102 protein-coding genes and 1 tRNA gene (1 of these 103 running past the window's edge) are annotated in these 114,098 nt (G+C 66.2%); 51 read left to right on the top strand and 52 right to left on the bottom strand.

Annotated features, from left to right (window positions below; translation table 11 throughout):
- The 9 genes from LZ005_RS17265 to LZ005_RS17225 form a co-directional block, all read right to left on the bottom strand.
- Window positions 1-2,079, bottom strand: partial view of a bifunctional diguanylate cyclase/phosphodiesterase gene (locus tag LZ005_RS17265; RefSeq protein WP_237809741.1) — the 5' portion only. The gene continues 183 nt to the left of window position 1, outside the view; 2,079 of the gene's 2,262 nt are visible here — the first part of the coding sequence; the start codon lies at window positions 2,077-2,079; its stop codon lies off the left edge, out of view.
- A 9-nt stretch (window positions 2,080-2,088) separates the two neighbouring features.
- A complete protein-coding gene (locus LZ005_RS17260) occupies window positions 2,089-3,183 on the bottom strand; it encodes a GGDEF domain-containing protein (protein ID WP_237809740.1) in 1,095 nt (364 codons plus the stop codon).
- Window positions 3,184-3,254: 71 nt separating this feature from the next.
- Window positions 3,255-3,827, bottom strand: a complete 573-nt coding sequence (locus tag LZ005_RS17255) for an NAD(P)H-dependent oxidoreductase (RefSeq protein ID WP_237809739.1) — start codon at window positions 3,825-3,827, stop codon at window positions 3,255-3,257.
- A gap of 65 nt (window positions 3,828-3,892) precedes the next feature.
- Window positions 3,893-4,429 (bottom strand): DUF1439 domain-containing protein, encoded by a 537-nt coding sequence (locus LZ005_RS17250; RefSeq protein WP_237809738.1) that lies wholly within the window; start codon window positions 4,427-4,429, stop codon window positions 3,893-3,895.
- The gene (locus tag LZ005_RS17245; protein WP_237809737.1) at window positions 4,429-5,400 is read right to left on the bottom strand and encodes an ABC transporter permease; all 972 of its coding nucleotides are present in this window, start codon (window positions 5,398-5,400) and stop codon (window positions 4,429-4,431) included. The genes LZ005_RS17250 and LZ005_RS17245 overlap by 1 nt, the downstream gene beginning before the upstream one ends.
- Before the next feature lie 3 nt (window positions 5,401-5,403).
- Window positions 5,404-6,486, bottom strand: a complete 1,083-nt coding sequence (locus LZ005_RS17240; protein WP_237809736.1) for an ABC transporter permease — start codon at window positions 6,484-6,486, stop codon at window positions 5,404-5,406.
- Window positions 6,483-8,012, bottom strand: coding sequence for an ABC transporter ATP-binding protein (locus LZ005_RS17235; protein ID WP_237809735.1), 1,530 nt, complete (start codon window positions 8,010-8,012; stop codon window positions 6,483-6,485). Before LZ005_RS17235 ends, LZ005_RS17240 begins: the two co-directional genes overlap by 4 nt.
- Window positions 8,013-8,079: 67 nt before the next feature.
- A complete protein-coding gene (locus LZ005_RS17230; RefSeq protein WP_237809734.1) occupies window positions 8,080-9,075 on the bottom strand; it encodes a BMP family protein in 996 nt (331 codons plus the stop codon).
- Window positions 9,076-9,120: 45 nt separating this feature from the next.
- Window positions 9,121-9,993, bottom strand: coding sequence for a transaldolase family protein (locus tag LZ005_RS17225; protein ID WP_237809733.1), 873 nt, complete (start codon window positions 9,991-9,993; stop codon window positions 9,121-9,123).
- A gap of 370 nt (window positions 9,994-10,363) precedes the next feature.
- On the opposite strand from LZ005_RS17225, the gene LZ005_RS17220 reads away from it, so the two are divergent.
- Complete coding sequence (locus LZ005_RS17220) at window positions 10,364-12,637, top strand: TonB-dependent receptor (RefSeq protein WP_237809732.1); 2,274 nt, start codon at window positions 10,364-10,366, stop codon at window positions 12,635-12,637.
- 60 nt (window positions 12,638-12,697) lie between these two features.
- Here LZ005_RS17220 and LZ005_RS17215 read toward each other — a convergent pair whose 3' ends face one another.
- From LZ005_RS17215 to pgaB, 6 genes are all read right to left on the bottom strand, one after another.
- The gene (locus LZ005_RS17215; protein WP_237809731.1) at window positions 12,698-16,261 is read right to left on the bottom strand and encodes a PAS domain S-box protein; all 3,564 of its coding nucleotides are present in this window, start codon (window positions 16,259-16,261) and stop codon (window positions 12,698-12,700) included.
- Between the two features lie 2 nt (window positions 16,262-16,263).
- Window positions 16,264-17,400, bottom strand: a complete 1,137-nt coding sequence (locus LZ005_RS17210; RefSeq protein WP_237809730.1) for an FIST signal transduction protein — start codon at window positions 17,398-17,400, stop codon at window positions 16,264-16,266.
- A 31-nt stretch (window positions 17,401-17,431) separates the two neighbouring features.
- Entirely contained in the window at window positions 17,432-18,463 is a 1,032-nt protein-coding gene (locus tag LZ005_RS17205) for an HD domain-containing phosphohydrolase (RefSeq protein WP_237809729.1), read from the bottom strand.
- Between the two features lie 238 nt (window positions 18,464-18,701).
- Window positions 18,702-19,178 carry a poly-beta-1,6-N-acetyl-D-glucosamine biosynthesis protein PgaD gene (gene pgaD / locus LZ005_RS17200; RefSeq protein WP_237809728.1) on the bottom strand — a complete coding sequence of 159 codons (477 nt, stop codon included), beginning with the start codon at window positions 19,176-19,178 and terminating at the stop codon, window positions 18,702-18,704.
- 24 nt (window positions 19,179-19,202) lie between these two features.
- The gene (gene pgaC / locus LZ005_RS17195; RefSeq protein WP_237809727.1) at window positions 19,203-20,453 is read right to left on the bottom strand and encodes a poly-beta-1,6-N-acetyl-D-glucosamine synthase; all 1,251 of its coding nucleotides are present in this window, start codon (window positions 20,451-20,453) and stop codon (window positions 19,203-19,205) included.
- Window positions 20,450-22,318, bottom strand: coding sequence for a poly-beta-1,6-N-acetyl-D-glucosamine N-deacetylase PgaB (gene pgaB / locus LZ005_RS17190; protein WP_237809726.1), 1,869 nt, complete (start codon window positions 22,316-22,318; stop codon window positions 20,450-20,452). The genes pgaC and pgaB overlap by 4 nt, the downstream gene beginning before the upstream one ends.
- A 355-nt stretch (window positions 22,319-22,673) precedes the next feature.
- Between pgaB and LZ005_RS17185 the strand changes: the two genes are divergently transcribed.
- From LZ005_RS17185 to pcp, 3 genes are read left to right on the top strand one after another with little or no spacing between them, the layout of a single operon-like run.
- A complete protein-coding gene (locus LZ005_RS17185; RefSeq protein ID WP_237809725.1) occupies window positions 22,674-23,369 on the top strand; it encodes a DUF969 domain-containing protein in 696 nt (231 codons plus the stop codon).
- The gene (locus tag LZ005_RS17180; RefSeq protein ID WP_237809724.1) at window positions 23,366-24,322 is read left to right on the top strand and encodes a DUF979 domain-containing protein; all 957 of its coding nucleotides are present in this window, start codon (window positions 23,366-23,368) and stop codon (window positions 24,320-24,322) included. The genes LZ005_RS17185 and LZ005_RS17180 overlap by 4 nt, the downstream gene beginning before the upstream one ends.
- Complete coding sequence (pcp, locus tag LZ005_RS17175; protein ID WP_237809723.1) at window positions 24,322-24,969, top strand: pyroglutamyl-peptidase I; 648 nt, start codon at window positions 24,322-24,324, stop codon at window positions 24,967-24,969. The genes LZ005_RS17180 and pcp overlap by 1 nt, the downstream gene beginning before the upstream one ends.
- Window positions 24,970-25,043: 74 nt before the next feature.
- Here pcp and LZ005_RS17170 read toward each other — a convergent pair whose 3' ends face one another.
- A complete protein-coding gene (locus LZ005_RS17170) occupies window positions 25,044-25,928 on the bottom strand; it encodes a LysR family transcriptional regulator (protein WP_237809722.1) in 885 nt (294 codons plus the stop codon).
- 94 nt (window positions 25,929-26,022) lie between these two features.
- On the opposite strand from LZ005_RS17170, the gene metE reads away from it, so the two are divergent.
- Window positions 26,023-28,317, top strand: coding sequence for a 5-methyltetrahydropteroyltriglutamate--homocysteine S-methyltransferase (metE, locus tag LZ005_RS17165; RefSeq protein ID WP_237809721.1), 2,295 nt, complete (start codon window positions 26,023-26,025; stop codon window positions 28,315-28,317).
- Here metE and LZ005_RS17160 read toward each other — a convergent pair.
- The 3 genes from LZ005_RS17160 to LZ005_RS17150 are packed head-to-tail and all read right to left on the bottom strand — an operon-like array spanning window position 28,298 to window position 31,249.
- Window positions 28,298-29,200, bottom strand: coding sequence for a LysR family transcriptional regulator (locus LZ005_RS17160; protein WP_237809720.1), 903 nt, complete (start codon window positions 29,198-29,200; stop codon window positions 28,298-28,300). The genes metE and LZ005_RS17160 overlap by 20 nt on opposite strands.
- 6 nt (window positions 29,201-29,206) lie before the next feature.
- Entirely contained in the window at window positions 29,207-30,115 is a 909-nt protein-coding gene (locus LZ005_RS17155) for a pseudouridine-5'-phosphate glycosidase (RefSeq protein WP_237809719.1), read from the bottom strand.
- A 3-nt stretch (window positions 30,116-30,118) separates the two neighbouring features.
- A complete protein-coding gene (locus LZ005_RS17150) occupies window positions 30,119-31,249 on the bottom strand; it encodes a carbohydrate kinase family protein (RefSeq protein ID WP_237809718.1) in 1,131 nt (376 codons plus the stop codon).
- Between the two features lie 236 nt (window positions 31,250-31,485).
- Here LZ005_RS17150 and xapA point away from each other — a divergent pair, with 236 nt between their 5' ends.
- From xapA to LZ005_RS17115, 7 genes are read left to right on the top strand one after another with little or no spacing between them, the layout of a single operon-like run.
- Entirely contained in the window at window positions 31,486-32,325 is an 840-nt protein-coding gene (gene xapA, locus LZ005_RS17145) for a xanthosine phosphorylase (protein ID WP_237809717.1), read from the top strand.
- A gap of 10 nt (window positions 32,326-32,335) precedes the next feature.
- Window positions 32,336-33,529: a phosphopentomutase gene (locus LZ005_RS17140; RefSeq protein ID WP_237809716.1), complete on the top strand. Its 1,194-nt coding sequence runs from the start codon at window positions 32,336-32,338 to the stop codon at window positions 33,527-33,529.
- The gene (deoC, locus tag LZ005_RS17135; protein ID WP_237809715.1) at window positions 33,526-34,482 is read left to right on the top strand and encodes a deoxyribose-phosphate aldolase; all 957 of its coding nucleotides are present in this window, start codon (window positions 33,526-33,528) and stop codon (window positions 34,480-34,482) included. The genes LZ005_RS17140 and deoC overlap by 4 nt, the downstream gene beginning before the upstream one ends.
- Window positions 34,483-34,497: 15 nt before the next feature.
- On the top strand, window positions 34,498-36,873 hold the full coding sequence (locus tag LZ005_RS17130) for an aldehyde dehydrogenase family protein (RefSeq protein ID WP_373889347.1): 2,376 nt from the start codon (window positions 34,498-34,500) through the stop codon (window positions 36,871-36,873).
- A 58-nt stretch (window positions 36,874-36,931) separates the two neighbouring features.
- A complete protein-coding gene (gene deoA, locus LZ005_RS17125) occupies window positions 36,932-38,254 on the top strand; it encodes a thymidine phosphorylase (protein ID WP_237809714.1) in 1,323 nt (440 codons plus the stop codon).
- A complete protein-coding gene (locus tag LZ005_RS17120; protein WP_237809713.1) occupies window positions 38,251-38,655 on the top strand; it encodes a cytidine deaminase in 405 nt (134 codons plus the stop codon). The genes deoA and LZ005_RS17120 overlap by 4 nt, the downstream gene beginning before the upstream one ends.
- A 3-nt stretch (window positions 38,656-38,658) precedes the next feature.
- Window positions 38,659-39,876, top strand: coding sequence for a nucleoside deaminase (locus LZ005_RS17115; RefSeq protein ID WP_237809712.1), 1,218 nt, complete (start codon window positions 38,659-38,661; stop codon window positions 39,874-39,876).
- Window position 39,877: 1 nt separating this feature from the next.
- On the opposite strand, the gene LZ005_RS17110 is transcribed toward LZ005_RS17115, so the two are convergent.
- The 11 genes from LZ005_RS17110 to LZ005_RS17060 form a co-directional block, all read right to left on the bottom strand.
- The gene (locus LZ005_RS17110; RefSeq protein WP_237809711.1) at window positions 39,878-40,630 is read right to left on the bottom strand and encodes a hypothetical protein; all 753 of its coding nucleotides are present in this window, start codon (window positions 40,628-40,630) and stop codon (window positions 39,878-39,880) included.
- Complete coding sequence (locus LZ005_RS17105) at window positions 40,627-40,812, bottom strand: toxin-antitoxin system HicB family antitoxin (RefSeq protein ID WP_237809710.1); 186 nt, start codon at window positions 40,810-40,812, stop codon at window positions 40,627-40,629. The genes LZ005_RS17110 and LZ005_RS17105 overlap by 4 nt, the downstream gene beginning before the upstream one ends.
- A gap of 4 nt (window positions 40,813-40,816) precedes the next feature.
- Window positions 40,817-41,686, bottom strand: coding sequence for an SPFH domain-containing protein (locus LZ005_RS17100; protein ID WP_237809709.1), 870 nt, complete (start codon window positions 41,684-41,686; stop codon window positions 40,817-40,819).
- 77 nt (window positions 41,687-41,763) lie between these two features.
- Window positions 41,764-42,177, bottom strand: a complete 414-nt coding sequence (locus LZ005_RS17095; RefSeq protein WP_237809708.1) for a VOC family protein — start codon at window positions 42,175-42,177, stop codon at window positions 41,764-41,766.
- A gap of 81 nt (window positions 42,178-42,258) precedes the next feature.
- Entirely contained in the window at window positions 42,259-43,017 is a 759-nt protein-coding gene (locus tag LZ005_RS17090; RefSeq protein ID WP_237809707.1) for a LytTR family DNA-binding domain-containing protein, read from the bottom strand.
- Window positions 43,014-43,907: a sensor histidine kinase gene (locus tag LZ005_RS17085; RefSeq protein WP_237809706.1), complete on the bottom strand. Its 894-nt coding sequence runs from the start codon at window positions 43,905-43,907 to the stop codon at window positions 43,014-43,016. Before LZ005_RS17085 ends, LZ005_RS17090 begins: the two co-directional genes overlap by 4 nt.
- A 2-nt stretch (window positions 43,908-43,909) precedes the next feature.
- On the bottom strand, window positions 43,910-44,212 hold the full coding sequence (locus LZ005_RS17080; protein WP_237809705.1) for a hypothetical protein: 303 nt from the start codon (window positions 44,210-44,212) through the stop codon (window positions 43,910-43,912).
- 101 nt (window positions 44,213-44,313) lie between these two features.
- Window positions 44,314-44,874, bottom strand: a complete 561-nt coding sequence (locus LZ005_RS17075; RefSeq protein WP_237809704.1) for a GNAT family N-acetyltransferase — start codon at window positions 44,872-44,874, stop codon at window positions 44,314-44,316.
- Window positions 44,871-45,635, bottom strand: a complete 765-nt coding sequence (locus tag LZ005_RS17070; RefSeq protein ID WP_237809703.1) for an ABC transporter substrate-binding protein — start codon at window positions 45,633-45,635, stop codon at window positions 44,871-44,873. Before LZ005_RS17070 ends, LZ005_RS17075 begins: the two co-directional genes overlap by 4 nt.
- Before the next feature lie 36 nt (window positions 45,636-45,671).
- Window positions 45,672-46,310 carry a TetR/AcrR family transcriptional regulator gene (locus tag LZ005_RS17065; RefSeq protein ID WP_237809702.1) on the bottom strand — a complete coding sequence of 213 codons (639 nt, stop codon included), beginning with the start codon at window positions 46,308-46,310 and terminating at the stop codon, window positions 45,672-45,674.
- Entirely contained in the window at window positions 46,307-47,755 is a 1,449-nt protein-coding gene (locus LZ005_RS17060) for a PLP-dependent aminotransferase family protein (RefSeq protein WP_237809701.1), read from the bottom strand. The genes LZ005_RS17065 and LZ005_RS17060 overlap by 4 nt, the downstream gene beginning before the upstream one ends.
- Before the next feature lie 173 nt (window positions 47,756-47,928).
- Here LZ005_RS17060 and LZ005_RS17055 point away from each other — a divergent pair, with 173 nt between their 5' ends.
- The 8 genes from LZ005_RS17055 to LZ005_RS17020 all read left to right on the top strand — a co-directional run bounded on the left by LZ005_RS17055 (window position 47,929) and on the right by LZ005_RS17020 (window position 58,875).
- Window positions 47,929-49,248, top strand: coding sequence for an aspartate aminotransferase family protein (locus LZ005_RS17055; RefSeq protein WP_237809700.1), 1,320 nt, complete (start codon window positions 47,929-47,931; stop codon window positions 49,246-49,248).
- Between the two features lie 4 nt (window positions 49,249-49,252).
- Window positions 49,253-50,746 (top strand): CoA-acylating methylmalonate-semialdehyde dehydrogenase, encoded by a 1,494-nt coding sequence (locus LZ005_RS17050; RefSeq protein ID WP_237809699.1) that lies wholly within the window; start codon window positions 49,253-49,255, stop codon window positions 50,744-50,746.
- Window positions 50,747-50,780: 34 nt separating this feature from the next.
- On the top strand, window positions 50,781-52,124 hold the full coding sequence (locus tag LZ005_RS17045; protein ID WP_237809754.1) for an NAD(P)-dependent oxidoreductase: 1,344 nt from the start codon (window positions 50,781-50,783) through the stop codon (window positions 52,122-52,124).
- Complete coding sequence (preA, locus tag LZ005_RS17040; RefSeq protein WP_237809698.1) at window positions 52,124-53,395, top strand: NAD-dependent dihydropyrimidine dehydrogenase subunit PreA; 1,272 nt, start codon at window positions 52,124-52,126, stop codon at window positions 53,393-53,395. The genes LZ005_RS17045 and preA overlap by 1 nt, the downstream gene beginning before the upstream one ends.
- A gap of 81 nt (window positions 53,396-53,476) precedes the next feature.
- Window positions 53,477-54,970: an NCS1 family nucleobase:cation symporter-1 gene (locus LZ005_RS17035; protein WP_237809697.1), complete on the top strand. Its 1,494-nt coding sequence runs from the start codon at window positions 53,477-53,479 to the stop codon at window positions 54,968-54,970.
- Window positions 54,967-56,358: a dihydropyrimidinase gene (hydA, locus tag LZ005_RS17030; protein WP_237809696.1), complete on the top strand. Its 1,392-nt coding sequence runs from the start codon at window positions 54,967-54,969 to the stop codon at window positions 56,356-56,358. The genes LZ005_RS17035 and hydA overlap by 4 nt, the downstream gene beginning before the upstream one ends.
- Window positions 56,359-56,372: 14 nt before the next feature.
- On the top strand, window positions 56,373-57,611 hold the full coding sequence (locus LZ005_RS17025) for a Zn-dependent hydrolase (RefSeq protein ID WP_237809695.1): 1,239 nt from the start codon (window positions 56,373-56,375) through the stop codon (window positions 57,609-57,611).
- 97 nt (window positions 57,612-57,708) lie between these two features.
- A complete protein-coding gene (locus LZ005_RS17020) occupies window positions 57,709-58,875 on the top strand; it encodes a zinc-dependent alcohol dehydrogenase (protein WP_237809694.1) in 1,167 nt (388 codons plus the stop codon).
- Here the strand turns inward: LZ005_RS17020 and LZ005_RS17015 are convergent.
- A complete protein-coding gene (locus LZ005_RS17015; RefSeq protein WP_237809693.1) occupies window positions 58,872-60,617 on the bottom strand; it encodes an allantoate amidohydrolase in 1,746 nt (581 codons plus the stop codon). The two genes, LZ005_RS17020 and LZ005_RS17015, sit on opposite strands and share 4 nt — an antisense overlap.
- Before the next feature lie 59 nt (window positions 60,618-60,676).
- Window positions 60,677-61,615, bottom strand: a complete 939-nt coding sequence (locus LZ005_RS17010; protein ID WP_237809692.1) for a LysR family transcriptional regulator — start codon at window positions 61,613-61,615, stop codon at window positions 60,677-60,679.
- A 107-nt stretch (window positions 61,616-61,722) separates the two neighbouring features.
- On the opposite strand from LZ005_RS17010, the gene LZ005_RS17005 reads away from it, so the two are divergent.
- Together LZ005_RS17005 and LZ005_RS17000 are read left to right on the top strand one after the other, a co-directional pair.
- A complete protein-coding gene (locus LZ005_RS17005) occupies window positions 61,723-62,928 on the top strand; it encodes a urate hydroxylase PuuD (RefSeq protein WP_237809691.1) in 1,206 nt (401 codons plus the stop codon).
- Window positions 62,929-62,936: 8 nt separating this feature from the next.
- Window positions 62,937-64,166, top strand: coding sequence for a M20/M25/M40 family metallo-hydrolase (locus tag LZ005_RS17000; RefSeq protein WP_237809690.1), 1,230 nt, complete (start codon window positions 62,937-62,939; stop codon window positions 64,164-64,166).
- A 99-nt stretch (window positions 64,167-64,265) separates the two neighbouring features.
- Here LZ005_RS17000 and LZ005_RS16995 read toward each other — a convergent pair whose 3' ends face one another.
- The 5 genes from LZ005_RS16995 to LZ005_RS16975 form a co-directional block, all read right to left on the bottom strand.
- Window positions 64,266-66,611, bottom strand: coding sequence for a prolyl oligopeptidase family serine peptidase (locus tag LZ005_RS16995; RefSeq protein WP_237809689.1), 2,346 nt, complete (start codon window positions 66,609-66,611; stop codon window positions 64,266-64,268).
- 69 nt (window positions 66,612-66,680) lie between these two features.
- Complete coding sequence (locus tag LZ005_RS16990; RefSeq protein WP_237809688.1) at window positions 66,681-67,139, bottom strand: hypothetical protein; 459 nt, start codon at window positions 67,137-67,139, stop codon at window positions 66,681-66,683.
- Entirely contained in the window at window positions 67,139-67,885 is a 747-nt protein-coding gene (locus tag LZ005_RS16985; protein ID WP_237809687.1) for a hypothetical protein, read from the bottom strand. The genes LZ005_RS16990 and LZ005_RS16985 overlap by 1 nt, the downstream gene beginning before the upstream one ends.
- Before the next feature lie 96 nt (window positions 67,886-67,981).
- Complete coding sequence (locus tag LZ005_RS16980; RefSeq protein ID WP_237809686.1) at window positions 67,982-68,689, bottom strand: response regulator; 708 nt, start codon at window positions 68,687-68,689, stop codon at window positions 67,982-67,984.
- Window positions 68,682-70,469 carry a hybrid sensor histidine kinase/response regulator gene (locus LZ005_RS16975; RefSeq protein ID WP_237809685.1) on the bottom strand — a complete coding sequence of 596 codons (1,788 nt, stop codon included), beginning with the start codon at window positions 70,467-70,469 and terminating at the stop codon, window positions 68,682-68,684. Before LZ005_RS16975 ends, LZ005_RS16980 begins: the two co-directional genes overlap by 8 nt.
- Before the next feature lie 82 nt (window positions 70,470-70,551).
- On the opposite strand from LZ005_RS16975, the gene LZ005_RS16970 reads away from it, so the two are divergent.
- Window positions 70,552-71,313, top strand: a complete 762-nt coding sequence (locus tag LZ005_RS16970) for an ABC transporter substrate-binding protein (RefSeq protein WP_237809684.1) — start codon at window positions 70,552-70,554, stop codon at window positions 71,311-71,313.
- Between the two features lie 315 nt (window positions 71,314-71,628).
- Window positions 71,629-72,042 carry a BLUF domain-containing protein gene (locus LZ005_RS16965; protein WP_237809683.1) on the top strand — a complete coding sequence of 138 codons (414 nt, stop codon included), beginning with the start codon at window positions 71,629-71,631 and terminating at the stop codon, window positions 72,040-72,042.
- Between the two features lie 55 nt (window positions 72,043-72,097).
- Here LZ005_RS16965 and LZ005_RS16960 read toward each other — a convergent pair.
- Together LZ005_RS16960 and ispB are read right to left on the bottom strand one after the other, a co-directional pair.
- Window positions 72,098-72,174: transfer RNA gene (locus LZ005_RS16960), tRNA-Pro, on the bottom strand.
- Window positions 72,175-72,244: 70 nt separating this feature from the next.
- Window positions 72,245-73,174, bottom strand: a complete 930-nt coding sequence (ispB, locus tag LZ005_RS16955) for an octaprenyl diphosphate synthase (protein ID WP_237809753.1) — start codon at window positions 73,172-73,174, stop codon at window positions 72,245-72,247.
- A 230-nt stretch (window positions 73,175-73,404) separates the two neighbouring features.
- Here ispB and rplU point away from each other — a divergent pair, with 230 nt between their 5' ends.
- The 9 genes from rplU (at window position 73,405) to LZ005_RS16910 (ending at window position 80,093) form a co-directional block, all read left to right on the top strand.
- Window positions 73,405-73,716 (top strand): 50S ribosomal protein L21, encoded by a 312-nt coding sequence (rplU, locus tag LZ005_RS16950; protein WP_237809682.1) that lies wholly within the window; start codon window positions 73,405-73,407, stop codon window positions 73,714-73,716.
- Between the two features lie 37 nt (window positions 73,717-73,753).
- Window positions 73,754-74,020, top strand: a complete 267-nt coding sequence (rpmA, locus tag LZ005_RS16945; protein WP_237809681.1) for a 50S ribosomal protein L27 — start codon at window positions 73,754-73,756, stop codon at window positions 74,018-74,020.
- Between the two features lie 81 nt (window positions 74,021-74,101).
- Window positions 74,102-75,211, top strand: coding sequence for a GTPase ObgE (obgE, locus tag LZ005_RS16940; protein ID WP_237809680.1), 1,110 nt, complete (start codon window positions 74,102-74,104; stop codon window positions 75,209-75,211).
- A gap of 67 nt (window positions 75,212-75,278) precedes the next feature.
- Window positions 75,279-75,611, top strand: coding sequence for a hypothetical protein (locus LZ005_RS16935; protein ID WP_237809679.1), 333 nt, complete (start codon window positions 75,279-75,281; stop codon window positions 75,609-75,611).
- On the top strand, window positions 75,608-76,726 hold the full coding sequence (gene proB / locus LZ005_RS16930) for a glutamate 5-kinase (RefSeq protein ID WP_237809678.1): 1,119 nt from the start codon (window positions 75,608-75,610) through the stop codon (window positions 76,724-76,726). The genes LZ005_RS16935 and proB overlap by 4 nt, the downstream gene beginning before the upstream one ends.
- Before the next feature lie 60 nt (window positions 76,727-76,786).
- Window positions 76,787-77,539, top strand: coding sequence for a molybdate ABC transporter substrate-binding protein (modA, locus tag LZ005_RS16925; RefSeq protein ID WP_237809677.1), 753 nt, complete (start codon window positions 76,787-76,789; stop codon window positions 77,537-77,539).
- 9 nt (window positions 77,540-77,548) lie between these two features.
- Window positions 77,549-78,223 (top strand): molybdate ABC transporter permease subunit, encoded by a 675-nt coding sequence (gene modB / locus LZ005_RS16920; RefSeq protein ID WP_237809676.1) that lies wholly within the window; start codon window positions 77,549-77,551, stop codon window positions 78,221-78,223.
- Window positions 78,220-79,290: a molybdenum ABC transporter ATP-binding protein gene (gene modC, locus LZ005_RS16915; RefSeq protein ID WP_237809675.1), complete on the top strand. Its 1,071-nt coding sequence runs from the start codon at window positions 78,220-78,222 to the stop codon at window positions 79,288-79,290. The genes modB and modC overlap by 4 nt, the downstream gene beginning before the upstream one ends.
- Window positions 79,287-80,093, top strand: a complete 807-nt coding sequence (locus LZ005_RS16910; protein ID WP_237809674.1) for a TOBE domain-containing protein — start codon at window positions 79,287-79,289, stop codon at window positions 80,091-80,093. Before modC ends, LZ005_RS16910 begins: the two co-directional genes overlap by 4 nt.
- 3 nt (window positions 80,094-80,096) lie before the next feature.
- Here LZ005_RS16910 and nth read toward each other — a convergent pair whose 3' ends face one another.
- From nth to LZ005_RS16875, 7 genes are all read right to left on the bottom strand, one after another.
- Entirely contained in the window at window positions 80,097-80,744 is a 648-nt protein-coding gene (nth, locus tag LZ005_RS16905; protein ID WP_237809673.1) for an endonuclease III, read from the bottom strand.
- Window positions 80,741-81,421, bottom strand: coding sequence for an electron transport complex subunit RsxB (gene rsxB, locus LZ005_RS16900; protein WP_237809672.1), 681 nt, complete (start codon window positions 81,419-81,421; stop codon window positions 80,741-80,743). Before rsxB ends, nth begins: the two co-directional genes overlap by 4 nt.
- Complete coding sequence (locus LZ005_RS16895) at window positions 81,422-82,657, bottom strand: polyhydroxyalkanoate depolymerase (protein WP_237809671.1); 1,236 nt, start codon at window positions 82,655-82,657, stop codon at window positions 81,422-81,424. It abuts the gene before it with no gap.
- A 232-nt stretch (window positions 82,658-82,889) separates the two neighbouring features.
- The gene (locus tag LZ005_RS16890; RefSeq protein WP_237809670.1) at window positions 82,890-83,987 is read right to left on the bottom strand and encodes an NAD(P)/FAD-dependent oxidoreductase; all 1,098 of its coding nucleotides are present in this window, start codon (window positions 83,985-83,987) and stop codon (window positions 82,890-82,892) included.
- A gap of 18 nt (window positions 83,988-84,005) precedes the next feature.
- Window positions 84,006-84,329 carry a ferredoxin FdxA gene (fdxA, locus tag LZ005_RS16885; protein ID WP_237809669.1) on the bottom strand — a complete coding sequence of 108 codons (324 nt, stop codon included), beginning with the start codon at window positions 84,327-84,329 and terminating at the stop codon, window positions 84,006-84,008.
- A gap of 209 nt (window positions 84,330-84,538) precedes the next feature.
- Window positions 84,539-84,832, bottom strand: a complete 294-nt coding sequence (locus LZ005_RS16880) for a protealysin inhibitor emfourin (RefSeq protein ID WP_237809668.1) — start codon at window positions 84,830-84,832, stop codon at window positions 84,539-84,541.
- Window positions 84,829-86,247 carry a hypothetical protein gene (locus tag LZ005_RS16875; RefSeq protein ID WP_237809667.1) on the bottom strand — a complete coding sequence of 473 codons (1,419 nt, stop codon included), beginning with the start codon at window positions 86,245-86,247 and terminating at the stop codon, window positions 84,829-84,831. Before LZ005_RS16875 ends, LZ005_RS16880 begins: the two co-directional genes overlap by 4 nt.
- A gap of 121 nt (window positions 86,248-86,368) precedes the next feature.
- Between LZ005_RS16875 and LZ005_RS16870 the strand changes: the two genes are divergently transcribed.
- A complete protein-coding gene (locus LZ005_RS16870) occupies window positions 86,369-87,577 on the top strand; it encodes a citrate transporter (protein ID WP_237809666.1) in 1,209 nt (402 codons plus the stop codon).
- Window positions 87,578-87,619: 42 nt separating this feature from the next.
- Complete coding sequence (locus LZ005_RS16865; RefSeq protein ID WP_237809665.1) at window positions 87,620-87,895, top strand: polyhydroxyalkanoic acid system family protein; 276 nt, start codon at window positions 87,620-87,622, stop codon at window positions 87,893-87,895.
- A gap of 98 nt (window positions 87,896-87,993) precedes the next feature.
- On the opposite strand, the gene LZ005_RS16860 is transcribed toward LZ005_RS16865, so the two are convergent.
- Window positions 87,994-88,248 (bottom strand): acyl-CoA-binding protein, encoded by a 255-nt coding sequence (locus LZ005_RS16860; RefSeq protein WP_237809664.1) that lies wholly within the window; start codon window positions 88,246-88,248, stop codon window positions 87,994-87,996.
- 104 nt (window positions 88,249-88,352) lie between these two features.
- Between LZ005_RS16860 and LZ005_RS16855 the strand changes: the two genes are divergently transcribed.
- The gene (locus tag LZ005_RS16855; protein ID WP_237809663.1) at window positions 88,353-89,783 is read left to right on the top strand and encodes a wax ester/triacylglycerol synthase family O-acyltransferase; all 1,431 of its coding nucleotides are present in this window, start codon (window positions 88,353-88,355) and stop codon (window positions 89,781-89,783) included.
- A 128-nt stretch (window positions 89,784-89,911) separates the two neighbouring features.
- Here the strand turns inward: LZ005_RS16855 and LZ005_RS16850 are convergent, their stop codons facing one another.
- Window positions 89,912-90,268 (bottom strand): FKBP-type peptidyl-prolyl cis-trans isomerase, encoded by a 357-nt coding sequence (locus LZ005_RS16850; RefSeq protein ID WP_237809662.1) that lies wholly within the window; start codon window positions 90,266-90,268, stop codon window positions 89,912-89,914.
- A 106-nt stretch (window positions 90,269-90,374) separates the two neighbouring features.
- Here LZ005_RS16850 and LZ005_RS16845 point away from each other — a divergent pair, with 106 nt between their 5' ends.
- The 6 genes from LZ005_RS16845 (at window position 90,375) to LZ005_RS16820 (ending at window position 98,434) form a co-directional block, all read left to right on the top strand.
- Entirely contained in the window at window positions 90,375-91,346 is a 972-nt protein-coding gene (locus LZ005_RS16845; protein ID WP_237809661.1) for a YncE family protein, read from the top strand.
- Window positions 91,346-92,107, top strand: coding sequence for a polysaccharide deacetylase family protein (locus LZ005_RS16840; protein WP_237809660.1), 762 nt, complete (start codon window positions 91,346-91,348; stop codon window positions 92,105-92,107). Before LZ005_RS16845 ends, LZ005_RS16840 begins: the two co-directional genes overlap by 1 nt.
- A complete protein-coding gene (locus tag LZ005_RS16835; RefSeq protein WP_237809659.1) occupies window positions 92,104-93,102 on the top strand; it encodes a sterol desaturase family protein in 999 nt (332 codons plus the stop codon). The genes LZ005_RS16840 and LZ005_RS16835 overlap by 4 nt, the downstream gene beginning before the upstream one ends.
- A complete protein-coding gene (locus tag LZ005_RS16830; protein ID WP_237809658.1) occupies window positions 93,099-93,908 on the top strand; it encodes an EI24 domain-containing protein in 810 nt (269 codons plus the stop codon). Before LZ005_RS16835 ends, LZ005_RS16830 begins: the two co-directional genes overlap by 4 nt.
- 84 nt (window positions 93,909-93,992) lie before the next feature.
- Window positions 93,993-97,115 (top strand): transglycosylase domain-containing protein, encoded by a 3,123-nt coding sequence (locus LZ005_RS16825; protein ID WP_237809657.1) that lies wholly within the window; start codon window positions 93,993-93,995, stop codon window positions 97,113-97,115.
- Window positions 97,112-98,434 (top strand): TAXI family TRAP transporter solute-binding subunit, encoded by a 1,323-nt coding sequence (locus tag LZ005_RS16820; RefSeq protein WP_237809656.1) that lies wholly within the window; start codon window positions 97,112-97,114, stop codon window positions 98,432-98,434. The genes LZ005_RS16825 and LZ005_RS16820 overlap by 4 nt, the downstream gene beginning before the upstream one ends.
- Before the next feature lie 6 nt (window positions 98,435-98,440).
- On the opposite strand, the gene LZ005_RS16815 is transcribed toward LZ005_RS16820, so the two are convergent.
- Entirely contained in the window at window positions 98,441-98,899 is a 459-nt protein-coding gene (locus tag LZ005_RS16815) for a rhodanese-like domain-containing protein (protein WP_237809655.1), read from the bottom strand.
- 248 nt (window positions 98,900-99,147) lie between these two features.
- Here LZ005_RS16815 and glnA point away from each other — a divergent pair, with 248 nt between their 5' ends.
- The 4 genes from glnA (at window position 99,148) to ntrC (ending at window position 103,774) form a co-directional block, all read left to right on the top strand.
- The gene (gene glnA, locus LZ005_RS16810; RefSeq protein WP_237809654.1) at window positions 99,148-100,563 is read left to right on the top strand and encodes a type I glutamate--ammonia ligase; all 1,416 of its coding nucleotides are present in this window, start codon (window positions 99,148-99,150) and stop codon (window positions 100,561-100,563) included.
- A 98-nt stretch (window positions 100,564-100,661) separates the two neighbouring features.
- Window positions 100,662-101,147: a DUF4124 domain-containing protein gene (locus LZ005_RS16805; protein WP_237809653.1), complete on the top strand. Its 486-nt coding sequence runs from the start codon at window positions 100,662-100,664 to the stop codon at window positions 101,145-101,147.
- Window positions 101,144-102,214, top strand: coding sequence for a nitrogen regulation protein NR(II) (gene glnL, locus LZ005_RS16800; RefSeq protein ID WP_237809652.1), 1,071 nt, complete (start codon window positions 101,144-101,146; stop codon window positions 102,212-102,214). The genes LZ005_RS16805 and glnL overlap by 4 nt, the downstream gene beginning before the upstream one ends.
- A 45-nt stretch (window positions 102,215-102,259) precedes the next feature.
- Window positions 102,260-103,774, top strand: coding sequence for a nitrogen regulation protein NR(I) (gene ntrC / locus LZ005_RS16795; RefSeq protein ID WP_237809651.1), 1,515 nt, complete (start codon window positions 102,260-102,262; stop codon window positions 103,772-103,774).
- A 102-nt stretch (window positions 103,775-103,876) separates the two neighbouring features.
- Here ntrC and pulA read toward each other — a convergent pair whose 3' ends face one another.
- Together pulA and LZ005_RS21685 are read right to left on the bottom strand one after the other, a co-directional pair.
- Window positions 103,877-106,387: a pullulanase-type alpha-1,6-glucosidase gene (gene pulA / locus LZ005_RS16790; protein ID WP_269106756.1), complete on the bottom strand. Its 2,511-nt coding sequence runs from the start codon at window positions 106,385-106,387 to the stop codon at window positions 103,877-103,879.
- A gap of 12 nt (window positions 106,388-106,399) precedes the next feature.
- A complete protein-coding gene (locus tag LZ005_RS21685; protein ID WP_269106755.1) occupies window positions 106,400-106,570 on the bottom strand; it encodes a hypothetical protein in 171 nt (56 codons plus the stop codon).
- A gap of 124 nt (window positions 106,571-106,694) precedes the next feature.
- Here LZ005_RS21685 and corA point away from each other — a divergent pair, with 124 nt between their 5' ends.
- From corA to LZ005_RS16770, 4 genes are read left to right on the top strand one after another with little or no spacing between them, the layout of a single operon-like run.
- Window positions 106,695-107,660, top strand: coding sequence for a magnesium/cobalt transporter CorA (corA, locus tag LZ005_RS16785; protein ID WP_237809650.1), 966 nt, complete (start codon window positions 106,695-106,697; stop codon window positions 107,658-107,660).
- Window positions 107,661-107,683: 23 nt separating this feature from the next.
- Window positions 107,684-108,085: a VOC family protein gene (locus tag LZ005_RS16780; protein WP_237809649.1), complete on the top strand. Its 402-nt coding sequence runs from the start codon at window positions 107,684-107,686 to the stop codon at window positions 108,083-108,085.
- Complete coding sequence (locus tag LZ005_RS16775; protein WP_237809648.1) at window positions 108,078-108,827, top strand: carbon-nitrogen hydrolase family protein; 750 nt, start codon at window positions 108,078-108,080, stop codon at window positions 108,825-108,827. The genes LZ005_RS16780 and LZ005_RS16775 overlap by 8 nt, the downstream gene beginning before the upstream one ends.
- On the top strand, window positions 108,824-109,246 hold the full coding sequence (locus LZ005_RS16770; RefSeq protein ID WP_237809647.1) for an MAPEG family protein: 423 nt from the start codon (window positions 108,824-108,826) through the stop codon (window positions 109,244-109,246). Before LZ005_RS16775 ends, LZ005_RS16770 begins: the two co-directional genes overlap by 4 nt.
- Here the strand turns inward: LZ005_RS16770 and LZ005_RS16765 are convergent, their stop codons facing one another.
- Window positions 109,247-110,866 (bottom strand): NAD(P)/FAD-dependent oxidoreductase, encoded by a 1,620-nt coding sequence (locus tag LZ005_RS16765; RefSeq protein WP_237809646.1) that lies wholly within the window; start codon window positions 110,864-110,866, stop codon window positions 109,247-109,249.
- 247 nt (window positions 110,867-111,113) lie between these two features.
- On the opposite strand from LZ005_RS16765, the gene LZ005_RS16760 reads away from it, so the two are divergent.
- On the top strand, window positions 111,114-114,023 hold the full coding sequence (locus tag LZ005_RS16760; RefSeq protein ID WP_237809645.1) for a TonB-dependent receptor domain-containing protein: 2,910 nt from the start codon (window positions 111,114-111,116) through the stop codon (window positions 114,021-114,023).
- Window positions 114,024-114,098: the final 75 nt, after the last annotated feature.

Here is a 114,098-nt window from a genome sequence, read left to right as displayed (position 1 = left end):
CTGGATGATGGCGCGCACGATGGCCGTGTCCTGCACGTTCTCGTGCACGCGCTGGACGAAGCTCTGGTCGATCTTCAGCTTGTCGACCGAGAAGCGCTGCAGATAGGCCAGATTCGAATAGCCGGTGCCGAAATCGTCGATCGCGATGCGCACGCCGAGCGCCTTCAGGCGCTGTAGCAGGGCGATGAATTCGTCGGGATCGTGGATCAGGGCCGACTCCGTAATTTCCAGTTCGATCTGAGCGGCCGGGGCGCCGCTGCGCGCGATCATGGCCTGCACCAGCTGGTCGAGGTCGCCGCGCGCGCACTGCACCGCCGACACATTCGAGGACAGCACCAGCGGCGCCAGCGCCGGATCGGTCTGCCATGCGGCCAGGCGCGCACAGGTTTCCTGGATCACCCAGCGGCCGATGTCGACGATCTGGCCCGAGCGCTCGGCCAGCGGAATGAAGCGCGCCGGCGGCACCATGCCGCGCTGCGGATGGCACCAGCGCAGCAGGGCTTCGGCGCCGGCCACGCGGCCGCTGTGGCCATCGAAAATCGGCTGGTAGTAGAGCTGCAGCTGGCCGCCGGCCAGGGCCGCGTGCAGTTCGTGGGTCAGCTCCAGGTCTTCGCGCAGATGGGCCTGCATGCGCTCCTCATAGAAGCGCAGGGTGTTGCGCCCGGCCTGCTTGGCGGCGCGCGCCGCGAGGTTCGCGTGGGCCAGCAGGGTGTCGTAGTCGGCGCCGTCGTGCGGCGCGCGCGCGATGCCGATCGTGACCGAACTGGCGACCGACAGCTCCTGCAGGCGGAAGGGCTGGCGCATGCAGACCAGCACGCGTTCGGCGGCGGCGGCCACCTCGGCCTGGGCGCGCGCGCCCGGCAGCACCAGCAGGAATTCATCGGCCGCCAGGCGCGCCAGGGTGGCGCCGTGGTCGGCCCCATTGGCGATGCGCGCCGCGGCCAGCTGCAGGAAGGCGTCGCCGGCCTGCAGGCCGAGCGAATCATTGATGCTGCGGAAGTTGTCGATATCGATCAGCAGCAGAGCCAGCGGCGCCTGCGCCTGTAGCAGATCGCGCACGTGCAGGCCGTTCGGCAGGCCGGTCAGGCTGTCATGGGTGGCCTGGTAGATCAGGCGCTGGGCTGTGTTGTGGCTGGCCGTTTCGTCGCTGATCACGATCTGGCTGGCCGGCTGGCCCTGCCATTCGACCAGCCAGGCCGAAATCTTCAGCTGCAGGCGGCTGCCGTCGCGGCGCTCCCACGGCTGGCCGAAATCGATGCTGTCGACTTCGCCGTGGAACAGGCGCGGCAGCGCGTCCTGCAGGATCAGGGCGCGCGCGTCCGAGGCGCGCCAGCGCCGCCATTCCTCATCCATCTCGGCGGCCGAGCGCAGGCCGAGGATGCGCAGCAGCTGGGCATTCACATACATCACGCGCTCGCCCTGGACCACCAGCACGCCCTGGTGGGCGCCCTCGATCAGGCGGGTCAGCTGTTGCGAGGCCTGCTGGGCCGCGCGGGCGGCGCGCTGCAGGCAGGTGGTCAGCAGGGCCAGCCCGAGCAACAGGCGGGTGATGGCCACCAGCAGGCTCTGGGTGGCCAGCAGCATCGGTCCGCCGAGCGGATACAGCAGCCAGGCCAGGCCATGCACGAGCAGCAGGGCGGCGGCCACCCGTTCGGGGAAGGGGCCGCGCCACAGATAGCGCGCGGCGGCGGCGCCGATGGCCAGCATGGCCAGGGCCGGCAGCAGGGCGGCCAGGCGCGGGCTCAGGAACAGGGCGCCGATTTCGAGCGCGGCCAGCAGCGCGGCCAGGGCGAACAGCGGGCGGCGCACGCGCGTCCAGCCCGACAGCTCGGCCACGCCGAGGGCCAGGCAGGCCAGGCACAGGCTGATCTGGACCGCCCACAGCAGGCCGCTGGCCAGCGGCCACTGGGGGGCGCCGTCGAACAGGGCCGGATAGCCGGGCAGCCACACGGCCGACAGCAGGAAGGACAGGCCGAGCCAGCGCGAGAAGCCCTGGCTGCGGTCCTCGAACCAGGCCAGCAGCAGGGTGGTGCCGAGGGCCAGATTGAGGACGGTGGTAAACAGCAGATCGGCTTCCATGGCGCGTTCCTAGGCGGCGAGGGCGTAGGCGTTCTTGCCGCCCCGCTTGACCTCGTACATGGCGCCGTCGGCACGGCGCAGCAGGGCTTCGCCGTCGGCCCCGTGTTCGGGATACAGGGCGATGCCGATGCTGGCACCCACGCGCACCTGGGCCAGGCCGATGTCGATGGTCTCGGCCAGGCCGGCCACCAGCTTGGCGGCGGCCTGGCTGGCGTCGTCCGCATCGCGGATCTCGGGCAGGATCACGAGGAATTCGTCGCCGCCGATGCGCGCCGCGGTGTCGCTGGCGCGCAGCAGGGCCTGCAGGCGCTGGGCGATCTCGCGCAGCACCAGATCGCCGGCCTCGTGCCCGTAGGCGTCGTTGACCTGCTTGAAGCCGTCCAGATCGACGAACAGCACGGCGGCCAGGTGGCCGTCGCGGTCGGCGCGCTTGCAGGCCATGACCAGGCGGTCGCGCGCCAGGCGCAGCACCGGCAGGCCGGTCAGGCTGTCGTGGTTGGCCAGGTTGGCGATCTGGTCGCGCTGGCGCAGCACGGCCTGCACCAGCTGGTCCATCTTGCGCCGGTAGTCGGCCATGGCGGCGGCCATGAACAGGCCGAGCAGCATGGTGGTAAACAGCAGGCCGACCCAGAGTGCCGGACTGGACGCGAATTCGATGCCGAAGGCCGGATGCAGCACGCCGCGGATGTACAGGGCGGCGATGGCGGCCGCGCCCAGGCCCGAGGTGAACAGGGCGCCGAGGGCGGCGCGGCGGCTGTGGGTGGCGGCCATGCTGATGTGGCCGAAGATCAGGCCGAGCACGCCGATGCCTTGCAGGCCGGCCGCCACCAGGCCGCTCAGGCCGGCCAGGATCATGATCGTCGGCGGAATATGCGGATACAGGCGCGGCGGCAGACGGTGGCGCAGCACGTAGAGGATCAGGCTGCAGCCAGCCAGACCGATCAGCGGCAGCGGCCGCATCAGGTCGCCGCGCAGGAAGACGCTGCGCGCCAGCACCAGCGGCGCCACCACCACGGCCGCGATGCACACGACATGCCAGGTGCGCTCAATGAATTGGGCGCGCAGCTCCTCCATCGCATGGGATAGGTCGGGCAGCTCGGACATGGCGTAAAGACGTTGCGTATTTGCAATAAAAATTAACTATACGCATCATATGCATCGCTGTCCAGAAAACTTTAGCGTGCCTGTTGTCCGCAGGCCTCCAGCTTGTCCAGCCAGCGCTGGGCGCGCTCCGGGCTCAACTGGCCGACCCCGCCGATCAGCGTGGCGCGCACCGGGCGGATGCCGACGAAGTGCAGGATATTGCGTTTGAAGGACAGCAGGCTGTGGGCGCCGTACCACCAGCGATAGATGAAGGCCGGCATGCCCATGGTGACCACCAGATGGGCCGAGCGCCCGCCCAGGGCCGGCGCGCGCCCGTCGCGGAAGGCGAAGCCGGGCCGCGCCACCTGCTCGAGAAAGCCCTTGAGCAGGGCCGGCATGTCGCCCAGCCAGAGCGGGTAGATGACGACCAGATGCTCGGCCCAGGCCAGGTCGTGCTGGACGGCGGCGAGGCTGGGTGGGACGCTGCCATGCTCCCAGTCCTGCTCGCTGCGCAGCAGCGGAAAGTCGAGCTCGGCGATGTCGCGCAGGCGCAGCGCATGGCCGCCGGCGATGGCCCCGGCCGCGTAGGCGTCGGCCAGCGCGTGGCACAGGTGGCGCGCGCTTGGATCGGGGTGGCCCTGGAGGATGAGGATGTGTTTGCCCATGCAGCGAGTGTCCATCGGCCGCCGCGCGCGCGGCATTGATCTGGATCAAGCGCGCCGGCCGGCGCTTACTGGGGCTCGAAGGTGAAGGCGAGGGCGTCGGCACGCACGCGCAGGGCGAGCGGCTGGAACTGGACGCCGGCCAGGCGCAGCTCATCGGGCTTGAACTGGTAGAGCACCAGCTCGCGCCCGAGCTTCTCGGCCAGGCGGTCGAGCACGGGCGCGTCCTTGCCGAAGTCGAGGCTGCCGCGTCCATTGAGCGTCAGGCCGGCCGGGCGCAGCTCGGCCACGGTGACGGCCTGGCGCTGGCGATCGAGCTGCAAGCGTCCCTTGAGCAGCAGTTCACCCTGCCAGTGCTTGGCGCCGAGCGGCTGGGCCACGTCCACGGCCAGGCGCAGCTGCAGGCCGTGGCTGGCCGGATCCAGGCTCAGGCGCGGCTGCGACAGGCGCAGGTCGAACACGGCCAGCACCCGCTGCTCCTTGGGAAACGCGCGTTCGGCCTGCTGCTGCAGGCGGGCCAGCGGCACCTCGACCGTGCGCGCGCCGATCACGCTGGCGCAGGCGGCCAGCACGGCGAGCAGGGCGACGAGCAGCAGGCGGGCCATCAGCGCGATTTGACGAAGGGCTTGCCGATCGCCTTCGGGGCCACCGACTTGGCCATCAGGCCGGCCAGTACGACCACCGTGACGACATACGGAATCATCTGGATCAGGGAGCCGGGGATGCGGCCGACGCCGGGCAGGTCGACCCCTTCGATCTGGATCTGAACCGCGCCGAAGAAGCCGAACATCAGGCAGCCGAGCACCGTGTGGAGCGGCCGCCAGTTACCAAACACCAGCGCCGTCAGGGCCAGGAAGCCGGCCCCGGCCGACATATCGCGCAGGAAGAAGCCGCTCTGCACGATCGACAGGTAGGCACCCGAGAACGAGCACAGCACGCCGGCCGTCAGCATCGCCAGATAGCGCGTGCGCTCGACCGAGACGCCGGCCGCGTCGGCCGCATGCGGGTTCTCGCCGCAGGCGCGCAGGCGCAGGCCGAAGCGGCTGTGGTAGACCACCCACTGCACCACCGGCACCAGGGCGAAGGCCAGGTAGACCAGCACATTGTGGCCGCCCAGCAGACTGGTCCAGACCCAGCCGAGCACGGGCACGTCCTTCAGCGCCGCCGTGAACGGCAGTACCACGCTCGGCAGACGGGCGTCGCCGAGGTCGGGCGTGCGCCCGCCCTGCTGGAAGAAGAACTGGGCCAGCACGAAGGTCAGGCCGCTCATGGCGATATTGATGGCGATGCCGGCCACCAGCTGGTTGCCCTTCTGGGTGATCGAGACATAGCCCTGCAGCAGGGCCAGGGCGGCCGAGACGGCCACGCCGGCGGCCACGCCGAGCCAGGGGTTCTGGGTGCTGTAGGCGACGGCGGCCGAGACGAAGGCGGCGGCCAGCATCTTGCCTTCGAGGCCGATGTCGACCACGCCCGAGCGTTCGGCGAACAGGCCGGCCATGGCGGCGAACATCAGCACCGGCGCGTTGCGCAGGGTCGACACGATGATCGAACCGAGGTGGAGGTCTTCGAAAGTCATGGCTTAACCCTTGCGACGATTGAGGAAGGCCAGAATGGCAGGCGCGTACAGATTTTCCATGGCGCCGCAGAACAGGATGATCAGGCCCTGGATGAAGACGAAGGTCTCCTGCGGGATATTCGACTTCATCACCGACAGGTCGAGCCCGCCCTGGATCAAGGCGCCGAACAGCACGGCCGAGAAGAAGATGCCGACCGGATGCTGGCGCCCCATCAGGGCGATGGCGATGCCGATGAAGCCGGCCCCGGCCGGGAAGTTCAGGCTCAGGTAGTGGGTCGAGCCCATGATCGAATTGACGGCGCCGAGGCCGGCCAGGGCGCCCGAGATCAGCATGGCGACGATGATCATGCGGCTGATGCGCACGCCCGCGTAGTGGGCCGCGTTCTGATTGAGGCCGGTGGCGCGCAGGCTGTAGCCCCAGCTGGTGCGCCAGACCACGACGCCGTACACGATCAGGGCGGCGATGGCCAGCAGGAAGGACACATTCAGCGGGGTGTCGCCCAGCTGCGGCAGGAAGCTGGCCAGGCGCGGCATGGCGCCCGCCTCGGCGAAGGCGCGCGAGGCCGGATTGAGCTGGCCTTCCGGGATCATGTACTTGACGATGATGAAGTTCATCAGGGTCGAGGCGATGTAGTTGAACATGATCGTCGTGACCACGATGTGGCTGCCGCGCTTGGCCTGCAGATAGCCGGGCAGCCAGGCCCACAGGGCGCCGAACGCGGCGGCCCCGGCCATGGCGGCCGGAATCAGCAGGAAGCCGGGCAGCATCTGGTCGCAGCTGAGCATGACCAGGGTCAGGCCGAGCCCGCCGATATACAGCTGGCCTTCGCTGCCGATGTTGAACAGCCCCGCCTTCATCGCGATCGAGACCGACAGGCCGGTGAAGATGAAGGTCGAAGCGTAGAACAGGGTATAGCCGAGGCCCTCGGGATTGAGGACGGCCGATTCGATCAGGATCTGCAGGGATTCGAGCGGCGACTCGCCGAGCAGCACGATCACGCCGGCCGCGACCAGCAGGGCCGAGAACAGGTTCAGCAGGGGCAGGACGACGCCGGAAGCCCAGCGCGGCAATTCAGTGGTTTTCATGATTTGTGCATGCCTCCCATCAGGAGGCCGATTCGCGTGGTGTCGAATTCGTCGATGGCCAGTTCGCCGGTGATGGCGCCGCCCGACATGACGATGATGCGGTCGGCCAGCGCGCGCACTTCCTCGAGTTCGACCGAGACCAGCAGGATGGCCACGCCGGCGTCGCGCAGGCGCAGCAGTTCTGTGTGGATGGCTTCGATGGTGCCGATGTCGACCCCGCGCGTGGGCTGGCCGACCAGCAGCAGCTTGGGCTGGGCCAGCACTTCGCGCGCGATCACCACCTTCTGCTGGTTGCCGCCCGAGAGCAGGCCGATGCGCAGATCGGGATTATTCGGGCGCACGTCGAAGGCTTTCAGCAGGCCCGCGCAGCGCGCCGCGATGGCCTTGAAATCGAACAGGCCGCCGGCCTTGGTGACCCGGTCCTGGTAGCCGAACACGGTGTTCTGCATGACCGAGAAGTCCTTGATCACGCCGTCGCGCAGGCGGTCTTCGGGCACATGCCCGATGCCGAGGTCGCGGAAGGTCTTGGGCAGGCCGTCGGCATCCTTGCGCCCGGCATAGGGCAGGGCCTGGCCGAGGAAGCGCACCTGGCCGGCGCTGGGCAGGCGCATGCCGGCCAGAATGGCCATCAGTTCGCTCTGGCCATTGCCGGAGACCCCGGCGATGGCGACGATCTCGCCGGCGCGGATCGAGAAGTTGATGTCGCGCAGCAGCTGCACGCCGTGGGCGTCGCGCAGCTGCAGGCCGCTTACTTCGAGCACGCTGGCGCCCGGCTTGTAGGGCGCGCGCGGCAGTTCGTTCTGGATCGGGCGGCCGACCATCAGATTGGCCAGCGCTTCCTTGCTGGTCTCGGCCGTGCGCACCGCCCCGGCCACGCGGCCGGCGCGCATCACGGTCACCTCGTCGGTGATGTCCATGATCTCCTGCAGCTTGTGGGTGATCAGGATGATGGTTTTGCCCTGCTCCTTGAACAGGCGCAGGATCTGGAACAGCGACGCCGTTTCCTGGGCCGTCAGCACCGCGGTCGGCTCGTCGAGGATCAGGATATTGGCGCTGCGGTAGATCTGCTTGAGAATTTCGACGCGCTGCTGGGCGCCAACCGACAGGTCTTCGATTTTCGCCAGCGGATCGAGTTCGAGCTGGTAGGTGGCGCAGATCTCGCGCAGTCTGGCTTCGACGGCGGCGCGCTGGCTGGCCAGCTGGATGCCGCCCTCGGCGCCGAGCATCACGTTGTCGAGCACGGTGAAATTATCGACCAGCATGAAGTGCTGGTGGACCATGCCGATCCCGAGCCCGATCGCCGCATGCGAATTGGGAATGCTGCGCGCCTGGCCGTCGAGCAGGATCTGGCCGCTGTCGGCCTGGTAGTAGCCGTACAGGATGCTCATCAGGGTCGACTTGCCGGCGCCGTTTTCCCCGATCACGCCGTGGATCGAGCCCTTGGCGATGGAGAAGCTGACGTCGGCGTTCGCCTGCACGGCCCCGAAGGCCTTGCTAATGCTGCGAAATTCTACGGCTGGCTGCATAGGTTCCCTGTGAAATGCAACAGCGCGCCACCGAGGCAGCGCGCTGTCGGCTGAGCATGATTGAAAATTACACCGGGCAGCTGCCGGTGGCGCGGTAGTCGACCACCTTGATCTTGCCGTTGATGATGTCGGTTTTGACGCTGTTGACTTTCTTTTCGACCTCGGGCGAGATCAGGCTGCGGTTGTCCTTGTCGAGCGCCCAGTCGACCCCGCCTTCCTTCAGGCCCTTGTAGACGACGCCCGCCTTCCAGCTGCCGTTCTTCATCTGCATGAAGGCGTCATACACGGCATTGTCGACGTGCTTGACCATCGAGGTCAGCATATTGCCCGGGTAGAGGTTGTTCTGGTTGGAGTCGACGCCGATGGCCAGCTTGTTCTTTTCCTTGGCCTTGCGCAGCGCGCCCAGGCCGGAGCCGCCGGCCACGGCGAACACCACGTCGGCGCCCTTGTCGAACTGGGCGATGGCCAGTTCGCCGCCCTTGTTCGGGTCATTCCAGGCGGCGGCGGTGGTGCCGACCATGTTCGAGTAGACCTCGATCTTCTTGTCGACCGCTTTCGCGCCCTGGGCGTAGCCGCAGGCGAAGGTGCGGATCAGGGGGATGTCCATGCCGCCGACGAAGCCGAGCTTCTTCGACTTCGACACGAGGGCGGCGGCCACGCCGACCACGTAGGAGCCTTCTTCTTCCTTGAACAGCACCGAGTTCACGTTCGGGCCCTTGGCGACGGCGTCGATCAGGACGAAGCGCACCTTGGGGAATTCGGCCGCGACTTTTTCCACGGCCTGGGCCTGGGAGAAGCCGATCGCGGCGATCAGATCGAGGTTCTTGCGCGCCAGGCTGCGCAGCATCTGCTCGGACTGGGTGTCGCTGGACGCCTGGACTTCGATGAAGCCGATCTTGGTGTCCTTCTTGAAGCGCTCGGCGCCTTCGAAGGCCGACTGGTTGAAGGACTTGTCGAACTTGCCGCCGGCATCATAGACGATGCCCAGCTTGGGATCGGCGGCGTGGGCGCTGAAGGCCAGGCCGAGGGCGGCCAGAGACAGGCAGAGTTGTTTAACTTTCATGAAATCGCTCCAGGAAGATTGCATATTGTGTGAGCTTCTCGGCGCTTAGGCAAGCAGCGGCCGTAAATTCAGCTCCGATTGTCGCAGGCCCGGGCCCAGCAGTTGGTTACCGATTGTATCGAGGTCGATCCCATGCCGGCGCAGTTGGGCCAGGGTGGCCTGGGCCGCGGCCAGGGGCGGCAGGCTGGCGCTGGCCGGCGGCCAGTGCGCCCAGCCGGCGGCGTCGAGCGCACATACGGTGTCGGGCAGGATCAGGGCGTCGCGGTAGGGCGCGCCGGCTTCCCATAGCAGGCGCTGGGGCGCGGCGCCGAGCGCGCGGAACACGGCAAAGCTGCTGTCCTCGGCCAGTTCAGCCACGGCCAGCCGGGCGCACGCCAGCGCACACTGGCCGCGCAGGGCGGCCCCGCTGGGCGGCAGTTCGGCGTCGATGGCGGCGTCGAGCGCGGCCAGGGGCGGCGCGATCAGGCTGGCGATGGGGTGCAGGGGCAGGCCCTGTTCGAGGCGGCGTCCGAGCCCGCGCCGGTGGGCGGCGCGCGCGGCGGCGCGCTGGGCCGGCGTGGTGGCCAGGTAGAGCAGGGTATTGGCGCCGGCCGCGCTCAAGGCTTCGAGGGCGGCCAGGCCCTCGGCCGAGGCCGGCAGAGCGAGCATCAGATTCGGCTGAGCCAGGGCCTGCCACAGGGCCAGCGCGCGCTCGGGCGCGGCCGCCACGGCCACCAGGCCGGCCTGGCCGCGGCTGTCGCGGTGGCGCGCCTGCAGGCTGGCGCACAGGGCGCGCACGACGGCGGGATCGGGCAGACGGCGCAGCCACAGGCCATCGGCGCCGGGGGCGGGCGTGGCCGGGTCCTCGAGCACGCGCCAGAGCTGCTGGCCGGCGGCGGCCACGCTTTCCAGGCGCGAAAAATTGGCGATGGCGGGCATGCGGTGTCTCAAATTTACGACAAGTGCGCGTGCGGCGATTTGTCGCCAAGCGCGCGCTTGTTGCTGCTAAAAAACATCATCGCCCGGTCGGCATGAAAAACATTCACGCGGCCGAGGGCGTTCACGATTTGCGGAAACGGCGCTTTCCAGAGTAGAGTGCCGGGTTTTGTGGCGGTGCAACAAAGCCGCCCTTGGCCGCAGCCAAGGCCACAAACTATGCAACAGCTTGGATAGAGTGGGCAAATATGAATTATTTTGCCAATTCATTCGAAAAAGCTATAAATAAAAATGATCGTCTTTCTGACCACGTGGCAAAACAATCAAGTTAGGATGTTTGCTCACTGTGTTCAGTTTTGAGAAGGGAAAGCCCATGAAGAAGACCCCGCTCCACCACCGAACCCTGCTGGCGCTCGCCGTCGGCGCCGCGTTTCCCCTGCACGGGGCCTGGGCTGAAGAAGCCAAGGCCGCCGAGGACAAGGCCCAGGCCGGCCAGCTCGAAACCGTGATCGTGACGGCCCAGCGCCGCTCGGAGAACATCAAGGACGTGCCGATGGCGATTTCGACGATGAAGGGCGAGAAGCTCGACGCCGTCACCGCCGCCGGCCAGGACATCCGCTTCATGGCGGGTCGCACGCCTTCGCTGAACGTGGAATCGGACTTCGGCCGCACCTTCCCGCGCTTTTATATCCGCGGCCTGGGCAACACCGACTTCGACCTCAATGCCTCGCAGCCGGTCGGCCTGGTGTACGACGACGTGGTGCAGGAGTCGCCGATCCTGAAAGGCTTCCCGGTGTTCGACGTCGACCAGGTCGAGGTGCTGCGCGGTCCCCAGGGCACCCTGTTCGGCCGCAACAGCCCGGCCGGCGTGATCAAGTTCGACTCGACCAAGCCGACCAGCAAGCTGGAAGGCTATGGCAACTTTGGCTTCGGCAAGGACAGCACGATCAATGCCGAAGCCGCGCTCAACCTCCCGCTCGACAAGAACTGGGCGATGCGCGTCTCGGTGCTCGACCAGCACCGCGGCGACCGCGTGCACAATCCGAACCCGAATTCGCCCGTGCACGATCTGGAAGGCTATAACGACAAGGCCGCCCGCATCCAGTTCCAGTACAAGGACGACAAGCTGACGGCCAACCTGAACCTGCACGGCCGCGACTACAAGGGCAATGCGACCCTGTTCCGCGCCAACATCATCAAGAAGGGCACGAACGAGCTGGTCGACGGCTTCCGCTACGACTACTACCCGACCGACGGCGGCAACGTCCAGACCCTGCAATCGCACGGCGCCGTGCTGCGCCTGAAGTACAGCCTGGACGACCTGACCCTGCACTCGATTACCGGCTACGACAAGGCCAAGTACTACAGCTGGGGCGACGTCGATGGCGGCTTCGGCGCCGTGTACGCCCCGCCGATGGGCCCCGACTACGGCAGCCAGAAGGCCGTCATCCCGTTCGACTCGCAGACCGCGGACGGTCTGCCGGACCTGAAGCAGATCACCCAGGAATTCCGCGTCGAATCGAACTACGCCGGCCCGCTGCAGTGGATCGGTGGTCTCTACTACTTCAAGGAAGACATCCAGGTCGACTCGTTCAACTTCTGGACCTTCTCGGGCAATAAACAGCATGGCTATGCCGTGCAGCACCAGCACGCCAAGTCCTGGGCCGCGTTTGCCTCGCTCAACTACCAGGTCAGCCCCGAGCTGAAAGTACGCGCCGGCATCCGCTACACGGACGACAAGAAGGACTTCGACGCCATCCGCACCCAGAACCCGTTTGACGATCTGAAAGGCGTCGGCCCCCTGACTACCCACCCGCGTGCCAACAACACCAGCTGGGACCTGGCCGCCACCTACACGCTGGACAAGGACACCAATCTGTTCACGCGTCTGGCCACCGGCTACCGCGCACCCTCGATCCAGGGCCGCATCCTGTTCGGCGACACCATCTCGGTGGCCAATTCCGAGCACGCGACCTCGTTCGAAGCCGGCGTCAAGCAGGACCTGTTCAACCGCCGCGCCCGCCTGACGGCCGCCTTCTTCCACTATGAAGTCAAGGACCTGCAGCTGACCGCCGGTTCCGGCTCGGTCAACCAGAACCGTCTGGTCAACGCGGCCAAGGCCATCGGCCAGGGCGTGGAACTGGACGCCCAGGCGATTCTGTCGGATGAACTGCGCGCCACCATCGGCGCGTCCTACAACGACACCGAGATCCGCGACCCGAATCTGTTCGTCTCGCCCTGCGGCGCGCCGTGCACGGTCACCAACCCGACCCGCACGGTCGGCGGCGGCACGGTCGCTCTGATCAACGGCAACCCGCTGCCGCGCGCGCCGAAGTGGACCACCAACTTCACGCTGCGCTGGTCGCGCAATGTCGGCGAGGGCGAGCTGTACGCCTACACCGACTGGAGCTACCGTTCGGACTACAACATGTTCCTGTACGAAGCCAAGGAGTACAAGGCCAAGTCCCTGCTCGAGGGCGGCCTGCGTGTCGGCTACAAGTGGGCTGATGGCAAGTATGAACTGGCTGCCTATGGCCGCAACATCACCAACAAGGTGCAGGTGGTCGCCGCCATCGACTTCAATAACCTGACCGGCATCGTCAACGAGCCGCGCACCTACGGCCTGCAGTTCAAAGCGAACTTCTAAGCCGTCCGCGCGTCGCGCCAACCCGCCCGCCTGCTGGCCGGCGGGTTTTTTTTTCGCGCGCTAGGAAGCGGGCAGGGCGTCGAGGTGGGCCAGCAGGGCGCCGACCTCGCCCTCGAGCGCACTCAACTGCAGCGACAGGGTGGTCAGCCAGCCGTCCGTGACGTCGCGCTCGATGCCGGCCGCAATCGCCACGGCCGGTTCCGCCCCGAAGCTGCCGAGCAGGCCGCGCAGCGCATGCACTTCGTCGCGCAGGCGGCGCAGCTCATTGGCCTGCAGAGCGGCGCGCAGACCGGCCAGGCGGGCGCGCGCGCTGGCGCGAAAGTCCGGCAGCAGCAGGGCCAGCACTTCCTGGTCGACCCGGGTCAGCGCGGCCGCGTAGTCGAACTGACTGCCCTTGCGCAGCGGCGGCGCACTGGCCAGCGGGCGCGCGGCGGGCAGCGGCGCCGCTGTCGGCGCCGGGGTCGGGGCCGGTGCGGCCGGCGCCTGGCTGCGCTGCCAGGCCGCCGCCGGCGCATTGCGGCGCAGCGTAGCCTCGAATTCCGGGGTCTTGAAGGGCTTGGACAGATAGTCGTCCATGCCGGCCGCCAGGCACTTCTCGCGGTCGCCATCGAGGGCGTTGGCGGTCATCGCGATGATGATGCTGCGCGGCGCGCCCTCGCGTTCGCGCGCGCGGATGCGGGCGGTCGCTTCGACCCCGCCCATCACCGGCATCTGCAGGTCCATCAGAATCAGATCGAAGGCCTCGCGCGCATGCACGGCCAGGGCTTCGGCGCCGTTATTGGCGATCACCAGCTGGTGGCCCCAGCGCGTCAGCAGGGCCTGGGCCAGGCGCTGGTTCAGGCTGTTGTCCTCGACCAGCAGGATGCGCAGCGGCGGGCAGCGCAGGTGGGCCTGGGCGTCCGGCACGGCGCTCGGGTCGCGCACCGGCGCGCTGGCGCCGGCGCCGATCGCGCGCACCACGGCGGCCTGCAGGTCGCGCGGGCTGGCCGGCTTGAGCAGGGTCTCGCGGATGGCCGGCGGCGCGTCGGCCGGGGTCGGCATGCCGATCGAGGAGAACAGGATGATCGGCAGGCGGCTGCCGGCGCGCGCCAGGATGCGCGCCGTCTCCAGGCCGTCCAGGCCGGGCATGGCGTAATCGAGCACGCAGCAGACGGCGTCGGCCCCGGGCCGCGCGCAATAGTCGATCGCCGCTTCGCCCGACGCGCAGCTGACCGTGGCCGCGCCCCAGCGCGCGAAGCAGGCCGCCAGAATCGTCAGATTGGTGGCATTGTCGTCGACCAGCAGCACGGTTTTGCCGGCCAGCAGGCTGCTGGCCGCGCTTGAGGTCAGCGCGGGCGCGGCCGGGTCGCAGGCCAGCGGCAGCAGCACGCGGAAGCAGCTGCCGCGCCCGACCTGGCTGCTGACATCGATGCTGCCGCCCATCAGATCGACCAGGCGCCGTGTGATCGACAGTCCCAGGCCGCTGCCGCCGAAACGGCGCGTGGTCGAACCGTCCTCCTGCTCGAAGGCCTCGAAGATCTTCTCCAGTTTGTCGGCCGGGATGCCGATGCCCGTGTCCTCGACGCGGATCTCGAGTTCGCAGCCGTCGCTGCTCTGGGCGTGGACGCGCAGGCGCAGCACGACTTCGCCGCGCTCGGTGAACTTGATCGCATTGCCGACCAGGTTATTCAGGATCTGGCGCAGGCGCACCGGGTCGCCGATCACGCCGCCCGTCAGTTCGGGGTCGGCGTCGAGCACCAGCTCGACCCCTTTTTCCTGGGCCCGCACGGCCAGCGCGCGCAGCGCCTCGGTGACCAGGCTGGCCAGGTCGAAGGCGACATGCTCGATGCTCATCTTGCCGGCCTCGATCTTGGAGAAGTCGAGAATGTCATTGATGATCTGCAGCAGCGCGTGCGAGGACGCGCGCACCACTTCCAGATGGTTGCGCTGGCCCGCTTCGAGTTCGCTGTCGAGCACCAGCTCGGTCATGCCGATGATGCCGTTCATCGGCGTGCGGATCTCGTGGCTCATATTCGCCAGGAACTCGCTTTTCGAGCGGCTCGAGGACTCGGCCGCTTCCTTCGCCTGCAGCAGCGCGCGCTCGGCTTCCTTGCGCGAAGAGATGTCGAGGATGGTGCCGATCAGGCCATAGATGCTGCCGTCGGCGCGCTGCAGCGCCGACTTGCTGTACAGGGTATCGACGCGCCGGCCCTGGACTTCGATCTGCGCTTCGTAGCTCTGTTTGCCGCCGGCCGTCAGCAGGGCCGTGTCGCGCGGCTGCTGCTCGGCCGCGGCCTCGGCCCCGATCAGCTCGTGCGCGGTCTTGCCCAGATAGGCCTCGGCGTCGACCCCGAAGAATTCGCCGAAGGCCTTGTTCAGGCGCAGATAGCGCCCCGCCAGGTCCTTCACGTACAGCGGCAGCGGAATCGCTTCGATCAGGGCGGCCACGAAATCGAGGTTGGCGCGCAGCTCCTCCTTGGCCTGGCGCGCGGCCGTGATGTCGTTGAGCGAGCCGGCCAGGCCGATCACCTGCCCGGCCGCATCGCATTCGACCATCGCGTTGGCGTCGATCCACAGCAGGCCGCCGTCCTTAGTGCAGTAGCGCACGTCGTCGCGCACATTGCCGGTGCCGCGGCTGATCAAGCCGCTGAGCACGGTGCGCGCCCGCGCCCGGTCGTCCGGCCAGATGAACTCATTCGCGTAGCGGCCCAGGGTCTCGGCCACCGTGTAGCCGGTGATGCGCTCCCAGGCCGGATTCAGGAAGGTCCAGCGCCCCTCGCAGTCGGTGCGGTAGACCACTTCGTTGAGGTTGTCGACCACGCCGCGGTATTCGCGCTCGCTGGCGGCGATCTGTTCGGCCATGCGGTGGCGCTCGGTCACATCGGTGCGGATCGCGATGTACTGGTAGGGCTTGCCCGCCTCGTCGAGGAAGGGCACGATCGTCGCCGCCACCCAGTAGTGGCGGCCGTCGCGCGTCAGATTGCGGATTTCGCCGTTCCACACCTTGCCCGACGAGATCGTGGCCCACATGTCGGCGAAGAAGGCCGGCGGGTGCAGGTTCGAGTTGATCAGGCGGTGGTTCTGGCCGATCAGCTCCTCGCGCGGGTAGCCGCTGATCTCCACGAATTTGTCGTTGACGTAGATGATCTTGCCGGAGGTGTCCGTGATCGACACGATCGCGTGCTGGTCCATGGCGAAACGCTGGTTGGCCAGCTCGATGCGGCGCGCCTCCTGCTGGCGCACCAGGTCGTGCAGCAAGGTCGACAGGCCTTCGAGATCGTCCTCGGCCGGCAGGGCCAGCGCCGAATCGCCATGCGCGAGCAGGGCCGCCACCGCCTGGCGCAGCGCAGCCAGAACGCGGTTGCGGCTGTCCAGGTCCTCGCGCATGTGGCGGTTGGCCGCCAGCAGTTCGCGCGAACTCAGTTCCAGGCTGCGCGTGCGCAGCGACAGGTCGCGGTCGTACTGTTCATAGGTGCTGTCGATGCGCTGCGCCAGATCGGGCAGGCCGAGCAGAAAGCGGCGCAGCTCGGGCGCCAGGTCAGGGTGGCCGGCGGCCAGTTCGGCGCAGGCCAGCAGCGAGGCCAGCTCGGCCGCGTTCTCGACGCCGCAGGCGCGCTTGAGCTGGCGGGCGAGCGTGCGGTGCATGTTCAGGCCTCGCCCAGCCAGCTGATCGTCATGGTCTGATTGTGCAGGCGGCAGTCGCCGCCGGCCCCGCCGATCTCGCCATTCGAATAAAAACCGGTGACCGTGGTGCGCGGCCCCAGTGCCGCCGCCACCGCCTCGACTTCTTCATCGACGCGGTCGCCCATGACCAGCTTGCGGCCGATGCAGCTGACCAGCACGGCCAGGCGCACACCGTCCGGGGCCGGCTCGGCCGCCGCCTGGGTGGCCGCCGTTTCGGCGCCGTCGATCAGCTTCTCGGTACTCGAGTGCATCAGGCGCAGATAGCCGGCCGGGTCGATCTCACCGGCCAGGGTCAGCGAGCCGGCTTCCTCGTCGATGCCGAGAATCGTGCGGAAGGTGCCCATCGGCGCCTCGTCCGGCCCCAGCATCTCGAACGGGAACAACAGGCCCGAGCCGGGCAGGTCGCGCGCATATTCGCCCAGATAGCGCTTGTAGATGTCGAGCGCGCGCTGGCCATCGAGCTCGTACAGCACGTTGGCGCTGCAGCGCGTGACCTTGCGCGCCGGGCCGAACGGCTCCCAGCCGCCATAGGTGCCGTAGCCGAGCCGCAGCGCCGCCCCGTACAGGCCGACCGCCACCAGATGGCGGTCGCTGGCCCCGTCCGGACCCAGGGTCCAGGTGCGCGTGAAGGCGCCGCCGTCGGCCGCCAGGCCGCCGGCGATGCGCACCCCGGGCGCCAGCTCGGCCTGCAGGCCGGCCACCAGTGCGCTGCCATTGATCGCCACCCCGGTGCCGAACACCAGCACCGCGCGCAGTTCCTGCGGCGCCAGCGCCGCCGCCAGCCGCCGTCCGGCCGCGTAGGAGTCGTCCATGCCGGCGATGGCCGTGCTGGCCGTGGCCACGCGGCTGTGCGCGAAACGCAGACCGGTCAGCACGCAGCTGCCGTCGTACACGCGCTCGTCGGCGATTTCGCCGGCAGTCGAGCAGCCGGCCAGGCGCGCGCGCGGCAGGGCCGCCGCCAGCTCGGCCGCAAACGCGGGCTGGGCAAACCAGGGCAGGGCGCCGAACACCAGCACCAGATCGGGGTCGAAGGCGCCCAGCTCGGCCAGGGCGGGCGCGCTGTCGCGGCCGGCCAGCAGCTGGATCTGGCGAATCTCCATCGGGGTCTCCTTGCTTGTTAGCGGTCGGCGTTCAGTCCTGGTAGCGCGCGCGGATCGCCAGTACCGCGTCCCAGTCGCTGAGGAAGGCATCGCAGCAGGCCGGGCAGAACTGGCTGCCGCGCCGCGCCACGATATGGGCGCGCGCCTCGTCCAGCCCCCAGGCGCGCTTGTAGGGCCGCACCGAGGTCAGCGCGTCGAACACATCGGCCACGGCGACGATGCGCGCCGCCAGCGGAATCGCCTCGCCGCGCAGGCCGTACGGATAGCCGCTGCCGTCGAAATGCTCGTGGTGGCTGGCGGCGATTTCGGCCGCCATCTGCAGCAGCGGCGCGTCGCTGCCGGCCAGGATGTCGGCCCCGGCCGCCGCGTGCTGGCGCATCACGTCCAGCTCGTCGGGGTCGAGCCGGCCCGGCTTGAGCAGCACCTGGTCGGGCGTGGCCAGCTTGCCGATGTCGTGCATCGGCGCGGCCTCCATCAGCATGTCCTGGAAGCTCGCCGGCAGGCCCATGCGCGCCGCGATCAGGCCCGCATACGCGGCCATGCGCTGGATGTGCGAGCCGGTCTCCGGATCGCGCCATTCGGCCGCGCGCGCCAGGCGCAGCACCAGCTCGCGTTCGCGCGCCCGGATCTGGGCCGTGGCCTGTTCGACCTCATGCTGCAGCAGGCGCGCGCGGTCGGCCAGCAGGTTCTGGGCGCGGCGCAGATCGAGCAGATTGCGCACGCGGCTGCGGAACTCGCTGGCGTCGAGCGGCTTGGTCAGAAAATCGGTGGCGCCGGCGGCCAGGGCCGCGCTGCGCACGCTGCGTTCGGTATCGGTGGTGACCATCACCACCGGCACGCTGGCGCAGGCCGGCAGTGCGCGCAGCAGGCGCACGAAACTGATCCCGTCCAGATTCGGCATGTGGTAGTCGACGATCACCAGGTCCGGCGTGTGCGTCTCGCACCAGTACAGGGCCGCGACCGGGTCGGTATGGCTGACGCAAGGCTCGGGCGCGGTGTTCTCCATCAGCGCCGCATACACCTTGAGGTTCAGATCAGTATCGTCGACAAGCAGGATAGTCATGCGGCCATGTTACCACCCGTAATGCCAAAATAGACAGAACTATTTCTGGAAGGAAAATGATTGTGTTGGAAATTTGATCGACGCGCAAAAAGAGGCGCCAAAGAAAAATCGGGGTCAGACCCCATTTATCCATTCGGAAAAATGGGGTCTGACCCCGATTTGTTTGGGGGGCAAGGGTGCTGGTGTGGGGGCAAAAAAAACGCCCGCGCGGCGGGCGTCGGTGTGGCGGCGCGGGCGCTCAGTGGGCGGCCACCGCCACCAGGATGCCGTGCTGGTCGTAGTCGCACACGAGGGCCTGCTCGGCGCGCGCGGCGCCCAGCTTGTCGGCCGTCACGCGCGTCTTGGCGGCGTCCTTGTGGATGCAGGCTTCGGCCTTGGCGGCGCCGTCGCGGCGCGCCTGGCGCCAGTAATGGACCGTCGCCCAGGTCAGCAGCGCGCCGCACAGCGCCAGGCCGATCGGCAGCTCGGAATTGGCGAAATCGGCCAGGTCAGCGGCGGCATCGTCGCCCATCCATTGCTTGCCGGCCGAATCGAGGCCGATCAGCCAGCCCAGGCCGGTGGCGATCGGACGCCACAGATAGATCCAGATGCCCCAGCCAAAGCAGTTCAGGGCATACATCATCGCTTTCAGTTCACGCTCTTGCAGAAAACCTTTTTCGAAAATCAGGCTGTCGTCGCCCTGGGTGGTCACGCGGATGTGCTTCGGAAGATTCATGGTCAAGGTGTCAGTGGGAAGGAATTAACGCAGGCCGCGGTCGGGGCTGATCCACAGCCCGCGCTCGCCTTTCTTGCGCAGCAGGGCCTTGGGAAAGGCCACCGCCGAGGTCAACAAACCGAGTACCCAATACGCCATCGGGTACCAGATCATGTAGAAGTAATTGCGCCACAGCCGGTAGTCGTAGCGCGAATCGAGCAGCATCGCCACGGCCGTCTGCAGCATGGCCGTGGTGGCGATCAAGACCCCGGTCCAGGCCGGAATCATGCTGTGCATGGCCACGCTCAGCGAGTCGGCCAGCACCAGCTTGGCGGCCCAGATCAGGGCCACGCCAATCGTCAGATAGGCCCACAGCATCGAGAGGCCGTATTCGAGGTGGATCGGCCACAGCATGCGCTGGTCCCAGCGCGTCCAGATCCACTTGTATTTGAGGATGGCCTGGGCCCCGCCCGTGGCCCAGCGCAGGCGCTGCTTCCACAGGCCGGTCAGGGTTTCGGGCATCAGGATCCAGCAGGTCGCGGCCGGCTCGAAACTGACGTCCCAGTGGCGCACCTGCAGCTTCCAGGTGATGTCGATGTCTTCGGTCAGGGTCTCGCTCGACCAGAAGCCGACGTCGGTCAGCGCCGCCTTACGGAACATCACGCACACGCCGGACACGGAAAACAGGCGCCCGTAGATGCGCTGGGCACGCTTGATCAGGCCGACGATCGAGGAAAACTCGCCGACCTGGATCCGTCCCAGCAGCGTCGAGCGCGTACGCAGGCGCGGATTGCCGGTCACGGCGCCCAGGTGCGGATTGGCGAGGAACTGGCGCACCATCCAGCGCGCCGCCATGTGGTCGAGCAGGGCGTCGCCGTCGATCCCGAGCACATACTCGGCATCGGTCAGCAGGGCTGCCGCCGTCAGGCCGACCGCCTTGCCCTGATTGGTGCGCTGGTGGATCACGCGCAGGCGCGGATGGGCCGCGGCCAGCTCGTCGAGGATGGCGCCGGTGCGGTCCTTGGACCCGTCGTTGACGGCGATGACTTCGAAATTCGGGTAGTCGTGGTCGAGCAGGTTCATCACCGTCTCGTAGGCGTGCGCTTCCTCGTTATAACAGGGCACCACCAGGGCCACCTTGGGGAACTGGCTCAGTTCGGGCGGATGGGCCGGATCGGAACCGCGCCGCTCGAAGCGCACCCAGTAATAGAGGCTGCCTGCGATCCAGATCCAGCTCATGAACAGCGGATACAGGAAGCAGAAGTCGGATACCAGATCCAGGACAGCGTCCATCATGGTTGCAGCACCTTGCGCGAAATCTGCTGGCGCAGCACGCCGATGTCGGGGTGGTTGCTGAACGGGTCGTCCGGGTAATAACCGTAGTTCTGCACGCCTTTCGCGCGCAGCATCTTCATCCAGTCGACCAGCTCATCGAGCGGCACCGGCTTGTCGGTTTCCCAGTTCTTGGCTTGCAATTCGAAGACCACTTTCTTGTCGGCGCCGGGCACGGCTTTCACGATGTCCACCATGTGCTCCAGCCACTGGCGCGGCTGCGCTGCCTTCTCCATGTAGGGCATGGCCATCACGGCCACCCAGTCGAAGCGGTTGACGGCGTCGGCCAGGGACTGGGCAAACCATTCCTCGGCGCGCGGCTTCATGATGGGCTCGGCGTAATAGTTCCTTGCCGTTTGTAACGGTTTGCGGTAGGCCTCGGTTGACGCCTTCAGATCATTCGCGAACCAGGACAGGTGCGCCGTCTTGGCTTTCATCCATTCCCACTTGTACTCGGGCTTGGCGTGAATCTCCTCGATCGAGCCGGGCAGCTTCATCACATTCTTGTAAAAGTCCAGGCCGTAGGGGCTGGCGTCCTCGAAGTCGGACAGCGAGGCGTCGTCGTGGAAGATCAGGCCATCAAACGGCGCATACTTGCCGAGGTCTTCATAAATTTCTTTCACGTACTTGCGCACCTCGGCCGAGAAGGGCGTCAGGCGCTTGTACGGAATCATGCTCTTGCCATTGAAGGAAACCACCTTGTGCTGGCTGATCGGGTCGCTCTCGGGCGGCACGAAGGCCATCAGCGGCAGCCAGGCGAACACGCGCGCCTTGGTGCGCGTGGAAATCTGCCAGCTGACGCGCGAGAACAGGTCGGCCTTGACCGGCAGATGGCGGTTCGGGAAGTACAGGCGCTTGGCCTCGCCCGAGGCGTCGTCGTCGGCAAAGGCCTGGAGGAAGACGAAGGACACTTCCGAAGTCTTGATGCGCTCGAGCATGGCGCCCAGATTGCGTTCCATCTGGGCCGGGTCCTTGTCGTAGATGTAGTCGAGGTCGACATGCATGACGCGCATCGGATGCGGCTTGCGCTCATTGATCATGAAGTTCAGCTCGGCCGGGGTCGGATTGTCGACCAGGAAGAAGCGGTGGATGTCCTGCAGGCCGGCGCCCAGATCATTGCCGCCGTCGTCCAGGCCCATCATCACTTCCAGACCGAGGCGGCGCGCGATCTGCTGGGCGGTGCCGTTGTAGCGGCCATAGGGCCAGACCATGACGCGCGCGCGCTTGCCCGTGAGGCGCGCGATCAGGCGGTTGTTTTTGTCGAGGTCGCCTTCGATGCGGGCCACGTAGTCGTGGTCGTTCTCGTAGCGGGCGGCGACCGGATCGTAGATGCGCGTGATGGCGGCCGGCATCTCATTGCCCTGCGGATTACCGAGCACGCCCTTGTGCAGGTCGTAGCTGTGCGAGCCGATTTCGATCAGGCCGCTGTCGGCCAGTTCGCGCAGCTGGGCCGGGGTCAGGATATTGTCGCGCCCGGCCGGCGTGTCGAGCCAGTTGCCGATCACGGCCAGGGTGGCCGGATAGCCGTAGAACTTCAGCAGCGGGAATACCACCTCGTAGAAGCTCTTGTAGCCGTCGTCGAAGGTCAGCATGATGGCCTTCTCGGGCAGGCTGGCCTTGCCGGCGCGCGCGTCCAGCAGCTGCTGGACCGAGATCACATGGTAGCCGTTCTCGCGCAGCCACTTGAAGTGGGCCGCGAGCTGGGCCGCATCCACATCCTCCGGGCGCGCGTTGGGCGCGCGCGAGGCGACGACGTCGTGATAGCTCAGCACCTGATAGGTCGGCGCGGCATTAGCCTTGGCGCAAACCAATAGCAGGGCGAGCAGCATTGCAATAAATCTGCTCATTGAAAAAGTGTTCCTTGTTAGGCCCAGACCAGGCGGATTACTGGGGTGGCGGGGAAACCCCTTGCCGACGCAGCGCGCTGCGCGAGTTGAGTCTGGAAAAGAACATCTGACGCAGCGCGTTATCGCGGCGCTGGCTCACGAGGTGTGGCAGAAGGGGATCCAGAAAACTGCAAAAAATCATCAACTTAAACCCGATTCTACCGCATTTTCACGCTTTGCTGCAACGCAATACGTGGAAATTCGAGGCTTTCCTCGGGCTTTTTTTGTAAATACTTAGGGGTTTGACAGCATTTTGGGGCCCTGCGGTAAGATGGGCGACCAATTCCGAGGAGAAAGAATGCAAGGCGCAGTCATGCTCTGGCCCCTGTTGGGGGTGCTCGTCATCGTGCTCGGCTTCGCCTTGCGCGCCAATCCGATGCTGGTGGTGATCGTGGCCTGCGGCGTGACCGGGGTGGCGGCCGCCTTCCCGCTCGACAGCCTGCTGGCCCAGCTGGGCACGGCCTTCATCAAGACCCGCAATCTGCCGATCGTGCTGCTGCTGCCGCTGGCGGCGATCGGCCTGCTTGAGCGCTTCGGCCTCAAGGAGCAGGCCCAGCGCACGATCGCCAGCGTCCGATCGGCCACCACCGGCCGCCTGCTGATCGTCTATCTGGCCGTGCGCGAACTGGCCGCCGCGCTCGGCCTCACCAGCCTGGGCGGACATGCGCCGATGGTGCGCCCGCTGATCGCGCCGATGGCCGAGGGCGCCGCTGCCAGCCGCCACGGCGAGCTGCCCGAGGCCGTGCGCCAGCGCATCCGCGCGATGGCCTCGGCCACCGACAATGTCGGCCTGTTCTTCGGCGAAGACATCTTCGTGGCCTTCGGCGCCATCGTCCTCATGCACACCATCCTGACGGCCCAGGGCGTCGTGGTCGAGCCCCTGCATATCGCGCTGTGGGGCATCCCGACCGCCATCAGCGCCTTCATCATCCACGCCTGGCGCCTGCGCCGCCTCGATGCCTGGATCGCCTACCAGTGCGGGAGCCGCGCATGATCGTCGGCCTGCCCCAGCTGTACCTGCTGATGGGCCTGATTCTGGCCGCCGTCAGCCTGCTGACCCTGCTCGACCGCGCGCATCCGAAGCGCTGGAGCAGCGCCCTGTTCTGGGGCCTGTACGCGCTGATCTACCTGGCTGGCGAGCAGCTCGCGCCCAGCCTGGCCGGCGCCATCATGGTGGCGATGTGCCTGATCGCCGGTTTCGGCTGGGTCAGCGGCGGCCGCCATGCCACGCTGGACGAGGGCGCGCGCCGCGCCAGCGCCGTACGGCTCGGCCACAAGCTGTTCCTGCCGGCCCTGCTGATACCGCTGGTGACCCTGCTCGGCTCGACGCTGCTGAAGGACGTCCACCTGGGCAGCTATCTGCTGATGGACCCGAAGAACGCGACCCTGGTCAGCCTCGGTTTCGCCGCCATCATTGCGCTCGGCGCGGCCTGCTGGCTGACCGGGGCCACCCCGCTGCAGGGCCTGCGCGAGACGCGCCGCCTGGTCGACGGCATCAGCTGGGCGCTGGTGCTGCCGCACATGCTGGCCGTGCTCGGTCTGCTGTTCATCGACGCCGGGGTCGGCAAGGCCGTGGCCCAGGTCGTCACCACCTACCTGCCGCTCGACAGCAAGTGGCTGGCCGTGGTCGCCTACTGCAGCGGCATGGCGATGTTCACGATCATCATGGGTAATGGCTTCGCTGCCTTCCCCGTGATTGCAGGCGGGATCGGCATCCCCGTGCTGATCCACGTGTACCATGCGAATCCGGCCGTGATGGCGGCCACCGGCATGTTCAGCGCCTACTGCGGCACCCTGATGACGCCGATGGCGGCCAATTTCAACATCGTGCCCGTGGCCCTGCTCGAACTGCGCGACAAGAACGCCGTGATCAAGGCCCAGGTCGGCACGGCGCTGCCCCTGCTGCTGACCAATATGCTGCTGCTCTACTTCCTGATGGACCGCTGATGACGACTGTGCTGCTGACGGGCTTCGAGCCCTTTGACCGCGAACCGATCAACCCCAGCTGGGAGGCCGTGCGCGCGCTCGACGGCCGCCAGATCGGCGGCGCGCGCGTGGTCGCGCGCCAGCTGCCCTGCGTCTTTGGCGCCGCGATCACGCAGCTGGAAGCGGCGTTGCGTGAGCTGCAGCCGGCGCTGGTGCTGTGCGTGGGCCAGGCCGGCGGCCGCGTCGATCTGAGCCTGGAGCGCGTGGCCATCAATATCGACGACGCCCGCATTGCCGACAATGCCGGCGCCCAGCCGATCGACGCCCCGATCGTGGCGGGCGGGCCGGCCGCCTATTTCAGCACCTTGCCGATCAAGGCCATGGTGGCCGATCTGCGCGCGGCGGGCCTGCCGGCCAGCGTCTCGCAGACGGCCGGCACCTTCGTCTGCAACCACGTGTTCTACGGCCTGCAGCACGCGCTCGCCACGAGCGGTCTGGCGGCGCGCGGCGGTTTCCTGCACATCCCCTATCTGCCCGAGCAGGCCGCGCGCCATCCGGGCGCCGCCAGCATGAGCCTGTCCGACCTGATCCGCGGCATCGAGCTGGCCGTCGCCAGCGCGCTCGCGCACAGCGCGGACATCCGCCAGAGCGGCGGCGCCACCCATTAATCACCAGAAAAATCGGGGTCAGACCCCATTTTTCCGCACAGATAAATGGGGTCTGACCCCGATTTTTCTTGTCGCTATTTTTTGTCGCGGGCCAGCGCGATGAAGGCGTGCAGGTAGTCGCTGTCGAGGTCGCTTTCGCGCACGCCGAGGTGAATCTGCTTGGGAATGCCGTGGCGTCCCAGGCGGAGCACGGCTAGCTCGAGCTTGCGCGCGTATTCCTTGGCCAGCCAGCCGGGCAGGGCGGCCACGCCGCGCCCGCAGGCCACCATCTCCAGCATGATGTCGGTCGTCTCGATGGTCTTGCGCTCGCGCGGCTGGTAGCCGGCCGGCAGCAAGAACTGCTGGTAGACGTCGAGCCTTTCGGTATCGACCGGGTAGGTGATCAGCACTTCCTCGGCCAGCTGGGCCGGTGTGATCTGGCGGCGTCCGGCCAGCGCATGGCGCGCGCTCACCACCAGCACCTGTTCGTAGTCGAACACGGGAATGAAGCGCAGGCCGGGCTGCGGCAGCGGGTCGGGCGTGACCAGCACGTCGATCTCGTGCCCGAGCAGCGCGCGCAGGCCGCCGAACTGGAACTTCTGCTTGACGTCGACATCCACGTCCGGCCAGTCGCGCAGATAGGGGGCGACGATCTTCAGCAGCCACTGGTAGCACGGGTGGCATTCCATCCCGAGGCGCAGCGCGCCGCGCCGTCCCTGCGCGTACTGGCCCATCAGCTGCTCCGCGTATTCGAACTGCGGCAGCAGGCGTTCGGCCAGACCAAGCAGATAGCGGCCCGCCTGCGTCAGGCGCAGATGGCGGCCTTCGCGCAGCCAGAGCGCGGTGCCGAGCTGGCCTTCGAGTTTTTTCACGGTGTGGCTGAGCGCCGATTGGGTCAGGCACAGCACCTCGGCCGCCGCCGTCAGCGAGCCCTGGCGCTCGACCTCGCGCAGCAATTGCAGATGGACGCGTTCCAGCATAGATGAGAAAAGATAATTAATGGATGAAATAATACCACTTCTGCTCATGGATTGGCCGGCCTAAGATGGGCGCTTCAATCGAAGGAGCACTGGCATGGCCAAGACACACAATCTGGGATTCCCGCGCATCGGCGCGGGACGTGAACTGAAAACGGCGCTCGAGCGCTATTGGAGCGGGCAGGGCGCGCGCGAGGATTTGCTCGACTGCGGCGCTGCGCTGCGCCGCCGCCACTGGCAGCAGCAGGCCCAGCTCGACTGGGTGCCGGTCGGCGACTTTTCGTTCTACGATCAGGTGCTCGACATGGGCTTCACGCTCGGCCACGTGCCGCCGCGTGCGCGCGTGCCGGGCGCCGATCCGCGCGACGACTACTTCCGCGTGGCGCGCGGCCGTTCGGCCGAGGACTGCAGCTGTCACGCGCTGCAGGCGGGCGAGATGACCAAATGGTTCGACACCAACTACCACTACATCGTCCCCGAGTTCGCGGCCGACAGCAGCTTTGCGCTCGACCCCACCCGCCTGCTCGCACAATGGGAAGAAGCGCGCGCCCTGGGCGTGGCGGCCAAGCCGGTGATCATCGGCCCGCTCACCTATCTGTGGCTGGGCAAAACCCGTGATGGCAGCGCGCGTCTCGATCTGCTCGGGCGTCTGCTGCCCGCTTATGCGCAGCTGCTGCGCACCCTGGCGGCGGCCGGCGCCGAATGGGTGCAGATCGACGAGCCGCTGCTGGTGCTCGATCTGGAGCCCGGCTGGGCCGAGGCCTTCCGCCACGCCTACGCATCGCTTGCGAACTGCGGCGTCAAGCTGCTGCTGGCGACTTACTTTGGCCCGCTGCAGGACAACCTGGCGCTGGCCTGCGCGCTGCCCGTGCATGGCCTGCATCTGGACGCCGTGCGCGCACGCCATGAGGTGGCGGCGCTGCTGCCGCTGCTGCACCCGGACCAGGTGCTGTCGCTCGGCGTGATCGATGGCCGCAATGTCTGGAAGGCCGACCTGCACGCGCTGCTCGACTGGCTGGAGCCGCTGCACGGCCAGCTCGGCGACCGTCTGTGGCTGGCGCCTTCGTGCTCGCTGCTGCACGTGCCGGTCGATCTGGCGCGCGAGACGGATCTCGATAGCGAGCTGCGTTTCTGGCTCGCCTTCGCCTGCCAGAAGCTGGAGGAACTGCGCATCCTGTCGGTCGCCCTGAACCGCGGCCGGGTGGCGGTGCAGGAGGCGCTGGTGGCCAATGCCGCCGCCCACACGGCGCGGCGCCGCTCGGCGCGCGTGCACAAGCCGGCCGTGCAGGCGGCGCTGGCGGCGGTGCAGCCGGCCTGGCGCACGCGCGCCAGCAGCTTCTGCCAACGCGCGCCGCTGCAGGCGGCGGCGCTGAAGCTGCCGCCCTATCCGACCACCACCATCGGCTCCTTCCCGCAGACCAGCACGATCCGTCAGGCGCGCCAGGCCTGGCGGCTCGGCCAGCTCGATCAGGCCGGCTACGAAAGCGCGATGCGCGCCGAAATCGCCCACTGCGTGCGGGTGCAGGAGGCCCTGGGCCTGGACGTGCTGGTGCACGGCGAGGCCGAACGCAATGACATGGTCGAATACTTCGCCGGTCTGCTCGATGGCTATGTCTGCACCAGCCAGGGCTGGGTGCAGTCGTATGGCTCGCGCTGCGTCAAGCCGCCGATCCTGTTTGGCGATATCGCCCTGGCGCAGCCGATGACGGTGGGCTGGAGCCGCTACGCCGCCTCGCTCACCGACAAGCCGATGAAGGGCATGCTGACCGGCCCGGTGACGATGCTGAATTGGTCGTTCGTGCGCGACGACCAGCCGCGCAGTGTGAGCGGCGACCAGCTGGCGCTGGCAATCCGCAGCGAAGTGCAGGCGCTGGAGGCGGCCGGCCTCCAGGTGATCCAGATCGACGAGGCGGCCCTGCGCGAAGGCCTGCCGCTGCGCCGCGCCGACTGGCAGGCCTATCTGGACTGGGCGGTCGACGCCTTCCGCCTGGCGGCCAACGGCGTGCATGACAGCACCCAGATCCACACCCATATGTGCTACTCGGAGTTCCGCGATATCCTCGGCGCCATCGCCGCGCTCGACGCCGACGTCATCACGATCGAGGCTTCGCGCTCGGACATGGACCTGCTCGACGCCTTTGAGCACTTCCACTACCCGAACGATATCGGTCCGGGTGTGTACGACATCCACTCGCCGAATGTGCCCGAGGTGGGGCAGATGGTGGCGGCCCTGCAGCAGGCGGCGCGCCGGATCGCGCCCGAGCGCCTGTGGGTCAATCCGGACTGCGGCCTGAAAACGCGGCGCTGGGACGAAGTGCTGCCGGCGCTGGAGCGCATGGTGCAGGCGGCGCAGCAGCTGCGCGCGGCCCTGCCTACTCGTCGATCGGCTTGATCACATTCAGGAAGGCGCGCACCACCGGCGAATCGTCGCCGGTGGCATAGGCCAGGTACAGATTGGCCGAGGGCGGGCGCGTCTTGATCGGCACGAAGACCACGCCGGGCCAGCCGATGCGGCTGGTCGTCTCCGGCATCAGGGTCACCCCGAGGCCGGCGCCGACCATGGCCAGCAGGGTCTGCGGCTCAAACGCCTCCTGATACACCTTGGGCTGGAAGCCGGCGTCCTCGCAGCATTTGAGCAGATAGCGCGGGAAGGCCGACTTGTCGAGGGCCAGGGTCAGCATCGGCTCGTCGGCGATGTCGATCAGCTCGATGTGCGGGCGCTGGGCCAGCGGATGCTGTTCGTTCAGGGCCACGCAGACGTTCTCGCGGTAGCACAGCACCTGGCGCAGATGATCGTTGCGCAGTTCTTCTTCGGACAGGCGCGGCTCGCGCCAGAAGCCGACGTCGATCTGGCGCGCGCGCAGCATGTCGTACTGGACGTTCGGCCCGGCTTCGTGCAGGGTCCAGCTGACGCGCGGGTACTGCGACTGGAACTGCTCGAGCAGGCTCGGAATCGGCCCCCACATGGCGGAACCGACGATCCCCACGCGCAGGCGGCCCACTTCGCCGCGGTCGATCTGGCGCACATAGTCGATCGTCAGGCGCATCTTCGACAGCAGTTCCTGGGCCTCGCCCATCAGGGCCTTGCCGGCCGCCGTCAGTTCGAACGTGCGGGTGGTGCGCGCAAACAGCTTGACCCCGAGTTCCGCCTCCAGCTTCATGATCTGCTGCGACAGCGGCGGCTGCGAGATGTGCAGGCGTTCGGCCGCCCGCGAAAAGCTCTTCTCTTCGGCGACCGCAAGGAAGTACTTCAGCTGCTTGAGATCGATCGACATGGCCGCTTATCCGCGCAGGGCGACAGCGAGGGCGGCCCCGGTGCGCGCATTGTTCTTCACCAGGGCGATATTCGTGGCCAGGCTGCGTCCTTCCGTCAGCTCCTTGATACGGGCCAGCAGGAAGGGCGTGACCGCCTTGCCGCTGATGCCGCGCTGGCCAGCTTCGGCCAGGGCCTGGGCGGTGATGCGGTCGATCTCCGCGCGCGGCATGGCATCGGCCTCCGGCACCGGCGTGCTGACCACGACGCCACCGGCCAGGCCGAGGGTCCACTTGGTGCGGATGAAGGCGGCCTGCTCGGCCGCGCTATCGAGCTGGAAGTCGGCCTGAAAGCCGCTCTCGCGCGTGAAGAAGGCGGGGAAGCCGCGCTGGCCCACGCTCACGACCGGCACGCCGTGCGTCTCCAGATATTCGAGCGTGAGGCCGATGTCGAGGATCGATTTGACGCCGGCGCAGACCACGGCCACGCTGGTGCGCGCCAGTTCCTGCAGATCGGCGCTGATATCGAAGCTGGTTTCGGCGCCGCGGTGCACGCCGCCGATGCCGCCGGTGACAAACACTTCGATGCCGGCCATCTGGGCGCAGATCATGGTGGCGGCCACGGTGGTCGCACCGAGGCGCTTCTGGGCCAGCACATAGGCCAGGTCGCGCCGCGACACCTTGATCGCATCGGGCGAATTGCCAAGCCGTTCGAGCTGTTCATCCGACAGGCCGACGCAGATTTTGCCGTCGATGAGGGCGATGGTGGCCGGCACGGCGCCGCCGTCGCGCACGATCTGTTCGACTTCGCGCGCCGTCTGCACGTTCTGCGGATACGGCATGCCGTGCGAGATGATGGTCGACTCGAGCGCCACGATGGCCTTGCCGGCCGCACGCGCGGCCGCCACTTCAGGCGAAAACTGGAGGAAGGCGTGCATGGCTCAGTCCTGGAACAGCAGGTTGTAGGGAGTGTCGAAATTGTGGATCTCGTCGAGCGCGCCGGCATGCAGCCAGGGGCAGACGGTTTCCTCGCATTCGAGCGTCATGGCCGACAGCTGCAGGCCGCGGCGGCAGGCCAGGCTCAGGTCCTCGCTGCCCTGGTACAGCGACCAGCAGACGGCGGCCGCAAAGGCGTCGCCGGCCCCGGTCACATCGACGATCTGGGCTTCGCGCGCGCCGAGGAAGGCGATCTGGTCGTCGCGCGTGGTGTAGACCACGCCGGTGCTGCCGCGCGTGACGATGACGTCGCGCGCGCCCTGGGCCTTGAGCTGATTGCAGGCGTCGCGCAGCTGTTCGTCGTTGTGGATGCTGTGGCCGACCCGCACTTCGAGCTCGCCCTGATTCAGGATCACCAGGCGCGCCCCGCTCAGATTGGCCGGCAGGTGGGCCATCTTCGGCTGCGACACGGCCACCAGAATCAAGGGCACCGCGTCGCGCACGGCTTCCTGCAGCAGCATCGCCAGGGTTGCCATCGGCAGGTTCATGTCGGCCACCGTGAGGGCGGCGGCCATGCGCTGCGGCTGGCGCGCGCTGATCACCTCGGGCGTCAGCTTGTCGTACAGGCTCATGTCGGCCATGGCCAGCATCATCTCGCCGTGGTCGTCGAGGATGGCGGTGTAGGTGCCGGTGCAGGTGTCGGCCAGCTTGAGCGTGCCGCGCGTGTCGATCCCGAGCGACTGCGCGTGCGCGATCAGGGCCGCGCCCGAGGAGTCGTCGCCGATCGCCGTCAGCAGGGCGGCCGGGCTGCCCAGACGCGCCAGGTTCTCGGCGATATTGCGCGCCACCCCGCCATACGATTCGTCCTGCCGCGCCGGATTCGAGGTGCCCAGCTTGAGCGTCGCGATCGAGCGCAGCTTGCGGTCCAGATTGGCCGCGCCGATGCAGACGATCGGGCGGTTATCGGGTAGCACGTAAGCGCGCCCGAGCAGACGCCGTTCGCGGATCAGGCCCGCGATATAGCCGGCCACCGCGGAGCGCGACAGGCGCAGCTCGACCGCGAGGTCCTGCTGGGAGATGAAGGGGTTGGCGCGGATCAGCTCGAACAGCTGGTCCTTCTTCGAGAGTTCGGTCACGGGAGGGGCGGCGAATGGACAATTGTCCAAGATACTAGACAACTGTCGAAAACCTGTCAATCAGACAGATTGCGGGCCGCACGCTGAATAGTAAACGATTGTCGCGCCGCGCCAACAGCCGTCTGCGGCCATTTATACGTTTGCCGTATTAATCAGGAAGAAAAATGGTATTTGCCATACATATCGGCGATCCTGCATAGTTATAATCATCAAGATAACCCGCGAAGGATCCCGCCATGTCGACCGACTTCCCTTTCCAAGCAGCAGAGATTATCAAGGCGCGCAAGCCCGGCTTCACGCCGCGCATCGCGCTCATCCTGGGCTCCGGCCTCGGCGTGCTGGCGGAACAGATGACGGATGCGGTGGCCATCGGCTTTGAAGAGCTGCCCGGCTTCCCGATCAGCACCGTGCATGGCCACGCGGGCCAGCTGGTGCTGGGCACCCTGGCCGGCGTGCCGGTCGCCTGCATGAAGGGCCGCGGTCACTTCTACGAGGGCTATGGCATGAGCGTGATGACGAATGCCGTGCGCACGCTCAAGCTGATCGGCTGCGAACTGCTGTTCGTGACCAATGCCGCCGGTTCGCTGCGCCCGGAAGTGGACGCCGGTTCGCTGGTGGTGCTGAACGACCATATCAATCTGCTGCCGGGCACCCCGATGATCGGCAAGAACGACGACCGCTTCGGCCCGCGCTTCTTCAGCATGGCCAATGCCTACGACAGCGCGGTGCGCGCCACCATCTTGGCCACCGCCCAGGCGCGCGGCATCACCCTGCACGAAGGCGTGTACGTCGCCTACCCGGGCCCGAACTTTGAAACCGCCGCCGAAATCCGCATGATGGGCCGCCTCGGCGCCGACGTGGTCGGCATGTCGGTGGTGCCGGAAGTGATCTCGGCGCGCCACTGCGGCCTGAAAGTGGCCGGCGTCTCCGTCATCACCAATCTGGCCGAGGGCTTGTCGCCGTTCCCGCTGTCGCACGAACAGACCCTGAAGTACGCCGCCATCGGCGCCAAGGATCTGGTGGCCCTGATCCTGGCCTGGCTCGAGGGCGTGGCCGCAGGGACCGTGACCATCTGAGGAGGTCCGCATGAAACGCGCATTCATTCTGCTGCTTGACTCCTTCGGCCTCGGCCACCTGCCCGACGCCGCCAGTTATGGCGACGAGGGCGCCAACACCTTCGGCCACATCGCCGCCTGGGCCGCCGCGCAGGGCCGCCCGCTGCGCCTGCCGAATCTGGAAAAACTCGGTCTCGCCGCCGCCGCCCACACGGCCAGCGGCAGCTGGGCCGAAGGCTTCCAGCGCCGCACCGATTTCAGCGGCGCCTACGGGGTCGCGCGCGAGCGTTCGACCGGCAAGGACACCCAGTCCGGCCACTGGGAGATCGCCGGCGTCCCGGTCACCTATGACTGGGGCTACTTCCCCAAGACCGTGCCCTCGTTCCCGCAGGCCCTGACCGACGCCCTGCAGGCCCAGTCGGGCGTGCCTGGCTTCCTCGGCAACTGCCACGCCTCCGGCACCACCATCATCAATGAGCTGGGCGACGAGCATGTCGCCAGCGGCAAGCCGATTCTCTACACCTCGGCCGACTCGGTGCTGCAGATCGCCGCGCATGAGGAGCACTTCGGCCTGGAGCGCCTGTATGCGCTGTGCGAACTGGCCTATGAACTGGTCAAGCCCTACAACATCGGCCGCGTGATCGCGCGCCCCTTCGTCGGCAGCGCCGGCAATTACAAGCGCACGGCCAACCGCCACGACTACGCGGTGCCGCCGCACGCGCCGACCCTGCTCGACCACGTGAAGAACGACGGCGGCCAGGTGATCGCGCTCGGCAAAATCAGCGACATCTTCGCCGGCCAGGGCGTGACCGAACTGCGCAAGGGTCCGGACAATATGGCCCTGTTTGAAGAACTGCTGAAAGTGGCCGACGAAGCCGGCGACAAGTCGCTCACCTTCGTCAATTTCGTCGACTTCGACATGCTGTTCGGCCACCGCCGCGACGTGGCCGGCTATGCCGCCGCGCTCGAGGAACTGGATGCGCGCCTGCCCGAATTCATGGACAAGCTGCGCGACGGCGATCTGGTGGTGTTCACCGCCGACCATGGCTGCGACCCGACCTGGCCGGGCAGCGACCACACGCGCGAACACATCCCGGCGCTGTTCTTCGGCCCGCAGGTGCAGCCGCGCCAGCTCGGCATCTCGGACAGCTTCTCCGACATCGGCCAGACCCTGGCGCGCCACCTCGGCGTGCCGCCCCTCCAACACGGACAAGCCCTGCTATGACCCAACCCGCTGACTTCAAACGCAACGAGGCCGTCGGCCTTGACCTGTCGTGGATCGAGAAAATCCACGTCAACCGCAACGCCGCCGACCGCCGCGCCGCCAGCCTGAATGCGCGCCGCAGCGTGAAGAAGGAATACCAGGCCGCGTGGCTGATCCGCGCCATCCAGTGCATCGACCTGACCACCCTGTCCGGCGACGACACGCCGGGGCGGGTGGAACGCCTGGCCCTGAAAGCCCTGCGTCCGCTGCGTGCCGATCTGTGCGAGGCGCTCGGCGTGCAGGGCCTGACCACCGGCGCCGTCTGCGTGTATCACGAGATGATCAAGCCGGCCGCCGCCATCATCCAGGGCCGCATTCCGATCGCCGCCGTGTCCACCGCTTTCCCGGCCGGCCTGTCCAGCCTCGAAACCAAGATCCGCGAGATCGAACTCTCGGTCGCCGCCGGCGCCACCGAAATCGACATCGTCATCACGCGCCAGCACGTCCTGACCGGTAACTGGCAGGCCCTGTATGAGGAGATGCGCCTGTACCGCCAGGCCTGCGGCGAGGCCCACGTGAAGGCGATTCTCGCCACCGGCGACCTGCAGACCCTGGAGAACGTGGCCAAGGCCTCGTGGGTGTGCATGATGGCCGGCGCCGACTTCATCAAGACCTCGACCGGCAAGGAAGGCGTCAACGCCACCATCCCGGTGTCGCTGGTGATGGTGCGCGCGATCCGCGAATACCACGAACGCTACGGCTTCCAGGTCGGCTACAAGCCGGCCGGCGGCGTGTCCTCGGCCAAGTCGGCGCTCCAGTATCTGACCGTGATGAAGGAAGAACTGGGCAATGACTGGCTGCAGCCGCACCTGTTCCGCATTGGCGCTTCGAGTCTGCTGACCGACATCGAACGCCAGCTCGAACACTACGTCACCGGCCAGTACTCGGCGAACCACCGCCACGCGCAACCCTGAACCCACGGATTCGTCATGCCCACTATTCAAGAGATCCTGCAAACCATGGACTACGGCCCCGCTCCCGAAAGCCACAAAGAAGCCCTTGCCTGGCTGGACCAGCATGGCCGCAAGTTCGGTCTGTTCATCGACAACGCGTGGAGCGCGCCGGGCGAGACCTTCGCCAGTGTGAATCCGGCCGACGGCAGCGAACTGGCCCAGGTCACCCAGGGCACGGCCGCCGATGTCGACCGCGCCGTGGCCGCCGCGCGCCGCGCCCAGCCGGGCTGGGTGGCCCTGGGCGGCCATGGCCGCGCCAAGGTGCTGTATGCGCTGGCGCGCCTGCTGCAAAAGCACAGCCGCCTGTTCGCCGTGCTCGAAACCCTCGACAACGGCAAGACCATCCGCGAAACGCGCGATGCCGACCTGCCGCTGGTGGCGCGCCACTTCTACCATCACGCGGGCTGGGCCCAGCTGCAGTCGGAAGAATTCGCCGACTACCGCGCCGTCGGCGTGGTCGGCCAGATCGTGCCGTGGAACTTCCCGCTGCTGATGTTGGCCTGGAAGATCGCGCCGGCTCTGGCAGCCGGTAACACGGTGGTGTTCAAGCCGGCCGAATTCACCTCGCTGACGGCGCTGCTGTTCGCCGAGATCTGCCAGCAGGCCGGCGTGCCGGCCGGCGTGGTCAATATCGTCACCGGCGACGGCCGCGTGGGCGAGGCCATCGTGAGCCATCCGGGCATCGACAAGCTGGCCTTCACCGGCTCCACCGAAGTCGGGCGCATCATCCGCAAGGCCACGGCCGGCAGCGGCAAGAAGCTGTCGCTCGAACTGGGCGGCAAATCGCCGTTCATCGTGTTCGACGACGCCGACCTCGATGCCGCCGTCGAAGGCCTGGTCGATTCGATCTGGTTCAACCAGGGCCAGGTCTGCTGCGCCGGTTCGCGCCTGCTGGTGCAGGAGTCGATCGAAGCGCGCTTCCTGGCCAAGGTGCGCGCCCGCATGGAGAACCTGCGCGTCGGTTCGCCGCTCGATAAATCGATGGACGTCGGCGCCCTGGTCGACCCGATCCAGCAGCAGCGCATCGCCGCCCTGGTGCAGAGCGCGCGCGACGAAGGCTGCACCGTCTGGCAGCCGGCCTGCGAACTGCCGGCCAGCGGCTCCTGGTTCGCGCCGACCCTGATCACCGGCGCCTCCACCTCGGCCACCGTGTCGCAGACCGAAATCTTCGGCCCGGTGCTGGTGGCGATGAGCTTCCGCACCCCGGCCGAAGCGGTCGCGCTGGCCAACAACACCGTGTACGGTCTGGCCGCCTGCGTCTGGACCGAGTCGATCTCCAAAGCCCTCGACGTGGCGCCCCAGCTGAAGGCCGGTGTGGTCTGGATTAACACCGCCAACCAGTTCGACGCCGCCTGCGGCTTCGGCGGCTACCGCGAATCCGGCTACGGCCGCGAGGGCGGGCGCGAAGGCATGCTCGAATATCTGACCCCGCTGGCCGAAGACCAGCGCCCGGCGGCGCCGCAGGCCGCGCCCCAGGCCAAGCTGAAGCCGATCGAGGACGCACCGTTCGCGATCGACCGCACGGCCAAGCTTTACGTCGGCGGCAAACAGGCGCGCCCGGACGGCGGCTATTCGCGCGCCATCCACGGCGCCGATGGCAGCTTCCTGGCCGACGTCGGCGAAGGCAACCGCAAGGACATCCGCAACGCGGTCGAAGCGGCGCACAAGGCGGCCGGCTGGACCAAGGCCACGGCCCACAACCGCGCCCAGGTGCTGTACTACATCGCCGAGAACCTGGCTGCGCGCGGGGCCGAATTCGCCGCCCGCCTGCAGGCCATGACCGGCGCCAAAAACCCGGAGAAGGAAGTCGAAGCCGCCATCGAGCGCCTGTTCTACTGGGCCGCCTGGGCCGACAAATACGACGGCCTTGCGCACCAGCCGCCGGTGCACGGCATCACCGTGGCCCTGAATGAGCCGCTCGGCGTGATCGGCATCGTCTGCCCGAACGAGGCGCCGCTGCTTGGTTTCATTGCGCTGGTGGCGCCCGCCATCGCGCTCGGCAACCGCGTCGTGGCCGTGCCGTCCGAAGCGCATCCGCTGGCCGTCACCGACTTCTACCAGGTGCTCGACACCTCCGACCTGCCCGGCGGCGTGGTCAACATCATCACCGGCAGCGCGAACGAACTGGCCAAGACCCTGGCCGGCCACGCCGACGTCGACGCCATCTGGCGCCACGACGGCAATGCCGCCGGCTGCGCCGAAGTCGAGCGCCTGTCGGCCGACACCCTGAAGCGCACCTGGACCAGCGGCGGCAAGGGCCGCGACTGGTTCAGCCCGGCCCAGACCTGCGGCCGCGCAGTGCTCTACCACGCCAGCCAGGTGAAAAACGTCTGGATCCCCTACGGCGTGTAATCCGGGAAAATCGGGGTCTGACCCCGATTTTTCTTTTGAAGAATTAACGAGGTTGTGTATGTTCCTGCCCCAGGAAATCATCCGTAAAAAACGCGATGGCGCGGCGCTGTCGGCTGAAGAAATTCAGTTCTTTGTGCGCGGTATCACCGATAACTCGGTCAGCGAGGGCCAGATCGCGGCCCTGGCTATGGCCGTCTATTTCAATGACATGTCGATGGACGAGCGCGTCGCCTTCACGCTCGCCATGCGCGACTCGGGCCAGGTGATGGAGTGGCGCTCGCTCGACCTGCCCGGCCCGGTGGTGGACAAGCACTCGACCGGCGGCGTCGGCGACGTGGTCTCGCTGATGCTCGGCCCGATGGTGGCGGCCTGCGGCGGCTTCGTGCCGATGATCTCCGGCCGCGGCCTCGGCCACACCGGCGGCACGCTCGACAAATTCGATTCCATCCCCGGCTATAACACGGTGCCGGAACCGGCGCGCTTCCGCCAGGTCGTCAAGGAGATCGGCGTGGCCATCATCGGCCAGACCGCCCAGCTGGCGCCCTCGGACAAGCGCTTCTACGCGATCCGCGATGTGACGGCGACGGTGGAATCGGTGGCCATGATCACCGGCTCGATCCTGTCGAAGAAGCTGGCGGCCGGCCTCGATGCCCTGGTCATGGACGTCAAGGCGGGCAGCGGCGCCTTCATGCCGACCTTTGAGAAATCGGTGGAACTGGCGCAGTCGATCGTCACGGTCGGGAATGGCGCCGGCACCCGCACTTCGGCCCTGCTGACCGATATGAACGAGTCGCTCGGCCCGGTGGCCGGGAATGCGCTCGAAGTGCGCCTGGCGCTCGACTACCTGAGCGGCAAGCGCCGCCCGGCCCGTCTGCACGAGGTGACGATGGCCCTGTGCGCCGAGATGCTGGTGATCGCCGGCCTGTGCGCCGACGAGGCGAGCGCGCGCGCGAAGCTGCAGGCGGCCCTGGATTCGGGCGCCGCGGCCGAGCGCTTCAACCGCATGGTGGCGGCCCTCGGCGGTCCGGCCGACCTGATGGACAAGCCCGACGCCTACCTCGACGGCGCGCCGGTGGTAGTGCCGGTGCCGGCCCCGCAGGCCGGTTTCGCCGCCAGCACCGACTGCCGTGGCCTCGGTCTGGCCGTGGTGGCGCTGGGCGGCGGGCGCACCCGGCCGACCGATCCGATCGACTTTGCGGTCGGCCTGACCGACCTGGTCGAACTCGGCACCGAACTGCAGGCCGGCCAGCCGCTGGCCATGGTCCATGCGCGCACGCCGCAGGCGGCCGAACGCGCGGTGCGCGCGGTGCAGGAGGCGTATGTGATCGGCGCGGCCAAGCCGGCCGCCAACCCGATGGTCTACCGGAGCATCCGCCCATGAACTACCAAGCCCTGATCGCCGAAGCGGCCGAAGCGCGCAAGCTGGCCTACACGCCTTACTCGCACTTCAAGGTGGGCGCGGCCCTGCTGGCCAAGGACGGCCGCGTCTTCCGCGGCTGTAATGTGGAGAACGCGTCCTACGGCCTGTGCAACTGCGCCGAGCGCACGGCCCTGTTCAGCGCCATCGCCGCCGGCTACCAGCCGGGCGACTTCGCCGCCATCGCCGTGATCGGCGACACCGAGGGGCCGATCGCCCCGTGCGGCGCCTGCCGCCAGGTGATCTTTGAACTGGGCGGGAAAACCCTGCCGGTGGTGCTGTCCAATCTGAAGGGCGATGTGTTCGAAACCACGGCGGAGCAGCAGCTGCCGAACGGCTTCGGTGGCTGGGATCTGAAGAAGTAAGCTTTGATCAAGATAATCGATGTGCAGGCCGCCGCGGCGCAGGCGGCCAATGAGGCCATCACGGCCAAGGCGGCCGGCTCCTTCGGCGTCGGCGGCCTGATGTTGGACGCGCAGGGCAATGTGCTCAAGTCCACGCCCAACCACACCGTGCGCGATGGCCTGGTGTTCGATCCGACCGCGCATGGCGAGCGCCAGCTGGTGGACTGGTATTTCGCCGAAAAGGCCAAGGGCCGCGTGCTGCCGCCGCCGCACGAGATCACCATCGTCACCTCGCTCGATCCCTGTGTGATGTGCACGGGCGCGATTCTGGCGGCCGGCTTCAATGTGGTGGTGGCTGCGCCGGATACGCGCGCCGGCATCAACTACGACCTGAGCGCGCAATTCCCCGCGCTGCCACCGGCCCTGCGCGAGCAGGCCGCGCGCAGCTTCGCCTATCCGGCCGTGCTGGGGTCGAGCCAGTACGCGCGCGAGGCGAGCGGCGCGCCGGTGCTGCCCTTCTTCATCCGCAAAACGATTTCGGAGCCGACCCAGGCCCTGTGTTCACTGGTGTTCGAGGCCACCGAGGAGAAGATCCAGCAGGTGCTCAATACCGATCTGCCGCAGGATGCGCTGCGCGACATTGCCGCGCTGGCGCCCGGCGCGGAAGTGGTGCGCGCGCTCAAATCCCTGTATCCGCAGGCGCTCAGCTACCGCTGCACGCCGCACCGTCCCGATGCCGGCCTGGCGCCTTATCTGCGCGCGGCCATGGCCCAGGACCGCGAGCAGGGCGGGCGCGGCGACGCCGTGGCCCTGCTCGATGGCTTCGGCAATCTGCTGCTGTGCGTGCCGGGTCGCGCCCAGCTCTCGCCCGTGTGCACGCCCTTCATGGAGTGCACGCGCCAGTATGCGCAGCTGCGCTATCAGCTGATGCTGGGGCGCGACGCGGCCGCGCAGTACGAGATCCGGCGCTATTTGCCGCATCCGAAAGAGGGCACTTTCGTGTTCGCCCTGGCGCCGGACGACAGCGCCCAGTCCTTCATGAATCTGGGCGCCTATGGCTCCACGATGGAGGGCGCGCTGCCGGCGAATAATCCCTTCCAGTTCCAGTATGTGCTGCCGCCGCAGGAAGATGCGGCGCTGACGGCCCTGTGCAAGCGCCTGCCGCCGTTCTACCGCAAGACCGTGCGCGTGCGCCCGGTGCCGGTGGCCGACAGCGCGCTCGCTGCCGCCCTGCTGGCCTGAGTCACCAGGCGGTGACCAGGGCCGCGCCGAATTTCTCGCCCAGGGCCTTGGCCGCTTCCGCATTCAGCGGATAGGCATAGGAGCCGATGCCGCGCACGCCATACTGTTCGAGCGTGGCGCGCGGCGGGAACCACAGGCGCGGATTGTCCCAGCGCGTGTCGACCTTGAGCGTGTCGAGCGCCTTCGGCTCGTTTTTCGCCAGCGTCTGCAGCAGCTGGCGCACCCCTTCCGCACTGATGTCCTGATACTGCATGCCGACGCCCTTGGCCGTGCGGTAGCTGACCTGCGCATGGTGGGCCGTGGCATTGGCCGCGTTGTGCGCGCGCCGCAGCAGGTTCGGGTCGATGCCGGCGCGCGCCAGCAGCATGTTCTCGCGTGCGCGGCTGCTCACGTGGCTGGCGTCGGCCTGATGGGCGATGGCGTCCTGGTAGTCCTGATCGAGGGCCAGATCGCGCAGGCCGATGGCGCCGCCCTCGGCCAGGCTTTTGCGCGGGGCCGGCAGGAACAGGTAGGTGGCGCAGGTGTCGCGGCACAGGCCATGCACTTCCACGCTGGCGCCGGCGGCGCCGACCGCCTCGGCCAGTTTGCGCGCCGACAGCGGATCGCTGCCGCCGCTGTTCTGCACGATCAGCGTGCGCGCACCCTGGCGCAGCGCGGCGATGGCGGCCTCGCTGCGCGGACCGTCGATGTCGCCATCGATGACAAAGCTGGTGCTGCCGCTGGCGGCGGCAAAGGCGAGTAGCAGGGAGATCATTCGTCCTCCGGGGCGGTGGGGTCGGGCGGGGGAATAAAGCGGCGGTGTTTGGCCAGGCCTTCACGCAGCAGGTATTCGATCTGCGCGTTCACGCTGCGCAGCTCCTGCGCGGCGAGCGCTTCCAGCTCGGCCCACAGCTTGGGGTCGAGCCGGAGCAGGAAGGATTTCTTGTTGCTGGCCATACCCTCAATGATAAAGGGTGCCGGAATTGATGACCGGTTCGACCTCGCGCTCGGCGCACAGCACCACCAGCAGATTGCCGACCATGGCCGCGCGGCGCTCGTCGTCGAGCTCCACGACCTGCTTTTCCGACAGCGAGCGCAGCGCCATTTCGACCATGCTGACGGCGCCTTCGACGATGCGCTGGCGCGCCGCGATCACGGCTTCGGCCTGCTGGCGGCGCAGCATCACGCCGGCGATTTCGGGCGCGTAGGCCAGGTGGGTCAGGCGCGCTTCGAGCACGCGCAGGCCGGCCTGTTCGGTGCGGCTCTGCAGGGTCTCGACCAGCAGGGCGAGGATCTTGTCGCCGCCATTCATCAGGGTCAGCTCGTCCTGATCGTGGCCGCTGTGGTCGTAGTTGAACTGCGTCGTCACATGGCGCAGCGCGGCCTCGGCCTGGACCTTGATGAAGGTGTAGTAGTCCTCGACGTCGAAGCTGGCGCGCGCCGTGTCGGCCACCTGCCAGACCACGGCGGCGGCGATCTCGACCGGATTGCCGCGCTTGTCGTTGACCTTCAGGCGGTCCATGTTGAGGTTGTTGGCGCGCAGCGAGACCTTGCGCTTGGCGTAGAAGGCATTCGACCAGCGCAGGCCGCTGTCGCGCACGGTGCCGCGGTAGGCGCCGAACAGGGTCAGCACGACCGCCTGGTTCGGCTGAATCATGTACAGGCCGCCGAAACCGAACAGGGTCGCGATGATGCACAGGAAACCGAACAGCTTGAGCGGACCGGGGCCGGCCAGCAGCAGGCTCAGGCCGATGGCGGCGAACACGATCGAACCGAATACCACCGCGTAACCGCTGGCGCTGGATACGTGTTGCTCTTGTGAAACTTGCATGATAGATCTCCGATATAAGTGTGATATCACTGTAGTATCAGAAATCCGAGTTTGTCAAGTGCAATTGCAGTCTGGCCTTATTCGGCCCAGGGATCGTAGGTGCCGAAGCTCCAGATATGGCCTTCGAGGTCCTTGCAGGTGAAGCCGCGCCCGCCGTAGTCCTCGTCCTGGATGGGGATCACGATGGCGGCCCCGGCCGCCTTGGCACGCACGAAGATGGCGTCGGCGTCGGGCACGACCAGGTAGATGGTCTGGGTCTGGTAGCCGCCGATTTCCTCGGGCAGGCGCATCAGGCGGCCGTAGACGGTGTCGCGCCCGGAGGAACTGAGCATGACCATGCCATTGCCGAGCGTGAGCTGGGCGTGGTCGATCTGGCCGCCGTGGCCGGGCACGACCAAGTGGGCCGTGAAGCCGAAGGTGTGGCACAGCCAGTCGATGGCGCCGGGGGCGTCGCGGTAGCGCAGGCAGGGGATGATGCTGGCGTGGGGCATGGCGGTCTCCTTGGTGCGGGTAGGGCGGGTCTTCAGACCCGCGCCGTCATGTTAGCCCCAAGCCGAGCGCCCCGCTGCACATTACATCTGCTGGAACAGGTGGGTATGCCCGCGGCTGACCTCGAGTTTTTCCGGATGCCCGCGCACCGCCAGCAGCTGGCGCCCGCGCGCGTCGCGCGTGACTTCGGCGATGGCGTCCACCCGCACCAGGGTCGAGCGGTGGATGCGCCAGAACTCGGCCGGGTCGAGTTCCTCCTCGAGCTCCTTGAGCGTCTTGCGGATCAGGACTTCCGAGCTGTCGGTCTGCACGCGCGTGTATTTTTCGTCGGCCTGGAAGAACAGGATCTCGCGCGTCGAGATCATGCGCAGGCTGGTGCCCACCTGGGCCTGAATCCAGCGCAGATAGGGCTTGGGCGCGCCCTCGCTCTTTTGCACGGCGGCCGTCAGTTCGCGCAGCTGGGCGGCGATGTCGAGCGGGGCCTGGTGCAGGCGCGCCTTCACGCGCTGCACGGTCAGGGCCAGGCGGTCGGCCGTGACCGGCTTGAGCAGGTAGTCGAGGGCGCCGTGTTCGAAGGCCTCGATCGCATACTGGTCGTAGGCGGTGGCGAACACCACATGGGCCTTGCCGCTGATGACTTTGGCCGCTTCGATCCCGCTCTGGCCCGGCATGCGGATATCGAGGAACACCACGTCCGGGCGCAGCTCGGCGCTGGCGGTCACGGCCTCCAGGCCGTTGCTGGCTTCGCCGATGATCTCCAGTTCCGGCCAGGCCTCGCGCAGGCGCGCGCGCAGCAGGTCGCGCATTGGGGCTTCATCGTCGACGATCAGGGCGGTGGTCATGCTTTCTTCTCCGGCGGGCTCAGGGGAATACGGATCGAGGTGTAGGCGCCGCCCGTCACCGGCGCTTCGATCACCAGCTGGGCGCGGCCGTCGTAGAGCAGCTTCAGGCGCTCGCGGATATTGGCCAGGCCGACGCCTTCACCGGCATGCATGTTGAAGCCGACGCCGTCGTCCGTCACGTCCACGTGCAGGGTGGCGCCGTGGATCGAGGCGGCCACGGCGATATGGCCGCCTGCGATCTTCGGCTCGAGCCCGTGCTTGATGCTGTTCTCGATCAGGGTCTGCAGCATCATCGGCGGGAAGGGCAGGCTTTCCAGATGCGGCGCCACGTCGAAGGACACGCTCAGGCGCTCCTTCATGCGCGCCTGCATGATGGCCAGGTAGGCGCGCGACAGCTGCACCTGTTTGCCGAGCGTGCCGCCATCCTTGGCGCGCATCTGGGGCAGGGTGGCGCGCAGGTAGTCGATCAGGTGCTGGTGCACCTTGGCCGCGGCCGGCGGGTCGGTTTCGATCAGCTGGCCGATCAGGGCCAGGGTGTTGAACAGGAAGTGCGGTTCGATCTGGGCCTGCAGGGCCGACATCTGGGCCTCGACCACGCGCCTTTCCATGGCCTCGACATCGGCCTTGGCCACGGCCTGGGTGGCGACGATCTCGGCGCGCCGCTTGCCGCCGGCCAGCACTTTCACGCCGACCGAGATCAGTACGAACGACAGGGCGGCGTCGAAGCCGTGCAGCAGGGCGCCCAGCATCAGCACCACGACGGCCGTCTGCCACAGCTTCTTCCACTCGACCACGGCGAGCCAGTCGAAAAAGCGCCACCACATGGCCGACGCCACGGCGGCGGCGTCACGCACAAAATCGATGGCACGGTTGAACTGGCTGGCGGACATGATTATTCCTTGCTGGTGGTATCGGGGTCAGGCTGGGGCAGATGCGGCGGCGCGGCCGGGCGGCGCTTCTTGCGCAGGCCGATCACGCTGCCGGCGATCAGAATCTTGAGCAGCAGGAAGCAGGTGAACAGGAACAGGGCCAGCGGCAGGATCGACAGCACCAGGGCCATCACGATGCAGGCGGCCAGCAGCTGCGGCCAGCTCATGCGCGAGAGCGCCCGTCCACCCTGGCGCAGGGCGCGCAGCAGGGCCGCGGACATCTGCTCGAGCAGATCGCAGAAGGATTGGAAGCTCAGGTCTTTCATGGTCGTCTCCGGACAGTGGGTCGATGGAGCCACTGTAACAAGGGGCGCCGTGGCCCTCCAGCACGATACGACAGACTGCATGGACGGGGGGATGAGCGGTGTCAGCGCGGGACGAATGGCCCCGGCTGCCATTCGCGCCGCAGTAGGCCGTAGAAGTCGGTGTCGCACACTTCGCCGTTGACGATCCAGCGCTCGCGCATATGGCCTTCGTGGCGGAAGCCGAGCTTCTGCAGGGCGCGCGCGCTGGCCGTGTTGCGCGGGTCGATGTCGGCCTCGATGCGGATCAGCGCGAGCGTGTTGAACGCGTAATCGATCAGGGCCGTCATGGCCTCGTGCAGGTAGCCCTGGCCCCAGTGCGCCTGGGCGAGCAGGTAGCCGGTGTCGCAGCGCCGGTTCTGCAGGTGGAAGTTATACAGCGAGCAATTGCCAATCAGTTCACCTGATGATTTCAACACGATTCCCATGCGCATCGCGCTGGCGCTGTCGTAGTCGGCCAGGGCCTGGCGGATGCAGGCTTCGGCCTGGGCCATTTCGGTCCAGGGGGCGAAGCTCCAGTAGCGCATCACGGCCGGATCGGAAAACAGGGCGAACATCGCCGGCGCGTCGTTCAGGTTCAGGCGGCGCAGCTCCAGGCGCGCCGTGCTCAGCAGGTCGGGGCTCATCGTTCCTGGGTCCAGCGCACCAGGATGCGGTGCAGTTCGCCGCTTTGTTCCAGGCGGATGATGGCGCGCGTCAGGCGCTGCTGGGTGGCGGCGGCCAGGTGGCGCCCGGTCATCATGAACAGTGGCTGCTGCTCGAGCATGGCCGGCAGCACGCGCACCTTGGCTTCGAGCCCCGTTTCGCGCAGCAGGCTGTCGATGCCGGGGCTGCGCATGATGAAAAAGCGCGCGCGCCCGGCCACCAGCTTTTGCAGATTGGTCGAGTTGTCGAGGGCGCCGTCGTCAATATTGCTCAGGCCCACTTCGCGCAGGCGGCCGAGGATGCCGAAGCCTTTCACCACCAGCATGCTGTTGTTCGGCGCCAGGGCCAGCAGATCGGCCCAGTTGTTGACCTGGACAGGATCGTCGGCGCGCGCCAGCAGGAAGTAGCGCGCGGTCATGATCGGCACGTCGATGAACTGGTAGCGCGCCTCGCGCTCGCGGCTGCGGACCGAGGCGCAGGCGACGTCGAGCTGGCCGCGTTCGAGTTCGTCCTCGATGCGCGCGGTCACGCGCCATTGCTGGTCGCCGCTGAAGCGCAGGCCCGGATCGATGCGCTCGAGCGCGCGGAACACGTCGACGCACAGGCCGACCACCTCGGTGCGGCCCTTGCTGATGAATTTGGGCGCCGTGGCCAGCTGGGCGCTCGTGCGCAGCTCGACCACCGGCGCGCCGAGGGCGAACGGGGGCAGCAGGAGCAGACAGGCGAGCAGGCGACGAAGCATATCCCATGGTAGCGAGGCTGGCGCCTGCCCGTCAACTCAGGCGTGGCGTGGCTGCACAGCGGCGATCACCATGGCGCAGATCGTCTGTTCGGCGTCGGCGTAGTCCTGGCGCGTCAGCTGGCGCCGGTTCAGCACCAGGCACATCTGGGCGGAGAAGTCGGCATACGACTGGGTCATGGCCCAGATCGCAAACAGCAGATGGGTGGCGTTGACGGCGGCGATGCGTCCGGCCGCGATCCAGCGCTCGAACACTTCGAGGTCCTTGCGCACCAGCGGCAGCACGCGCGCGCTGATCTGCGCGCCGTACAGCTTGGCCCCGCCGATGACTTCGAGCGCGTACACGCGCGAGGCGGCCGGCTGTTCGCGCGAGAAGCTCAGCTTGGCCGCGATGTAGGCGCGCAGCGCGTCCTCGGGCGCGTGTTCGGCATGGGCCAGCACGTCCATGCGTTCGAGCCAGTCGTCGAGCACGCCGTCGAGCACGCGCTGGTACAGGGCCTGCTTGGTCGGGAAGTAGTACATCAGATTCTGTTTGGACAGACCGGCCCGCTCGGCGATGGTGGCGATCGAGGCGCCCTCGTAGCCGGTTTCGGCGAACACCTGAACGGCTTCGGCGAGGATGTCGGCTTCGAGTTTGTCGCGGTTCTGCACACGGCGGCTGAGGGTGGCGGGTTTCATGCGGACTCCGGTCGGACGTGGTCAAGGAAGTGCAGCAGAGGCGCGGCATCGGCCGCATACGCCGCATTGAAGCGGAACCAGATGCTGGCCGGTTCGCCCAGCATGAAGAATTCGCCGGGCGAGAGCAGGATGCCGGCGCGCAGGGCGGCGTCGGCCACGGTCTTGCCGTTGCAGGCCGGCTGCGGCGCCACCGCCCAGCCGGCGCTGACGAACATGCCGCCGCGCGGCGTGGCGATCGGACGCATGCCGACTGTGGCCAGCTGCTCGATCGTGCGCGCACGCGCCGCATCCAGCCGCGCGATCAGCTTCTGCAGGCCGCGCTTGTAGCCGCGCGCCGTCAGCGCGTGGTAGACGGCGCGCTCATTGATCTCGGAGGTGGTCAGCCCGGCCAGCATCTTCACGCGCAGCAGTTCCGGCAGCAGCGAGTGCGAGGCGCAGATGGCGCCCACGCGCAGCACCGGCGACAGGCTTTTCGACATGCTCGACACATGGATCACGCGGCGCAGCCCGTCCATCGCCGCCAGCGAGGCCTCGCCGCGCGCGGCCAGTTCGCGGTAGATGTCGTCCTCCACCAGCCAGAAGTCGAACTGTTCGGCCAGGGCCAGCAGGCGGTGCGCCTGGGTGGTCGAGAGCGAGGTGCCGAGCGGGTTTTGCAGCACGGTGTTCACGAACATCAGGCGCGGCTGGGTGGCACTGGCGCGGCGTGCCAGTTCTTCCAGGTCGAGACCGTCCTCGCCGCGCGGGATGGCGACCGCATGGCAGCCGTGGTGGCGGATCAGCGACAGCAGGTTGGCGTACATCGGGTCTTCCACCAGCACGGTGTCGCCCGGCTTGGTCAGGGTGCGCAGCACCAGGTCGAACGCATGGGTCGCGCCGTGGGTCAGCAGCACCTGGTCCGGCTCGACCGCGAACAGCTCGGCCGAGAAGCCGGCCGCCAGATGCTGGCGCAGCGTGGGAAAGCCGAGCGGATGGCCATAGCCGCGCAAGCGGCTGGTCGGAATCCGCATGGCCTGGCGCACGGCTTCGGAGATGCCGGCCTCGCCATACCATTCGGGCGGCAGCCAGCCGGCGCCGATCGGCAGCAGCTCCGACATGCCCGAGTACAGTTCGGGCGTGAGGGCGTCGATCGCGGCCGGCGGCGGCGCCAGCGGCAGCGGCTGGGTGGCGGCCAGCGGCTCGGCGCGCGCCACGAAATAGCCGGAGCCGCGCCGCGAGGACAGCAGGCCGAGCGTGACCAGGCGGTCGTAGGACTCGACAACTGTAAAGGTCGACACGCCATTACACTTGGCGAACTGGCGCACCGAGGGCATGCGTGCGCCGACCCGCAGTTCGCGCGCGCCGACCATGGCCGCAATCGCCGCGACGATCTGATCGACCAGGCTGCCACGCTTGTGGCGCAAGGCTGGCAGTACGGGCCAGCCGGGGGTGGTGTCGTGTTTGTCCATGTGTGCTGACCTGCTGTGCTCTTCACCAAAGTGTACGGTTTTCACAACCAGTACGGTTGGTGTGTTCTGCCAGAGGTGTATATGTGCCATCCTTGACCGACTCTCTACTATTGCATCATGTTTTTGCCAACTGGTAAATTATTTTTTTGGTCGTAAAAAACCCGGAGCAGCCCATGCAAGAAACCCGACCCAGCTCGATGGCATCGTATTGGATGCCGTTCACCGCCAACCGCGACTTCAAGGCCAACCCGCGCCTGCTGGTCTCGGCCGCCGGCATGTATTACAAGGACGTCGATGGCAATCAGGTCCTCGACGGCACCGCCGGCCTGTGGTGCTGCGCCGCCGGCCACGCCCAGCCGAAGATCGTGGCGGCCGTGCAGGACGCCATTGCCACGCTCGACTACGCGCCGCCGTTCCAGATGGGCCACCCGGCCCAGTTCGAGCTGGCCGAGAAAATCAGCGCCTACACCAAGGGGCGCTTTTCGAATGTGTTCTTCACCAACTCGGGCTCGGAGTCGGTCGACACCGCGCTGAAGATCGCGCTGGCCTACCACCGCGCGCGCGGCGACGCCACCCGCACCCGCCTGATCGGGCGCGAAAAGGGCTACCACGGGGTCGGCTTCGGCGGCATTTCGGTGGGCGGCTTGCCCAATAACCGCAAGGGCTTCGGCCCGCTGCTGACCGGCGTCGACCACCTGCCGCACACGCTTAACATCGCGCAGAACGCGTTCTCGCGCAATGAGCCCGAGTGGGGCGCCCATCTGGCCGATGAACTCGAGCGCATCGTGGCCCTGCACGACGCCTCGACCATCGCCGCCGTGATCGTCGAGCCGGTGGCCGGCTCGGCCGGGGTGATCATTCCGCCCAAGGGCTACCTGAAGCGCCTGCGCGAGCTGTGCACCAAGTACGGCATCCTGCTGATTTTCGATGAAGTGATCACCGGCTTCGGGCGCATGACGACCCCGTTCGCCTTCGACTACTTCGACGTCGAGCCGGACCTGGTCACCACCGCCAAGGCCCTGACCAATGGCGTGGTGCCGATGGGCGCAGTGCTGGTCAAGCAGCAGATCCATGACACCATCGTCAACGGCGCGCCGGCCGGGATCGAACTATTCCACGGCTACACCTACTCGGGCCACCCGCTGGCCTGCGCGGCCGGCCTGGCCACGCTCGAGGTGTTCGAGGAGCAGCAGTTGCTCGCGCACGCGGCCGGCCTGCAAAGCTACTGGGCCGACGCCCTCCATTCGCTGCAGGGACTGCCGCATGTGATCGACATCCGCTCGATCGGCATGGTCGGCGCGATCGAGCTGGCCTCGATTCCGGGCAAGCCGGGCGCACGCGCCATGGACGCCTTCCGCAAGGCCTTCGCCGACGGCGTGCTGACGCGCGTGACCGGCGACATCATCGCCCTGTCGCCGCCGCTGATCATCGAGAAACGCCACATCGACGAATTGTTCGGCAAGCTCACCCCCATCCTGAAGCACCTGGACTGACACCATGGACACGATCACCCATTTCATCAACGGCGCCGCCGTCGACACCCGCAGCGGGCGCTATGGCCCGGTCTTCAATCCGGCCCTGGGCGAGCAGGTGGCGCGCGTGGCCCTGGGCACGGCGGACGAAGTCGGCGCCGCCGTCGCCGCCGCCGCAGCGGCCTTTCCGGCCTGGGCCAACACGCCGCCGCTGGCGCGCGCACGCGTGCTGTTTAAATACCTGGAGCTGTGCCAGAAGCACACCGAGGACTTCGCCCAGATGCTCACGCGCGAACACGGCAAGACTCTGGCCGACGCCCGTGGCGAAGTGGCGCGCGGGATCGAGGTGGTGGAGTTCGCGGTCGGCATTCCGCAGATGCTGAAGGGCGAGTTCACCGACCAGATCGCGCGCGGCATCGACGCCTGGTCGATGCGCATGCCGCTTGGCGTGGTGGCCGGCATCACGCCGTTTAACTTCCCGGTGATGGTGCCGATGTGGATGTTCCCGATCGCCATCGCCTGCGGCAATACCTTCGTGCTCAAGCCGTCCGAGCGCGATCCTTCGCCTTCGCTGCTGCATGCGCGCCTGCTGAAGGAAGCCGGGCTGCCGGACGGCGTGTTCAACGTGGTCCAGGGCGACAAGGTCTGCGTCGACGCGCTGCTCGACCATCCGGAGGTGCAGGCGGTCAGCTTCGTCGGCTCGACCCCGATCGCCGAATACATCTATGCGCGTGGCAGCGCCAATGGCAAGCGCGTGCAGGCGCTGGGCGGCGCCAAGAACCACATGGTGGTCATGCCCGACGCCGACATGGAGATGGCGGTCGACGCCATCATCGGCGCCGCCTATGGTTCGGCCGGCGAGCGCTGCATGGCGATCTCGGTGGTGGTGGCCGTGGGCGATGCCGGCGACCAGCTGATCGGCGCGGTGGCCGAACGCACGGCCGCACTCAAGGTGCGCGATGGCCTCGACCCCGAAGCCGAAATGGGGCCGATCGTCACGCGCGCCGCCAAGGAACGCATCGAAGAGCTGATCGGCTCCGGCGTGGCCGAGGGCGCGCGCCTGGTGGTCGATGGGCGTAACTACCAGGTGGCCGGACGCGAAGGCGGCTTCTTCGTCGGCGGCACCCTGTTCGACCATGTGCGCACCGATATGCGCATCTACAAGGAGGAGATCTTCGGGCCGGTGCTGTGCGTGGTGCGCGCGCCCGACATCGCCAGCGCGGTCGAGATGATCAATGCGAACGAGTACGGCAATGGCGTGGCCGTGTTCACGCGCGACGGCGGTGTCGCGCGCGAGTTTGTGCGCCAGATTCAGGTGGGGATGGTGGGCGTGAACGTGCCGCTGCCGGTGCCGATGGCCTTCAACAGCTTCGGCGGCTGGAAGCGCAGCCTGTTCGGCGACCACCACGCGTATGGCCCCGAGGGCGTGCGCTTCTACACGCGCCACAAGGCCGTCATGCAGCGTTGGCCGAATACCGCCAGCGCCGGCGTGCAGTTCGCCTTCCCGCAGATGAAGTAAGCGCGCTCCGACAAGAACACGAATAGGGATGACAATGATCGACTCACTCAAGCACCTGCCCAAGGCCGGCGGCACCGAGGCCGAACTGGCCGCGCAGTTCACCGACCTGGCGCCGCCGCTCAATGCGCGCCAGGCCGCGATCGAAGCCGCGCGCTGCCTGTACTGCTACGACGCGCCGTGCACGCGCATCTGCCCCTCGCAGATCGACGTGGCCAGCTTTATCCGCAATATCCACGAGGGCAATGTCCAGGGCGCGGCGGCTGGCATCCTCAAGCAGAACATCCTCGGCGGCAGCTGCGCGCGCGTGTGCCCGACCGAGATCCTGTGCGAGGATAAATGCGTGCGCAACCACGATGCTGAGGGCCAGCCGGTGAAAATCGGCCTGCTGCAGCGCTATGCCCTCGACAATGCCCACTTCAAGCAGCACCCGTTCCAGCGCGCGCCGCGCACCGGCAAGCAGGTGGCCGTGGTCGGCGCCGGGCCGGCTGGTCTGGCCTGCGCGCACCGTCTGGCCATGCTGGGCCACGATGTGGTGATCTTTGAGGCGCGCGAAAAAGCCGGCGGCCTGAATGAGTACGGCATCGCCAAATACAAGCTGACCGAGGACTTCGCCCAGCAGGAAGTCGCCTTCCTGCTGGAGATCGGCGGGATCGAGCTCCGCTTCGGCCAGAAGCTGGGCGAGAACCTGCGCCTGTCCGATCTGCGCGCCGCCTACGACGCCGTCTTCCTCGGCCTGGGCCTGGCCGCCAGCCGCGCGCTCGGCCTGACCGGCGAGGACGCGCCGGGCCTGGTGGCGGCGGTCGATTACATCGCCGAGCTGCGCCAGGCGCAGGACCTGGCCAGCCTGCCCGTGCCGCGCCGCGCAATTGTGATCGGGGCCGGTAACACGGCCATCGACATGGCCGTGCAGATCAAGCGCCTGGGCGCGGAAGAAGTCCATCTCGTGTACCGCCGTGGCTTTGCCGATATGGGCGCCACCTGGCACGAGCAGGAGATCGCCAAGGCCAATCAGGTGCAGATGCATGTATGGGCCGCGCCGCGCGAAGTGCTGCTGGAAGGCGGCCAGGTGGCCGGCATGCGCTTCGAGAAGACGCGCATGGAAGGCGGCAAGCTGGCGCTGACCGGCGACTGCTTCGACATCGCGGCCGATGCGGTGTTCAAGGCGATCGGCCAGACCACGGGCGCGCTGCCGGCCGAGCTGGCGCGCAGCGGCGACAAGATTGAAGTCGATGCGCAGTTCCGCACCAGCGTGGCCGGTGTGTACGCGGGCGGCGACTGCGTGGCGCCGGGCCAGGACCTGACCGTGCAGGCGGTCCAGCATGGCAAGCTGGCCGCTGCGGCCATCGATCACGATATCCAGAAGAAGGAGGCCGCGTAATGGCTGATCTGAGCATTGAATTTTGCGGCATCAAGTCGCCCAATCCCTTCTGGCTGGCCTCGGCCCCGCCGACCGACAAGGCCTACAACGTGGTGCGCGCCTTTGAAGCCGGCTGGGGCGGCGTGGTCTGGAAGACCCTGGGCGAAGATCCGCCCGCAGTGAACGTGTCCTCGCGCTACTCGGCCCACTACGGCAAGAACCGCGAAGTCCTCGGCTTCAATAACATCGAGCTGATTACCGACCGTTCGCTCGAGATCAACCTGAGGGAAATCACGCAGGTGAAGAAGGACTGGCCGGACCGCGCGATGATCGTCTCGCTGATGCTGCCCTGCGAGGAGTTCCGCTGGGCCGAGATTCTGCCGCTGGTGGAAGCCACCGGGGCCGACGGCATCGAGCTCAATTTCGGCTGCCCGCACGGCATGCCGGAGCGCGGCATGGGCGCGGCCGTGGGCCAGGTGCCCGAATACGTGGAGATGGTCACGCGCTGGTGCAAGCAGCACACGCGCCTGCCCGTGATCGTGAAGCTGACGCCGAATATCACCGATGTGCGCATGCCGGCGCGCGCGGCCCTGGCGGGCGGCGCCGACGCGGTCTCGCTGATCAACACCATCAACTCGATCACCCATCTGGATCTGGATGCGATGGCGGCCTATCCCATCGTCGGCGGCAAATCCACGCACGGCGGCTATTGCGGTTCGGCCGTCAAGCCGATTGCGCTGAACATGGTGGCCGAAATCGCGCGCGACCCGGCCACGGCCGGCCTGCCGATCTCCGGCATCGGCGGCATCTCCAACTGGCGCGACGCGGCCGAATTCATCGCCCTGGGCGCGGGCTCGGTCCAGGTGTGCACGGCCGCGATGCTGCATGGCTTCCGCATCGTGGAGGAGATGAAGGACGGCCTGTCGCGCTGGATGGACGAGAAGGGCTACAAGAGCATCGCGGACTTCACGCGCAAGGCGGTGCCGAATACCACGGACTGGAAATACCTGGACATGAACTACCAGGTCATCGCCAACATCGACCAGGACAGCTGCATCAAGTGCGGGCGCTGCTACGTGGCCTGCGAGGACACCTCGCACCAGTCGATCCACCAGCTGATCGACAGCGCCAGCGGCGAGCGCACCTACCAGGTGAACGAGGCTGAATGCGTGGGCTGTAATCTCTGCGAAATCACCTGTCCGGTGCAGGGTTGCATTACCATGGTGCCGCAGCAGACCGGGAAGCCCTACATGAACTGGACGCAGGACCCGCGCAATCCGCGCCGGGGCTGATCGGCCTGCTTCTTGCTTGCAGAACGAAGCGGCGGGACGGGTTGGAGGACCCGCACCGCCCGCGCTACTTCAGGAGACTCCATGAAACAGGAAACCGCAGCAAGCAGCACCCTCTGGAACGAAGACCTGGCCCCGACCTCGCCGCAGCAGCGCACCTGGCGCTGGTACCACTTTGCGGCGCTGTGGGTGGGCATGGTGATGTGCATCCCCGCCTACACGCTGGCGGCCAGTCTGATCGACGGCGGCATGAGCGGCTGGCAGGCCGTGTTCACGGTGTTCCTGGCCAATAGCATCGTGCTGGTGCCGATGCTGCTGATCGGGCATGCGGGCACCAAGTACGGCATTCCGTATGCGGTGCTGGCGCGTGCCTCGTTCGGCACCACCGGCGCGCGCATTCCGGCCCTGATGCGCGCCATCGTGGCCTGCGGCTGGTACGGCATTCAGACCTGGTTTGGCGGCAGCATGATCTATACGCTGCTGGGCGTGCTGTTCGGGCGCGACATCGGCGGCGCGCCGATCGCGGGCCTGGGCATCAATGGCGGGCAGCTGCTGTGCTTCCTGGCCTTCTGGGCGATCCAGTTCTGGTACATCGTGCACGGCATGGAGTCGATCCGCCGGCTCGAGACCTATACGGCGCCGCTGAAAATCCTGATCTGCTTCGTGCTGCTGGCCTGGGTGTACAACAAGGCCGGCTCCTTCGGCACGCTGCTCGACCAGCCCTCGCAGTTTGTCGAGGGCGGCAAAAAGGCCGGGCAGTTCTGGTCCACGTTCTGGCCCTCGCTGACGGCGATGGTCGGCTTCTGGGCCACGCTGGCCCTGAACATCCCCGACTTCACCCGCTTTGCGCGCACCCAGCGCGACCAGGTGCTCGGCCAGTCGGTCGGCCTGCCGGTGCCTATGGGCCTGCTGGCGATGCTGGCCGTGATCGTCACTTCGGGTACCGTCGTCCTGTATGGCAAAGCGATCTGGGACCCGGTCGACCTGGCCAGCCGCATGAGCGGGGCGGCCGTGCTGGTGGCCCTGATCATTCTGCTGATCGACACCGTGAGCGTGAACCTGGCGGCCAATCTGGTCGGCCCGGCCTATGATTTTTCGTCGCTGGCGCCGAAGGTGATGAGCTACCGCGCGGGCGGCTATCTGACCGCGGCCATCGCGATTCTGATGATGCCCTGGAAGCTGCTGGAGACCACCCAGGGCTATATCTTCACCTGGCTGATTGGCTATTCGGCCCTGCTCGGGCCGATCGCCGGCATCCTGATCGTCGACTACTACTTCATCCGCAAGACCCAGCTCGATGTCGACCAGCTGTATCGGGAGGACGGCATCTACCGTTATGGCAATGGCTGGAACCTGGCGGCCATCGTCGCTTTCATGGCCGGTGTGCTGCCGAATCTGCCCGGCTTTCTGAATGCGGCCTTCCCGGCCAGCTTCCCCGATGTGGGCGACACCTTCAAGACCCTGTACACCTACGCCTGGTTCGTCGGCATCGCCGTGGCCGCGCTGGTGTACGCGGCAATGATGCAATCTGTCCGCGCGGGCGCTGCAGCCCGCGCCACGCAAGGAGAACACGCATGACAACCCTGATCCGTGGCGGCACCGTGGTGAACGCCGACCGCGCTTTCCGCGCCGATGTGCTGTGCGAGGGCGACAAGATCGTCGCCGTGGGCGAGAACCTGAGCGCGCCGGCCGGCGCCGTCATCGTCGACGCCGGCGGCCAGTATGTGATGCCGGGCGGGATAGACACCCACACGCATATGCAGTTGCCCTTCATGGGCACGGTGACGATGGACGACTTCTTCACCGGCACCGCGGCCGGCCTGGCCGGCGGCACCACCACCATCATGGACTTCGTGATCCCGAATCCCAAGCAGCCGCTGATGGAGGCCTATCACACCTGGCGCGAATGGGCGCGCAAGGCCGCCGCCGACTACACCTTCCACGTGGCCGTGACCTGGTGGGACGACAGCGTGTACAAGGACATGGGTACGCTGGTCAACGAATATGGGGTGAACAGCTTCAAGCACTTCATGGCCTATAAAAACGCCATCATGGCGGATGATGAAGTGCTGGTGAACAGCTTCCGCCGCGCGCTCGAGCTGGGCGCCATTCCGACCGTGCATGCGGAGAACGGCGAGCTGGTGTTCCAGCTGCAGAAGGAGCTGATGGCCAAGGGGATCACCGGGCCGCGCGCGCACCCGTTGTCGCGCCCGCCACAGGTGGAGGCCGAGGCGGCCAACCGCGCCATCACCATCGCGAATGTGATCGGCGTGCCGGTGTATATCGTGCACGTGTCCTGCGCCGAGGCGCTCGACGCCATCGCCCGCGCGCGCGCCAACGGCCAGCGCGTGTATGGCGAGGCCCTGGCCGGCCACCTGGTCATCGACGACAGCGTGTACGAGTGCGCGGACCTGGAGTTCGCGCGTGCCCACGTGATGAGCCCACCGTTTCGCAGCCGGCGCCACCAGAACGCGCTCTGGCATGGTCTGCAGGGCGGCAATCTGCACACCACGGCGACTGACCACTGCAGCTTCTGCGCCGCGCAGAAGGCGGCCGGCGCGAACGACTTCACCAAGATTCCGAATGGCTGCGGTGGCGTGGAAGAGCGCATGGCCGTGATCTGGGATGCGGGCGTGAACACGGGCCGCCTGACGCCGTCCGAGTTCGTGCGCGTGACCTCGACCAATGCGGCGCAGATCTTCAATATCTATCCGCGCAAAGGCGTGATCGCCGTCGGCGCCGACGCCGACATCGTGGTCTGGGACCCGAACGGCAGCAAGACCCTGTCGGCCAAGACCCAGCATTCGAAGGGCGATTTCAATGTGTTCGAAGGGCGCACCGTGCGCGGCATTCCGAGCGTGACGGTGGCGGCGGGCACGGTGGTGTACGACAAGGGCGACCTGCGCGCCGTGGCCGGCGCCGGGCGGCATGTGGACCGTCCGGCCTTCAAGCCGGTCAGCGCCTGAGAAGGAGAACGAGGATGGATGATTTGCGTGTCAATGGTGCGCGTCTGTGGGACGCGCTGATGGAGCTGGCGAAAATCGGCGCGACGCCCAAGGGCGGCGTCAAGCGTCTGGCCCTGACGGAGCTGGACCGCCAGGGACGCGATCTGGTGGTGGGCTGGGGCCGTGCGGCCGGCCTGTCGATCAAGATCGACAAGATCGGCAATGTCTTCATGCGGCGCGAAGGGACCGATCCGACGCTCCCGCCGGTGGTCACGGGCAGCCACATCGACACCCAGCCGACCGGCGGCAAGTTCGATGGCAATTACGGCGTGCTGGCCGGGCTGGAAGTGATCCGCACGCTGAATGATCACGGCATCCGCACGCGCGCGCCGCTGGAAGTGGCCTTCTGGACCAATGAGGAAGGCTCGCGCTTTGTGCCGGTGATGATGGGGTCCGGCGTGTTCTGCGGCGCCTTCAGCCTGGAGACGGCCTATGCGGCGCGCGATGTGGACGGCAAAACGGTGGAGCAGGAGCTGAAGGCAATCGGCTATTGCGGCGAGGCCGAACCGGGTCAGCATCCGATCGGCGCCTACTTCGAGACCCATATCGAGCAAGGCCCGGTGCTGGAAGACGCCGACAAAGTGATCGGCGTGGTGCCGGCCGTGCTTGGCCTGTCCTGGTATGACTGCGTGGTCAGCGGCATGGAAGCGCATGCCGGTCCGACCCCGATGCATCTGCGCAAGGACGCGCTGCAGGTGGCCACGCGCATCATGCAGGAGGTGGTGGCGATCGGTAATAAGTACCCGCCTTACGGGCGCGGCACGGTGGGCTTTGTGCAGGTGTTCCCGAACAGTCGCAATGTGATTCCGGGCGAGGTGAAGTTCAGCGTCGATCTGCGCAATGTGAACGACGAGCTGCTCAACAAGATGCATGAGGAAATCCTCGCTTATGTCGCCCGCACGGCCGAGGAAACGGGCCTGGCGATCCGCATCGAACGCGTGTCCTACTATCCGCCTTGCCCTTTCCATCCGGATTGCGTGGAGGCGGTGCGCAAGGCCACGGCCAAGCTTTGTTATTCGACGATGGATGTGGTCTCGGGCGCCGGCCACGATGCGATCTACACGGCGCGGGTGGCGCCTTCGGGCATGATCTTTGTGCCCTGCAAGGACGGCATCAGCCACAACGAGATCGAAGATGCCCAGCCGGAGCATCTGACGGCCGGCTGCAATGTACTGCTGCATGCGATGCTCGAGCGCGCCGGTATTGCAAACTGACGGCATCGGCTCCTACAGCACACGCTAGGCTTTTCCGATAGGGCGGCGCGGGCCCGCTTGCTACTCTGAAGGCGTTCATCACGCCACCGGAGGCAGCATGCGGGCCCTTGTTTATCACGGCAGTCACGAGGTGCAGGTCGACACGGTCGCCGACCCGCACATCCAGGAGCCGGACGACATCATCGTCCAGGTCACGTCCACGGCCATCTGCGGCTCGGACCTGCACCTGTATCGCGGCAAGGTGCCCGGCATGAAAGAGGGTGACATCCTCGGGCACGAGTTCATGGGCCACGTCATCGAGGCTGGGCCCCAGGTGCACAATCTGCGCGTCGGTGAGCGCGTGGTGGTGCCCTTCGTCATCGCCTGCGGCCACTGCTTCTTCTGCAAATTCCAGTTGTACTCGTCCTGCGAAACCACCAACACCAATGCGCGGCCGCCGTTATCGACCAAAAAGCACGTCAAGCCGGGGGCGGCGCTGTTTGGCTTCACCCACATGTATGGCGGCATGCCGGGCGGGCAGGCCCAGTTTGTGCGCGTGCCCAAGGCCAATGTCGGGCCCATCCGCATACCGGCCGGGCTCGATGACGAGCAGGTGCTGTTCTTGTCCGATATTTTGCCGACGGCCTATCAGGCGGTGCTCAATGCCGGCGTCACCAAGGGTAGCAGCGTGGCCATCTTCGGCGCCGGGCCGGTTGGGCTCTTGTGCTGTGCCTGCGCGCGCCTGCTCGAGGCAGAGCACATCTTCATCGTCGACCACCATCCCTACCGGCTGGAGTTCGCGCGCATGCACTACGGCGCGCTGCCGATCAATTTCGACCATGCCGATCCGGCCGAGGTGCTGCTTGAGCAGACCCATGGGCGCGGGGTGGACGGGGTGATCGACGCCATCGGTTTCGAGGCCAAGGGCAATACGCTTGAAACCGTACTCACCAACCTCAAGGTGGAAACCAGCAGCGGCGCGGCCCTGCGCCAATGCATCACGGCTGTGCGGCGCGGCGGCTTCATGAGCGTGCCGGGCGTGTACACGGGTTTCATCCACGGCTTCCTGTTTGGCGATGTGTTCGAAAAGGCGCTGACGATCCGTGGCGGGCAGACCAATGTGCAGCGTTTTCTGCCCGAGCTGCTCGGCTTCATCATGGAAGGCAAGCTCGTGCCCAACCTGATCATTTCACACCGCATGCCGCTCGAGCGCGCGGCCGATGGCTACCGTCTGTTTGACAGAAAGGAGGACCACTGCCGCAAGGTCGTGCTCACGGCCAGCTAGCGGTAGTTGCGCAGAAAATCCAACAGCACCTGGCCGGCCAGTTCGGCGTCGTCGTTGGTCATCGTCTCGAGCGGATTGTGGCTGATGCCGCCATTGCCGCAACGGACGAACAGCATGGCCACGTCGGTCAGCGCGGCCATGGCCATGGCGTCGTGGCCAGCGCCGGACAGCAGATCGTAGCGCGGCAGGCCGACGCGCTCGACGGCTTGGCCGAGCTGGTCCATCAGGCGCGGGGCGCAGGGCACGGCCGGCGCGCTGACGATGGGCGTGATCTGCCAGGTGATCTGGCGCTTGGCGCAAATGCGGCGTATGCCATTGAGCACGTCTTCCACGGCGGCTTCGCGCACGGCGTCGTCGGCGGCGCGGATGTCGAGCGAGAGCTGGCAGTGGCCGGGGATGACGTTGACCGAGCCATTCGGCACCTGCAGCTGGCCCACGGTGCCGACCAGGGCGGGCGCCTGGCTGCAGCGCTGCTCGACCAGCAGCACGATCTCGGCGGCGGCAGCGGCAGCGTCGCGCCGCATCGGCATCGGCGTGGTGCCCGCGTGGCTGGCTACACCCTCGAGTGCGACCAGATAGCGCGCGCTGCCGGCAATGGCGCTGACCACGCCCAGGGCCAGTCCCTGCTCGAGCAGGACCGGGCCCTGTTCGATGTGGACCTCGACAAAGGCAGCCACCTGCTCGGGCCGGCGGGCGATGGCGCCGATGGCTTCGGGGTCGTGTCCGGCGTCCGTCAGCGCGCTGCGCATGCTGATGCCCTCGGCATCGCACAGGTCGAGCAGGGCCGGGTCGAAGCGGCCGGTGATGGCATGGCTGCCCAAAAAGGTGCTCTTGAAGCGCACGCCTTCTTCCTCGGCAAAGGCGATCACTTCAAGGCAGTGCGGCAGGCGCTCGCCGCGCGCATGCAGGTCGGCCACGACGGCAATCGGCAGCAGAATGCCCAGGCGGCCATCGTATTTGCCGCCATCGCGCACGGTGTCGTAATGGGAGCCGGTCAGCAGGGCAGGGCGCGTGGGGTCGCTGCCCGCATAACGGCCGACCACATTGCCAACGGCGTCGATGTGCACGTCCATGCCGGCGGCGCGCATCCAGGCGGCCAGCTGCTCGGCCGTCTGGCGGTGGGCCGGGCTCATGTAGGCGCAGGTCAGGCCTTCGCTGCTGTCGCTGAGCGCGCCGAGGGTCTCGGCCCACTGCATGACGCGGTCGCCAAAGGCTCGCTGCAGGCCGAGCAGATCGTGCAGGCGCAGCTCGGCAATGCGGTGGATCTGGCGCAGGCATTCGGCCATTTCCTCGTCGCGCTGGCGCTGCAGGCGGCGCGCGAAGCTGGCGATGATCTGGCTGCGGTTCAGGCCCTGGCCGTCCGGACCCTTGACGGCCAGGATGAAGGGGAAGCCGAACTTGATGTTGTACTCGGCATTGAGGCGGTGCAGGGTCGCGTATTCCTCGGCGCTGCACTGGTTCAGGCCCGCGCCCGCCTGTTCCTGCGTCGACTCGGCCGTCAGCTCGCCGCGCACGGCGGCCTTGCCGGCCAGCTCGGGGTGGGCGCGGATCAGGCCGAGCTGCTCCTCGCTGCTGGCGGCCTCGACCACGCGCTGCAGGGCCAGTTTGAGCGCGGCCGGCGTGGCAAACGGACGCGCAGCGGCGGCGCGTTCCGGGATCCAGGGCGAGTGCTCGTAGATGCCGTGCAGGGCCGCCACGAAGTCGGCCGGGGAGCAGGAATTAAGGGTCGCGAGAGTCGTCATGATGGGGGCCGATCATAAGCAGTGCTGCCGGGTCTGACATATGCGCGCAGGCATATCGCCTATTGGCGCTGGAGCGCCTTGGCGGCGGCCGTCACCTGGTCGCGCAGCCATTTGTGTTCGGGCGCCTGGTGCACGCGCTCATGCCAGAGCTGGTAGAAGCGCATCGGCGGAAATTTCACCGGCACGCTATAGGTTTTCAGCGGCAGCGATTTTTCATAAAAGCGCAGGAACTGGCGGCCCGTGGTCAGCACCAGGTCGGTCTGGGTCAGCATATAGGGAATCAGGCCGAAGTAGGCCGACTCCACGGCCACGCGCCGCTGCAGGCCCTGGCGCTCGAGATAGGCATCGATGAAGCCCTGGTAGCCGGGCACCATCTGCGAAGGCGCCACATGGGGCAGGCTCAGGTAGTCGTCCAGGCTCATCGCGTCTTCGGGCGTGCGCTTGGCGTAGGGGCTGTCGGCCCGCATCGCACAGACGATCGGGTCCTCGAACAGTTTGGAGATGTGCAGATGGGGCGGCGGCTCGTCCCAGTTGGCGATCACGAGGTCGAGGTCGCCGTCGCCGAGCATGCGGATATAGTCCATGCCGGCCCCGAGCGAATGGATGAGCACGCGCGAATTGGGCGAGCCGCGCCGCAGGCCGGCCACCACATTCGGCAGAAATTGGCTGTCCAGATAGTCGGGCGCGGCAATGTGGAAGGTGCGTGCTTCTTCCTGCGGCACAAACGGCGCCTTGCGGATGAACAGGCTCTCGGCCTCGTCGAGGATGCGCTTGGCCGGCTTGAGCAGGCTCTCGCCATGCTGGGTGGCGACCATGCCGCGCGCGCCGCGCACCAGGATCGGGTCGCCGGTCAGCTCGCGCAGCTTGCGCAGCGAGGCCGAAATCGAAGGCTGCGGCTGGTTCAGCTTGAGCGCCACCCGCGAGACATTCTTCTCCACGAGCAGCAGGTAGAGAATCCGGATCAGGTGCAGGTCGAGATGTTGGGGCAGGCCGGCCATGTGAATGTATAAGAAATGGAATATGTTGAATATACGCCATTTTTCATGGAGGATCGAGAGGAATCCGGCTATCGTCGCTACATTCCCCGGATTGCGACCTCAAACTGATGGACTACCTGATTCCCTATGGCCTCGAGTGGGCCAATCTGCTGGTGCGCTGGCTGCATCTGATCACTGGTATCGCCTGGATCGGCGCGTCCTTCTATTTCGTCTGGCTCGACAATTCGATCCGCCCGCCAGCGCCCGGCTCCGAGCTCGCGCGCAAAGGCGTGTCGGGCGAGCTGTGGGCCGTGCACGGCGGCGGCTTCTACAATCCGCAGAAATATCTGGTCGCCCCCGCTGCCTTGCCCAAGGAGCTGCACTGGTTCAAATGGGAGGCCTATACGACCTGGCTGTCCGGAATCAGCCTGCTGACCATCGTCTACTGGTGCAATGCCCAGGCCATGATGGTTGACAAGGCTGTGTACGATCTGACGAGCTGGCAGGCGATCGGCATCGGCTTCGGTTCGCTCGTGCTCGGCTGGACCGTCTATGACCTGCTGTGCCGCTCGCCCCTGGGCAAGCACGATGGCGCGCTTGGCCTCGTGATGTTCGGTTTCCTGACGGGTTCGGCCTGGTTGCTGTCCCAGTTTCTGTCGGGCCGCGCCGCCTATATCCATGTCGGCGCCATGATCGGCACCATGATGGTCGGGAACGTGCTGATGCTCATCATTCCGGGCCAGCGCAAGCTGGTTGCGGCCATGCTGGCCGGCCAGGCGCCCGATCCGATTCACGGCATCAAGGCCAAGCAGCGCAGCGTGCACAACAATTACTTCACGCTGCCCGTGCTGTTCATCATGATCAGCAACCACTACGCGATGACCTACCGCCACGCCCAGGCCTGGGCCGTGCTGGCCGTGATCATGGCCGCGGGCGTGCTGATCCGCCACTTCTTCAATCTGCGCCACAAGGGCCGCCTGGCCTGGCAGTATCCGCTGGCCGGGGCTGCGCTGCTGCTTGGGCTGGCTGTCTACCTGGCGCCGCCGGCGCCGGCCAAGGCGGCCGTGGTCGATCCGGTCCAGCAATTCGCCCAGGTCGAGCAGATCATGCGTCAGCGCTGTGTCAGCTGCCATGCCGAACATCCGAGCCAGCCCGGTTTCGCCCAGGCGCCCGCCGGTGTCGTGCTCAGCGATGCGACCAGCATCCGCCAGAACGCCCCGCGCATTTATCAGCAAGCCGTACAACTGAAAGCCATGCCCCTAGCCAACCTGACCCAGATGAGCGAGGCCGAACGGGCCATCGTCGCAGCCTGGTTCACGTCGGGCGCCCGATAAGGACCCCTATGCATCCCGCCAAACAACAGCTGGCCGACTGGATCGACAAGCACTTCGACGAAGAAGTGAACTTCCTGCAGCACGTGCTGCATATCCCCACCGACACCCCGCCCGGCGACAATGCGCGCCACGCCAAAACCGTGGCCGCGATGGTGCACGCCTTCGGCTGGCATGCCGAGCAGTACGATGTGCCGGCCGAGCGCGTGCACGACTACGGCATGCAGTCGATCACCAACCTGATCATCCGCCGTCCGTATGGCGACGGCGGCCCGACCATCGCCCTCAATGCCCACGGCGACGTGGTGCCGCCCGGCGAAGGCTGGACCAAGCCCCCGTATGGCGGCGTGATCGAAGACGGCTATATCTACGGGCGCGCGGCGGCCGTGTCGAAAGGCGATTTCGCCACCTATATTTTCGCCGTGCGCGCGCTCGAAGCCTTGCACGCGCCGCTCAAGGGTGGGGTCGAGCTGCACTTCACCTATGACGAGGAATTCGGCGGCCTGCTCGGCCCCGGCTACCTGCTCGAGCAGAAGCTGACCCGGCCCGACCTCGTGATCGCGGCCGGTTTCAGCTACAACATCGTCACCGCCCACAATGCCTGCCTGCAGTTCGAGATCACCGTGCACGGCAAGTCCGGCCATGGCGCCATGCCCGAGACCGGCGTCGACGCGCTGCAGGCCGCGACCCGCATTCTGAACGCCATCTACGGCGACCTGCCGCGTCTGCAGACCATCCGTTCCCAGGTGCCCGGCATCACCCATCCGACCATGCTGGTCGGGCGCATCGACGGCGGCACCAATACCAATGTCGTGCCCGGAAAGGTCGTGCTGAAGATGGACCGCCGCATGATTCCCGAGGAAGACCCGGTCGCGGTCGAAGCCCAGGTGCGCCAGCTGATCACCGAGGCCGTGGCCGGCCAGAGCGGCATCACGCTCGAGATCAAGCGCATTCTGCTATCGCATGCGTTGCGTCCGCTGCCCGGCGCCGCCCCCTTGATCGCCGCGCTGCAGAGCAACGGCGAAGCCGTCTTTGGCGAGCCGATCAGCGCGAGCGGCACCCCCTTATACGCCGACGCCCGCCTGTATGGCGAGCACGGCATCCCCGCCGTGCTGTACGGCGCCGGTCCGCGCAGCGTGCCCGAATCGAATGCCAAGAAGGCCGACGAGCGCCTGTCGCTGGACGACCTGCGCCGCGCCACCCAAGTCGTCGCGATGAGCCTCTACGACCTCCTCAGCTAAAAATACTGAACGGTGTCAGGTCCGGCAATCGGACATCGGGGAACTTTCGTCAAATCGAAAAGTTCTCAAATGTCCGTTTGCCGGACCTGACCCCGTACATTATTTGAGGGTGGTGTCGAAGAGTTTTAGGATGCGGCGGTATTCGTCGTACCAGCTCTCGGGCTGCACGAAACCGTGGCGCTCCACCGGGTAGGGCGCCAGCTCCCAATTGTCTTTCTTGAGCTCGATCAGGCGCTGGGCCAGGCGCACGCTGTCCTGGAAGAACACGTTGTCGTCCACCATACCGTGCGCGATCAGCAGATGCCCCTTGAGCTTGTCCGCATACTCGATTGGCGAGGAAATCTTGTAGGCCGTCGGGTCGAGATCGGGCGTGTTCAGGATATTGGCCGTGTACTCGTGGTTGTAGCTGGTCCAGTCGGTCACCGGGCGCAGCGCGGCGCCGGCCACGAAGGACTCGGGCGCACGCAGCAGGGCGATCAGACTCATGAAGCCGCCGTAGCTGCCGCCATACACGCCGACGCGCTTGGCGTCACCCTGCTGGGTGTCGGCCAGCCATTTGATGCCGTCCAGGTAGTCGTCCAGCTCGGGGTGGCCCATCTGGCGGTAGATGGCCGTGCGCCAGTCGCGCCCGTAACCGGCCGAGGCGCGGTAGTCCATGTCGAGCACCAGATAGCCGCGCTCGACCAGCAGGTTATGGAACATCTGCTCGCGGAAGTAGTTCGGATAGCGGCGGCTGCCGTTCTGCAGATAGCCGGCGCCGTGCACGAACAGCACGATCGGATACTTCTTGCCCGCTTCCAGCTTCTCCGGCCGGTAGAACTTGGACCAGATCACGCCCGCCCCGTGGGTCGAGGGCACGGCCACGTATTGCGGCTCGATCCAGCTGCGCGCCTTGTAGTCGGCGGTGCGGGTGTCGGTCAGCTTCTGTACCGTGCCGCCAGTGACGGGCTGGCTGGCCAGCTGGGCCGGCACGTAGGCGCTCGAGTAGCGCACCAGCAGCTGGCGCTCGTCGTGCGACAGGATGTAGTCCTCCACGCCTTCGAGGCGGGTCACTTCGCGCAGGCTGGCGTCCTTGCTGTTGACGGCGCAGACTTCGTAGATGCCGGGGTTCTTCGGATTGCACAGCATGTAGGCGGTGCTGCCGTCGTGGGTCCAGCGCACGTCCGAGGCTTCCCACTTGCCGGTGGTCAGCTCACGCGCTTTGCCATCGGCCAGGGTGTACAGGTGGGAGTGGCCGCTTTCCTCGGACAGATACCACAGGGTCTTGTTGTCCGGCATCCAGCCGTATTCGTTGAACGACCAGTTGATCCAGGCCTTGTCGCTCAGTCGGTGCAGCGGCGTCAGGCTGGCTTTGGCCAGGTCGAGCTGGGCGATCCAGCGGTCCTTGTTGTCGACCGCGCGCAGCATCACGGCCAGGCGGCTGCCGTCGGCGCTCCAGCGGAAGGTGGAGGCGTCGCCCATGCCGCGCACGGCGCGTTCGCCTTTCAGCGCGGGCAGTTTCTGTTCGGCGCGCAGCGCGGCCAGCGGGTCCTCGCTGATGCCGGGCAGGGTGCTGAACGGCACCTCGCGCACGGTGCCGCTGGCCAGTTCGATCAGCTTGACGGTCTGCGGCGCGGGCAGGTTGCGGCCGACGCGCGTGCGCTCGTCGTCAAATTCTTCGTAGCCCGATTCGGTCACATAGCGCGGCATCTTGCCGATGCGGCCGCGGTCGGCGCCTTTGGGCGAGGCCAGCACGGCCAGATATTTACCATCCGGCGAGAGGGCGCTGGCGGCGATGTCGATCTTGTCGCCAAGGTAGATTGGGGCCGGCGCGCGGGTCGGATCGGCGCGCCGCTCGGCCTGGGCCTGATCGCGCTGGGCGTCGCGCTCGGCTTTCTGGCGCTTCAGGGTTTCGAACAGGCGCAGCTGCATGTCGCGCAGGCTGTCGGCCTCGGGCGCGGCGGCCGGGTCCTTGGCGGCGCGCGGCAGGGCCACGGGGGCGAGCAGGCGCTCGGCGCGGTCCCAGCGATACCAGTCGTGGCCGACGCGGAACTGGATGGCCTGGCCGTCGGCGCTGTACTGCGGGGCGCTGGCGCCGGCCGCGCCCTTGTACACCTGGACCAGGGCGCCGCTATTCAGCTCGCGCTCGAACAGGTCGCCGTTGCGCAGCACGATGGCGCGCGTGTGCTCTTTGTTGAAGATCGGATTGCCGCTGTCGAGGCGGGCAGCTTCGGCGTCCGTCACCTGACGCGTCTTGCCGCCTTCGATCACGAAGGTGTCGCGCAGCGGCGAGGCGCTGCGTTTCTGCTTGTAGAAGATCTGCTTGCCGTCCCAGCTCCACCAGGCCTGTTCGACCGGGTTGCCGATCCAGTCGGGATGGGCCATGGCCTGGTCGAGGCTGATGGGCGTGGCGGCCTGGGCGCCGAGGGCGATGGCCAGCGAGGCAGTGAGGATGTACAGACGCATGCTTGTCTTCCTGGGGTGACGAGAAACAGAAATTCTAGCCCAGAAAGTTGATATGCAAACATGCATATCTCAGGGTTCGCGTCCGGTGATCTTTTCCTTGTCGGCGTTGGCCGTGATCGATTCGGTGCGCAGGTGCTCGGCGTAGGCGCGCTGGCCTTCGTTGTAGAGCTGCTGCAGGGCGACGCTGGTGGCCAGGGCCTGGGCGCGCTGCAGGTCGTGGGCATTGAGCGCGGCCTGCAGTTCGGCGGCGCGGGCGCGCTCGGCCGGATCGGGCGAGAGGTCGGGCCGCGCATACGGCAGCGGACCGGCCAGGCCGGCCGGGGCGCTGGAGGCCGCCCCGACCACCTGTTCCGGGCCCGTGCGGGCGAACAGCTCAAGCACCCCGCCCAGGCCCCCGGCCGGGGCCGACGTGGCCGTACGCACCCCTGCGCTGCGGGCAGCAGCCACGGGCGGTTTGGTCACGGCCAGGTCGACTTCCTGGCTGCAGCCGGCCAGCAGTACGAGCAGGAGCGGCAGCAGCGTCTTCATTACTGCATGCGGCCGACGGCGATCACGCGGCAGCTGTCGTTCGAGAAGTATTCCGAACCCGAGGCCATCGACCAGGTATAGCCGACCACCTTGCCGCTGGCGGCGTCGGCGTACAGGCGCAGGGTGCCGATGCCGGCGCCGCCCAGGCCGTTGTTGCCATTGGCGCCGCGCGTGTCGCTGTAGAGCTTGCCGGTGGCGTCGGTGGCGTAGTGGTCGGAGGCCGAGGAGTCGGCGATCTGCACTTCGTACTGGACGGTGCCGGCGATGATCGGGGCGGTGTCGGTGCTGCGCTTGACGGCGGCCGACATGGCGATCATGGTGTGGCCCGTCGTCGTCTTGTTAGCGCAGGGCAGGTACTTGATGGCCACCACGTCGCCGCGCTGGATGGCATTCGCGGCGCTGATGTTGAGGAAGCCTTTCTGGGCCGTGATGTTGTCGTAGTAGACGGCCGAGGACGGGCTGGTCGAGCCGGTGCGGGTCTTGTAGGCGCTGTCGCTGAAGCCGTAGCTGGTCTTGATCACATTGCTGACGAAGGGGGCGCAGGTCGAGCGGTTCTGGTAGATGCTGGCACCGTTGATGCCGGCCCAGGTCACCGTGGTCGGGTCGCTGTCGTACACATTGTTGGCGGCGGCGACCTTGGCGATCAGGTCCTGGGCCATGTCGGCGTGCTTGAGGAAGTCGGCGGCCTGGGCCTGGGTGGCGGCGAACAGGGCGGCGGCGATGCAGGTCTTGGTGATGGCGTTCATGATTTTCCCGTGCAGGTGGCTGTTGTCGATGTCGACAGATTACGCAGCGCCCTTGTCAGGAATTTGTCACCGCCGGCCCGTTTTGTGTCAATTGTGTCAGTCGGGGCTGAACAGGTAGCCAACATTGCGCACGGTCTTGATGGTCTGCGGCTTGTCGGGGTCTTCCTCGATCTTCTTGCGCAGGCGCGTGATGCGGCTGTCGACCGAGCGGTCGAACGGGTCGTCGCCGCGCCGGTTCGACAGTTCGAGCAGGCGTTCGCGGCTCAGCGGGCGGCCCGGATTGGCCACGAAGAAGGCCAGCAGATCGTATTCCATCGCCGTCAGCGGCACTTCGGTCGCGCCCTGCCACAGGGTGCGGGTGTCGAGGTCGAGCTGGCATTTGCCGACCTTTTTGCGCTGGCTGGGCACGGCCGCCGGCGCCGCAGCAGCGGCCGCGGGCAGGCGGCGCAGCAGGCTTTTCACGCGCGCCAGCAGCTCGCGCAGATCGAAGGGTTTGCCCACGTAGTCGTCGGCGCCCATCTCCAGGCCGACCACCTTGTCGACCTGGCTGTTCATCGTCGTCACCATGATGATGCCGGCGCTGGTGTTCTGACGCAGGTGGCGCGTCAGCGACAGGCCGTCCTCGCCCGGCAGGTTCAGGTCGAGCAGCACCACCTGGGGCGTGAAGCCGGCCAGCACGGCGCGCATGGCCTGGCCATCGCCGGCGCAGCGCACCTCGAAGCCGTGCAGGGTGAAGTACTCCTCCATCGTCTCGCAGATTTCGGCTTCGTCGTCGACCACCAGCAGGCGGGCTTTGTCAGTCATGGCGGGGCTCCAGCAGGGGTTGGACCATGGCCAGCAGGGCCGCTGGCTGGATTGGCTTGTCGAGCAGGCGGCGGGTGTCGTCGAATTCGCCTTCCTCGGCCTGGTAGTCGCCGCTCATGAAGACGAAACGTCCGGCCAGCGCCGGCCAGCGCGTGATGGCGGCCACGTAGAAGGCGTCGCCATCGGGCATCGGCATGCGCAGATCGCAGATCACCAGGGCGGGCAGGGTGGCGGCCATCTGCTCGAGGGCGCGCGCGCCGTCGCTGGCGCTGGCGGCCTGGTAGCCGGCCTCGCGCAGCAGCGCCACCACTTGCTGCGCCACGGCGTCTTCCTCGTCCACCACCAGCACGCCGCCGCGCGCGGCCGGCCGCGCCTGGGGTGCGGCGGCCGTCTGCGCGGGGCGCGGCAGCACCAGGGCGAAGCAGGCGCCGGCACCGACGTCTTCCAGCTGCAGGCGGCCGCCGTGGGCTTCCAGCATGGCGGCGCAGACCGACAGGCCAAGGCCCGTACCCTGGCCGACCGGCTTGGTGGTGAAGAAGGGTTCGAAGATGCGCTCGCGCAGATCGGCCGGCACACCGTGGCCGCTGTCGCGCACGCGCACGGTGATGGTCTGTTCGTCCCAGTCGCTGTCGATGCGCAGCAGGCGCGTGGCCTGGCCATCCATCGCCTGCTGGGCGTTGAGCACCAGATTGCTGAGCACCTGATGCAGCTGGTCCTCGTCGCCGAACACGGGCGGCAGGTGCGGGTCGAGCGTCAATTGCAGCGTCACCTGGGGCGTCACCAGCAGCTCGGTCACCTCGCGCACCAGCTGGTTCAGATCGACCTGGCTGCGCTGGGCCGGCTGCTGGCGCGCCATCGCCTGGAAGGTGGCCACGATGCGCGTGCAGCGCTTGGCGGCGCGCGCGATCTTGTCGGCGCGCTGGGCGGTTTTCGGATCGCTGCTCAATTCGTGCAGCAGCTGGGCCTGGCCGCTGACGATCGACAGCGGGTTATTCAGTTCGTGCGCCAGGCCGCCCAGCATGGCGCCCAGGGCCGACAGCTTCTGGTGCTGTTCGAGCGCCTTGCGCTGCACTTCCATTTCCTGTTCGAGCTGACGCGCACGCGACAGGTCGCGGATAAAGGCCGTCACCAGCTTGCGCCCGGCCAGACGCACGCCGCGCAGTGTGACCTCGGCCGGGAACAGGCTGCCATCGGCGCGCATGGCCTCGAGCTCGGCGCGGTCGAGCGCGAGGTTGGGCTGGGGGCTGGCGATGTAGCGCGTGAAGCCCGCCGTGTGGGCGGCGCGGTGCGCGGGCGGCACGATCAGCTCGCCGATGCGTTGGCCGAGGGCGGCCGCGCGCGTGCGCCCGAAGATGGTTTCGGCGGCCGGGTTGAACTCGACCACGCGGCCCTCGGCATCGACCGTGATCACGGCGTCGCTGGAGGCGGCGATCAGGGCCTGATGCAGGGCCAGCGAATCGTAGGAGCGGAAGAACTGCAGGCGCGCCTGCGCCTCGATCGCGTAGCCGGCCAGGGCGCCGACCAGGGCGGTGCCGAGCATCAGCAATTCATTGCCGAGGGTGGCGCCGCCGGCCAGCTGGGCGCGCAGCAGGTCCACGCCGATCAGCACGGCGATCACGGCCAGCGCCCAGCGCATGCGGCGCGTGACCCCGGCCAGGGTCTGGGCCTGGTAGGCCAGCTCCAGGTCCGGGTCGCGAAAACGCAGGGTGAGCGGGTGCAGCAGGCTGGCAGGCGGCAGGCTGAAATCGGTCGTCACAAGAATCTTGCCAATATTGAACATGGCTAGATTATCATGTGGTGTAGCGGCGCCCAAGCCCCGGGGCGACCGCCACCACCAAAAAAAGCGGGCGACGGGAAATGTCTTGAAACGATTGGCTTTGCTAGCCGTGCTCAGCCTGTGGCTGGCCGTGCCTGCGCGCGCGGCCGAGCTGCTGGCCGTGGGTGCGGAATTCAGCCGGGTGTTCGAAAAGAACGCGGCCGGCGAGTACGACGGCATGGCCCCGGCCATCCTGCGCGAACTGGCGCGCCGCATGGGCTACAGCGTGCGCTTTGAGCTGCTGCCCTGGCCGCGCGCCCAGGCCATGGTGGCCGATGGCCGCGCCGACATCCTGATCGGCCCCTACAAGACGCCCGAGCGCGAAGCCACGTTCGCCTTCTCCGAGCTGCCCTTTTATCAGGATGCGATGGTGTTCTATTCGCTGGCCAGCCACAAGCGCGTGTGGCAGGGCGATTACGCGGCGCTGGCCAGCCAGCGTCTGGTGGCCATGAACGGCTGGGCCTACGGTCCGGCGTTCGAGGCCGCGCGTCCGCGCCTGGACGTGAGCACGGCCAACGCGGTCGAGAACGGTCTGAAAATGCTGGCCTTCGGGCGCGCCGATCTGTTCGCCAGCAACCGCCGCAACACTGAGCCGGTCATTTCGCGCCTGCATTGGGAAGAGAAGTTTGTCGTGCAGGGCCCGCCGCTGTACGTCCAGCAAGGCTATTTTGCCTTCCCGCGCAAACCCCAGTTCGACGCCTTGCGCCGCCAGTTCGACGCCGCCATGCGCACCTATGCCGAAGCTGGCGATCTCAAACGCCTGGGCCTGATGTATGCGGTCACGGTGCCTCCGGTCAAGGAACGTTAAACCCGTCAGACCACCGTTTTGTTGTGGACAAAATGGGACACTCGCCCTGTTTTTCACTGAACATGAGAATTCAAGGGAAAAGTCCTGACTCAGCAGGCATCCCCCTGCGGCGAGCTGCAAATTCCCCCTTATTCCCTCGACAATTTGTTTTGTCGATCTTGTATTTCCCCTAAAATTTCACCGGGAATTCTGACGCCTTTTTGATGGACGGCGCTCCCCTTCCTCGCGATAATCCGCTTCGATTTGTCCAGGACAAAACAATGTAGGCTTGGCCTGCAAAGCAAGCAATCCACCGATCAATTTGAGGAGTAGGGAATGTCGATCAATCAATTAGTTTATCTGAGCCAGTCCACGCGCAAGATGTCTGCGGAAGACCTGAACGAGATCTTGCGCGTCGCCAAGGAGAACAATCAGCGCCTCGATGTGACGGGTAGTCTGTTCTACAACGGCGGCTGGTTTTTGCAGGTGCTCGAAGGGCCGCTGGACAAGATCAATGCCTTGTACAAGAAGATCGAGCGCGATCCGCGCCACAAGAATTCCCGCATCCTGTACAACGAACCGGCCAAGTTCCGCACCTTCACGCGCTGGAGCATGAACATGACCAATCTCGACGACCGTCAGGCCGACAAATACGCACAACTGGTGGAAGTGATCGATGCGGCCAAGACCGACCGCAAGATCGGGGCGATGTCGCCGGCCGTGTCGCTGCTGAAAATTTTCAAGGAGTGAGGCGGACGCCAGAAACAACAAAGCCCCTCGTGAGGGGCTTGTGTTCAGAAATCTGTGGTCGGGGTGAGAGGATTCGAACCTCCGGCCTCTACGTCCCGAACGTAGCGCTCTACCAGGCTAAGCTACACCCCGACAGGTGAAGAAGCAAGATTATAGGCGGTGGCCCTGTTGCTGTCAAGGCCGTAATTGCCGTTTGCTTCGTTTAATGGCTGCGATCCACTGCAAAACGGCACAACTGCAGCATCGATTCCTTGTACACGGACGCGGGCATGGCGGCGATTGCTTCGGCGGCGCGTTCGGCGGCGGCCACGGCGGCGCGGCGCGTGTACTCGAGCGCGCCGCTCTGGGTGATGGCGCTCAGCACGGCGTCGAAATGCTCTTCGTCACCCGTCTCGATGCAGGAGCGCACGAGGGCGCGCTGCTCGGCCGTGCCGTGTTCCATCAGATAGATCAGGGGCAGCGTCGGTTTGCCTTCGCGCAGGTCGTCGCCGACATTCTTGCCGATCTCGGCGGCGTCGCCCGCGTAGTCGAGCACGTCGTCGATCAGCTGGAAGGCCGTGCCGAGCGAGCGGCCATACTCGCCGGCGGCGGCAATCGCGGTGTCATCGGCACCGGCGACCAGGGCACCCAGCTCGGCCGCGGCCTCGAACAGCTTGGCCGTCTTGGAGCGGATCACCAGCAGATAGCTGTCCTCGGTCACGTCGGGGTCGTGCATATTCAGCAGCTGCAGCACTTCGCCCTCGGCGATCACATTGGTGGCGTCCGACAGGATGCGCATCACACGCATATTGTCGAGACTGACCATCATCTGGAAGGAGCGCGAGTACAGGAAGTCGCCGACCAGCACCGAAGCGGCATTGCCGAACAGGGCATTGGCGGTCTGGCGCCCGCGCCGCATGGTCGACTCGTCGACCACGTCGTCGTGCAGCAGGGTGGCGGTGTGGATGAATTCGACCACGGCCGCGAGCTCGTGGTGGGCCGTGCCTTGATAACCATAGGCATTAGCCATAAGCAACACCAAGACCGGACGAATCCGCTTGCCGCCGGCGCTGATGATGTATTCCGCGATCTGGTTGACCAGGGCCACGTCCGAATGCAGGCGCTGGCGGATCACCGTATTGACGGCTTGCATATCCGCAGCGATGGCGTGGGTCGGATTGGTGCTCGGGGCGGGGTCGATGGCGGTCAAGGCTAAACCTGCTGGCTAGAATTCACGGTTTCGGGCAGCGGGCATTATAAGCCATGGCGCCCGTCTCGTCCCCACACCGATTTAGCTTTTGACGTCCAGACCCATTTCGTGTATGATCAGCGGTTCTCCGAATTGTCGGGGAATGTTTTTATCAAATTTTGAGGATTTCAACTATGTACGCGGTCATAAAAACCGGCGGTAAGCAATATAAAGTTGCTGCTGGCGAAAAATTGAAAGTAGAACAGATACCGGCAGACATTGGTTCCGAAATCACCATCGACCAGGTCCTCGCCGTTGGCGCGGGCGACAGCATCAAATTTGGTGCTCCCCTGGTGGCAGGTGCTTCGGTTGTGGCCAAAGTCGTCGCTCATGGTCGTCATGACAAAGTGCGCATTTTCAAAATGCGTCGTCGTAAGCACTACCAAAAGCGCCAGGGCCATCGCCAAAATTTCACCGAACTCGAAATCACGGCAATCAACGGCTAATCGCCTGTTTGTCAGCTATTCATTAGGAGCTAATTAAATGGCACACAAAAAAGGCGGCGGCACTACGCGAAACGGCCGTGACTCAGAATCGAAACGCCTGGGCGTAAAAGTCTACGGCGGCCAGTCGATCAATGCCGGTGGCATCATCGTGCGTCAGCGCGGTACCCCGGTGCGCGCTGGTGAGAACGTGGGTACGGGCAAAGACCACACCCTGTTCGCCCTGGTCGACGGCACGGTCAAGTTCCTGACCAAAGGCCCGCACGGCTCGCAGAAATTCGTGGCTGTGATCCCGGCTGCAGCCTGATTGGCAAAGCATAAGGCGCAAGCCTGATACCAAAAAGGCTCTGCCAGTGGTAGAGCCTTTTTCCTTTTTAGAGCGTCCATCATGAAGTTCATCGACGAAGCCCGCATTGAAGTGATCGCCGGTACCGGCGGCAATGGTTGCGCATCGTTCTGCCGCGAGAAGTTCCGCCCGTTTGGCGGCCCCGACGGCGGCGACGGCGGCCGTGGCGGCAGCATTTACGCCATCGCCGACCGCAACGTCAACACCCTGGTTGACTACCGCTATGCCAAGATGCACCGCGCCGAAAATGGCGAACCGGGCCGTGGATCGGACTGCTATGGCAAGGGCGCCGAGGATGTCCACCTGCGCATGCCGGTCGGCACCCTGATCATCGACAATAACTCGGGCGAAGTGCTGGCCGACCTGACCACGCACGGCCAGACCGAGCTGCTGGCCCGGGGCGGCGAGGGCGGCTGGGGCAATATCCATTTCAAGAGCTCGACCAACCGCGCCCCGCGTCAGAAGACCGACGGCAAGGAAGGCGAACGCCGCGAACTGCGTCTGGAACTGAAGGTGCTGGCCGATGTCGGCCTGCTCGGCATGCCCAATGCCGGCAAGTCGACCTTCATCACGGCCGTGTCGAATGCGCGCCCGAAGATCGCCGACTACCCGTTCACGACCCTGCATCCGAATCTGGGCGTGGTGCGCGTGTCGCACGAAAAGAGCTTCGTCATCGCCGATATTCCGGGTCTGATCGAAGGGGCGGCCGAAGGCGCCGGCCTCGGCCACCAGTTCCTGCGCCACCTGCAGCGCACCCATCTGCTGCTGCACATCGTCGACGTTGCGCCTTTCGATGCGGGCGTCGATCCGGTCAAGGAAGCCAAGGCCCTGGTCAAGGAACTCAAGAAGTACGACGAGTCGCTGGCCGACAAGCCGCGCTGGCTCGTGCTCAACAAGCTGGACATGGTGCCCGAGGACGAGCGCAAGAAAGTGGTCAAGGATTTCGTCAAGCGCATGGCCTGGAAGGGCCCGGTGTTTGAAATCTCGGCCCTGTCGCGCGAAGGCTGCCAGGAACTGGTGAATGCCATCTACCTGCACCTGCAGGAGACCAAGGCCGCCGAGTTCCGCGCCGAAGAAACCACGATCACCGAAGAAGCGCGCGGTATCCACTCGATCGACCCGGACGATCCGCGTTTCAAAGTTGTCGAGTAAGCGGTTTTCCTGCACCACAGCGGGCCTGCGTCGGCAGGCCCTGCGCATCATTGCTACACTACACTCGTTGTCTGCCCTGGTCGCCCTGCTCGACCCGGACCGGGTGGCGGTGATGATGGGCGAATTTCTGGTCGGCGTGAATGGCTACAGCCAGTTCTACGCGACCCACGTCGGCGTGCGGCTCGCGACAGCGGCGCTTGCACTGTTGGCCGCAAGGCCGGGCCAAACGCCCCTCCTTGGCGACATCACGGCAGCATTGATCCTGGCGCAACCGCTGGGCCGTCTGGTGGCGGCCTTGGCGATTGGTTTGCCCCAGGGTGATTTGTTAATCATTAGCGTGGCCGAAATGATCGCCGGTACAGTGTTGCTGGCGCTGCGGCCCGCCACGAGGCCTGCATGAAGTCTGTCATCCACAGCGCGAAACGTATCATCATCAAGGTCGGCTCCTCGCTCGTCACCAATGACGGCCGCGGGCTCGACCATCAAGCCATCGCCCGCTGGGCGGCCCAGATCGCGGCCCTGCGCGCGCTCGGCAAGGAAGTGGTGCTGGTGTCGTCCGGCGCGATCGCCGAAGGCCGCCTGCGCCTGGGCTTTGAGACCCGCCCGACCGATGTGCACGAGCTGCAAGCCTGCGCCGCCGTCGGCCAGATGGGCCTGTGCCAGATTTACGAAAGTTCCTTCCGCGCGCATGGCATCGGCACCGCCCAGGTGCTGCTGACCCACGCCGACCTGGCCGACCGCGAACGCTATCTGAACGCGCGCTCGACCCTGGCGGCCCTGCTGCGCTTTGGCGTGGTGCCGATCATCAATGAGAACGACACGGTCATCACTGATGAAATCAAGTTCGGCGACAACGACACGCTGGGCGCGCTCGTGGCCAACCTGATCGATGCCGATGCCCTGATCATCCTCACCGACCAGAAGGGCCTGTACAGCGCCGACCCGCGCAAGGACCCGGACGCCTACCTGATCACCGAAGCGGTGGCGGGCGACCCGGCCCTGGAAGCCATGGCCGGCGGTGCCGGTTCCAGCCTGGGCCGGGGCGGCATGCTGACGAAGATTCTGGCGGCCAAGCGCGCGGCCGGTTCCGGCGCCCACACGATCATCGCCTGGGGACGCGAGGACAATGTGCTGACCCGGCTGGCCGCCGGCGAAGCGATCGGCACCCAACTGGCCGCCCAGACGGCCCACCTGACGGCACGCAAGCAATGGATGGCCGACCACCTGCACACGGCGGGCAAGGTCGTGCTCGATGCCGGCGCGGTCGAGAAGGTGAAGGGCGAGGGCAAGTCCCTGCTGCCGATTGGCGTGGTGGCCGTCGAAGGCGAGTTCGGCCGCGGCGCCGTCATCACCTGTGTGACCCAGAATGGCGTGGCGATTGCGCGCGGCCTGTCCAACTACACGAGCAGCGAGGCGCGCCGCATCGTGCGCAAGCCGTCGAGCGACATCGCCGCCATCCTCGGCTACGTCGAAGCGCCCGAACTGATCCACCGCGACAATCTCGTCCTGCTCTGATCCCCGGTGCCGGGAAAAGCGTTATATCATTCGGTATACATCGCTTTTTCCGGAGGGGACATGCTTTCCTTAAGCCGAAGTCTGCTGCTGGCTGCAGGCCTGCTGGCGGCCGCCATGGCGCGCGCGGACGAGATCCAGGTGGCTGTGGCCGCCAATTTCGCCGGGCCCATCCAGCAGATCGCGAGCGGTTTTGAGCGCAGCAGCGGCCACCGCCTGCGTATCACCACGGGGGCGACCGGCAAGTTCTACGCCCAGATCCGGAGCGGCGCGCCGTTCGAGGTCTTGCTGGCCGCCGACGACAGCACGCCGGCGCGGCTCGAGGCCGAAGGGGCGGCCGTGCCCGGTACGCGCTTCACCTACGCGGTCGGCAAGCTGGCCCTGTGGAGCAGCAAGCCCGGCCTGGTTGACGACAAGGGCGAGGTCCTGCGCACGGGCAGCTTCAGCCATCTGGCGCTGGCCAATCCCAAGCTCGCACCGTATGGCGCGGCGGCGCTCGAAACCCTGAGCGCGCTTGGCCTGGCCGAGCGCCTGCGCCCGCGCATGGTGATGGGCGAGAACATCGCCCAGACCTACCAGTTTGTCGCCACCGGCAACGCGGAACTGGGCTTCGTCGCCCTGTCCCAGATTCAGGAGAATGGCGTCCTCAAGGGCGGTTCGGCCTGGCTGGTGCCGGCCCAGCTGCATGCGCCGATCCGCCAGGACGCGGTGCTGCTGGCGAAGGGCAAAGACCGCCCGGCCGCGCTGGCGCTGCTGGCCTATCTGAAGTCCGACGCGGCGCGCGCCGTGATCGCCGCGGCCGGCTACGGTCTCTGATTGGCGTCCATGTTCAGCCCCGACGACCTGGCCGCCCTCTGGCTCACGCTGCGCCTGGCCACGGCCACCACGGTCCTGCTGCTGATCGTGGCGGCGCCGCTGGCCTGGTGGCTGGCGCGCTCGCGCTCGCTCGCGGCCGGCGTGGTCGGCGCGCTGACCACCTTGCCCATGGTGCTGCCGCCGACGGTGATCGGCTTCTATCTGCTGGTCCTGATGGGCGAGCAGGGGCCGCTCGGCCGCCTGACCAGCGCGCTCGGCTGGGGGCTGCTGCCATTCAGCTTCAGCGGACTGCTGCTGGCTTCGCTCATCTACTCGCTGCCGTTTGCGGTGCAGCCGATCCAGCAGGCGTTCAAGGAAATCGGGCCGCGCCCTTTGGAGGTGGCGGCCACGCTCGGCGCGGGACCGGTCGACCGCTTCTTTTCCGTCGCGCTGCCGCTGGCGCGCCATGGCATCGTGACGGCGGCGGTGATGAGCTTTGCCCACACGGTTGGCGAATTCGGGGTGGTGCTGATGATCGGCGGGAATATCCCGGGCGCCACGCGCCTGATCTCGGTACAGATATTCGACCACGTGGAAGCCCTCGAATACCAGCAGGCGCATTGGCTGTCGGGCGGCATGCTCGCCTTCAGCTTCGTGGTGCTGCTGAGCCTGCATTTCCTCCAGCGCCGCCGGGGTGAGCGATGAGCCTGCACGCCAGCTTCCGCCTGCCGCTGGCCGCGTTCACGCTCGATGTGGCGCTCGACCTGCCGGGGCGCGGCATCACGGCCCTGTTCGGTCCCTCGGGCTCGGGCAAGACCACGCTGCTGCGCTGCATGGCCGGGCTGGAAGCGGGCGCACAAGGACGGCTGCAGCTGGGCTCGGAATGCCTGTACGACAGCGCACGCGGCATCGCCGTGCCGACCCATCTGCGCCGCATCGGCATGGTGTTCCAGGAAGGGAATCTGTTTCCCCATCTCGATGTGCGCGACAACCTGCTGTTTGGCCGAAAGCGCGCGCCAGCCGCCGCGCCGGGCTTGAGTCTGGAGCAGGCCTGCGAACGCTTTGATCTCGGCCCCTTGCTGAGGCGGCGCGTGCAGGCCCTGTCGGGTGGTGAGCGCCAGCGCGTGGCGATTGCCCGCGCGCTGCTGGGCGCGCCGCAACTACTGCTGATGGACGAGCCGCTGTCAGCCCTCGACGCCCAGCGCAAGCAGGAGATCCTGCCTTACCTGCAGGCCCTGCGCGAGGAGCAGGCGCTGCCGATCATCTACATCACCCACGCCATCGACGAGGTGGTGCGGATCGCCGACCATCTGGTGCTGCTCGACGCCGGGCGGTGCGTGGGACAGGGGCCGCTGTCGGAGACGCTCGGCAGCCTCGAGCTGCCCGAAGCCTTCCTCGAGGAATCGAGCGTGGTCCTGCCCGCCCTCGTGCACAGCCATGACAGCGAGCATGCCTTGACCTGTCTGCAAGCGCCGTGCGGGCTCATATGGGCGCCGGCTCACGCCATGCAGGTCGGCACGGCCACGCGCGTGCGCATTCATGCGCGCGACGTCAGCATCGCGCTCAGCCGCCCGCAGGATTCCAGCATTCTCAATCTGTTCGCCGCGCGCATCACGGCCTGCAAGGCGGACGGCGCCGCGCAGATGCTGGTGGCCTGCGACGCGGGCGGTGCGCGCATCGTTGCACGCATCACGCGCCGCTCCTGTGCGGCACTCGCGCTGCGGCCGGGCATGGAAGTCTGGCTGCAGGTGAAATCGGTGAGCCTGTCATGAAGTCGCCCGCCTTCAGCGTCGAGGGCGCGCTGTGGATGCGCATCGGCAGCGAAAAATTTGGCGGCAAGGGCCGGATCGACCTGCTGGCCAAGCTGGCCGAGTGCGGCTCGATTACCCAGGCGGCCAAGGCCGTGGGCATCAGCTACAAGGCGGCCTGGGATGCAATTGATGCCATGAACAATCTGGCCGGCGCGCCGCTGGTCGAACGCGCCAAGGGCGGACGCGGCGGTGGCGGTACGCGCCTGACCGCGCGCGGGCAGCAGCTGGTGGCCAATTTCCAGACGCTGGAGGCGGCCCATCAGCGCTTTGTGCGCGAACTGAGCGAGCAGGCCGGCAGTCTGGCCGATGATTATCTGTTGATCCGGAGGATGGCCATGAAGACCAGCGCGCGCAATCAGTTCTTCGGCCGCGTCAGCGCGATCCGGCGCGGCGCGGTCAACGATGAAATCACTTTGTGCATTGTCGGCGGCCAGAGTCTGGTCGCGACGATCACGCATGAAAGCACGCAGAGTCTGGGCCTGGCCGTCGGTAGCGAAGCCTTTGCCCTGGTCAAGGCCTCGTCCATCATGCTGGCCGACACTGCCGGCGGCACGCGCTTCTCAGCGCGCAATCAGTTGCAGGGGACGATAAGCCGCTTGCAGACGGGGGCCGTCAACACGGAAGTGAATATCGACCTCGGCGAGGGCGGCAGCCTGGCCGCCATCGTCACCAACGAGAGCGCCGCCGCCATGCAGCTGGCGCCCGGCGCACCCGTGTGCGCGCTGTTCAAGGCCTCGAGTCTGATTCTGGGCGTGCCAGCCTGAGCTTCAGGCGCCAGCCGGGGCGGGAGTCTTGTGCTTGTATTCGCACAGGTCCTGGATGATGCAGTTCCAGCACTGCGGCTTGCGGGCGATGCAGGTGTAGCGCCCGTGCAGAATCAGCCAGTGGTGGGCGTCGAGCTGGAATTCCTTCGGCACGAATTTCAACAGCTTCTGCTCGACGATGTCGACATTCTTGCCGGGCGCGAGATTGGTGCGGTTGGATACGCGGAAGATGTGGGTGTCGACCGCAATGGTCGGCTGACCGAAGGCCGTGTTGAGCACCACATTGGCCGTCTTGCGGCCAACGCCGGGCAGAGCCTCGAGCGCCTCGCGCGTCTGCGGCACCTCTCCGCCATATTGGTCGACCAGAATCTGGCAGGTGGCGATGACGTTCTTGGCCTTGGTCTTGTACAGGCCGATGGTCTGGATGTATTCGCGCAGCGTGTCCTCGCCCAGGGCCAGGATTTGCTGTGGCGTGTTGGCCACGGGGTAGAGCTTGCGCGTGGCCTTGTTCACGCCGACATCGGTGGCCTGGGCCGACAGCAGCACGGCAATCAGCAGTTCAAACGGGGTGCTGTACTCGAGCTCGGTTGTCGGGTGCGGATTGGCAGCCTGCAGGCGCTCGAAAATGGCGCGGCGTTTCGCGGGATTCATGACTTCTTGGCGGCTTCGGCACGCAGGCGTGCGCGTTCCATGGCGGCGGCGATGATCGCGCGTTTGCGCGCTTTCTCGGCAATTTCTTCAGGCGTTTCGGCCGCTTCCTCGCTGACGGCCTGCATCTTGGCGACGGCCTTGGCGGCCAGGCGCGCTTCGTTCTCGGCTTTCTCGCGCTGCAGACGGGCGCTGCGGAAATCATGGCGGGCGCGCGCGGCCGCGGCCTGGGCGGGCGTCCAGGCGTCCCAGCCGGTCGTCTCGGTCACCGGGTACATGACGATGCAGTCGACCGGGCAGGGCGCCACGCACAGATCGCAACCGGTGCACAGGCTGGGCAGGATCGTGTGCATCTGCTTGGCGGCCCCGAGAATGGCGTCGACCGGGCAGGCCTGGATGCACAGCGTGCAGCCGATGCACAGGCTTTCGTCGATGTAGGCGACGGCGCGCGGCCGTTCAAAGCCGTGGACGGGATTGAGCGGGATGACGGGGCGGCCGGTCACGGACGCGAGGCGCCGGATGCCTTCGGCGCCGCCGGGTGGGCACTGATTGATCTCGGCGCTGCCCTGCGCGATGGCTTCGGCGTAGGGACGGCAAGCCGGGTAACCGCATTTGGTGCACTGCGTTTGCGGCAGTACGTCCTCAATGCGGTCGGCAAGGCTCTTGGTTTCTTGGGACACTCAGTTGTATTTCTTGATGAATTCCGTGATCTTCGGGCAGATCATTTCGCGCCAGCGGCGCCCCGAGAAGATACCATAATGGCCACAATTCGGGGCGACGAAATCCTGCTGCATATCGGCCGGAATGCCGCTGCACAGGTCGTGCGCGGCCTGGGTCTGGCCGGCGCCGGAGATGTCGTCCAGCTCGCCTTCGATCGTGAACAGCGCCACGTTCTTGATGTCCTGCGGGCGCACCAGCTGGCCGCCGACTTCCCAGGTGCCTTTGGGCAGACGGAATTCCTGGAACACGGTCTTGATCGTTTCCAGGTAATACTCGGCTGGCATGTCGAGCACGGCGTTGTATTCGTTGTAGAACTTGCGGTGGGCCTCGGCCGAGTCATTGTCGCCGCGCACCAGATGGTGGAAGAACTCACGGTGGCTTTCGGCATGGCGGCCCGGGTTCATGGCGATGAAACCGGCGTGCTGCAGGAAGCCCGGGTAGACCTTGCGCCCGAAGCCCGGATAATTGGCCGGCACCGAGTAGATCACATTGTTCTCGAACCAGGAGTGCGGCTTTTCGGTCGCCAGGTCGTTGACCTTGGTCGGCGAGCGGCGCGGGTCGATCGGGCCACCCATCATGGTCATCGAGCGCGGCAGTTTCGGGTCCTTATTGGTGGCCATCAGGCTGATCGCGGCCAGCACCGGCACGGTCGGCTGGCAGACCGACACCACGTGCACCTTGGGACCGAGCAGGCGGATGAAGTCCTGCACGTAATAAATGTAGTCGTGCAGGTGGAACGGGCCTTCCGAGGCCGGCACCATGCGCGCATCGACCCAGTCGGTGATGTAGACATCGTGCTCGGACAGCAGGGCGCGCACGGTGTCGCGCAGCAGCGTGGCGAAGTGGCCCGACAGCGGCGCCACAATCAGCACGGTCGGCTGCTTGAGCGCGGCCAGTTGCTTGTCGCTCAGGTCTTTCTTGAAGTGAATCAGGTTGCAGAAAGGCTTGCTCAGCGCGGTCTGCTCGTGAATGGCGACGTTCTTGCCCTGCACGTCGACGGCATGGATGTCGAAGCTGGGCTTTTCGTAGTCCTTACCGAGCCGGTACATGAGCTCGTAGCCGGCGGCGATGCGTTGCGAGAAGGGCGTGTGGGCCAGCGGCGAGACCGGATTCGAAAACAGCTTGGCCGAAGCGTCCGCCCACTGCATCAGCGGGGCCAGGAATGAGCGTTGCAGCTCGTGCAGGTGGTAAAGCATAAGACGTCCTTCAATGTCATTGCCGGCCAGAAACCGGTTTCACCCATTATAAAGGGATTTATTCCGAACAAAACATTTTACGGTTCTGGCAAGCAATTGTTGAGGCCACGGTGGAAGACCCTTTGTACCACAATCGGCGCCGGCCTGTCGGTGCGATGCTCGCATGCGCGTCTTACGCCAAAATAACAAAACCCCGCATGGGCGGGGTTTTGGCGGGCAGGGCGACAGCTGTTTAGTCGAACACCGGGGTTTCCACACCGAGGATCTTGTGCAGTTTCGGCGAGGTCGTCGTGTACTGCATGTGGATCTTCTTCTCCGGGAAGATGTAGGGTGCGGCGCCAAAGGCGGCCAGCGCGGCTTCATGGAAGCCCGACAGGATCAGCTTCTTCTTGCCCGGATAGGTATTGATGTCGCCGACGGCGAAGATGCCCGGGACATTGGTCTCGAACTTCTCGGTATTCATCACCTTGAGCTGCTTGCGTTCGATGTCCAGGCCCCATTCGGCGATCGGGCCGAGCTTGGGCGACAGGCCGAAGAAGACCAGCAGCATGTCGAGCGGCACGCGGCGGGTCACGCCGTCAGCGCCGGTGACCTTGACTTCGGTCATCACGCCATCCTTGGACTCGACGCCCGTGACCTGGCCGATGATCAGCTGCATCTCGTACTCGTCGCACAGCTGCTTCATCTTGGCGACCGAGGCCGGGGCGGCGCGGAATTCTTCGCGGCGGTGCAGCAGCACGACCGATTCGGCCTTGCCGACGAAGTTCAGGGCCCAGTCGAGGGCGGAGTCGCCGCCGCCGCAGATGACCAGGTTCTTGCCTTCGAACAGGGCCGGGTCCTTGACGCGGTAGAACACCTGCGTGCCTTCGAAGGCTTCGATGCCTTCGACCTTGAGCGTACGCGGCTGGAAGGAGCCGACGCCGGCGGCGATGAAGATGGTCTTGGTGATGAAGCGCGTGCCGGTCGAGGTTTCCAGATTGAAGCGGCCGTCTTCACGGCGCTGCACATGGGTCACTTCCTGGCCCAGGTGGAAAGTCGGCTCGAAGGGCTCGATCTGCTTGAGCAGATTGTCGGTCAGTTCCTGGCCCGTGCAGACGGGCACGGCCGGGATGTCATAGATCGGCTTGTCCGGATACAGTTCGACGCACTGGCCGCCCACATGGGCGAGCGAATCGATCACGTGGGCCTTGATCTCGAGCAGGCCGAGTTCGAAAACCTGGAACAGACCGACCGGGCCGGCGCCGACAATCACGGCATCGGCGTCGATCGCCCCGGAAAAAGTGGAATTGGCAGCCACGCTGCCGCCGTGTTGGTCGGCGCTTTGCGTCATACTTCGGGTCCTAAAAAATCAGCGAATCAGTTGGTCGAGCTTGTCGGTCTTGTCTTTCCAGTCGTCCGCGTCCGGCAGCGAAGCCTTGGTCTTGGTGATCGACGGCCACTTGCGGGCCAGCTCGACGTTGAGCTTGATGAAGGCCTGCTGGTTGGCGGGCACGTCTTCTTCCGCGTAGATGGCGTTGACGGGGCATTCGGCGACGCAGACGGCGCAGTCGATGCACTCATCGGGATCGATGGCGAGGAAATTCGGGCCTTCGCGGAAGCAATCCACCGGGCACACATCGACGCAGTCGGTGTACTTGCAACGAATACAGGATTCGGTGACGACGTGGGTCATAACAGGGAGTCCTATCTGAAAATGGGGCGCGTGCACGCGCAGCAAAGTACTGATTTTAAGGCAATTTGCCGGTTCTCACAATTCGGGCTTATACAGTTTCAGCATAAGCAAATTTGGCGAAACCCGGGCCCATCTTGAAGAAATCACAAATAAACAGGCAGCCTAAGGCCGGATTCGGTGCCCGGTCATTGACCCTGCGCAAAATTTTCTCAAATCGATTTGGTCCGGGCCTGGTGAAGCAGGCTGAGCAGCTCCTGCCAGGGCTGGCTGGCCGGGCTGCCGTCTTCGGCGATGGTCAGGCGCTGCTGGCGCTGGCCGTCGTCGATCAGCAGTTCCCAGTAGCTGAGGTCGGCCGCGAGGGCCGGGGCGGATGGGGTGTCGAACAGGGCGGCGCGCTGCAGCAGGCGTTCGATGTCGGCGCCGCCGGCGGCACTGGCCGTGTCGATCTCGAGCTCGCTGGCGCAGCCGGCCAGGCCGCCGCAGTGGCGCGCCAGGATCTTCATTCGAGCACGCTGGTCTTGCTTTGCCAGCCGGCCAGGATGGCCCGTTCGGCGTCGAGCAGGCGCTCGGCGTCGAAGTATTCGGGGTGGTTCATCGTGCCGCAGCAGGCGCGCCGGTCCTGCACGGCCTCGGGCGGGTCGACTACGCCGGCCGCGTAGTACACGCCGGCCACGTGGTCCTCGGTCAGGGCCTCGGTGGCGGCCAGCACCTCGCGGATGGCGAAGCGGTTGCGGATGAAATTGCGGTAGTCGACAGGCTTGCCGTCCACCTCGGCGATATGCAGCATCTGGTTGGCCACGTCGGCAAACGTGGCCCCCTGGTCGGGCGCGCCGATCAGGGCGCGCAGCACCAGACTGCGTACATAGTCGCCAACCGCATGTAGCAGGGCGGCGTCGTCGATCACGCCGGGCTGGCGCTCAAAGGCGAACACATCGGCCAGGATGTCGTAGATGGCGCCCGTAAACACCTGGGAGATCGCATGCACCTCGGTGCCGGCCTCGGACAGCTTGAGGTCGTTGTCGGCATTGCGCAGGCCATTGCTGCGCCCCAGGGCCAGGCCGAATTGTTCGGCGATGTCGGCCAGGAAGGTCTTGTCGTGCAGATTGGCCTTGGTCTGGGCCACGATGGCCTCGCACTGGTCGAGCTGGGACAGGGTCAGGAAGATGGCCGTCAGGTCGCCGAAACTTTCGTGCAGGCCGCCCGTCTGCGGCGGGTTGCTGGCGGCCAGCCAGTTGGGCTTGAGCCCGTCGAGCACCGCATGCCCGGTTTCGTGCGAGACGATGTCGAAGGAGCGGCAGGTGTAGACGCGCGCGCTGGCGCCGCTGGGCACGAAGTCGCCGAATTTCACGCAGCGCAGGGTGCGGCTGTAAAAGGCGTTCATCACATTCGGCAGGCCATGCGGAAAGACCTGGAGCGGGTCGGTATTGCCATTGCCGTTCCAGGCCCAGGGCAGGGGCGCGCCGCTGCCGCCCGAGGCCAGCGCGCGCTGGTACATGGTGAGCGTCTGGCGCACGACCGCATAGGTGTGGACGGCGTCGAACTGGTCGGTGTCGGGCGGGGTGATGAAGTCGCCGAAGGCATTGGGACTGACGGCGGCAATGCCCGGTTCGCCCGGGGCGATGCGGGCGTCGCGCGGGCCGGCCAGCACCACGCCGGGCAGGAAGCATTTGCGCGTGCCGATTTCGGTCACCGACGGGTCCTGCTTCCACATCAGCACGCGCGCGCCGTAGGCATTGACCGGATCGGCGGACTTGGGCTGCAGCGGGGCGCGCGGCAGCGGCGTGCCCGGTTCGTCGATCAGTTTGGCGGCGCGGCGGTGCTGGCGGTAGGGCGCCGTGGGCGTGGGCACGAAGCCGACCGGGGCGGCGGCGTGGTCCGGGCCCAGGGCCTCGACCGGCACAGTGAGGATGCGATCCATGGCGACCTCCATTAACAGGCATGGCTCCAGCCATCTTTGACCCGCACGCCCCGATCCCGTTTGATTTGACTCAATCGTCCGCTTGGTAGAATGTCCTGATAAAAATCATGACGGAGACGCTGTGAACCATCCGACCCTCGCCGGCATTCCCCTCGAATTCCTGATGTTCGCCGTGGTGCTGGGCATGATCGCCTTCAGTCACGTGAGCACCCTGCGCACCGCCGTGGTCGGCGCGGCCGTGATCACCGTGTACAAAGTGCTGGCCTCGCCGTTCGCCCATGGCGCCGGCCTGGCCGGCCTGCTTGCCCACGCCAGCCACGAATGGGTGGGCCTGGGCAACCTGTTGGCGCTGCTGCTCGGATTTACCTTGCTGGCGCGCCATTTCGAGCAGTCCGAACTGCCGCTGCACCTGCCGCACTACCTGCCGCACGGCTGGGGCGGCCCGTTCTGGCTACTGGTGATGGTGTTCGTGCTGTCCTCCTTCCTCGACAATATCGCCGCGGCCATGATCGGCGGCGCCATCGCCCACAGCGTGTTCCGCGCGCGCGTCCACGTCGGCTATCTGGCTGCGATCGTCGCCGCCTCGAATGCGGGCGGGGCCGGCAGCGTCGTCGGCGACACCACCACCACCATGATGTGGCTGGCCGGCGTTCCGCCGTCCCAGGTGGTCCAGGCCTATGTGGCGGCCGGCGTAGCCCTGCTGGTGGTGGCCTTTCCGGCCGCGCGCCAGCAGCACGGCTACAGTCCGATCATGAAGGACAGCCCGCCCGATGTGCACGTCGACTGGCTGCGCGTGGGCGTGGTGCTGGCCATCCTGGTGGTGGCGATCATCACCAATGTGCTGCTCAATACGCGCTACCAGGCGCTGGCGGCCAGCCTGCCCGTGCTCGGTCTGGCCGTGGCTGCGGCGATTCTGCTGACCGGGCTGCTGCGGCGGCCCGACTGGGCGGCCCTGCCGAGCGCCTTCCAGGGCGCGCTGTTTCTGCTGGCCCTGGTCTGGACGGCCTCGATGATGCCGGTTGAAGCCTTGCCGGCGGCCAGCTGGCAGACCGCGCTCGGGCTCGGTTTCGTCTCGGCCGTGTTCGACAATATTCCGCTGACGGCGCTGGCGCTCAAGCAGGGCGGCTTCGACTGGGACTTCCTCGCCTACGCGGTCGGCTTTGGCGGCTCGATGATCTGGTTCGGCTCCTCGGCCGGCGTGGCCCTGACCGGCATGTATCCGGAAGCGCGCAGCGTCAGCGGCTGGCTGCGGGCCGGCTGGCATGTGCCGCTCGCCTATGTGGCGGGCTTCGCGGTCATGCTGGCCGTGCTGGGCTGGCATCCGGCCTGAAAGCTGGCATGATGTCGCTGTTTAACACCAAGAGGGAAATGCATGTCTGAAATCACCATCGTCCAGCCGCACAAACTGAGCCCCAAGCAGGCGCGCGAGGCGGCCGAGCGGGTCGCCAAGGAAATCGCGGCCGAATACGATATGGAATACGCGTGGGAAGGGGAGGTGTTGTATTTCGAGCGCAGCGGCGTGCACGGCTCGCTGACCCTGCAGGAAGGGCAGGTCGAGATGTTCATCAAGCTCGGCTTCCTGATGAGCGCCTTCGCCGGCGCCATCGAGGCCAAGGTCGCCCAGAACCTGAAGAAGATCTTCAAATAAGGAACGGTGTCAGGTCCGGCAATCGGACATCGGGGAACTTTTCGCGACGCGAAAAGTTCCCCGATGTCCGATTGCCGGACCTGACACCGTTTGGGATCTTAGGCCTTGAGGTCTTCGATCAGGTCGATGTACTGCTGCATCGCGTCGTCCTTGGACGTGCCCTTCAGGCCGTCCCAGGCGTCGTACTTGGCGCGGCCGACCATGTCGGTGAAGCCGGGACGCTTGCCGTCCACGTCGCCCGCGGTGGCTTGCTTGAACAGCGCGTAGATCTTCAGCAGGGTCATGTTGTCCGGACGCTCGGGCAGATTCTTGGAATCGGCAACTGCCTGGTCAAATTGTTCTTGCAAGCTCATGCTGTCTCCTGGATTGGGTGAAAAGAGGACATTCTGGCCCCAAAGGATGGGGAACAAGCGACATAATACGCAAAAAGCACCCATAACTTTAGAGGAGATTCTCGATGTTGCCGCGTCGTCGCATGTCCACTGTCGATACCGCCTGGCTCCGCATGGATTCCGAGGGCAATCTGATGATGATCGTCGGCGTCGCCCTGTTGCGCCGCCATGTCAGCGTCGCGGAACTGAAGCAGGCGCTGGCCGATCGTTTCCTCATCCATTCGCGCTTTCGCTCGCGCGTTGATACCGACCTCAGCGGCAGCCACTGGCAGGAAGTCGCGGTCGACCTCGACGAGCATGTGTGCAGTGCGGCCCTGCCGGGCACGGCGCCGAACAAGCCGGCCCTGCAGAAACTGGTCGGCGCACTGGCCCAGCAGCCGCTCGATCCGGCCAGGCCCCTGTGGCAGATGCATCTGGTCGACAATTGCATCGGCGAGGATGGCGCGCGCCGCCAGGCTCTGGTCGTGCGCATCCACCATTGCATTGCCGATGGCATCGCCCTGGTCGGGGTGTTCATGTCGATGTTCGGCGAGACGCCGGGCCAGCAGCCGCCGCTGCGCGCCAAGCCGAAGAAGATCGAGCAGCAGGAAGACAATCCGTGGGAGCAGATTCTGCTGCCGATGGCCCTGGCCCCGGTCAAGGCGGCCGAGCTGTCGGCCCAGATGTTCTTCAAGTCGGTCGGCGTGGTCACCGAGATCGAGCATCTGCCCGAGCAGCTGGGCGGCCTCGGCCATGCGGCCGGTCAGCTGGCCGCCGATGCGCTCAAGCTCGCCACGATGAGCGAGGATACGCCGACCCGTCTCAAGGGTCAGCCCAAAGGCAAGAAACACGTGGCCTGGAGCGAGCCGCTGCCGCTCGATGAGATCAAGGTGATCGGCAAGTTCTACGGCGCCAGCGTCAATGATGTGCTGATGTCGAGCGTGGCCGGCGCCTTCCGCGCCTATCTGCGCCAGCGTGGCGATCAGGTCGCCCTCGACACCGAGGTGCGCGTGATGGTGCCCGTCAATCTGCGCGAGCCGAGCAAGTACCACAAGCTGGGCAATGCCTTCGGCCTGGTGCCGCTGGTGCTGCCGGTCGGCCTGGAAGACCCGGTGGCGCGCCTGCACGAGACACAGCGCCGCATGAACGAACTGAAGGGGAGTTTCACGCCGCTGGTGGCGATGGGCGTGCTCAGCGTGCTGGGCGCGACGCCCAAGCCGGTGCAGTCCGAGGTGCAGAATTATTTCGCGCGCCGCGCCACCGCCGTGCTGTCGAATGTGCCGGGGCCGCGCGCGCCGCTCTACCTGGGCGACAGCCAGCTCGAGCAGTGCATGTTCTGGGTGCCGCAGTCGGGTGATATCGGCATCGGCGTGTCGATTCTCAGCTACAACGGCGGGGTTCAGTTTGGCATCGTCACCGACGACGCCATTGTGCACGATCCGGAGCACATCATCGCCCGCTTCGCGCCGGAATTCGAAAAGCTGGTGCTGCTGGCCCTGATGGCCGAATGGCCCTGATCCCGGTCCCGCCTTGCCCGCCAGATAAATCGGGGTCAGACCCCATTTTTCTCGAAGGATAAATGGGGTCTGACCCCATTTTTTCTGGGCGAAAAAAATCGGGGTCGGGCCCCGATCTTTTGTGCGATTCAGACGGCGAGTAGTTCGACGTCGAAAATCAGGGTGGCGTTGGGCGGGATCACGCCGCCGGCGCCGCGCGCGCCATAGCCGAGGTTGGACGGAATCGTCAGGCGGCGCGTACCGCCGACTTTCATGCCGAGCACGCCTTCGTCCCAGCCGCGGATCACATGACCTTTGCCGAGCGGGAATTCGAACGGATCGTCGCGGTCCTTGCTCGAGTCGAACTTGCTGCCGAGCGAGCCGTCGTCGTTGCGCAGCCAGCCCGTGTAGTGCACGGTCACGTACTGGCCGGCCTGGGCTTCGGCGCCGTCGCCGACGATGGTGTCTTCGTATTGGAGACCGGATTCGGTGGTGATGACAGACATGATTTTCCTTTGTTTGCTTGACCCCGTGATTGTAGGACAAAACCGCCACACCGGGGTTTTTCGCCGTAAAATACGGGTATTCCTCTTCTCTTCGGACAGTCTGTTCATGTTCAGCAGTTTCAAGCGCGCCCTCCTGTTTTCCCTTTCCTCCTGCTTCGTCATCGCCGCTGCCCAGGCCAATGTGGTCGTGGTGCTCAATTCGCGCGATGCGACCGTCACCTTGCTCGACCAGCAGAAATACACCGAGGTCGGCAAGATCGACGTGGGCAAGGAGCCGCACCACCTGATGGCCACGCCGGACAACAAGTCCCTGATCGTCGCCTCCTCGGTCGGCAATGAGCTGATCTTCCTCGATCCGAAAACCGGCCAGCTGCAGCGCAAGCTGAAGGACATCCTCGATCCCTACCAGATCGGCTTCTCGCCCGACCAGAAATGGTTCGTCTCGAATTCCCTGCGCCTCGATCGCGTCGATCTCTACAAATACGATGGCAGCAATATGACGCTGGCCAAGCGCGTTCCCCTGCCCAAGACGCCGAGCCACATGGCCTTCACGGCCGACAGCTCGACCGTCTTCATCACCCAGCAGGGCAGCGACCAGGTCAGCGCTATTGACCTGGCCAGCGGCACGGTCAAATGGACGATCCCTGTCGGCAAACTGCCGGCCGGTATCGTGATGACGCCGGACGATAAGTATCTGCTGGTCGGCATCATGAGCAGCGATTACGTCGAAGTCATCGACTGGCGCGCCAAGAAGACCGTCAAGAAGATCAAGGCCGGCGAGGGCACGCATAATTTCCGCGCCCTCGGCGACAAGCGCCATCTGTTCGTCTCGAACCGGGTGTCGAACACGATCAACATCATCGACATGCAAACCCTGGAAAACGTCGGCACCATCAATGTGCCGGGCGGTCCGGATGACATGGAGATCACCGACGACGGCAAGACCATGTGGGCCACGCTGCGCTGGATTAAGAAGGTCGCCGTGATCGACATCCCCTCGCGCAAGGTGACCAAGCTGATCCCGGTCGGCCGTTCGCCGCACGGCATCTACTTCGCCAACCACGCGCCGCGCCAGTAATGAAACGCCTGCTGGCCGCCTGCGCGCTGAGCCTGGGCGCCGCGGCCCAGGCGGCGGCGCCGTGCGCGGGCACCATCTACCTGAGCTTTGATACGGGCAGCCAGTCGCAAGCCGAACTGATCGCCCAGACGCTGAAGGCGCATGGCATCCGCGCCACCTTCTTTCTCGCCAACGAAAAAACCGTGCGCGGCGATATGTCGCTCGACCCGTCCTGGGCCGAGTTCTGGAAGGCGCGCGTGGCCGAGGGCCATGCCTTCGGCAGCCATACCTTTGATCACGTGTACGTGCAGCCGGGCGCCAAACCGATCACGGTGCGCGCCCAGTTCGGCGAGCAGGCCGGCAAGCTCCAGCAATGGACGCCGGCCCAGTACTGCCAGGAGCTGCGCCGCGTCGACGAGCGCTTTCATGCGCTGACCGGCGCCCACCTGGACCCGATCTGGCGCGCCCCGGGCGGCCGCACCACGCCGGCCGCGCTGGAGGCGGCGCGCGCCTGCGGCTACACGCATTTCGCCTGGGCCGCGGCGGGCTTCACGGGTGACGAGCTGCCGAGCGAGAAATTTTCCAACGCCAGCCTGCTGCAGCGTATGCTGCGCGACTTGAAGGATGGCGACATCGTGATGGGCCACCTGGGCATCTGGTCGCGCAAGGACGCCTGGATGCCGGCCAATCTCGAGCCCCTGATCGTGGGCCTGGAGCAGCGCGGCTTCTGTTTCGCCACCCTGCGTGACCATCCTGACTACCCCAAACAAGCGACACCATGATGCACACTCTGATCGACTGGTTCGGCGCCGCCCAGGGCTGGCTGTTCGAAACCGTGGTCCAGCCCCTGGTCTACCGCCTCGACCTGGTCGAATATGTGGACGAAGCCTATGAAGGCACGGAATGGCTGCTGATCGGCCTGCTGGAACTGGCCCTCGTGTTCGCCGTGCTGCGCCCGCTCGAGGCCCTGATTCCGGTCCACCGCATCCAGGACAAATGGGCGCGCTGGAACGACTTCACCTACACCTGCATCCATCGCCTCGGTCTGGTGCCGATCGCCATGTTCCTGACCCTCGATCCGATGGTCGACTGGGTGGCCGGCCAGCTGCGCTTCGAGGGCGTGCACCCGTTCAACCTGGAGAATCTGCTGCCCGAGAACCAGCCGCTGATCGCGTTTGCCGTGTATCTGGTGGTGCTCGACTTCTTCGATTACTGGTACCACCGCGCCGAGCATCAGTTCCACTGGTGGTGGGGCCTGCACAGCCTGCATCACAGCCAGCGCAATATGAACCTGTGGAGCGACGACCGCAACCATATTCTCGACGATATCCTGCGCGATCTGGCCATGGCCAGCGTGGCCCTGGCCATCGGCGTGCCGCCCGGCCAGTTCGTGCTGCTGATTTCCTTCTCGCGCATCGTGCAGAGTCTGCAGCATGCGAATGTGCGCCTGCACTTCGGCCGCATCGGCGAGCGCCTGCTGGTGTCGCCGCGCTACCACCGGATGCACCATGCGATCGGCATCGGCCACGAGTCGCATGGCAAGGGCACGCTCGGCGGCTGCAATTTCGCGGTGCTGTTCCCGATTTGGGATATCCTGTTCCGCACCGCGAATTTCAGCCCGCGCTTCGAGGAGACTGGTGTGCGTGATCAATTGGAGCATCTGGATGCCGATGGCAAGCTGGTGCCGGGCCAGGACTATGGCCGCGGCTTCTGGGCCCAGCAGTGGCTGGGTGTGAAGCGCATGCTGCGCTACGCCCGCCACGGCGCGCCCGCATGAGTCCGAATTTGTTCCGCTCGGCGGCGCGGGCCTGCGGCTCGATCCTGCATCCGCGCATGCAGTTGCTGGCGGCCGTGCCGGTGCTGCTGGCCCTGGCGCTGTGGGCCGTGCTGCTGTGGCTGGGCCTGCAGCCCCTGCTCGACTGGCTGACCGCCGCCTTTGCCGAGCACGGCTGGTATGCGGGCAGCAGCGCCTGGCTGGCGAATATCGGCCTCGGCTTTCTCAAGGTGGCCGTGGTGCCGATGCTGGCCTTCCTCAGCCTCTTGCCGATCATGGGGCTGAGCGCGCTGGTGCTGGTCGGCAGCATCGCCATGCCGCTGATCGTCAAGCATGTGGCGCAGCGCTTTTTCCCGGCGCTCGAGCAGCGCGGGCAGGGCGGCTTCTTCGGTTCGCTGTTGCTGGCGGCCAAGACGGCCGGCACCTTCTTCATTCTCTGGCTGGCGGCCCTGCCGCTGTACATCGTGCCGCCGCTGGCCATCTGCGCCCATGTGCTGTTGTGGGGCTGGATGACCCAGCGCCTGTTCACCTACGACGCCTTGTCCGTGCATGCCGACGCGGCCGAACAGGAGGCGCTGGCGCGCGCCCACAAGCCGACCCTGATCCTGATGGGCATCGGCGCCGGCGTCGCGGGCGCCGTGCCCTCGGCCGTGTGGCTGGGCGGGGCGGTGTTCTCGATTGCCTTGTTCCCCTTCCTGGCGGCGCTGTCGGTCTGGCTGTTCGTGATGATCTTCGTGCTCACCGGGCTGTGGTTCACCCACTACTGTCTGCTGTCCCTGAGCCAGATGCGCGCCGGCCCGCCCGCGTGATCCGTTGTTTTTTCGCGAAAAAAACATCGGCGACACGCTAGCGCCACTAGGAGCAAGCCGCCGCGCTGTGGTGGAATGAGCATCATGTCAGAGAAGATTGAACCGAGTTTCGACGCGCCCACCGTGGCGCCTTCCGCTGCCCCGCCAGCGCCTCCCGAAATGCCGCCGGCTGCGCCCGCGCCGGCCCGCCAGCCGCGCCGCTTCTGGCGCTATCTGCTGCTGTTTTTCCTGATCCTGCTGGTGCTGCTCGGCCTGGCCGGCTGGTACGAGGTGCGCACCTCGACCTGGCAGGCCGATTATTTTTCCAAGCTCAGCAGTCAGCTCAGCTACAAGCTCGGGCAGGGGCCGAGTCCGGCCATCCGTTTTCCCTCGGACAGCCCGTATGACGAACGGCTCGGCTATGCGAACCTGCCCGACTTTCTCACCCGCCTGAAGGCCAAGGACTATGTGATCACCGAGCAGGCGCGCTTCTCGCCCAAGCTGCTCGAACTGACCGACCTCGGCCTGTATCCGACCTACCGCGAAAAGACCCAGGTCGGCCTGGCCATCCTCGATTGCCGCCAGGAGCCGATGTACCAGGTGCGCTTCCCCGAGCGTACCTATGCGCGCTTCGAGCAGGCGCCGGCCGTGCTCGTGCAGTCGCTGCTGTTCATCGAAAACCGCGAGCTGCTCGACGCCGAGCATCCGAAGCGCAATCCGGCCGTCGAGTGGGATCGCCTGTCCAAGGCCGTGTTCGATAAATCGGTGCAGAGCCTGACGGGCGCGCGGCGCGTGCCGGGCGGCTCCACGCTGGCCACCCAGATCGAAAAATACCGCCACTCGCCCGAGGGCCGCACCAGCTCGATGCAGGAAAAGCTGCGCCAGATGGTCTCGGCTTCGCTGCGCGCCTACCAGGGCGGCGCGGACACCACGGGTGCGCGCCGCCAGATCGTCATCGATTACCTGAACACGGTGCCGCTGTCGGCCAAGCCCGGCTATGGCGAAGTCAATGGGATCGGCGACGGCATGTGGGTCTGGTACGGGCGTGAGTTCAAGGATCTCAACGCCCTGTTGCAGGGCAAGCCGGCGAGCGCCGAGGCGGCCGCCGTCTACAAGGAAGCGCTGAGCCTGATGATCGCCCAGCGCCGCCCCAGCTACTACCTGGGCGATGGCGAAGCCGATCTGGAAACCCTGACCAATAGCCACCTGCGTGTGCTGGTGCAGGCCGGCGTGATCAGCAAGGCCTTCGGCGACGCCGCCCTCAAGTTCAAGCTGCACCCGGCCAGCCACAGCGGCGTGCCGGCCCCGGCGGCCGACACCTTCGTCACGCGTAAGGCGGCCAATGCCGTGCGCAATCACCTTGGCAATCTGCTCGGCGACAACCGCCTGTACAACGTCGACCGCCTCGATCTGACGGTGCAAAGCACGCTCGACGCCCAGGCTCAGCAGGCGGTGACGGCCATGCTGCGCAAGCTGCGCGACCCGGCCGAAGCAAAGGCGGCCGGCCTGACTGGCTATCAGCTGCTCGGTAATGGCGACCCGGCCCAGGTGGTCTACAGCTTCACCCTGCTCGAACGCGGCGAGCAGGCCAATTACCTGCGCGTGCAGGCCGATAATTTCGACCAGCCACTCGACATCAACGAGGGCGCCAAGCTCGATCTCGGTTCGACGGCCAAGCTGCGCACCCTGGTCACCTATCTGGACATCATCGACCAGCTGCACAAGAAGCTCAGCCCGATGGACCGCGCCGCGCTCGACAAGGTGGTGTTCGATCCCAAGGACAAGCTGACCCAGTGGGCGCTCGACTACTTCCGCCAGCTGGGCCCGGACGCGGACCGCAGCCTGGCGCCGATGCTGGCCGCCGCGCTCGAGCGCAAGTATTCGGCCAATCCGGCCGAGGGCTTCTTCACCGGCGGCGGCCTGCACCACTTTGGCAATTTCAAGAAAGAGGACAACAACAAGATCCTGAGCGTGCGCGAGGCCCTGCGCAATTCGGTCAACCTGGTGTTCGTGCGCTTGATGCGCGATGTGGCCCACTACTACATGTTCCTCACGCCCGGTTCCTCGGCCAGTCTGCTTGGCGACGCCGACGATCCGCGCCGCGCCGAGTACCTGGCCAAATTCGCCGACCGCGAAGGGCGCGAGTTCCTGGCCCGTTTCTACCAGAAGTACAAGGGCAAGCCGGCCGACGAGGCCCTGCGCACCTTGCTCGGCTCGGTGCGGGCGACGCCGCTGCGGCTGGCCAATATCCACCGCTTCCTGTTCCCCCAGGCCACGCTCAAGGACTTCTCGGCCTGGGTCAACGACACCCTGAATTCGCCCAATGAAGTGCCGGCCGCGCGCCTGGAAGCCATGTACGACAGCTATAGCCTGGCCAACACCAATCTGGCCGACCGCGGCTATCTGGCCGGTGTGCATCCGCTCGAACTGTGGGTGGTCGGCTATCTGCGCGCCAATCCCAAGGCCAGCTTCGCCGAGGCGGCCAATGCCAGCGCCAAGGAACGCCAGGACGTGTACGCGTGGCTGTTCAACACCCACCGCAAGCATGCGCAGGACAAGCGTATTGCCGGCATGCTGGAACTCGAGGCCTTCCTCGGCGTGCACCGCCAGTGGAAGAAGATGGGCTATCCGTTCGACTCGCTGGTGCCCTCGTATGCGAGCGCGCTGGGCGCCTCGGCCGACCGCCCGGCCGCCCTGGCCGAGCTGATGGGCATCATTGTCAACGGCGGCGTGCGCAAGCCGGTGCAGCGCATCGATAGTCTGCACTTTGCCCAGGGCACGCCGTATGAAACCAAGCTCGCGCGCGGCAAGCTGGCCGCCGGCGAGCAGGTGCTGGCGCCCGAGGTGGCGCGCGCCGTGGCCGATGCGATCCGCGAGGTGGTGTCCGATGGCACGGCGCGGCGCGTGAAGTCGGCCTTCGTTACCAGCGCGGGCGAGCTGATTCCGGTCGGCGGCAAGACCGGCACCGGCGACCAGCGTTTCGATGTGTTCGCGCCCGGCGGCAAGCTGATCGAGTCGCGCTTCGTGAACCGCTCGGCCACATTTGTGTTTAACATTGGCGAGCGTTATTTCGGTAGCATGACGGCCTATGTGCATGGGCCGCGCTCGGAAGACTATGACTTCACCAGCGCCTTGCCGGTGCAGTTGCTGACGGTGCTGGCGCCGAGCCTGATGCCGATGATCGACCCGCCCGCCGGCCAGCATGCCTGCGGTGTCAAGAAACCATGAGCCGACTGAAGACCATCTTGAGCTTTACCCGTTTCTCCCTGCGCGATCTGCTGGTCACGGCCGGACCCACGGCCCTGATCATCCTCGTGCTGGTGCTGGTCGCCTACAAGATCGTCGACCCCGAGCCGCCGCGCCATGTGCGCCTGGCGACCGGGCAGGAGAACGGCGCCTTCGAGGCCATCGGCAAACGCTATGCGGCGGCCCTGGCCAAACAGGGCATCCGCGTCGAGCTGGTGCGTTCCGAAGGCTCGCTCGACAATCTGCAGAAGCTCAACCGCGGCGAGGTCGACATCGGCTTCGTCCAGAGCGGCTCGACCACCGAGACCGAGGCCGATCGCGAGGGCCTGGTGTCGCTCGGCAGCCTGTTCGTCGAGCCGGTCTGGGTGTTCACGCAGAGTAAGCTCAAGATCAGCAACCTGGCCCATCTGCAGGGCCTGCGCATCAATGTCGGGCCGGAAGGGACGGGCGTGCCGCGCCTGATGCGCCAGATTCTGAATTTGAACAACGTCGATCCGGCCAGCGTGCAGCTTGGCGCGCTCGACAATTCGCATGCGGCCGCGGCCCTGATCAATGGCGAGATCGACGGCATGGTGTTCGCCGCCGCGCCCGAGGACCTGATGATCCAGATGCTGCTGCGCACGCCCGGCATCAGCCTGCTCGATTTCACGCGCGCCGAGGCCTATGCGCGCCGCCTGCCTTTCCTCACGCACGAGGTGCTGCCGCGCGGGATCGTCGACCTGGGCGCCGACCTGCCGGCCGCCGATACCCACCTGATCGCGCCGACCGCGACACTGGTGGCGCGCGAGCATCTGCATCCGGCGCTGATCGAGTTGTTCGTGCAGGCGGCCGGGCAGATTCACAGCGGGGCCGGCTGGTTCCAGCATCAGGGCCAGTTCCCCTCGCCGCGCTACTCGGAGATTCCGGTGGCGGAAGAAGCCGCCAAGTTCTACAAGAACGGCGCGCCCCTGCTGCAGCGCTACATGAGCTTCTGGATGGCCAATTTCCTTGACCGCATGTGGGTCATCATCGTGGCCCTGGGCGCGCTGATCATCCCGCTGTCGCGCGTGGTGCCGCCGCTCTACGTGTGGCGCGTGCGCTCGCGCATCTACCGCTGGTACGGGCAATTGCGCGTGGTCGAGAAGGCGCTGGAAGACGGCGCGGCCGAGCGAGGCCACCTGCGCAAGCGGCTCGACCACATCGAAGCGGCCGTCAATGCCCTGAGCGTGCCGCTGTCGTTTGCCGACCAGGTGTACGAGCTGAAGAGCCACATCCACTTCGTGCGTGCGCGCATCGACGGCGCGCCGCTGAACGCGGCCTGAAACGGCTCAGGCGCCCAGCCAGGGCAGGCCGGCGTGGCACCAGCCGCCGACCGTCTTGCGGTGGCCGGCGCCATCTTTGTCGCCTTCAAAACCTTCGAGGATGTCGTAGCACTGGGCGAAGCCGTGCTCGGTGGCCAGACGCGCGCCATGCTTGGAGCGCACGCCCGAGCGGCACAGGAACAGCAGCACTTCGTCCTTGCCGGCCTCGGCTTCGAGCTGGGCGATGAATTCCGGATTCGGCACGCCGCCCGGGTAGGTGGCCCACTGCACGGCCAGGTGCTGGCCTTCCGGAATGGCAACCCGCCCCACCCAATCGCGCTCGGCATTGGTGCGCACGTCGACCAGCTTCACGCCTGCATCGGCCTGGAGCAGGGCGAAGGCTTCCGGCGGCGTCACGGCGCCGGCGTAGTGGGGAGCGGTGCCGCGCGCCTGGGCGCGGGCGAGAATGTCTGCGGGGCGGGTCATGGCATACCTCCTTGAAAGATTCCGGCTATTATAGTCATCCCGCCGAGGCCAGCGCGCCGCGCACCAAAACGGAGCGCATATCGTGAAATGCACCAAAAGAGTGCATAATGAAGGAAATGCACTGCGCTGGTGCATCTTCCGTGTCGGTTTCCCCAGAGATAGGGTTGGCACGTTTCCTGCATAAGCTGAGGCACTTCGTCGTACGCAGTAAGGCGTCGGCTCTATCAACATCAACCAGGAGAATACGCATGGCACGCACCGCCGCAGATGTGATGAACATGGTCAAGGAATACGACGTCAAGTTCGTCGATTTCCGCTTTGCCGACACCAAGGGCAAAGAACAGCACGTGACCGTGCCCATCTCGCATTTTGACGAAGACAAATTCGAGTCGGGTCACGCCTTCGACGGCTCCTCGATCGCCGGCTGGAAAGGCATCGAAGCTTCGGACATGCTGCTGATGCCGGATCCGAACACCGCCAACATCGACCCCTTCTTCGAGCAGACCACCCTGTTCATGCAGTGCGACGTGATCGAACCGTCGGACGGCAAGGGCTATGACCGCGACCCGCGCTCGATCGCCAAGCGCGCCGAAGCCTACCTGAAATCGACCGGCCTGGGCGACACCGCCTTCTTCGGTCCGGAACCCGAATTCTTCATCTTCGACAGCGTCCGCTGGAAAGCCGACATGTCGGGCTGCTTCGTCAAGATCGATTCGGAAGAAGCCTCCTGGTCGACCGACAAGGAATACGAAGCCGGCAACAGCGGCCACCGTCCGACCGTCAAGGGCGGCTACTTCCCGGTGCCCCCGGTCGACTCCTTCCAGGACATGCGTTCGGAAATGTCGGCGATCCTGGAAGCCATGGGCATCCCCGTCGAAGTGCACCACCATGAAGTGGCCGGCGCCGGCCAGAATGAGCTGGGCACCAAGTTCTCGACCCTGGTCGAGCGCGCCGACTGGACCCAGAACCTCAAGTATGTGATCTGGAACGTGGCCCACAGCTACGGCAAGACCGCCACCTTCATGCCGAAGCCGATGATCGGCGACAACGGCTCGGGCATGCACGTGCACCAGTCGATCTGGAAAGACGGCAAGAACCTGTTCGCCGGCGACGGCTATGCCGGTCTGTCCGACTTCGCGCTCTACTACATCGGCGGCATCATCAAGCACGCCAAGGCCCTGAACGCCATCACCAACCCGGGTACCAACTCGTACAAGCGTCTGGTGCCGGGCTACGAAGCGCCGGTCAAGCTGGCCTACTCGGCCCGTAACCGTTCGGCCTCGATCCGTATTCCGCACGTGGCCAATCCGAAAGGCCGCCGTATCGAAACGCGCTTCCCGGATCCCCTGGCCAATCCGTATCTGTGCTTCGCCGCACTGATGATGGCCGGTCTGGACGGCGTGCAGAACAAGATCCACCCGGGCGAAGCCGCGTCCAAGGACCTGTACCACCTGCCGCCGGAAGAAGACAAGCTGATCCCGACGGTCTGCTCCTCGCTGGAAGAAGCCCTCGACGCCCTGAACAAGGACCGCGAGTTCCTGACCCGCGGCGGCGTGTTCAGCGATTCGATGATCGACGCCTACATCGAGCTGAAGATGAACGACGTCCAGCGCATGCGCATGACCCCGCACCCGATCGAATTCGACATGTACTACTCGCTGTAATCGACCGGGGCTGAGCCCTCTGCAACGCGAGGCGAGCGCCAGCTTTCCTCGCGTTTTTTGTTGTATAGTCGAGGCGTTTTCACTTGCTGCGTATCACGATGAAGCATTCCCTGCTGGCCGCCCTGCTGATCGCCAGCCTGCCGGCCTGGGCCGACGGGCCGATCTATCTGTGCATCGACAGCGCCGGGCGCAAGGAACTGACCGATATGAGCAAGCCCGGCTGCAAGCTGCTCGACCTGCCGGGCGCGATTCCCGCACCGAAACGGGCCGACACCAAGACCGCCGCCAAGCTGCCGCCGCCGGCGCAGACGGCCGCCAGCCCGGCCGACTTTCCCCGTGTCGACAACCTGATGCAAAAGGCACGCGACACCGACCGCCGCCAGATTCTCGACGACGAACTGCGTTCCGAGGAAAAGAAGCTGGCCGAGCTGAAAAAAGCCTTCAACAATGGCGAACCGGAACGGCAGGGCGATGAGAAGAACTACGCCAAATACCAGGCCCGGGTCGCCGAAATGCGCGACAACATCAGCCGCTCCGAGAAGAATATCGAAGCCCTGAAGCGCGAGATCGCCAACGTCAAATGAACAGCCACCCGCCCGCCGCGCTGGCCGGGCTCGATCTGCTGGCCTCGGCCGTGATGCTGGTCGGCGCCGACGGCCACATCGTGTATGTGAACACGGCCGGTGAAAATCTGCTCGATTCCTCGCTCAAGGCCCTGACCCGCCAGAGTCTGCAAGACCTGTTTCTGAATGGGGCCGACCTGCTGCGCCTGGTCGAGCACGCGCGCGCCCACAGCTTTGCCGATGTGCGCCAGGAACTGAGCCTGGAGCGGCCCGGGCGCGAGCCGCTGCACGTGCACGCCATCATTTCCTCGAGCGATGGCGAGCTGACCGTGATCGAGCTGCGCGAGAACGTCCAGCAGCTCAAGCAGGACCGCGAAGAGCGCCTGCTCGACCAGAGCCAGATGAACAAGGAGCTGATCCGCAATCTGGCCCATGAAATCAAAAACCCGCTCGGCGGCATCCGCGGCGCGGCCCAGCTGCTCGAACTCGAGCTGCCGCCGCGCGAGCTGACCCAGCTGCGCGAATACACCCAGGTCATCATCAAAGAGGCCGACCGCCTGCAGACCCTGGTGGACCGCCTGCTGGCGCCGCACCGCCGGCCGCACATCGTGGGCGACGTCAACATCCACGAAGTGTGCGAGCGCGTGCGCAGCCTGATCCTGGCCGAGTTTCCGCAAGGCCTGACGATCCGGCGCGACTACGACACCTCGATCCCCGAATTCCGCGGCGACAAGGAGCAGCTGATCCAGGCCGTGCTCAACATCGCCCACAACGCGGCCCAGGCCCTGGCCGAGCGCATCGAACAGGGCGACGCCGAACTGATTTTCCGCACCCGCGTGGCACGCCAGGTCACGCTCGCCAAGGTGCGCTACGGGCTGGCATTAGATTTGCATATCATCGACAATGGACCGGGCATTCCGCCCCATATCCGTGACCGCATTTTCTATCCCCTGGTGTCGGGGCGCGATGGCGGCAGCGGACTGGGGCTCACCTTGGCGCAGACCTTTGTGCAACAACACATGGGCGTGATCGAGTGTGAAAGCCGGCCGGGCTGGACCGACTTCAGGATTTTGATACCGCTGCCCTGAAACTCGGCTCCACGATTGTTGATCCAACGTGGAATGTGCTAACTAATGAAACCTATCTGGATTGTCGATGACGATGCCTCGATTCGCTGGGTGCTTGAAAAAGCCCTGGCGCGCGAGAACCTGGCCACGCGCAGCTTTTCCAATGCGCGCGAGGCCCTAGCCGCCCTAGACACCGAAACGCCCCAGGTCCTCGTCTCCGATATCCGGATGCCGGGCACGTCCGGCCTCGAGCTGCTGCAGACCGTCAAGGGCCGCTTCCCCGGCCTGCCCGTCATCATCATGACGGCCTTCTCCGACCTCGATTCGGCCGTGGCCGCGTTCCAGGGCGGGGCCTTCGAATACCTGGCCAAGCCCTTCGACATCGACAAGGCCGTCGAGCTGATCCGGCGCGCCCTGGATGAGTCGCTGCGTGAGACGGCGATTGAGTCAGGGCCGGTGGAAACGCCCGAAATCATCGGCCAGGCGCCGGCCATGCAGGAGGTCTTCCGCGCCATTGGCCGCCTGTCGCAGTCGAACGTGACGGTGTTAATCACCGGCGAATCCGGCACCGGCAAGGAACTGGTGGCGCGCGCCCTGCACAAGCACAGTCCGCGCGCGGCCCAGCCCTTCATCGCGCTCAACACGGCGGCGATTCCCAAGGACCTGCTCGAGTCCGAGCTGTTCGGCCACGAGCGCGGCGCGTTTACCGGCGCCCAGGCCACGCGGCGCGGCCGCTTCGAGCAGGCCGAGGGCGGCACGCTGTTCCTCGACGAAATCGGCGACATGCCCTTCGATCTGCAGACGCGCCTGTTGCGTGTGCTGTCCGACGGCCATTTCTACCGCGTCGGCGGGCACCAGCCGATGAAGGCCAATGTGCGCGTGATCACGGCCACGCACCAGAATCTCGAGCAGCGCGTGCGCGAAGGCCTGTTCCGTGAAGACCTGTATCACCGGCTGAATGTGATCCGCCTGCGCCTGCCCAGTTTGCGGGAGCGGCGCGAGGACATCCCCATTCTGGTGCGTCACTTTTTGGTGCAGAGCGCGCGCCAGCTGGGGGTCGAAGCCAAGCGCATGTCGGACAGCGCGCTCAGCTTCCTGTGTTCGCTCGAACTGCCGGGCAATGTGCGCCAGCTCGAAAACCTGTGCAACTGGATCACCGTGATGGCGCCCGGCCAGGTGGTCGAGATCAAGGACCTGCCGCACGACCTGACCCAAGGCAGCGGCGCCAGCATCGACAGCGCCGCGACCGAGCCGCAGCGCGAGGCGCCGGCAGCGCTGGCGGTGGCGTCGATGAATGGCGCGGCACCGGCCACGGCGGCCGAGAATCCGCTGCTGGCATCGCTGGGCGTGAGCGGCGGCTGGGTCGATCTGCTCGAGTTGCAGGCCGCCAGCATGCTGGGCGCCGGCCAGAGCGACATCATGGACGCGCTCAGCCGCCAGTTCGAATCGGCGCTGATCAAGACCGCCTTGCGCCACACGCACGGGCGCAAGCACGACGCCGCGATCCGGCTCGGCATCGGCCGCAACACCATCACCCGCAAGATCGCCGAGCTCGGCATCGAAGGCGCCAAAGGCGACTAATACCAAACGGTGTCAGGTCCGGCAATCGGACATCGGGGAACTTTTCCGTTGCACGGAAAAGTTCCCCGATGTCCGATTGCCGGACCTGACACCGTTTGGTTTCTATTCGACGAAGACGGCGGCGCTGCGCGCGGGGATGCTGAAACTGCCGCTGGCGCTGCTGTAACTGGCGGCTTTGACGCGCGCATCGACGCCGGCCGCTTGCTGGGGATGCAGGCTTAGGTTCTTGCCGATCAGTTCGGGGACAGTCAGGCTGAGCGCGGCAGGGGTGACGTTGATGAGCACGGTCACGCTCTGCCAGTTGGCGCCCGCATGGCCGCGGCCGTCGATGCGCAGGGCGATCAGGCCGGGCACCTGCTTGCTACCCGTGTTCAGGAAACTGAGCCGGTCCTTCACGTCCTGCGCTGTGCGCAAACGGAACAGGCTGCTACTGCGGCGGATCGTCAGCAAATCGAGGAAGACCTCGCGTGCGCTTTCAATATCCGCCGGGCTCGGCTTGATGTTCGGATTCGTCAGGATCGGCCGCATCAGATTCCAGCTGTCGCCGTTCTTCTCGGCCGAGGGCAGGCCGACGCCGAAGTTATTGCTCTGGTAGCTGAAGTCGAGCGCGTTGAACCAGTCGCCGGCGTTGTAGCTGTCGCGGTCAAGCGACTTGGAACGCAGTAGCTCCTGGCCGGCATGGATGAAGGGCACGCCCTGGGCGAACAGCACGAGCGCGGCGCCCAGATTCTGCACGCGCACGCGCTCGGCCTGGCTGGTCGCGCTCGGCAGCTTGTAGGCGTTGATGTCGAACAGGGTCTGGTTGTCGTGCGCCTCGATGTAGTTGATGGTCTCGGCCGGCGCGCCTGTGAAGCCGGCGCCCTGGCCGAAGTAATCGATCTCGCTGTTCTGGCGCGGATTGCCGAAGCGGTCGGTGAAGCGGTAATCCTTCAGGCTGGCCGACAGGCTTACTTTGATGAGGTCGCCCAGGCGCAGCAGCTCATCCGGGGTCTGGCTGCTGGTGGCATTGCGGTCGTAGGCCACGCCATTGATGAAGCCTTGCTGGCTGAGCAGGGCGGCCCCGCTGTCGCAGCAGCCGCCGCCGCGCACGCTGTCGCGGATGCGGTCGTTGAAGGCGCCGATGCCGGTGCCGGCAAGATTGGCCTGGCGCGCCTGGCGAAAGCGCGCATCGTTGGCGACGGCGCCGAAATTCCAGGCTTCGCCGTACAGGTAGATGTCGCGCCCGGCGGCATTGCGTACGCTGCTTTGCACTTGCTGGATCAGGGCCAGCGGCATCATGCCCATGATGTCGAAGCGGAAGCTGTCGATCGCGTATTGCTGCGCCCACAGATTGATGCTGTCGACCACCAGCTTGCCCATCATGGCGTTCTCGGTGGCGGTGTCGGCGCAGCAGCTGTCGTTGAGAATTTCGCCGCTGGCGTTCAGGCGGTAGTAGTAGCCGGGCACGATTTTGTCGAGCACGGATTTGCTGCCTTGCTTGCTGTCCGCAGTGTGGTTGTAGACCACGTCCATGGCCACGCGCAGGCCGCTCTCGTGCAGGGACTTGACCATGGCGCGGTATTCGCGGATGCGCGCCAGGCCGTCGCTGGCGTCACTCGCATACGATCCTTCGGGCGCGTTGTAGTGCTGCGGATCGTAGCCCCAGTTGAAGCAGTCGCTGTCCTTGCTGGCGGCGACGGCGGCCTGCTGCTGCTCGCTGTCGGCGGCGGCCGCGGGAATGCTTGGCGTCGTGCAGCCGGCCTCGTTCACGCTGCTCATGTCGGCCGTGGGCAGCAGGTGGATATGGGTCAGGCCGGCCTTGGCCAGGCGCTGCAGATGGCGCATGCCGTTCGCGCCGGTGTCGGTGAAGGCCAGGTACTTGCCGCGGTGCGCGGCCGGTACGCTGGCGTCGCTGGCGCTGAAGTCGCGCACGTGCAACTCGTAGATGGCGATGTCGGCCGGGTGGGCGAGGGCGGGGATGCTGTGCCCGTCCCAGCCGGCCGGCTTGGTCGCCGCGCTGGCCAGATTGGCCAGGAAGCTGCGGCTGCCATTGGCGTTCAGGCTGACCGAATACGGGTCGGTCACTTCGTTCGTGACGATGCTGTTGTTGGCCCATCGCGAGAACACGTTGACGCTGTAGCTGTAGTAGGCGCTATTGGTCCAGGCGGCGCTTGGCGCTGTGTAGCTCCACACGCCGCTGGCGCTGTCTTCGCTCATGTCGACGGTCTGCTGGCTGCTGCCGTTGTAGATGTTGAGCTTGACGCTGCGCGCCGTCGGCGCCCACACGCGCACGGTCGCGACGCCATTCGCATCGAAACTGGGACCGAGCGTGAGCTTGGCGGCCGCAGCCGCGTACAGATCGTCGAGTACGCCCTGGATCTGCACCTGCTTGACTTCGGCCAGGCCGCCGCCCGCATCGAAACGGGCCAGCACGACCTGGCCCTTGAGACGCGTGCGCGTTTGGGCCAGCTGATCGCTGGGCAGCTTGAGCACCAGACCGGCGCTGCTGGTTTCGGCGCTCAGGGCCACGCTGCCGTCGGCGCCGTTCACGCCGGCCGTGCTCGCGCTGATGCCGCCATTGGCTGCATAGAACAGTTTGTAGCTGCTGGCCGCGCTTGCGCCCGGCCAGAGCAAGCTGCCGGCGGTCTACCAGTAAGTGCTCGCTTCGCCAATTGCGATGCTGGTCGGCGCGCTGGGCGTCGGCGTGGGCGCCGGGGCCGGGCTGGAAAGGCTGGAACCTCCGCCACCGCCACCGCCGCAGGCGCTCAGGCTCAGGCCCAGGGCCGCCGCCAGCACCAGCTGGGTGAAAATCCGCATGCTGTCTCCCTATTTTTAAGTTGGTAGCAATACTACGTCATATAAGCGTGTAAATCGAGAATAAAACGTAGTATTGCTACATATTGACATTGGTGTAAGCTTAAACTTTCACTCCGGAGCACCCATGCTGATCAATTGCGTCGTCTACCAGGAAGGTAAGAAGCTGTCGGACATTCCGGTGGAGGCGATCAGCGACTATCTTGAGCGGCCCGGCTGCTTCGTCTGGGTGGCCCTGCGCGACGCGACGCCCGAGGAACTGGCGACCCTGCAGGCCGAATTCCAGCTGCATGCGCTGGCCGTGGAGGACGCCCAGCGCGGCAACCAGCGCCCGAAAATCGAGGAATACGGCGACACGCTGTTCGCCGTCGTGCAGATGCTGGAATTCGAGGGGCAAGAGCTGGTGCTTGGCGAACTCGACGTTTTCGCCGGACCGAACTTCGTGCTGTCCAACCGCAATCACAGCAATCAAGGCTTCCTTGGGGTGCGCGCGCGCGCCGAGCGCGAGCCGCATCTGCTGGCCCAGGGCTCATCCTTCGTGCTGTACGCGCTGATGGATGCGGTGGTGGACCGTTATTTCCCGCTGGTCGATACGCTCGAGCGCGAGCTGGAAGAAATCGAGGACCGCATCTTTCTCGACGGCGCCGCGCGCGACAATATCGAGCGCCTGTACGCCCTCAAGCGCAAGGTGCTGATGCTGCGCCACGCGGTCACGCCGCTGATGGAGGCGGTCGGCAAACTGTACGGGGGCAGGGTGCCGGGCCTGTGCAGCGACACCCAGGAATATTTCCGCGACGTGCACGACCACCTGGTGCGCATCAACACCAGTGTCGACACGATCCGCGACACCATCGGCACCGCCATCCAGGTCAACCTGTCGATGGTGGCCATCGCCGAGAACGAGGTCAACAAGCGACTGGCGGCCTGGGCCGCTATCTTCGCGATCTTCACGGCCTTTGCCGGGATCTGGGGCATGAACTTTGAGTACATGCCCGAACTCAAATGGCATTTCGGCTATCCCGCCGCGCTCGCGGTCATGTTCGGCATTTGCGGCTATCTGTACTACCGCTTCCGCAAGGCCAAGTGGCTGTAGCCGGCTTCACTCAGGAGGACGCTATGAATCCCGTTGTGCACTTTGAAATGCCGTATGAGGACCAGGCCCGCATCACCGACTTCTACCGCCGCGCTTTCGATTGGGAACTGGCGGCGCTCGGCGCGGAAATGGGCGATTATGTGATCGCCACCACGGCCCCGACCGCGGCGGGACGCCCGACCCAGCCGGGCACCATCAATGGCGGCTTCTTCAAAAAGAATCCGGCCTGGCCGCTGCAGTTTCCGTCGGTGGTGATTGCGGTCGAGGACATCACGGCGGCGATGGGCAAGGTCAAGGATGCGGGCGGCACCTTGCTCGGCGAGCCGATGGCGATTCCGGGCGTCGGGCAGTATGTGTCTTTCGTCGATTCCGAAGGCAACCGCGTGAGCATGCTGCAGCCGATTCCGCCCGGTTCGCATGGCTAGGCGGCCGCTGCGCCTGGCGGCGGCCCAGAGCGCCGCACGCGCGGGCGATGTGGCGGCCAATCTGGCCCGCCATGCCGACTTCGTGCGGGTGGCGCGCGCGGCTGGCGCCGACTTGCTGCTGTTTCCGGAACTGTCGCTGAGCGGCTACGAGCCGGCCCATGTGGCCGCCTGCGCGCTGGCGCCCGACGATGCCCGTCTCGCGGCCCTGGTCTGTCCCGGCATGCAGGTCATCGTCGGTGCGCCGCTGCGTGCGCCCGATCCGGCGCGCCCTTTCATCGGCAGCCTCTGTCTGCATGGCGACGGGCGCCGCAGTGTCTATCGCAAGCAGCATCTGCATCCGGGTGAGGAGGCGTTTGCCAGCGCGGGGCCGTCCGGCGCGTCGGTGTTCGAGGTGCAGGGCGTGGCCTGCGCCCAGGCGATTTGCGCCGACATCAGCCAGGCCAGCCATCCGGCTGCCGCGCGCGCTGCCGGGGCGGACGTCTATCTGGCCGGTGTGCTGATCTCCGTCAGCGGCTATGCGCATGACGCGGCCCTGTTGCAGGGGCATGCGGCGCGCGAACAGATGCTGGTGCTGATGGCCAATCATGGCGCGCCCTCGGGCGGATATGACAGCGCAGGCCGCAGCGCCTGCTGGGACGCGCAGGGCCGGCTGGTGGCGGCGCTGCCCGGCTCCGGCGAAGCCCTGCTGTTGATCGATGTGCATGCGGACGGCCACACGGCTGCCCAGATTCTGGAGGTGTGAAGGTGAAGAACCCGGCGATTCTGTATCCCGTCTTTGGGCTGGCGGCCCTGACCGTGTCCATCCTGCCCTTCATTCTGCGCGCGCGCATCGCGGCCAGCGTGAAGCGCGAAGTGACGCCGGCCGATTTTCGCTACGGCGAATCGGCGCGCGTGCCCGGCCATGTCAGTCTGCCCAACCGCAACTACATGAATCTGCTGGAACTGCCCGTGCTGTTCTACGTGATCTGCGCGCTGCTCTACGCGGCCGAGGCGGCCACGCCGCTGCTGGTCCAGCTGGCCTGGGCCTATGTGGGGCTGCGCGCGGCGCACAGCCTGATCCACCTGAGCTACAACAATGTGCTGCACCGGCTGGCCGCTTTCGCGGCCAGCAATGTGGTGTTGGTGCTGCTGTGGGTAATGGCGGGGACGGTGCTGCTCTGATCAGCCGTTCTTGATGTCGAGGGCCACGGCCTCGGCGACGCGGATGCCGTCGATGCCGGCCGACATGATGCCGCCCGCATAGCCGGCCCCTTCGCCGGCCGGATACAGGCCGCGCGTGTTCAGGCTCTGCAGATCGTCGTCGCGCCGCTTGATGCGGATCGGCGAAGAAGTGCGCGTCTCGACCCCGGTCAGCACGGCGTCGTGCTTGTAGTAGCCCTTGATCTGCTTGTCGAAGGCGACGAAGGCCTCGCGCATGGCGCTGATCGCGTACTCGGGCAGGGCGCTGCCGAGGTCGGTCAGGTGTACGCCCGGCTTGAAGCTCGGCACCACCTGGCCAAACGCGGTCGAGGGCACGCCTTTGACGAAGTCGCCCATCAGCTGGCCCGGCGCGTCATAGGTGCCGCCGCCGAGCACGAAGGCGCGCGACTCGAGTTCGCGCTGGAAGGCGATGCCGGCCAGCGGGTGGCCCGGATAGTCGGCCGGTGAAATGCCGACCACGATGGCGCTGTTGGCATTGCGTTCAGCGCGCGAATACTGGCTCATGCCATTCGTGACGACGCGGCCTTCTTCGGAACTGGCGGCCACCACGGTGCCGCCCGGGCACATGCAGAAGCTGTAGACCGAGCGCCCATTGCTGGCGTGGTGGACGATCTTGTAGTCGGCCGCGCCGAGCAGCTTGTCGCCGGCCGCCGCGCCCCAGCGGCAGGTGTCGATCAGCGACTGCGGGTGCTCGACCCGGAAGCCGATCGAAAACGGCTTGGCTTCGATGTAGACGCCGCGCTCATACAGCATGGAGAAGGTGTCGCGCGCGCTGTGGCCGATGGCCAGCACCAGGTGACGCGTCGGCAGGAATTCGCCATTCGACAGCTGCACGCCCTTGACGCGGCGCGCGCTGCCTTCGCCTTCGACAACCAGATCGGTGACCTTGGTTTCGAAACGGATTTCGCCGCCGAGGGCGGTGATCTCGTCGCGGATCTGCTCGACCATCTTCACCAGGCGGAAGGTGCCGATGTGCGGCTTGCTGACGTACAGGATGTCGTCGGGCGCACCGGCCTTGACGAACTCGGTCAGCACCTTGCGGCCATAGTGTTTCGGGTCCTTCACCCCGCTGTACAGCTTACCGTCGGAGAAGGTGCCGGCCCCGCCTTCGCCGAACTGCACGTTCGACTCCGGGTTCAGTTCGCGCTTGCGCCAGAAGCCGAAGGTATCGACCGTGCGCTCGCGCACCGGCTTGCCGCGTTCGAGCACGATCGGGCGCAGGCCCATCTGGGCCAGGATCAGCGCACACATGAAGCCGCACGGGCCCATGCCGATCACCACCGGCCGTTCGTGCGGCGGCAACGCGCTGGCCTGGGCGACGAAGTGGTAATCCATGTCTGGCGTCGGCACCACCTGCGGGTCGCGCTTGAACTTGGCCAGCACGGCGGCCTCGTCGCGCAGGTTCAGGTCGAGCGAGTAGATGAAGGCAATCTCGGACTTGCGGCGCGCGTCGGGACTGCGCTTGTGCACGGTCCAGGACAGCAGGTCGGCCGGCGCAATGCCGAGACGGGCCACGATGGCGCGGGGCAGGTCGTCGGCGGCATGGTGCAGAGGCAGTTTCAGTTCATTCAGACGGATCATCTTTCGGGGCAATAGTTATTGGCCAAGGAACTATTGTAGCGCGCTTCCGCCTGGGTCCCAAGTTTCCATGAGTTTAGGGAATATGCATAAGAGCAAAAGTCATGTTGACGAAAGGCAACTATATATTGACTACATACGTAAATACTGCTCCACTGTAAAGCTTGTGTAACTAAATGTTGCGCAAACGGTGAGAGTGGTGGCCGTGCACGGCTGCCAGGTGTAGACAATCCAAGAAAAGGAAGTCTTTATGACCCAAGAAAAAATTTTGGCGCGTTCTTTGCGACTGATGTTCTCCGGCGGCCTGCTGGCCGGTCTGGTGGCGCCAGCGATGGCCCAGCAGGCACCCGAGGCCCAGAAAGTGGAGCAGGTGTTCGTGACCGGTACCCGCATCACCAGCCCGGGCGCGACCTCGAATAGCCCGATTTCCTCGCTGAATGCGGAAGAAATCAAGTCCGGCCAGCCGATGGCCGTGGAAGAATTCTTCAAGAACCTGCCGTCCGCCGTGCCCGCCGTGGGCCCGGGCACGAATAACGGCACCGGCGGCGGCGCCACCATCGACCTGCGTGGTCTGGGCGCGAACCGCACGCTGGTGCTGGTCAACGGCCGCCGCATGGTGCCGTTCAACCTGAACGGTACGGTCGACACCAACTCGATCCCCATCGCGTTGCTGTCGCGCGTCGATCTGGTCACCGGCGGCGCCTCGGTCGTGTACGGCGCCGACGCCGTCTCGGGTGTGGTCAACTTCAACCTCAAGCGCAATTTCACCGGCATCGACCTGTCGGGTGAGCAGGGCATTTCGGCCGAGGGCGACGCCAAGCGCCGCCGCCTCGACCTGACCATGGGCGCGACCCTGGACGGCGGCAAGGGCAATGTGGCCCTGTCGATCGGCAAGACCAAGGTCGACCCGCTGATGGCCGGCGACCGCCCGATCGGCAAGACCACGACCAACTCGGTGAACGGCCTGTTCTCCGGTTCCAGCACCACGATTCCGGGTGTGGTCAGCATCGCCAAGGGCACCAATGGCACCGGCAGCCTGGCCGGTAGCCAGCAGATCAACCCGAGCACCGGCGTGCTGAGCCCGCTGCAGGATTCGGGCACCTACAACACCAACCCGCTCAACTATTTCGTGACCGGGCTGGAGCGCACTCAAGCCACCGCCCTGGGCAATTATCGCGTCAACGACAACCTCGAGGTCTACTCCGAGGTGTTCTACACGACCAGTTTCGTGGCTGCCCAGCTGGCCGAATCGGGCACCTTCGGCAACACCTACCAGGTGCCGATCGGTAACCCCTTCATCCCCGACGCGGCCCGCAAGCAGATCTGCGACTGGCGCGGCATCTCGGCCGCCAACTGCGTGGTCGGCAACACCACCCTGGTGCCGATGGCCTCGAGCCGCCGCTTCGTCGAGCTGGGCCCGCGTTACCAGACCTTCGACAACAAGACCCTGCAGTACACGATCGGCGCCAAAGGTTCGCTGCCGTTCGACTGGAACTACGATGCCTACTGGACGCGCGGCACGGCCGATCAGATCCAGTCGCGTAAGAACTGGGGTTCGCTGTCCAAGGTCAAGCAGGCGCTGAACGCGGTCAGCACCACCGCCTGCGTCGACGCCTCGAATGGCTGCGTGCCGCTGAACATCTGGGGCGGCGCCGGTTCGATCACCCCGGCCATGCTGAACTTCCTCAACCTGTCGACCCTGCTGAGCCAGAAAGTCGAACAGGATGTGGGCCTGGCCTCGATCTCGGGCGATCTCGGCGACAAGCTGGTCAGCCCCTTCGCCAACACCCCGATCAATATGTCGCTGACCCTCGAGCAGCGCAAGGTTTCGGCCGGCACGCTGTCCGACCAGCCTTCGCAGATCCAGGGTGAAGTGCTGGGCACGGGCGCGCCGACGCCGGACCGCCGCGGTTCCTTCCGTCTGCGCGAGGAAGCGACCGAATTCGCGCTGCCGCTGGTCAAGGATAAATTCCTGGCCAAGGCCATCAACCTCGAGCTCGGCTACCGCCACACCAACTTCGATTCCGGTTCCTCGGCCTCGAAGAGCTATGGCAGCTACAAGTACGGCGGCGAGTGGGCCGTGGTCGACACCTGGCGTCTGCGCGGCATGGTGCAGAAAGCCACCCGTTCGCCCAACGTGAACGAGCTGTTCGCGCCGCAGGTGACCGGCCTGTCGAACGTGGCGACCGACCCCTGCCAGCTGGACCTGATCAAGGCGGGCGATGCCAACACGGCCGGCACCCTGTCGAATCTGTGCCGTCTGACCGGCGTGCCGACCAATGTGATCGGCGCGGTGGCCAAGCCGTCCTCGGGCCAGATCAACAACCTGTCTGGCGGTAATCCGGAACTCGGTCCGGAAGTGGCCAAGACCAAGACCATCGGCTTCGTCTGGGAACCGCTGCCGAAGATGGTGGTGACGGTCGACCATTACGAGATCAAGATCACGGACGCCGTCTCGAGCCCGTCGACGACCGATATGCTCGATGGCTGCTACAACCCGACCTACAACCCGACCTATGCCTTCAATGCGGCCTGCGCGAACATCTTCCGCAATCCGCAGAACGGCACCCTGAATGGCGTCGAGTCGAAGGGCGTGTTCACGGCCAGCTCGAACCTGGGCAAGCTGAAGTCGGCCGGCTACGACCTGAGCGTGGCCTACCGTCTGCCGCTGAAGCAGCTCGGTGCCGATCCGAAGTGGGGTAATCTGGACCTGAGCCTGATGTACAACCAGGTGCAGACCAACACCTTCCAGGCGACCCCGGCGGCGATCAACCGCAACTGCCTCGGCTATTACTCGGTGGCCTGCGGCGCGCCCAACTACAAGCGCAAGTGGAACCAGCGTACCAGCTGGAGCTTCGGCGAGTTCGTGTTCGGCTACAACTGGCGTCATGTCAGCGGCATGATCGAAGAGCCGGGCGGCACCGACTTCCTGCCGGCCTTCTCGACCATCCCCGCCTACAACTACGTCGACCTGTCGGCCGTGTGGAATGTGTCGAAGAACCTGCGCCTGAACTTCAGCGTCAACAACGCGGGCAACAAGCAGCCTCCGCTGGTGGGCAACAACATTGCCGGTACCTCGGTCAATGGTGGCAACACCCTGCCGCAGGCGTATGACACGGTCGGCCGTGCCTACACCTTCGGCGCCAGCCTGAAGTTCTAAATCACAGCAGTCCTAAGGTTACAGGCGGGCTTCGGCCCGCCTTTTTTTTGCATCCTTTCCGCGCAAACAAATCGG

It is taken from the genome of Massilia sp. TS11 (genome assembly GCF_022012445.1).
GTDB lineage: Bacteria > Pseudomonadota > Gammaproteobacteria > Burkholderiales > Burkholderiaceae_D > Telluria.
The sequence above is the reverse complement of the archived record's forward strand: the minus strand, read 5'-3'. Positions and strand labels throughout refer to the sequence as shown.

Coding starts and splice junctions, on each gene's coding strand:
- rplU (WP_237809682.1), top strand. CDS start 73,405: ATGTACGCGGTCATAAAAACCGGCGGTAAGCAATATAAAGTTGCTGCT.
- LZ005_RS17240 (WP_237809736.1), bottom strand. CDS start 6,486: ATGAAAACCACTGAATTGCCGCGCTGGGCTTCCGGCGTCGTCCTGCCC.
- LZ005_RS16780 (WP_237809649.1), top strand. CDS start 107,684: ATGAATCCCGTTGTGCACTTTGAAATGCCGTATGAGGACCAGGCCCGC.
- LZ005_RS17225 (WP_237809733.1), bottom strand. CDS start 9,993: ATGCCCGCCATCGCCAATTTTTCGCGCCTGGAAAGCGTGGCCGCCGCC.
- LZ005_RS17015 (WP_237809693.1), bottom strand. CDS start 60,617: ATGACGACTCTCGCGACCCTTAATTCCTGCTCCCCGGCCGACTTCGTG.
- LZ005_RS17140 (WP_237809716.1), top strand. CDS start 32,336: ATGAAACGCGCATTCATTCTGCTGCTTGACTCCTTCGGCCTCGGCCAC.
- LZ005_RS16850 (WP_237809662.1), bottom strand. CDS start 90,268: ATGTCTGTCATCACCACCGAATCCGGTCTCCAATACGAAGACACCATC.
- LZ005_RS17090 (WP_237809707.1), bottom strand. CDS start 43,017: ATGACCACCGCCCTGATCGTCGACGATGAAGCCCCAATGCGCGACCTG.
- LZ005_RS17000 (WP_237809690.1), top strand. CDS start 62,937: ATGCATCCCGCCAAACAACAGCTGGCCGACTGGATCGACAAGCACTTC.
- LZ005_RS17185 (WP_237809725.1), top strand. CDS start 22,674: ATGCAAGGCGCAGTCATGCTCTGGCCCCTGTTGGGGGTGCTCGTCATC.
- LZ005_RS17180 (WP_237809724.1), top strand. CDS start 23,366: ATGATCGTCGGCCTGCCCCAGCTGTACCTGCTGATGGGCCTGATTCTG.
- LZ005_RS17110 (WP_237809711.1), bottom strand. CDS start 40,630: ATGATCTCCCTGCTACTCGCCTTTGCCGCCGCCAGCGGCAGCACCAGC.
- LZ005_RS16855 (WP_237809663.1), top strand. CDS start 88,353: ATGTTGCCGCGTCGTCGCATGTCCACTGTCGATACCGCCTGGCTCCGC.
- LZ005_RS16820 (WP_237809656.1), top strand. CDS start 97,112: ATGAGCCGACTGAAGACCATCTTGAGCTTTACCCGTTTCTCCCTGCGC.
- LZ005_RS16845 (WP_237809661.1), top strand. CDS start 90,375: ATGTTCAGCAGTTTCAAGCGCGCCCTCCTGTTTTCCCTTTCCTCCTGC.
- LZ005_RS17065 (WP_237809702.1), bottom strand. CDS start 46,310: ATGAAACCCGCCACCCTCAGCCGCCGTGTGCAGAACCGCGACAAACTC.
- LZ005_RS17100 (WP_237809709.1), bottom strand. CDS start 41,686: ATGCAAGTTTCACAAGAGCAACACGTATCCAGCGCCAGCGGTTACGCG.
- glnA (WP_237809654.1), top strand. CDS start 99,148: ATGGCACGCACCGCCGCAGATGTGATGAACATGGTCAAGGAATACGAC.
- LZ005_RS17005 (WP_237809691.1), top strand. CDS start 61,723: ATGGACTACCTGATTCCCTATGGCCTCGAGTGGGCCAATCTGCTGGTG.
- LZ005_RS16815 (WP_237809655.1), bottom strand. CDS start 98,899: ATGACCCGCCCCGCAGACATTCTCGCCCGCGCCCAGGCGCGCGGCACC.
- hydA (WP_237809696.1), top strand. CDS start 54,967: ATGACAACCCTGATCCGTGGCGGCACCGTGGTGAACGCCGACCGCGCT.
- LZ005_RS17010 (WP_237809692.1), bottom strand. CDS start 61,615: ATGGCCGGCCTGCCCCAACATCTCGACCTGCACCTGATCCGGATTCTC.
- LZ005_RS17245 (WP_237809737.1), bottom strand. CDS start 5,400: ATGACTTTCGAAGACCTCCACCTCGGTTCGATCATCGTGTCGACCCTG.
- LZ005_RS16860 (WP_237809664.1), bottom strand. CDS start 88,248: ATGAGCTTGCAAGAACAATTTGACCAGGCAGTTGCCGATTCCAAGAAT.
- LZ005_RS17220 (WP_237809732.1), top strand. CDS start 10,364: ATGAAGAAGACCCCGCTCCACCACCGAACCCTGCTGGCGCTCGCCGTC.
- LZ005_RS16840 (WP_237809660.1), top strand. CDS start 91,346: ATGAAACGCCTGCTGGCCGCCTGCGCGCTGAGCCTGGGCGCCGCGGCC.
- LZ005_RS17155 (WP_237809719.1), bottom strand. CDS start 30,115: ATGCACGCCTTCCTCCAGTTTTCGCCTGAAGTGGCGGCCGCGCGTGCG.
- LZ005_RS17230 (WP_237809734.1), bottom strand. CDS start 9,075: ATGAAAGTTAAACAACTCTGCCTGTCTCTGGCCGCCCTCGGCCTGGCC.
- LZ005_RS17035 (WP_237809697.1), top strand. CDS start 53,477: ATGAAACAGGAAACCGCAGCAAGCAGCACCCTCTGGAACGAAGACCTG.
- obgE (WP_237809680.1), top strand. CDS start 74,102: ATGAAGTTCATCGACGAAGCCCGCATTGAAGTGATCGCCGGTACCGGC.
- LZ005_RS16765 (WP_237809646.1), bottom strand. CDS start 110,866: ATGATCCGTCTGAATGAACTGAAACTGCCTCTGCACCATGCCGCCGAC.
- LZ005_RS17045 (WP_237809754.1), top strand. CDS start 50,781: ATGATCGACTCACTCAAGCACCTGCCCAAGGCCGGCGGCACCGAGGCC.
- LZ005_RS16875 (WP_237809667.1), bottom strand. CDS start 86,247: ATGGATCGCATCCTCACTGTGCCGGTCGAGGCCCTGGGCCCGGACCAC.
- LZ005_RS16975 (WP_237809685.1), bottom strand. CDS start 70,469: ATGTTCAATATTGGCAAGATTCTTGTGACGACCGATTTCAGCCTGCCG.
- LZ005_RS17215 (WP_237809731.1), bottom strand. CDS start 16,261: ATGCACCGCACGCTCGCCCGCCAGCTCAAGCGCGCCTGCGGCGTCGAG.
- glnL (WP_237809652.1), top strand. CDS start 101,144: ATGAACAGCCACCCGCCCGCCGCGCTGGCCGGGCTCGATCTGCTGGCC.
- LZ005_RS16775 (WP_237809648.1), top strand. CDS start 108,078: ATGGCTAGGCGGCCGCTGCGCCTGGCGGCGGCCCAGAGCGCCGCACGC.
- LZ005_RS17050 (WP_237809699.1), top strand. CDS start 49,253: ATGGACACGATCACCCATTTCATCAACGGCGCCGCCGTCGACACCCGC.
- corA (WP_237809650.1), top strand. CDS start 106,695: ATGCTGATCAATTGCGTCGTCTACCAGGAAGGTAAGAAGCTGTCGGAC.
- LZ005_RS16965 (WP_237809683.1), top strand. CDS start 71,629: ATGTCGATCAATCAATTAGTTTATCTGAGCCAGTCCACGCGCAAGATG.
- LZ005_RS16880 (WP_237809668.1), bottom strand. CDS start 84,832: ATGAAGATCCTGGCGCGCCACTGCGGCGGCCTGGCCGGCTGCGCCAGC.
- LZ005_RS21685 (WP_269106755.1), bottom strand. CDS start 106,570: ATGCGGATTTTCACCCAGCTGGTGCTGGCGGCGGCCCTGGGCCTGAGC.
- LZ005_RS17055 (WP_237809700.1), top strand. CDS start 47,929: ATGCAAGAAACCCGACCCAGCTCGATGGCATCGTATTGGATGCCGTTC.
- LZ005_RS17020 (WP_237809694.1), top strand. CDS start 57,709: ATGCGGGCCCTTGTTTATCACGGCAGTCACGAGGTGCAGGTCGACACG.
- pgaD (WP_237809728.1), bottom strand. CDS start 19,178: ATGAATCTTCCGAAGCACATCCGCGTGACCACCCAGGGCGACGACAGC.
- deoC (WP_237809715.1), top strand. CDS start 33,526: ATGACCCAACCCGCTGACTTCAAACGCAACGAGGCCGTCGGCCTTGAC.
- LZ005_RS17070 (WP_237809703.1), bottom strand. CDS start 45,635: ATGCTTCGTCGCCTGCTCGCCTGTCTGCTCCTGCTGCCCCCGTTCGCC.
- proB (WP_237809678.1), top strand. CDS start 75,608: ATGAAGTCTGTCATCCACAGCGCGAAACGTATCATCATCAAGGTCGGC.
- LZ005_RS16985 (WP_237809687.1), bottom strand. CDS start 67,885: ATGAACGCCATCACCAAGACCTGCATCGCCGCCGCCCTGTTCGCCGCC.
- LZ005_RS16760 (WP_237809645.1), top strand. CDS start 111,114: ATGACCCAAGAAAAAATTTTGGCGCGTTCTTTGCGACTGATGTTCTCC.
- LZ005_RS16895 (WP_237809671.1), bottom strand. CDS start 82,657: ATGCTTTACCACCTGCACGAGCTGCAACGCTCATTCCTGGCCCCGCTG.
- ntrC (WP_237809651.1), top strand. CDS start 102,260: ATGAAACCTATCTGGATTGTCGATGACGATGCCTCGATTCGCTGGGTG.
- pgaC (WP_237809727.1), bottom strand. CDS start 20,453: ATGATGGACGCTGTCCTGGATCTGGTATCCGACTTCTGCTTCCTGTAT.
- LZ005_RS17080 (WP_237809705.1), bottom strand. CDS start 44,212: ATGAAAGACCTGAGCTTCCAATCCTTCTGCGATCTGCTCGAGCAGATG.
- LZ005_RS16825 (WP_237809657.1), top strand. CDS start 93,993: ATGTCAGAGAAGATTGAACCGAGTTTCGACGCGCCCACCGTGGCGCCT.
- LZ005_RS17095 (WP_237809708.1), bottom strand. CDS start 42,177: ATGCCCCACGCCAGCATCATCCCCTGCCTGCGCTACCGCGACGCCCCC.
- LZ005_RS16890 (WP_237809670.1), bottom strand. CDS start 83,987: ATGACGCAAAGCGCCGACCAACACGGCGGCAGCGTGGCTGCCAATTCC.
- pgaB (WP_237809726.1), bottom strand. CDS start 22,318: ATGCTGCTCGCCCTGCTATTGGTTTGCGCCAAGGCTAATGCCGCGCCG.
- LZ005_RS16805 (WP_237809653.1), top strand. CDS start 100,662: ATGAAGCATTCCCTGCTGGCCGCCCTGCTGATCGCCAGCCTGCCGGCC.
- deoA (WP_237809714.1), top strand. CDS start 36,932: ATGTTCCTGCCCCAGGAAATCATCCGTAAAAAACGCGATGGCGCGGCG.
- LZ005_RS16865 (WP_237809665.1), top strand. CDS start 87,620: ATGTCTGAAATCACCATCGTCCAGCCGCACAAACTGAGCCCCAAGCAG.
- LZ005_RS17170 (WP_237809722.1), bottom strand. CDS start 25,928: ATGCTGGAACGCGTCCATCTGCAATTGCTGCGCGAGGTCGAGCGCCAG.
- LZ005_RS17085 (WP_237809706.1), bottom strand. CDS start 43,907: ATGTCCGCCAGCCAGTTCAACCGTGCCATCGATTTTGTGCGTGACGCC.
- LZ005_RS17260 (WP_237809740.1), bottom strand. CDS start 3,183: ATGTCCGAGCTGCCCGACCTATCCCATGCGATGGAGGAGCTGCGCGCC.
- LZ005_RS16910 (WP_237809674.1), top strand. CDS start 79,287: ATGAAGTCGCCCGCCTTCAGCGTCGAGGGCGCGCTGTGGATGCGCATC.
- metE (WP_237809721.1), top strand. CDS start 26,023: ATGGCCAAGACACACAATCTGGGATTCCCGCGCATCGGCGCGGGACGT.
- nth (WP_237809673.1), bottom strand. CDS start 80,744: ATGAATCCCGCGAAACGCCGCGCCATTTTCGAGCGCCTGCAGGCTGCC.
- modC (WP_237809675.1), top strand. CDS start 78,220: ATGAGCCTGCACGCCAGCTTCCGCCTGCCGCTGGCCGCGTTCACGCTC.
- LZ005_RS17250 (WP_237809738.1), bottom strand. CDS start 4,429: ATGGCCCGCCTGCTGCTCGTCGCCCTGCTCGCCGTGCTGGCCGCCTGC.
- LZ005_RS17025 (WP_237809695.1), top strand. CDS start 56,373: ATGGATGATTTGCGTGTCAATGGTGCGCGTCTGTGGGACGCGCTGATG.
- LZ005_RS16835 (WP_237809659.1), top strand. CDS start 92,104: ATGATGCACACTCTGATCGACTGGTTCGGCGCCGCCCAGGGCTGGCTG.
- rpmA (WP_237809681.1), top strand. CDS start 73,754: ATGGCACACAAAAAAGGCGGCGGCACTACGCGAAACGGCCGTGACTCA.
- preA (WP_237809698.1), top strand. CDS start 52,124: ATGGCTGATCTGAGCATTGAATTTTGCGGCATCAAGTCGCCCAATCCC.
- LZ005_RS16990 (WP_237809688.1), bottom strand. CDS start 67,139: ATGAAGACGCTGCTGCCGCTCCTGCTCGTACTGCTGGCCGGCTGCAGC.
- LZ005_RS16830 (WP_237809658.1), top strand. CDS start 93,099: ATGAGTCCGAATTTGTTCCGCTCGGCGGCGCGGGCCTGCGGCTCGATC.
- LZ005_RS17235 (WP_237809735.1), bottom strand. CDS start 8,012: ATGCAGCCAGCCGTAGAATTTCGCAGCATTAGCAAGGCCTTCGGGGCC.
- LZ005_RS17210 (WP_237809730.1), bottom strand. CDS start 17,400: ATGGAGATTCGCCAGATCCAGCTGCTGGCCGGCCGCGACAGCGCGCCC.
- LZ005_RS17160 (WP_237809720.1), bottom strand. CDS start 29,200: ATGTCGATCGATCTCAAGCAGCTGAAGTACTTCCTTGCGGTCGCCGAA.
- modB (WP_237809676.1), top strand. CDS start 77,549: ATGTTCAGCCCCGACGACCTGGCCGCCCTCTGGCTCACGCTGCGCCTG.
- ispB (WP_237809753.1), bottom strand. CDS start 73,174: ATGCAAGCCGTCAATACGGTGATCCGCCAGCGCCTGCATTCGGACGTG.
- LZ005_RS17130 (WP_373889347.1), top strand. CDS start 34,498: ATGCCCACTATTCAAGAGATCCTGCAAACCATGGACTACGGCCCCGCT.
- fdxA (WP_237809669.1), bottom strand. CDS start 84,329: ATGACCCACGTCGTCACCGAATCCTGTATTCGTTGCAAGTACACCGAC.
- modA (WP_237809677.1), top strand. CDS start 76,787: ATGCTTTCCTTAAGCCGAAGTCTGCTGCTGGCTGCAGGCCTGCTGGCG.
- LZ005_RS16995 (WP_237809689.1), bottom strand. CDS start 66,611: ATGCGTCTGTACATCCTCACTGCCTCGCTGGCCATCGCCCTCGGCGCC.
- LZ005_RS17075 (WP_237809704.1), bottom strand. CDS start 44,874: ATGAGCCCCGACCTGCTGAGCACGGCGCGCCTGGAGCTGCGCCGCCTG.
- LZ005_RS17105 (WP_237809710.1), bottom strand. CDS start 40,812: ATGGCCAGCAACAAGAAATCCTTCCTGCTCCGGCTCGACCCCAAGCTG.
- LZ005_RS17255 (WP_237809739.1), bottom strand. CDS start 3,827: ATGGGCAAACACATCCTCATCCTCCAGGGCCACCCCGATCCAAGCGCG.
- LZ005_RS17060 (WP_237809701.1), bottom strand. CDS start 47,755: ATGGACAAACACGACACCACCCCCGGCTGGCCCGTACTGCCAGCCTTG.
- LZ005_RS17205 (WP_237809729.1), bottom strand. CDS start 18,463: ATGACTATCCTGCTTGTCGACGATACTGATCTGAACCTCAAGGTGTAT.
- pcp (WP_237809723.1), top strand. CDS start 24,322: ATGACGACTGTGCTGCTGACGGGCTTCGAGCCCTTTGACCGCGAACCG.
- xapA (WP_237809717.1), top strand. CDS start 31,486: ATGTCGACCGACTTCCCTTTCCAAGCAGCAGAGATTATCAAGGCGCGC.
- LZ005_RS16980 (WP_237809686.1), bottom strand. CDS start 68,689: ATGACTGACAAAGCCCGCCTGCTGGTGGTCGACGACGAAGCCGAAATC.
- LZ005_RS17120 (WP_237809713.1), top strand. CDS start 38,251: ATGAACTACCAAGCCCTGATCGCCGAAGCGGCCGAAGCGCGCAAGCTG.